A 115,343-nucleotide genomic window follows, 5' to 3' on the forward strand; every position below is an offset into this window, starting at 1 on the left:
CTGCTTCGCTTTACGTCCGCACACCCACCCCCTCCGGCCCACCACCTCCCGCCCGGGAACGCGACCCCCGCCCGGTGGGGGTGAAGGATTCAAAAGCCAGAAGCTCGGCCGCGTCGTGGCGTAGCCGATGCTTGGGTCTTTGGTTTTCTCCTGCTCTACCACCGGGGTGGGGTCCGACAAACGGCGGGAGGGGGCAGGGGCGGAGGGGTGTGTTGTCGGACGTAAAGCGCAGCAGTCCGACAACACACCCCGGAGCCCCTGCCCCCGCCACACGGCAACCGGGCTCCACCCCACAACCACCCCCGCCCCCGCCGAAGGCGGGAAACAAACCACAGAAACAGAAACGGCGGATCACCCGGCAACGTGGGCGGCGATCCCCCGGGCGCAGACGGCCGGATCCGTGTCGGTGGTGTCGACCTCGATGTCATAGCGGACGCCCCGGTGGACCAGTGCGGCCTGGGTGGTGGCCATGCCCACCACCCGGTCCCCGCGGGCGAGTTCGCGGGCGGCGGCGGTGCCGGGATCACAGTGGACGCCGACCCACAGCACCGCCAGGCCGTCCAGCGCCCGGCGCCAGCGGTCCTGGCCCGCGCCGCCGTCCAGGAAGACCTCGTCGAGGATGATGCCGGTGCCGGCCCGGGCCATCGCCGCGATGCCGTGCAGCCAGCCGGCCTGCAGCGCGCGGAACGCGGGCCCGACCGAGACCGTGCCGTCGGGCGCGAGGACCAGCCCGTCCGGGGAGGTCATCAGGGCGGGCGGCAGGGCGCCGATGAAGGTGTCGACGCCGAAGGTCAGCCAGGGGCGGGGGAGGGTCTCCTGGAGCGCCCGGGCGAGGGTGGAAGTGCCCGCGCTGGAGCCGCCGTTCAGGACGATCACATCGGTGGTCATCGCGGTACCGTACGCGTTCAGCGGGCGGATGTCCGGTGAAATACGAGCAGGTCCCCGGCGCCGCCCAGGATGACGTAGGTGGACTTGGGGTGGCGGGCGGCGGCATCCGCCAGCGCCTGCCGCGGGGTGCGGTTGTCGCCTAGCTGCACGGCGACGTAGTCCGGTGACAGACCGCCGGTGTCCCCCATCCAGAAGACCCGGGTGCGGCCGGTGAGGCGGCTCAGCGGCCGGATGTCGGACTCCACGCTCGCACCGTCGGGTATCCGCGCCAGCAGCTTCTCGGCGGCGGTGACGTCCGGCGGTGTGCGGTAGGTGGCGCCCTCGGTGAGGCGGGCCAGCGGCAGCGTGGTGGTCAGCGCGAGGGCCACGGCCACCACGGCGGCCGGCAGATGGTGGGCGTACGAGCGCAGCCAGGGCCGGGTGGAGACCCGGGCCCGGGGCAGGGCGTCGACCAGGGCGAGGAAGACGACCGGCATCAGGACGGCGTTGTAGTGCCAGTCGATGCCCCAGTAGTGGGGCTCGTGCGACAGGAAACGCCAGCCCAGCGTGGGCAGCGCGACCAGCAGCAGCGGGGAACGCAGCGCGAGCAGACCGGTGGTGGGCAGCAGGACCCACAGCGTGGTGCGCACGGCCGTGACGAGAGGGATGGTGAGGCCGCCGCTGTCGGCGCCGAACTTGCTCCAGTAGTCGTACGAGCCGGAGCCGTTGAACCCCGGTATGAGCACGCCGAGGGTCACGGCGGTGGCGCTGAGGCCGAAGGCGACCAGACCGATGGCCAGCGGACTGGCCCGCCGGGTACGGATCAGGGCGAGCGCGCCGATGACGGCCGCGGTCACCCCCAGGTCCTCCTTGACCAGCACCAGGGGCGCGGCCCAGCACACCACCGCCGTCCACCGTCCGCGCAGCACCGCTTCGAGCGCGAAGGCGATCAGCGGCAGCGCAAAGGCGATCTCGTGGAAGTCGAAGTCGACGGCCTTCTGCACGCCCCAGGACGTGCCGTAGGCGACGCCGATCGCCAGGCCCGGGACGCGGCCCAGAGCGCGGGCCGCGGCGCGGGTGACCGGTATCGCGGACAGCGCGAAGAGCGCGGCCTGCGCGATCAGCAGGGTCAGCGGGGAGGGGAACAGCCGGTAGAACGGCGCGAGCACGATCAGTACGGGACTGAAGTGGTCCCCGAGGATATTGGTGCCGGGGCCCTTGAGGTCGACGATCGGGGCCCGGAAGTGGGCGTAGCCCCGTATGGCCTGCTCGAAGATGCCCAGGTCCCAGGAGGACGTGGACAGCGTGCGGAAATGGTAGAGGGCCAGCAGCGCAAACGCGACGAAGAAGAACCCCGCCGTCCAGTACGGGTCGAAGCGAGGGGCGCGCAGGGGAGCGGTCCGGGTGCGCAGCCGGTGCGCGCTGCGCCGCAGCCGGCCGGGCCGGTCCGGTGGCGGTGCGCCGGTGGCCGTGGCCTCGTGGCCGGCCGGGGGCGCGTCGGACCGGGGCGCCGGTATGGACCCGGCCGGGGTAGCGGTCCGGGGCGGCGGCACGGCGCCGATGTCCTCCCCAAGAATCCGTCCGGGGGCGCCCCCGGCCGATACTGCGGCCGTGTCCATGCGGATCCTCACTCTCAACTGTCGAAAAGATACTCGAAGCGGAGCCCCGGTCGGCTCGGCGGCCGCTGCGACGGCGATGGCGGGGGCGGCAGTGGGCGGCAGTGGGTGGCAGTGGGTGGTAGTAGGTCAGACGCGGGCGTCGGCCGGTCCGTTCCGGGGAGGGGCTGCACGCGGGAGCCAGGACGGGTCGCGGTTCCGGAAGCGACAACGACGCCGTCGTGGAGCGCGACCCCGGTCCATTCGGGCCGAAGGAGGGGTATCAGTGCTGCCGGTGCGACGAGGATGCGGACGCAGCGGGTGCGCAGGAATTCCCTGGGCGCTCCTCAGCTTTAACCCGCCCCATATGACGCGCAGTTCACTCGGTACGACCGGCTGACGGAACCGCCCGACGCGAGCGGAACGAGGGGGCAGGCTTGAGCCGACCGGTGCACGCTTCACCGCTCTAGGTGAGACTGCAAAGAGTATGGAGCCCGGACGTGCAAGCTCCATGCCTTCTGCCGACCTCGGCGTCGGGGTCGATAGTGGGCTGCTCACGGCAACCATCGCACCGGGGTCACTCGGCGGATGTGGATGAGCACGTCGAACGCATCGGCAAGGGAAGCAACGTCGAGGTGCTCGTCGGCGTCGCGGGACGGGTCGTAGACGCCGCTGATCACGCGGACCTTCGCCGGTCCGTCCCATCGGCGACGCACCGCTTCGCGGCGCAGATCCAGCCAGTGGGCGGGCAGATCCGTCTCGCCGAGCCTCGCGTCGATCAGATCTCCGGCCGGCTCCGGGACCACGGCGACACCGAGGTCTCCGTGATGGAATCCGATCGCCACGGAGACGTACTGCGTGCCGTACCACTTGCGCAGCAGACTGCCTTCGCTGGGCTGGGGACCACGCTCGGGAGCCAGCGGGCTGGTCACCACGGTTGCCGACGTGTGACCGATCCCATCCCAGTAGACCACCCGCAGACCGGTCCGACGCTGGTACTCGCCGATGGCACCAGCCCATACGGCGACATCGTCCGTGGACAACCCCTGCCCGGCGACGCTGCGTTCGTGGAAGTCGACGATCATACGCATCCGCGCCAGGATGCCGGCGGCGTGGGCGGCGTGGGCGGCGTGGGCGGCGTGGTCGGCGTGGTCGGCGTCGAGCAACGACCGGATCAGCGCGAGCGCGTCGCGGGCATGGTCGCCGAACGGGCGCCCCGGGTGAATTCCCCGGGCGCGCTGCACATGCTCCGCGGTGTGGTGAGCTGTCCGGATCGGTGCCAGGTGAGACACCACCTCCGCCAGCCGTTCCGGGGCCGACCCGCGTACGTGATCCAGGACGGCGTCGTAGTCCTCGGGCTGCGCCTGCACGGGGCTCACGCCGAAGATCCGGACGGGGTCGTTCGGGTGCTCCCGGTTGAACGCCCGGATCCACTCCAATGCCGCGGCCATCTCGACGGTGCGCCAGGGACGCCAGGCGCTGTCGAGGGCGGATGCGGCATCACCTTCGCCTGCGTGCACGTACCTGTCGAGGTCAGCGGCGACGCTGACGCTGTCCTGTATGGCCAGCGCCCGGAACCCGTGTCGCTGGACCAGCCTGCGGAAGAGTTGGTCCCGTACCCCGAAGGTTTCCCGGGAGAATCGTGTGGACTCCCCGATGCCGACGATCGTTGTCGCGGCGGCGATCCTCTCGGCAAGCTCATCGAGCGCGGCGTCGGACAGTGGGCCGACGTCGGCTTGCTGCGGCTCGGACAACCCGGTGTGGGAAGGAAAGGAGCCACGGGGAGCGGCGGTGTCGTTGTTCATGCCTCCCAGGCTCCTACCTGAAGTTCAGTTGAGGTCAAGGAGGTTGGTGTGGCCGGGGCCTCCGGGTTGGCCCGCGGGGTGTCGGCCGTCCCGCCTGCCTGGGTTCGACCACGACGCTCAGCCGGGCCAACTCAACCGCTAAGGGGCCATCTGAAGCGCCAAGTCTCCATAGGACACCGGGCCACCCCGGGGATCCCACCCGCAGAACCCGTCTCCACCAATCGCCGTCTCGGATGATCTGGTCAGCCGGCGTCCCGTCCCGATGCAGATCTGTGAGTTTCGTGTGCGAAGTGTCGAGTCGGCCTCATCCGGCTACGGGCCCGCTCGATCGGTCACGCTTCGCATGTAAGCAGTTACTCTTCGCGTTGAAGGCTGATTCATTCGCAGGGGAACAGGCGGTGCGTGATGTCCCAGGAAAACTTGCCGGGAACGCGGTCCGGAGATGCCGACATCATCTTCTCCGGCGGTTCCATCGTGACGGTTACCGATGAGACGTCAGCGGCGCCCGAGGCGGTGGCGGTCAAGGACGGCCGAATCGTCTTCGTCGGCAACCTGTCCCAGGCGCAGGCCGAGTGGCGGGGGCCGGACACGCGGCTGCACGACCTGCTGCCGGACCAGGTCCTGCTGCCGGGTTTCATCGATGCGCACGGCCATGTGGTCGGCACCGGCCTGCAGGCCACGATCGCCAATCTCCTGGCCGCTCCCGACGGCAACGTCACCAACATCGCGTCCCTCCAGGGCAAGCTGCGCGAGTTCGCCGAAAGTGAGGTGGGGAAACGCTCGGATTGGATCGTCGGTTTCGGTTACGACGACTCCATGCTCACCGAGGGCAAGCACCCCACCCGTCACGACCTGGACGTGGTATCCACCGAGAAGCCCGTCCTGGCGATCCACCAGTCCTTCCATCTGGGAGCGGTCAACAGCCTGGGACTCGAACGGCTCAAGTACACCGCCATGACACCGGACCCGGAGGGCGGGGTGATCCGGCGGAGGCTGGAGCGCGGGACCGAATCCGGGCCCGTGTACGGAGAGCCGAACGGGGTGCTGGAAGAGACCGCGTTCAACCCCGCCGCCGATCTGGCCGTCGCCGGGATGGACCCCATCGACAGCGGGCAGTTCCTGCCCGTGGGCCTCCTGTCGGCGGCGAGCTTCGGCTTCACGACCGTGCAGGAGGGGGCAGCGAGCCTGGAGGTCCTGGGCCTCCTCCGGCAGGTCGCGGACGCCCACCCCGCCGGCCTGCCCACCGACGTGGTCGTCTACGTAAAGGCCGACCAGGCCATGAAATCCCCTGCCACGGTCCAGGCGAGCCGGGAGTACACCAAGGGCCTGCGCGCGGCCGGGGTGAAGCTGGTCCTGGACGGCTCGCCCCAGGGGCGCACCGCCTGGCTCACCGAGCCCTACCTCACCCCGCCCGACGGTCAGGACGAGGACTACCGCGGCTATGCGACCCTGCCGGACAAGGACGTCCTGGCCCAGGTCCGGGCGGGGTTCGCCAACAACTGGCACATCATCGCGCACGTGAACGGCGACGCCGCCATCGACCAACTCCTCCAGTGCGTGCGCGCGGCCACCAAGGAAGCCGGACAGGACCGGCGTACGACGGCCATCCACTGCCAGACCGTCCGCGAGGACCAGGTCGAGGCGTTTCGGGAACTCGGCATCATCCCGTCGTTCTTCTCCATGCACACCTATTACTGGGGCGACTGGTACCGCAAGACCGTGCTCGGCCCCGAACGCGCTGACAACATCTCGCCGGCCCGGTGGGCGGTGGACCGCGGCATGGCCTACACCTCACACCACGACGCCCCCGTCGCCCTGCCCAACTCGATCGCCATCCTGTCCAGCCAGGTCACCCGCGTCACCCGCAGCTCGGGAACCGTCCTGGGCCCGGACCAGTGCGTGTCGGTCCTGGACGCGGTGAAGTCCATCACCATCAACGCCGCCCGCCAGTACTTCGAAGAGGACACCAAGGGCAGCATCGAGGTGGGCAAGCTCGCCGACTTCGTGATCCTCAGCCACAACCCGCTCACGATCCCCGAGCAAAAGATCAAAGACATCACCGTCGTGGAGACCATCAAGGAGGGCAGGACCGTCTACCCGCCCTCTCCCACCGGCCCAGAGCCCGCCCCCGTCCCACAAAGGGCGATGTCCGCAGCCTTTGCCCACCACTGCTGACGCCCCGGGAAGGCGCCTTTCCCGCAAAGGGCGCCAGAGCGGGCGGCGATCCGAGCTGCCTCCCTGACGGCAACCCGTCGTTCGAGAGCTGCTCGCCGCAGCTCGCTTGCGCGCCGGATGCAGCTTGCGGGCCGACCGAGGGCTCAGATCACCTCAAGGAGCCGATCATGTCTCCTCCGCCGCTCCGGTCATGGCGCCGACCTCATGGCCGTCGGCAACCGCGAAGCACGCCGATGGTGGCGGCAAACGACCGGCACTCGGGAGCAGAACCGTCCCCGCCCCAGATCGTTGGCCGAAGCAGTGGCCTGGGCCACGCCGACTCCATAGCATCGATCCACCAAGGTCGAGACTCCGTCGCACGATCTGCCGGGAGGCCATGTGTTCCGCCGTAGGACAGCGCTCTCCGTATCCGCCACCGCAGGCCTGCTGGCCGCGGCCCCGCTGCTCGCGGCCTGTGGCAGCGATGCTCATCCCGGGGCCGCGGCCATCGTGGACGGGAAGCGGATCACCGTCGCGCAGCTGCAGGCGAAGGTGAAGGATGTCCGCGCCGCGCAGGCCAAGTCGCCGCAGGGCGACCAGCTCATCATGAACACCGGCCGGCTGAGCCTGGCCACCCTCAACGGCATGATCTTCGACGAGGTGCTGGCCCGCGGCGCGCACGATGCCGGGGTGACGGTCACCCGGCGCGACGTCCAGCGGTGGCGGGCCCAGGCGGAGAAGCAGTCCGGCGGCGGCGAGCGGCTGAAGGCGATGTGGCTCCAGCAGGGCATCGCCCCCGACGAGATCGACGCCATGGTCCGCAATCAGCTGCTGCTCGACGGCGTCGCCCAGCGGCTCGGCGCGGACCGCGGCAAGCCGCAGGGCCAGCAGAAGCTCGCGCAGGCGCTGGCCAAGACCTCCCGGTCCATGGGGATCGACGTCAATCCGCGGTTCGGCAAGTGGGACGACCACCAGGTCATCCTCGGCGAGACCAAGGACCCGTGGATCACCAGCGAGCCGGTGAAGCAGCAGGCCTGAGGCCGGCCGTATCTGCCGTGGTCGGTCCGTAGGGGCCGCTCCGCAACGGGTGGGCCCGTACGCGGTGACGGGCGGGCCCATAGGCGGTGACGGGTGGGCCCGTATGCGGTGACCTGCTGCGGAGTAGTGCGTACGAGGTGAGCGAAGGGGGCGGGGCGGTTCCGGCCGTCGCCGCCCACCGGCGCCGGGCGTTGTCGGTGCGGTGCGTTACGTTCGAGGCGTGAACGCTGACGCCTCTGCCGCCGACACCGGCGCCGAAACCCGCCCCGAGGGCACCGGCACCGGACGCCTGGTCCTGCTCACCACCAGCCACCGGGTCGCCCCGGGACTCCTGTCCTGGCCCGCCTGGCAGATCCTGCGTGGGGCGGACCGTGTGCTGTGCGCCGACCCGGACCATCCGCAGCTGCCCTATCTGCGGGAAGCCGGCATCGAGGTGGAGACGGCCGCCCCCGCCGCCCGCGAGCTCGTCGACTACTGCGTGCCGGGCGACCGTACGGCCGTCGTCCTGACCTCGGCGGACGGGGAGAGCGCGCTGACCGACGGCCTGGCCCGGCTGGCCGGTTCCGGCCGCGAGACCATGCCGGACCTGGAGCTGCTGCCCGGCTCCTACGACCTGCCCGGCGCCCGGCTGCTCGACCTCGTCCAGGTCATGGACCAGATCCGCGCCGCCTGCCCCTGGAGCAGCATCCGTACGCACCGCGACCTCGCCAAGTACGGCATCGAGGAGGCGTACGAGCTGGTCGAGGCCATTGAGGAGGGCGATCGCGAGGCGCTGCGCGAGGAGTTGGGCGATGTCCTCCTCCAGGTCGTCTTCCATGCCCGGATCGCCCAGGACGACCCCGACGAGCCGTTCTCCCTCGACGATGTCGCGGGCGGGATCGTCGAGAAGCTGATCCGCCGCCATCCCCATGTCTTCGGGGAGGCGGACGCGGCGACCCCGGAGGACGTCAGGGCGCACTGGCTGCGGACGAAGGCGGAGGAGAAGCAGCGCGATTCGGTGACCGAGGGCGTTCCGCTGGCCCAGCCCGGTCTGGCGCTGGCGGCGAAGCTCGCCTCGCGCGTCCGCACGGCAGGGCTCGATGTGACGCCCCCGGCCGGGCAGGGCGTCGGGTACGAACTGCTGGCGCTGGCGGTGCGGGCCGAGGCGGAGGGCGTGGACCCGGAGGCGGCACTGCGGGCGGCGGCGCGGGCCTACCGGGATGCGGTGGTGGCTGCCGAGGCCGAGGCCGGGGCCGTCTGAGGCCGGAGCTGTCCGAGGCCCGAGCCTGAGGCCGGAGCCGACCCGTTACGACGTGACCGAGGCCGCCGTTTCGCCGGTGGCCGCCGGTTCCCGCTCCGCGTAGCGGCTCGCCGTGCTGCGACGGCGCCGCAGCCGGTCGGCGAGCCAGAGCGCCACGACCGTCACCGCCAGCGTGGCACCCAGCGCGCACACCCCGCCCCAGCCGCCGACGCCCCACACCACCGACGTCAGCGCCGAACCGGCCGCGCCGCCCACGAAGTAGCTGGTCATATAGGCCGAGTTGAGGCGGTTGCGGGCCTCGGGGCGGACCGCGTAGACGAGGTTCTGGTTGCTGATGTGGACCGCCTGCGCGGACAGGTCCAGCACGATCACCCCGGCCAGCAGCGCCGCCGGCGACCAGGTGCCGCCTGACCCGCCGGCCGCGAGCAGGCCCCAGGACCCCAGGAGCAGGAAGGCCGCGGCGCCGGTGACATGGTGCGCCAGGCCGCGGTCCGCCAGCCGTCCGGCCACCGAGGCGGACAGCGAACCGGCCGCGCCCACCAGTCCCAGCAGACCGATGGCCGACTCCTGCCAGCCGTAGGCCGGACCGGACAGCAAGAACGCCAGCGCCGTCCACAGCACGCTGAAGCCCGCGAAGGTCAGGGCGCCCAGCGCGCCGCGCCACCGCAGCACCGGCTCCTGGGCGAACAGCGCCAGCGTGGAGCGCAGCAGCGCCGGATAGCGCAGCCCGGCGGGGGTGCGCAGTGCGGGCAGCCGGAGCCGCAGCAGGAGCGCCATCAGCAGCATCAGCGCCGCGTTGACCCAGTACACGGTGCGCCAGCCGCCCAGCTCGGCCAGGAGACCGGCGGCCGTACGGGCCAGCAGGATGCCCAGCAGCAGCCCGGTCATGACGGTGCCGACGGTCCTGCCGCGTTCGGCGGGCTTCGCGAGGGTCGCCGCGTACGGGACCACGACCTGGGCGGCGACCGAGGTCAGTCCGGTCAGTGCGGTGCCGGTCAGCAGGAGGGCGGCGTTCGGCGCGCTCGCGGTGACGGTGAGGAAGGCCGCGGTCGCCGCGGTCAGGGTGACGGCGAGCCGGCGTCGCTCCAGCAGATCGCCGAGCGGGACGAGCAGCAGCAGGCCGAGGCCGTAGCCGACCTGGGCGACGGTGACGACCAGTGCGGCGGTGGACGAGGAGAGGTGCAGATCGCGGCCGATGACGTCCAGCAGCGGCTGGGCGAAGTAGTTGCCGGCGACGGACAGTCCGGCGGCGACCGACATCAGCAGCAGCATGCCGCGCCCCGGGCCCGGCCGCGGATCCGCCGGGCCCCCGTCGGCCGCCTCCGGTATGCGCTCGGTCTCCATGACATGCCCTCCCCTGCCGCGCCCACGGCCACCGTGGCGGCGGGCGTCTCCCAGCCTGGGCCCGTCTCATCGATGAGTCCAACACATCATTGTCATCGCATCCATCGAAAATCGAGATCGCTGGTGCTTAGGATCGGTGCGTATGGAGCTCCAGCAGATGCGCTATGTGGTCGCGGTGGCCGAGACCGGTGGGTTCACCCGGGCCGCCGAGCGCTGCCATGTGGTGCAGTCCGCGCTCAGTCATCAGATCGCCCGGCTGGAGAAGGAGCTCGGGGCCCGGCTCTTCGACCGGACCAGCCGCAGCGTCCGGCTGACGGCCGCCGGTGAGGCCTTCGTTCCGGTGGCCCGGCAGGCGCTGGAGGCGGCCGAACGGGCCCGTGCCGAGGTGGCGGCGGCGACCGGGGAGGTACGCGGGCGGCTGGCGGTCGGCGCGATCTCCACCGTCGCGGCCGTGGATCTGGCCCGTGAGCTGGGCGCTTTCCGGACGCGCTGTCCCGGGGTGCGGATCAGTCTGCAGATGGAGATGAGTGACCGGCTCCTCGAACAGGTCCGGCAGGGCGTCCTGGATGTCGCCTTCGTCGGGCTGGTGCCCGGTGCCCGCACCGTCGGCGTACGGGAGAAGGAGCTGGCGCGCGGTGAACTGGTCGCCGTGGTGCCGCCGGGGCATCCGCTGGCGGAGCGGGAGTGGACCACGCTGTCGCGGATGGCGCGGGAGACCTTTGTCGACTTCACGGCGGGGTCCGCGGCCCGCCGGCAGCGCGATGCGGCGTTCCGCGCGGCGGGGCTCACGTCGGAGGTGGCGTTCGAGGTGACCACCGTCGAGTTCCTGGCGAAGCTGGTGCGGGCGGGCCTGGGGGTGGGAATGGTGCCGGAGGCCATCGCCGCCGAGCTGGCCGGGCTGCACATCGTGCGGGTGCGGCCGGCTCCCGAACGCACCGAGCGGGTGGTGTGGAGCGGCCTCGGCCCGTCGCCGGCGGCCGTGGCGTTCCTGACGGGGCTGGGGGTGGATCCGGCGTAACGAGGGGGTGCGGTTCCGGGGGAGCGCAGGGGGTGTGGTGGGGGTGTGGTGGGGGCCGGCCGGTGCGCGGGCGCACCACGGTGCGCCCACCGGTTACGGTCGGAAGGTGCACGACAAGCCCGACGCCCCCGACCCCGCGGGCCGTCCATCCCCCGCCGCCGGCGCCCCCGCGGGCCGCCCCGCCCCCGCCGCCGATGCCCCCGCGGGCTGCCCCGCCGCCGCGCCCGCCCCCGAGCTGTTCACCTGGGAGTTCGCCGCCGACCCCTACCCCGCGTACGCCTGGCTGCGGGAGCATGCGCCGGTGCACCGGACCGAGCTGCCCAGCGGCGTCGAGGCCTGGTTGGTGACCCGCTACACCGAGGCACGGCAGGCGCTCGCCGACGGCCGGCTGTCGAAGAACCCGGTGCACCACAGCGAGGCCGCGCACGGCAAGGGCAAGGTCGGCATCCCCGGTGAGCGCAGCGCCAACCTGATGACCCATCTGCTCAATATCGACCCCCCGGACCACACCCGGCTGCGCCGGCTGGTCTCGAAGGCCTTCACCCCGCGCCGGGTGGCCGCCTTCGCCCCGCGCGTCCAGGAGCTGACCGATCACCTCATCGACCGGTTCGCGGCGAAGGGCGAGGCCGACCTCATCCATGAGTTCGCCTTCCCGCTGCCCATCTACGCGATCTGCGATCTGCTGGGGGTGCCGCGCGAGGACCAGGACGACTTCCGCGACTGGGCGGGCATGATGATCCGGCACGGCGGGGGCCCGCGCGGCGGTGTCGCCCGGTCCGTGAAGAAGATGCGCGGCTATCTCGCCGAGCTGATCCACCGCAAGCGCGAGTCCCTCGGCGACACCGCGGAGGCGGACGAGGATCTGATCTCCGGTCTGATCCGGGCCTCGGACCACGGCGAGCACCTCACCGAGAACGAGGTCACCGCGATGGCCTTCATCCTGCTGTTTGCCGGTTTTGAGACGACCGTGAACTTGATCGGTAACGGCCTCTATGCGCTGCTGCGCCACCCGGCCCAGCGCGAGCTGCTGCAGAAGTCGATCACGGCGGGCGACACCGATCTGCTCACCACCGGCATCGAGGAACTGCTCCGTTACGACGGCCCCGTGGAGCTGGCGACCTGGCGGTTCGCGACGCAGGAGCTGACCTTGGGCGGACAGCGGATCGCGAAGGGCGACCCGGTCCTGGTGGTGCTGGCCGCCGCCGACCGCGATCCGGCACGCTTCGCCGAGCCGGATGTCCTGGATCTGACCCGTCGTGACAACCAGCACCTGGGGTACGGGCACGGCATCCACTACTGCCTGGGTGCGCCGCTCGCCCGGCTCGAAGGACAGACCGCTCTGGCGACGCTGCTGACCCGGCTCCCGGACCTCCGGCTCGCCGTGGAACCGGACGCCTTGCGCTGGCGCGGCGGGCTCATCATGCGCGGACTGCGGTCGCTGCCGGTGGAGTTCCCGCCCGAACGCCCTGACCAGCAACAAGGTCAGAAGTGACAGAGAGTCAGGCGCGTGACCTTCGCGTGATCTGCACTACACCGACTTGTGACTACCCGTGACCCCGGCTACCTTTCCACCGACGATCGACGGGCTTCACCCGATCGGCCGAAGCGGTGATGTGGGGGACCGGTGTAACGGTGCGCCTCGTGCGCGTCGGCCGGGCGGGTACCCGTCGAGCAGCTCGCAGAGCTCGTCGTACAACTCAACCGCCGCGCGAAAGGCATCCGCATGCGTTCCGGGAACGGCCGACATCGTCGACCCCGCCAGGCACCGGCCATCTTTGTCACGGCGGGAGTGACCGGCGCAGGTTTCGCCCTGCCGCTGCTCGCCGCGAGTGGCGCTCACGCCGCCGACACCGCGACCTGGGACAAGGTCGCCCAGTGTGAGACCGGCGGCGTCTGGAGCGCGGCTTCGGGCAACAGCTACTACGGCGGGCTGCAGCTCACCCAGGAGATGTGGGACAGCTACGGCGGCTCGGCTTATGCCTCGCGCCCCGACCTCGCCAGCCGCTCCCAGCAGATCGCGGTGGCCGAGTCGATCCTCGACCACCGCGGTCCGGACGTCTGGTCGAGCTGTGCGGTGAGCGCCGGTCTGACCAAGGGCGGCCAGGCGCCGGAGGTCGACCCGGGCAGCACCGCCACTCCCTCGCCCGACCCGTCGGACGCCGACGGCTCGTCGGACCCCTGGGACACGTCCGGCCAGTCCGGCACCCCTGGCGGTTCGGACTCCGCCGGGACGCACGACGGGACCGGCGACGAGCCGTCCGACCCGACGCCTTCGCCCGATGCCTCGGACTCCGCCGGGACGCACGAGCCCGGCGACGAGGCCTCCGACCCGGCAACGCCGGGCGACCGGGCCGACGACCCGTCGCGGTCCGCCGATCCGTCCGACGACCCGTCGCGGTCCGATGAGCCGTCCGATGACTCGTCCGCCGGTCCGTCCGACGGTGGCAGCCGTACGGACACCACCGGCACGCCGCGGGAGACGCCCGCGAAGGGCAAGCACCGCGGCGGCGCGGGCGACGGGGGTGCCGACGACGGCGGCAGGTCCTCCGGGGGCCGGCATGCCTCGCGTGGTGACGCCGAGCGCACCGGCCCGGCGGCCGATGGCGACTACACCGTGCGCCCGGGTGACACGCTGTCAGCCATCGCGGCGGCCCACCGGCTGTCCGGCGGCTGGGCCGCCCTCTATGACCGCAACGAGGACGTCATCGGCTCCGACGCGGACCTGATCAAGCCGGGCCAACTGCTCGATCTCGGGCACAACGCGGGGTAATTCGCCGCCCTTCGCCCGCTTTTGGGAAAGTGAGACAAGGGTCTCGTTGACTGTGGTGGACCCCGGTGTGTGCCGCCTCGGCAAACCGGGGTTCACCTGCGGGTATGTGACCTTCTCGTGATCAAAAACGGTCAACTTGGTTCAGATGGTGGGGTTTGAACCCCAAGGCCATTACTGCTTAACGTCAGGACCGCTCGCCAAAGCGGGCCCTTTGATCACACGCCGAATCCTGCCGGTGATCGGAGGCAGTTGACGCGCAAGCGCCGAAGGCAGGAGCGGGGGACCCAAGGTAAGTGCCGGCCCCACCCGTGAAAGCGGGTCAACCGGCTTGGGGTGAAGCCACGTGCGCCACGCGCACGCGGCCGGGCGATTCTCACAGCCCGAACCCGACAGCTCACCTCGTAGGCGTCGGTGAGGAAACGAACCAACCATGCTGATCATCAAGGGCAAGCACCGTCGTCCGTCCAAGGCCGTCCGCGTCGCCACCCTCGCCGGCATCGCCGGTGCTGCCGTGGCCGTCCCGCTGATGGGCGCCACCTCCGCCTCCGCCGCCTCCGTCTCCACCTGGGACAAGGTCGCCCAGTGCGAGTCCGGCGGCAACTGGTCGATCAACACCGGTAACGGCTACTACGGTGGCCTGCAGTTCTCCAACTCCAGCTGGGCCGCCGCCGGCGGCACCAAGTACGCCGCGCGTGCCGACCTGGCCAGCAAGTCCCAGCAGATCGCCGCCGCCGAGAAGCTCCTCGCCATCCAGGGTCCGGGCGCCTGGTCCTGTGCCGGTGCCGGCAACCTGACCTCCGGTGGCCCCGCCGCCGACGTCGACACCTCCGGCTCCGCGCAGACCAAGTCCGCGCCCCAGCAGGACCAGGGCTCCGCCAAGGCCGAGACGAAGAAGGCCCCGGCCGCCCCCGAGCAGCACGCCTCGCGCTCGACCGAGCGCAAGTCCATGGGCCACGGCAACTACACCGTCAAGGCGGGCGACACCCTCGCCAAGATCGCCAAGGCGCACGGCACCGACTGGAAGTCCGTCTACAAGGCCAACAAGTCGGTCATCGGCGGCAACCCGAACCTGATCTTCCCGGGTCAGAAGCTCAACGTCTGAGTCCCCTCTCACCGGGACCGGGCGGGTTCGAGCGGCGGGCCCCCCTCCTCGGTGAGACCACTTCCTCCGTGAGACCGCCCCGCCCGGCGCGCCCTTCCCCCCAGCGCGTCGCGGCGGGGTTTCTCCTGTCCGGTGCCGTGACCGGGCCGCCGCAGCCGAGGCGGCCGCACGCCGGTGACCGGCTACGTTCCAGGTTTTTTCCCGTTCAGTGAATAGTGCCCTCAAATGTCCCGAGAACTGGGCCTTTGGGAAGTTTTCCGGCCCGTTCCGTCCCACGGAGCGGGCCAAGGGCAGGCGGACGCACCCGGGGCCGTTAGGCTCGTGCGCAGAACGCCAGACACCCACGAAGGAGACAACGTGCCGTCGATCGACGTCGTCGTAGCCCGCGAAATTCTCGACTCGCGAGGTAATCCCACGGTCGAGGTCGAGGTCGGCCTCGACGACGGCAGCACCGGCCGTGCCGCCGTGCCGTCCGGCGCCTCCACCGGCGCCTTCGAGGCCATCGAGCTTCGTGACGGCGACCCGAACCGCTACCTGGGCAAGGGCGTGGAGAAGGCCGTCCTGGCCGTCATCGAGCAGATCGGCCCGGAGCTCGTCGGCTACGACGCCACCGAGCAGCGGCTGATCGACCAGGCCATGTTCGACCTGGACGCCACCGACAACAAGGGCTCGCTCGGCGCCAACGCCATCCTCGGCGTCTCCCTCGCCGTCGCGCACGCCGCCTCCGAGGCCAGCGACCTCCCGCTGTTCCGCTACCTCGGTGGCCCGAACGCGCACGTCCTGCCCGTCCCGATGATGAACATCCTGAACGGCGGCTCGCACGCCGACTCCAACGTGGACATCCAGGAGTTCATGATCGCCCCGATCGGCGCGGAGTCCTTCTCCGAGGCGCTGCGCTGGGGCGCCGAGGTCTACCACACCCTCAAGAAGGTCCTGAAGGAGCGCGGGCTGTCCACCGGCCTCGGTGACGAGGGCGGCTTCGCCCCGAACCTGGGCTCCAACCGCGAGGCCCTCGACCTCATCCTGGAGGCCGTCAAGCAGGCCGGTTACGCCCCCGGCCAGGACATCGCGCTGGCGCTGGACGTCGCCGCCTCCGAGTTCTACAAGGACGGCAAGTACCAGTTCGAGGGCAAGGACCGCTCGGCCGCCGAGATGACCGAGTACTACGAGGAGCTGGTGGCGGCCTACCCGCTGGTCTCCATCGAGGACCCGCTGTTCGAGGACGACTGGGCCGGCTGGAAGGTCATCACCGACAAGCTCGGCGCCAAGGTCCAGCTCGTCGGCGACGACCTGTTCGTCACCAACCCCGAGCGCCTCGCCCGCGGTATCGAGGAGGGCTCCGCCAACGCGCTGCTGGTGAAGGTCAACCAGATCGGCTCGCTGACCGAGACCCTGGACGCCGTCGAGCTGGCCCAGCGCAACGGCTTCAAGTGCATGATGTCGCACCGCTCCGGCGAGACCGAGGACGTCACCATCGCCGACCTCGCCGTCGCCACCAACTGCGGCCAGATCAAGACCGGCGCCCCGGCCCGCTCCGAGCGCGTCGCCAAGTACAACCAGCTGCTGCGCATCGAGGAGATCCTCGACGACGCCGCGGTCTACGCCGGCCGCTCCGCCTTCCCGCGGTTCCGCCACGGCAGCTGACCGCAGACGGCCCGCTGCCCGCCCGACCGGGGCAGGGGGCCGATCGGGCGAGACAACCGCCCAGCACCCCGTACGTCCCCGGCGACGGTCCCGTACCGTTGCCGGGGACGTGCCTGCTTGAAGCAGTCAGGCGTCCGTCAGTGAAGGGGAGACGACGTGCCCGCGGACCGGTTCTCGACCGCGACCCGACTCAAGGCGCTCGGCGAGCAGGCCGCCGCCCGCGTCTACCGAGCCCGCCCGCCCCGCCGCAACCGCCTCACCGGCCGCGCCGCCCTGCTGGCGCTGGTGATGTGCTCCCTGGTGGTCGCCCTCGCGTACCCGATAAGGCAGTACGTCTCCCAGCGCTCCGACATCGCCGACCAGCGCCGCAAGGCCCAGGACGCGGGCGCCGCCCTCGACCGGCTGCGCGAGCAGAGGGCCCGCTGGCAGGACCCCGACTACGTACGCCAGCAGGCCCGCCGGCATCTGCACTACGTCATGCCGGGCGAGACCGGCTATATCGTCCAGGACGGCTCCGGCACCGGCTCCGCACCGAAGGGGCCGCAAGCGGCGCAGCGCCCCTGGTACGAGAATCTGTGGGACACCGTCGACGCGGCCGACCGGCGGTAGCCCCCGGCTGCCCGTACCGCCGCCGGACGGCAGCCCGTAGTGTCGGGGCCGGACGGCCCGCCCCGCCGCCACCTCACCACTCACCTCACCGAAAGCGCACATGGACACCCCCCCGCCCCAGACCGAGCCCACCGAGCCCACCGACGCGGACATCGCCGCCTTCCGGGAACAGCTCGGCCGCCCGCCGCGCGGCCTGCGCGCCATCGCGCACCGCTGCCCCTGCGGGCAGCCGGATGTCGTCGAGACGGCGCCGCGCCTGGAGGACGGCACGCCCTTCCCCACGCTCTATTACCTCACCTGCCCGCGCGCGGCCTCCGCGATCGGCACGCTGGAGGCGAACGGCGTGATGAAGGAGATGACCGAGCGGCTGGCGGCCGACCCTGCGCTGGCCGCCGCCTACCGGGCCGCCCACGAGGACTACATCCGGCGGCGGGACGCCATCGAGGTGCTGCAGGGCTTCCCGAGCGCGGGCGGTATGCCCGACCGGGTCAAGTGCCTGCATGTCCTCGTCGGCCATTCGCTGGCCGCCGGGCCGGGCGTCAACCCGCTCGGCGACGAGGCCCTGGCGATGCTGCCGGAGTGGTGGAAGAAGGGGCCGTGCGTGACCCCCTGCCAGGACACCTGTGACGGCCCGGACGCCCCCGGAGCCCAGGACGCTGCCGAAGGAGACGCCAAGTGAAGCGGGTCGCCGCCATCGACTGCGGTACGAACTCCCTCCGGCTGCTGGTCGCGGACGTCACGGTGCCCGATGGCGCCGTCGGCCCGGGGGCGGCGGGTGAGCTGAAGGACCTCGACCGCCGGATGGAGATCGTCCGGCTGGGACAGGACGTGGACCGCACCGGGCGGCTGGCCCCCGAGGCGCTGGAGCGCACCTTCGCGGTCTGCCGCGAGTACGCCGCAGTGATCAAGGGGCTGGGCGCGGAGCAGATCCGCTTCGTGGCGACCTCCGCCTCCCGGGACGCGGAGAACCGTGAGGACTTCGTCCGCGGCGTGCGGGACATCCTGGGCGTGGAGCCCGAGGTGATCACCGGCGACCAGGAGGCGGAGTTCTCCTTCATCGGCGCCACCAAGGAGCTCACCGGCCGCGCGGATCTCAAGCGGCCCTTCCTGATGGTCGACATCGGCGGCGGCTCGACGGAGTTCGTGCTCGGCGCCGACTCCGTCCGCGCCGCGCGCTCGGTGGACGTCGGCTGTGTACGGATGACCGAACGGCACCTGGTGCACGGCGGTGAGATCAGCGACCCGCCGACCCCGGGGCAGATCAGCGCCATGAAGGCCGATATCGCCGCGGCGCTGGACCGGGCCGCGGAGACCGTCCCGCTGGACGAGGCCGCCACCCTCGTGGGCCTGGCCGGCTCCGTGACCACGGTCGCCGCGATCGCGCGGGGCCTGGAGGGGTACGACTCCGGGGCCATCCACCACTCCGTGATCTCGCTGGCCGAGGTCCGCGAGATCACCGAGCGTCTGCTGTCCTCCACCCATGCCGAGCGCGCGGCCATCCCCGTGGTGCACCCGGGCCGGGTCGACGTGATCGGCGCGGGTGCGCTGGTGCTGCTGTCGATCATGGAGCGGACGGGTGCCGGGGAGGTCATCGCCAGCGAGCACGACATCCTCGACGGCATCGCCTGGAGCCTCGCCGGCTGAGGGGCGCAAGAGAAGCGGCAGAGGCCGGCAACGGCCTCTGCCGAGGAGCCTTTTGAGCGGGTGCGATGCCCGTCCGAGCGCACTTCAGGGGCTCCGGAAGGCTCCGGGGAGGGGTCGGCGGAGGGGGCGGCGGAGAAAGTTCGTGAAATCCTTCACATGAAAAAGCCTCCCGTTGGGCGAACAATCTGATCGTCCGACCCTCATTCGAAGGCTCCAGGGCGTCTCGACCCGGAAAATGCGCGGCTGCCGGTGCGCGGGCGGTGTGCTCACGGAGATGGTGGTTCACCCGTTCGGCGGGCGACAATCCCTGATCAACAGGGGTCTCCAACGCCTTGCGTCATACGGTGGTTCCGGTTTGGACTATGGCGTCGGTCACGAAGCCGGCGGAGTGTAGCAGATGCCTCCCGGTTGCTTGTGAAGGGGCTCACGAGCGACCCCCCATGTGGGGGTGGATACTCGATTGCATGAGCACCACGGAGCGTCCCAGGATCCTCGTTGTAGGCGGTGGGTACGTAGGCCTGTACGCGGCACGTCGCATCCTCAAGAAGATGCGGTACGGCGAGGCGACCGTCACGGTCGTCGACCCGCGCTCGTACATGACGTACCAGCCCTTCCTCCCTGAAGCTGCAGCCGGCAGCATCTCCCCCCGCCATGTCGTGGTGCCGCTACGACGTGTGCTGCCCAAGGCGGAGGTTCTCACCGGCCGGGTCACCACCATCGATCAGGACCGCAAGGTCGCCACGATCGCCCCGCTGGTCGGCGAGGCGTACGAGCTGCCCTTCGACTACCTGGTCATCGCGATGGGCGCGGTCTCCCGTACCTTCCCGATCCCCGGCCTGGCCGAGAACGGCATCGGCATGAAGGGCGTGGAAGAGGCCATCGGCCTGCGCAACCACGTGCTGGAGCAGCTGGACAAGGCCGACTCCACGACCGACGAGGACGTCCGCCGCAAGGCGCTGACCTTCGTCTTCGTGGGCGGTGGCTTCGCGGGTGCGGAGACCGTCGGCGAGGTCGAGGACATGGCCCGCGACGCTGCGAAGTACTACAACAACGTGAAGCGCGAGGACATGCGCTTCCTGCTGGTCGACGTCGCCGACAAGATCCTCCCCGAGGTCGGTCCCAAGCTCGGTGCCTACGGCAAGGAGCACCTGGAGAGCCGCGGCGTCGAGGTCTACCTCAAGACCGGCATGGACTCCTGCGTCGACGGCCACGTGAAGCTCAACAACGGCCTCGAGGTCGACTCCAACACCATCGTGTGGACCGCGGGCGTCAAGCCGAACCCGGCGCTGGCCCGCTTCGGTCTGCCGCTCGGCCCGCGCGGCCATGTCGACACCGGCGCCACCCTCCAGGTGCAGGGCACCGACTACATCTGGGCGGCCGGCGACAACGCGCAGGTCCCCGACCTGGTCGGCCGCAAGGCCGGAAACCCCAACGCCTGGTGCCCGCCGAACGCGCAGCACGCGCTGCGGCAGGCCAAGATCCTCGGCGACAACGTGGTGTCCGGGATGCGCGGCTTCCCGCAGAAGGACTACAGCCACGCCAACAAGGGTGCGGTCGCCGGTCTGGGGCTGCACAAGGGCGTCGCGATGATCGTCATGGGCAAGATGAAGATCAAGCTCAAGGGCCGTCTCGCCTGGTACATGCACCGCGCGTACCACGGCATGGCGATGCCGACGTTCAACCGCAAGATCCGGGTCTTCGCCGACTGGACGCTGGCCATGTTCCTCAAGCGCGAGGTCGTCTCGCTCGGCGCCATGGAGAACCCCCGCGAGGAGTTCTACGAGGCCGCCAAGCCGGCGCCGGCCCCGCCGACCGCCGCCGAGGCCGGGGACAAGACCAAGGCCAAGGCTTCCTGAATTCCCGGTCGGGTACTCCGACCAGCCCGAAGGGCGTCCGCCATCCGTGGGGCGGGCGCCCTTTGGCGTGTCCGCTCTGGCGAAAACCGAGCGGTGTGCGGTTCTCTTGCGTGTGAACGGGACTATCCGGGCGCCCCATTGGCGTTTACGTGGTGGGTGAAACTTCTTTGCCCGACTCGTCAACACGGAGGTGTGCGACATGGCCGACGCCGCTGGACGGCTCACCAAGCTCGCCGAGGAGGTGCTGGGAGTCCCGCTCCCGGTACGTATCCGCGCCTGGGACCGCAGCGAGTCGGGTCCGCCGGGGGCGCCCACACTCGTCATCCGCCATCGCCGGGCGCTGCGCCGGATGATGTTCAGGCCGGGCGAGCTGGGCCTGGCCCGCGCCTGGGTGGCCGGCGACCTCGACATCGAAGGCGATCTCTACGAAGCGCTCGACCGGCTCGCGGGACTGATCTGGGAACGCACCGACGCCCCCACGCCGCATCGCGCCGCCGCGCTGCGTGCCCTGGCCCGCCCGGAGATCCGTTCCGCCGCCCGGGAGTTGCTGACCCTGGCCGGCGCCCCCGTCCCCCCGGCGCCGCCCGCGGAGGAGGTCAGACGCCGCCGTGGGCCGCTGCACACCCTGCGGCGCGACAAGGAAGCCATCAGCCACCACTACGACGTCGGCAACGACTTCTACGCCCTGGTGCTCGGCCCGTCCATGGTCTACTCCTGCGCATACTGGGGGACCGCCAAGGACGGCGTCGCCACCCTGGAGGACGCCCAGCGCGACAAGCTGGACCTGATCTGCCGCAAGCTCGGACTCCGGGAGGACCTGCGGCTGCTGGACGTCGGCTGCGGCTGGGGCTCGATGGTGCTGCACGCGGCCCGCGAGTACGGCGTACGGGCGGTGGGCATCACCCTCTCCGAGGAACAGGCCACCTTCGCCCGTAAGCGCATCGCCGAAGCCGGGCTGGCCGACCGGGTCGAGATCCGGGTGCAGGACTACCGCGAGATCCACGACGAGCCGTTCGACGCGATCTCCTCGATCGGCATGGCCGAGCATGTCGGCCACACCCAGTACGCGGAGTACGCCGGCGCCCTGTATGCGCTGCTCAAGCCCGGTGGGCGGCTGCTCAACCACCAGATCGCCCGGCGGCCGGTCGCGGACGAGCAGGCGTACCGGGTCGACGAGTTCATCGACCGCTATGTGTTCCCGGACGGTGAACTGGCGCCGCTCGGCCGGACCGTCGGCCAGCTGGAGGAGGCCGGATTCGAGGTGCGGGACGTGGAGGCGATCCGGGAGCACTACGCCCTGACGCTGCGGCGCTGGGTCGCCAACCTGGAGGAGCACTGGGACCAGGCGGCGCGGCTCACCTCCGTGGGCCGGGCCCGGGTGTGGCGGCTGTACATGGCCGCGTGCGCGCTGTCCTTCGAGCGCAACCGCCTGGGCGTCAACCAGGTGCTGGCCGTCCGTACACCGGAGCCCGGGACCTCGGACATGCCGTTGCGGGCGCGTGAGTGGCGCACCGGCACCCACCGCGGTTGACGCCGTCCGCCCACCCGCTGCCGTGAAGGAGCGGGTGGGCGGGCAACGGGACCGGCGCCGGGGTGTTATTCGGCCTTGATGGCGGCCAGCATGTTCAGCCTCGCCGCCCGGAGCGCCGGCCACAGGGCGGCCAGTACGCCGACGAGCGCGGCCAGGCCGAGGAAGAGGCCCATCCGGGCCCACGGCAGCACCAGTTCGTAGGTGGGCAGGTGGGCGCTGATCAGCTGACCGACCGCCCAGCCCATGAACACGCCGAGCCCGATGCCGAGCACCCCGCCGAACAGCGAGATGACCAGCGACTCCAGCCGCACCATCCGCTTGATGCCGCGCCGGTCCAGGCCGATTGCCCGCAGCATGCCGATCTCCTGCGAGCGTTCGAAGACCGACATCGCCAGGGTGTTGATGACCCCGAGCACCGCGACGATCACGGCCATGGCCAGCAGGCCGTAGAGCATGTTCAGCAGCAGGGTGAACATCGAGGCGATGGCGTTGGAGACGTCCTTCTTGTCCGCGACGGTGACCGCCGGGTTCTTGCCGAGCGCCTCGACCAGGTCGTCCTTGTGTGCGTCGGTGGCGCCGCCGGCCATCTTGACCAGCAGTTGCTTGTCGCTGATGTCCTTCTGGTGCGGAGCCAGGGTGTGATTGTCCAGGATGACGCCGTGGAGCATCTGGTTGCCCTTGTAGACGCCCGAGACGGTCAGGGTGGCCTTCTTGCCGTCCTCGAACGTCACGGGGAGCCGCGAGCCGGCCCGCCAGCCGTTGCCGGTGGCGGTGTCCTGGTCCACCAGGACCCGGTCGCCGCGCAGGCTGCCGAGCGACCCCTCGCTGATGTCGGGCCGGACGAGCGAGCCGAACTGTGCGCCGTCCACGCCGGTCAGCCCGGTCGGCTGCTGGGCGGCGCTGCCGGTGCCGATCGTCGCCATGCCCTCGCGCAGCGGGGAGACGGCGGTGACGCCGGCCATCGCGCGGACCTTCTTCTCCGCGCTGGTGGGCAGCTGCGTGTGGCCCTCCATCGAGATGGTGTAGTCGGCCTTCAGGGCATCGACGGCCAGTTTGTCGATGGCCTGCTGTGTACCGCCCGCGATCACCGTCATGCCGGTGATCAGGGTCAGCCCGATCATCAGCGCGGAGGCGGTGGTGGCGGTACGGCGCGGATTGCGCAGCGCGTTCTGCCGGGCGAGGAGGCCGGAGATGCCGAAGGCACGCAGGACGGGGGTGGCCAGCGTGATCAGCGGACGGGACAGCAGCGGCGTCAGGATGAACACCCCGATCAGCAGCAGCATCCCGCCGCCGCCCAGCATGATCTTGCTGGTGTCGTCGCCGTCGTACACGGAGGTGGCGACGAGTACCGAGGCCGTACCGCTACCCGCGACGAGCGCACCGAGGGTGTTGCGGATCAGCAGTGACTTGGTGGTGGCGGCGGCGTGCACGCTGTTCATCGCGGCGACCGGCGGGACCTTCGCGCCGCGCCGGGCGGGCAGCCAGGCGGCCAGCACCGTGATGACGGTGCCGATGCCCAGGGCGGCGACGGCCGTGGAGGGCGTGACCACCAGCGGCCCCTCGGGGAACGTCGCGGCGAAGCCGTTCAGCACCTCCCGCAGCAGTGCGGCGATGCCGATTCCGGCCACCAGGCCCGAGACACCGGCGATCGCACCGACGAAGAGCGCCTCGATCAGCACCGAGCGGGTGACCTGGCGCCGGCTCGCGCCGACCGCCCGCAGCAGCGCCAGCTCCTTGGTGCGCTGGGCGACCAGCATGGTGAAGGTGTTGGCGATGAGGAAGATGCCGACGAAGAGTGCGACGGCGGCGAAGGCCAGCAGCGCGGTCTTCATGCCCTGCATGTTCTGGTCGATCACCTTGGCTTCGGCGTCGGCGAGTTCCTTGCCGGTGGCGGTGGTGGCACTGCCCTTGGGCAGCGCCTTGCCGATCGCCTGCTGCAGTGCGGCCTGGGACGTCCCGGCCGCGGCCTTGACGTCGATCTCGCTGTATCCGCCGGACAGCCCGAACAGCTGCTGCGCGGTCTTGGTGTCGAACAGGGCCAGCGAGCCGCCGGCCGTGACCCGGCCGTCGTCGGTGGTGAAGATGCCGGTCAGCTTCTGCTGCCGGACCGGTCCGTCGGCGGATATCCGGACGGTGTCGCCGATGTGGTAGCCGCCCTTCGCCGCGGTGCCCGCGTCCAGCGCGAACTGGTCCGCGCCGGTGGGGGCCGTGCCCTGCTTCATCGGGTAGCGGGCGTCCTTGCCGTCCTTGCCGGGGAAGTAGTTGCTCCCGCGGCTGTTCTGGCCGGACGCGATCAGCTTGCCGTCCTTGTCGCCGATCCCGGTGAAGCCGTTGGCGGTGCCGGTGACGGAGGCGGCGCCGGGGAGACGGGTCAGGGCGTCGAGCGCTTTGCCGTCGACCCGGGGGCCCTTGGCCCGGGTGCCGCCGGGCCCGTCGGGCGACGCCGGTGTCACGGCGACGTCGACGTTGTCGAAGCTCTTCTGGGAGCTGGTGCGGAAGGCGTCGGAGATGGTCGAGGTGAAGACCAGGGTGCCGGAGACAAAGGCCACGCCGAGCATCACGGCGAGGACGGTCATCAGCAGCCGGGCCTTGTGCGCAAGCACATTGCGCAAGGCGGTACGGAACATGAGGGTCAGTCCTGGAGGAGAGGTCCGGAGTTCTGGCGACGGCGGCTGATCAGCTCGTACGACGATGGGCGTCGAAGCCCTTCATGCGCTCCAGCACCATGTCGGCGGTCGGGTCGGGCATGTCGTCGACGATCTGGCCGTCGGCGAGGAAGACCACGCGGTCCGCGTAGGAGGCGGCGACCGGGTCGTGGGTCACCATCACCACGGTCTGGCCCAGTTCGCGCACGGAGTTGCGCAGAAAGCCGAGGACCTCGGAGCCGGAGCGCGAGTCGAGGTTCCCGGTCGGCTCGTCGGCGAAGATGATCTCGGGCCGGGCGGCCAGCGCACGGGCGACCGCGACGCGCTGCTGCTGGCCGCCGGAGAGCTGGCTGGGGCGGTGCTTGAGACGGCCGGCCAGGCCGACGGTCTCCACGACGCGGTCCAGCCAGGCGCGATCGGGCTTACGGCCCGCTATGTCCATGGGCAGGGTGATGTTCTCCAGGGCGTTCAGGGTCGGCAGCAGGTTGAACGCCTGGAAGATGAAGCCGATCTTGTCGCGCCGGAGCTGGGTGAGCTTCTTGTCCTTCAGCCCGGTCAGTTCGGTGTCGCCGATCCTGGCGGAGCCGCCGGAGATCGCGTCCAGCCCTGCCATGCAGTGCATCAGCGTCGACTTGCCGGACCCGGAGGGGCCCATGATCGCGGTGAACTCGGCCTGCCGGAAGGCGACGGAGACCGCGTCCAGCGCGACCACCTGGGTTTCGCCCTGTCCGTAGACCTTGGTGAGGTCCGTGGCGCGGGCGGCCGCCGCGGTGGTGGTGCGGGGGGCGGTGGCGACGCCGGTGTGGGTGGTGGTCACGGGAGGGGACTCCTGTCGGGACGAAGGGCCATCGGCCGGCGGCGGCCACGAGGGCCCCTGCCGCGGACGGAAGCGGACCTTTCCATCGTGGGACAGGGCGACGGGCGGGGACGTCAACCCCTGTGCCCGTCCTGGGCCACACCTGGGAGGTAGCCGTGGAGCGCGGGTCATCCCTGGGGAGGAGCGGAACCCTGAGGGGCGCTACTGCGCCCGGAGCAGTCGGACGGTTGGCGCCGCAGCGGCGAGGGGGGCTCTGAGGGGGCGTCGAGTTTCCGTCAATTCGGACAAGAAATTGCGTTGTGGGGCTTCCAGGCGAAGGTGGGCCTCAGGCATGTGCCCAAGGCCTGTACCCGGCGCTGATGCACCCTCAGTTGCCAATAAAATAAGACAACCTCGGGAAGAGCGGCCGATCTGTGTCGTGCGCTGCGGGCTACGCTCGTGCTGCCTCTTTGAGGTGGCATGGGGGAGCCCAGGCCCGGATGGTGGAATGCAGACACGGCGAGCTTAAACCTCGCTGGCCTACGGGCCGTGCCGGTTCAAGTCCGGCTCCGGGCACTGCTCAGCCGCAGCCTTGAGACCTTGAACAAACAACCATATAGATCCGAGGTCCCTGCCGCTCACCGGAACACGCCCGGAACGCAGGGACTTTGACGATGTGGTCGGCGAGAGTCGCGCGCGGAAAACCGTGCCGGAAATATCCCTGGTTACCAAGTGAAGTGCCGCCATGGCGGTATTCGGCAAACGCCTCGGCGGCCTGCCGGGTTCGTACCGTGTTCGGACGGATGGCGCCGCCGGGACCTGCTGAGGAGTCGTCAACTGGGCGGGGCGGAGCCGGTCTTCGGGAACAGCGGCCCGCCGTGGCGGGCGGGGGTCCGGTGGCGAGGCGGCCGGCGGCCGGTATGGGTGCCCTGCCTTCGCGGCACGGTGTTCGCCTCGTACGGGCGCCGAGGGGCGCACTCCTGACGCATACCCGAGGTAACTTGAATATTGGATTTTTCTGCCTTCGGTGAGTGCGGATACCCGGCAGCACGCACTTCTTCTCCGACGCCATCCGTCCGATCCGCCCGCCCTGATCCGGAAAGCGTCGTGCCACTTCTGTTGCCCGAGCCCGCTTTTGTCTTCTTCGCGCCGGGTGGTGGACGGCGAACACGCCGGACGCCGAGGCCGGTAGCCGGGCTTTCGGAAGTTTTGCGGCGTGAAAACAAAAGTCCCCTCGCCTTCGGATGCGATGTGGCGGCGGCCGGGCGCGAGGACGGGCGGCCCGCTCCGGTACACGAGTACGGCCTGCGGATCCGAAACGGGTGTGCGGATCTGAACCGGGTGTGCGTACGCATACCGCGAGCGGGCCGCGAGCGAGCCGGAAGGGGAGCGGAATGGGCGGGCGGAGCGGACGAGCGGAGAGGACGAGCGGAGTGGATGGGTGGAGAGGATGAGCGGGCGGAGGGGCGGAGGGGCGGAGGGGCGGAGGGGCGGAGGGGCGGAGGGGCGGAGTACGGTTCCGCCCGGCGCCGAGAGCGTGCGCGTTGTTGTGGGAGAGCAACAATTTACCGGCGCCGAAATCGGCCTGCTCGCCCCCTGTTTGGCGAGCTCAGCGCTGAGATGATCTCTACGAGCCCGCCATGGGTTTTGTGTGGTTTCTATGAGATCAGAGGAGACGAAGATGGCCGAGAACGGTCAGGTTCTGGTGACGGGTATCGGAGCGATGACTCCGGTCGGCGCCGATGCGTCATCGTCCTGGTCGGGGCTGCTGGCGGGAGAGTCCGGGGTGCGCGCGCTGGCGGAGGAGTGGGCCACCGACCTGCCGGTGAGCATTGCGGCCGGCCTCACCGAGGATCCGGCCGCCGCGCTGCCGCGTACGGAGGCCCGGAAGCTGGACCGCGGTGAGCAGCTCGCGATACTCACCTCCCGCGAGGCCTGGCAGGACGCCGGCGCGCCCGAGGTCGAGCCCGAACGGCTGGCCGTGGTCATCGGTACCGGTACCGGCGGTGTGCTCACCACCCTCGGCCAGGACGACCTCTTCGAGAAGTCCGGGCCACGCCGGCTCTCGCCGTTCGCGGTCCCGATGCTCATGCCCAACGGACCGGCCGCCTGGGTGAGCATGGACCTGGGTGCCAAGGGCGGGGCCAGGACGCCCGTCAGCGCCTGTGCGTCCGGTGCCGAGGCGCTGGCGATGGGCCTCGACCTGCTCCGCGCCGGGCGGGTGGATGTGGTGGTCGCCGGTGGCGTCGAGGCCTGTCTGCACCCGTTCACCCTCGCCGCCTTCGCCCAGATGAAGGCGCTCTCCACGCAGTCCGAGAACCCGGAGTCGGTGTCCCGCCCGTTCGATGTGGCCCGCAGCGGCTTCGTGATGGGCGAGGGCGGGGGAATCATGGTCCTGGAGCGCGCCGGGTTCGCCCGCGCCCGCGGCGCGAAGACGTACGGCACGCTGGCCGGCAGCGCCGTGAGCTCCAGTGCGAACCACATCACGGCCTCCGACGCGGCGGGCCAGGTCCACGCCATCGAACTGGCCCTGCGCGATGCGGACCTGACCCCGCGGGACATCGGCCATGTGCACGCCCACGCCACCTCCACCGAGTCCGGTGACCTGGCGGAGGCCGAGGCGATCGGCCGGGCCGTGGGCACCCATGCCCCGGTCACCGCCACGAAGTCCATGACCGGCCACATGCTGGGTGCCTCCGGCGCGGTGGGCGCCATGGCGGCGCTGCTGGCGCTCAGGGACGGGGTGGCGCCCGCCGTCCGCAACCTCGACACCCTCGACCCGAGGATCGACCTGGACGTGGTGCAGGGCGAGAACCGGACCGGCCGGTGGAGCGCCTCGCTGGCCAACTCCTTCGGCTTCGGGGGCCACAACGTGAGCCTGGTGTTCACCAAGTGACCATGACCACGCGGCAGCCGGCCGTGCGGCGGTGACCGGGTCCGGCCGGTGAGCTCACTGTGCGGCCGGGCGCTACCACCGGACGGCGGGCAAGGAATCCCTCGCCGCGCGGGCACGCATCGAGCGGCTGACCCCGCGCGAGACCGACGTGTTGGTGCTGCTCGCCGACGGCGTGTCCAACGGCGTCGTCGCGGCCAGGCTCGGGATGCGGGAGAGCACGGGGAAGGCCCACGTCAGCCGCATCCTGGCCACGCTGGAAGTCGGCAACAGGGTCCAGGCGGCGCTGTGCGCCCGCGATGCCGGTCTGAAACCCCGTCCCCCCTCGCGAGCCGACGAGCCGCTGAGTCCAGCACAGGAGGAGGGGCCGCCACGGATGGCGGCCCCTCCCCGCGCGCAGTTGCCGGCTCGGCGTTCTCCGGGCGCCGGCGCCCTGCGGCGTCAGCGCCCGGGCCTCAGCGCTCCACGAGCGTGAACAGGTTTTCCCAGCGGCCGACGATCTCGTCCGTCGAGAACCGCTGGATGTTCTCCCGGCCCGCTTCGCCCATCGTGTCCCGGAGGTCCTTGTCGGACATCAGGGTGTCGAGATGCCGGGCGAATTCGGTGATGTTGCCCGGAGGGGCGAGGAGTCCGTCCACACCGTCCGCGATGATCTCGTGGACTCCCGGTGCCACATCGAACGCCACACACGGCACGGCCGTCGCCATGGCCTCCATGGGCGCCAGCGGGAATCCCTCGCCGCGCGAGCTGAGCGCGAAGACCGCGCTCTCCCGCAGCGCACCCGGCACATCGGCCGTCCGGCCCATCCAGGCGACGGTGGCGGCGATCCCCAGCTCCGCGGCCTGCTTGCGCAGCGCCTCCTCTTCCTCGCCGGCGCCGTAGATCCGCAGCGTCCAGTCGGGGTGCTGGGGCGCGACCTTGGCCCAGGCCTCCAGCAGCATGTCCACGCCCTTCTCCTCGTGGAGCCGGCCGATGCTGACCACACACTTGCGGGAGCGGTCCGAGGGGACCTCCGGGAAGAACGGCAGAGGGTTCGGCATGAAGCCGACGTTGTCCATCCGCTGCCGGATCCAGCGGTCGGCATCCTCCCGGGTGAGCGTCAGCATCCGGTCGACATTCGCGTAAAACCGCTTGACTCGGCCGAAGCGGGACGACTTACGGCAGGTTTCGAAGGATTCATGGCTCATGCCGATCACGCTCAGACCCGCGGTGTCGGCCAGCGCCACCCACTCCATCGCCCACACCTGAGTGACGATCACCACGCCGCCCGGCTTCGCCGCCCGGAACAGCGCGCTCATCCTGTCCGCCTGCTCCTGCATACCGGCCTCGCGGGCGGCGCGGCGGCGCTGCTCGACGAGGTTCAGCTTGCCCTTGAGGCCGCGCAGGGGGCGGACGGCCGGCGGGTGCTCGGAGTAGAGCGTGGTGGTCTTGAACGGCAGGTCGGCCGCCAGCTCGTGGACCCGCCCCTCGGGGGGCGGCACCACGCCGACGAGGTGCACCCGGTGGCCCCGCTCGCTGAACAGGCGCGCCAGCTGGTGCGACCAGCTGGTGACGCCACCCACCTCGTTGACGCTGTTGGAGACGAAGAAGATGTCCCGCGGCTCGGCTGCGTACGACTCGGTCATCAACGGCTCCACTGCGCGAAAAACTGATCGACGATGCTCTGGGCGGCGTTGCCCTGGTCGTATTCCCCGAACTTGGCGACGAATTCCTTGCGGCTCTTCGCGTATTCCGAAGACTGCGACTCGAAGGCCTTGATCGCCTGGTGGAAATCGTCCTCGGTGCGCACCACCGGGCCCGGTGCGTGCTCCAGCAGATCGAAGTAGGTGCCACGGCCCTCGTGCACATACTCGTCGTAGTCGTAGGTGAAGAACACCAGCGGCCGGTCGAGCAGCGCATAGTCGAACATCACCGAGGAATAGTCGGTGATCAGCCCGTCGGCCAGCTCCAGCACCGGCGTCACATCGTGGTGCGCCGATACGTCGATGACCCGGCCCTGCACGGTCGGCGGCAGCACCACATGATTGAGGTAGTGCGAACGCACCAGGAGGACATAGCGGTCGCCGAACCGATCGGCGAAACGCTCCACGTCGAAGGGCAATTCGAAGCGCCCGTGCCGGCCGCCGGCCTTACGGAACGTCGGCGCGTAAAGCAGCACGGTCTTGTCGTCGGGAATGCCCAACTCCGCTGCCAGTGGCCCGCGTTCGCGTACGCCCCGGTCCGCTTCCCGCTGCCGGGCGCGCACCAGCGCATCATTGCGCGGGTAACCCACCCGCAGCAGGGTCTTCTCCTTGAGCCGGAAGGCCCGCGCGAGGGTGTGGACATCGTGCTCGGAGCGGATCAGGAACCGGTCGAAGCGGTCCAGCGAACGCTGCTGCTCGGCCTGCTGCTGCCGGGTCTGCGCCTTCAGTGCCGGCTGGTCGAAGCCCATGTTCTTCAGCGCCGAGCCGTGCCAGGTCTGGATATAGGTGGTCTCCGGGCGCTTGGTGAGTTTGAGCGGGTAGCTCTGGTTGTCCACCCAGAACTCGGCCTGTGCCAGTGCCTTCAGATAGGGCAGCGACCAGCGCTTGACGAGCGTGGCGTCCTTGGGGAAGCCCTTGGGGGACCCCGCGTACGCCCAGATCGCCTCGAACTCCAGGCCCTGCCGGCGCATCTCCTCGTAGAGGGCGCGCGGGCTGTCGCTGTACTGCTTGCCCAGGTGGCTTTCGAAGACCACCGTGCGCTTCTTGACCGGCAGCCGGCTGAACACCTCGTGGTAGGCGCGGATCTTGTTGTCGCCCGAGAGGACCTTGCTGCGCAGCGCCTTCGCCTTGCGGTAGCCGGTCTTGGCCAGCGTCCCCGGCTTGCCGTGCACCCCGCGGGTGATCAGTTCCTGTACGCGCTCGGCCTGGTGGCCCTCGCTGACCAGGCGGAATGCCAGATGCCCCTTGGCCGAGACATGCGGTTCGAGGTGGTCGGCGACCATCCGTGTCAGCCGCGGCCGCACCGGCAGCGCCCCGGACAGCGCGGTGTCGGCGACGGTGAGCCGGCTCGTGGTGCGCACTCCGTCCACCTCCAGGCGCAGCCGTACGTCCCAGATGGTGTCGACGATGCCCAGCGGACGCAGCTTCGCGGTGAGGTCGGCGACGGCCTCCCAGCGGATGGCGTCCCCTTCGTGGCGCAGCTCCTGCACCGGGAAGTGGAAGGACTGCAGACTGCGCCGCCGGGCACTGAACTCCAGCTCGCCCTTGAGCCGCGCACCGGGCGGGATGACGCCGAGCGGATTGGTGATCCGGCCGGTCAGCGAGACGGCCCGGCCGGACTCGCGGAAACCGGTGAGCTGATTGCGCAGGAACAGCTGGTTGACCGGCTTCTCGTGGTAGCCGATGTCGGTCACGTCCAGCACGCCGCGCCCGAACGCATCGTCGAAGTGGCCGCCGCACCAGTAGATCCGGCCGTCGTGCTCGGCGAGCGGCGAGGAGACCTTGGTGCGGTTGATGAGCGTGTCGACCGCCGGGATCAGGTTTTCCCAGTCACCCTTCTGGAGCAGATACGCGCAGATGGCCTGTATCGGCTGGACGTGCTCGTACGCCTCGGGGGCCACCCCGGCGAGGTATTCCCGCGAAAGCTCGGCGAACTCCCGGCGGTAGGCATCGTCCCGGAACGGCAGATCCCGCAGATGCAGCACGAGGTCGTGCTTGAGGAATTTGACGTCCTTGGCGAGCTTCATCTCGGTCAGCCCGCGCTTCGCCAGCATGGCGTCGATCCGCCGGTGTACCTCCAGCCGGTGCACGTAATTCGTCATCTCGTGCCGGCGGTTTGTCACCGATTTTACGGCGCCCTGAGTGTAGACGTTCCAGAAATAGACCTGATTGGGGATCAGGGTGATGCGTTTCGCGGCGAGGTAGGCATCGGCGATAAACAGGAGATCCTCGTAGAACAATCCCTTGGCGAAGCGGAGATTGTGTTCCATGAGGAATTCACGCCGGTAGCACTTGTTGGTGGAGAGGGTGTCCCACACGAACAGGTCCGGAAATTCCGTTACGGAATCGACGGTGCGGGTGGTGGAGTACAGCCAGGAATACCACTCGTCCCGCTTCTGATTGCGGGTGTCCACATGCAGTCGTACACACTGACCGGAAACGATATCGGAGCCGGTTTTCTCGGCGGCCTCCAGCATATTCCGGCACGCGTTGGGTTCCAGGACGTCATCGCTGTCCAGGAACATGACGTAGCGGCCCAGGGTGTGCTGGATGCCGGCGTTGCGCGGCTCACCGCACCCGCCGCTGTTCTCCGGCAGCTGGAAGGCCCTGGCCCGCCCGGGGTGATCAGCGGCGAGCCGCTGCGCCACTTCGAAAGAACGGTCGGTGCTGCAGTCGTCGACGATCACCACCTCGACGTCCCGGAGCGTTTGATCCAGCACGGACTGAACCGCGGTCGGCAACCGGTCGGCGTCGTTGTAGACGATGACGACTACTGAGACGTCAGGCACAGGCACCTCAACCCTCTTTCGCTACTGTTTCCCGCCAGAATAGCCCTATCTGTACCGCCGGATTACAACCGATCGCGTCCATAGCGCTACGGACGGTGAGTCGAGGGAGAGCGGTAAGGGGTACTCCGGCGTTCGGATCTTGACCATGCGTCAGCCCTGCAGATCCACCCGCCGGGGCAGGATCCGGCCGCCAGGGAAGACGGATCCCCCCGGGAATCGGTTGCCTGCCGCGTCATGTGACGTCCGTTGCGATCAGACATTTATCGGATTCCGTGCGAAGTGGCCTGAGGGGGAGTCCCCGGGGAAGCAGACGGAAATGGCAGTTCGAGCACGGTGGCATCACGCGACGACAACGGACGGCAACAAGAGAACAACAAGAGGGCGGCAAGAGCGCGAGGAGGCACGGCAAGAGCACGGCAAGAGCACGGCAAGAGATCGAATATCCGGAATCCCGGGGACGGCGCGGCGCGCCGGTGCAGGGGCAGGGGCGCCGGCCGGTCGTGTGCCGCCTGTCGCGGCCCGCTCCGGGCACTTGTCCGTCCCCTCACACGTCCTCCTCGTGGCGGAGGTGTCCGGGTGAGTTCAGGGAAAGATCCTGCTCAAGAACTAGCGACGCCCCTTTGCCAAGCCATTACGCTTGCCGTCGAGGCCGCGCAGGGCGGCCATGGAGGAGTGAGATGAGGAGCAGCAACCCGGTCTTCTCGCGACGGGGGTTCAGCCGCGCCACCGGCTACGCGGGCTTCAACGCACCGCCGCAGGCCGGGGCCGCCGCGAACCCGTACGCCGGAGCCAACCCCTACGCGCAGGGCGGCAACCCCTACGCCCAGGACCAGCAGCAGGCAACCCAGGCACCGCCGCAGTACACACCGCAGACCCGCCCGATGACGATGGACGATGTCGTCATGCGCACGGGCATGACGCTCGGCACGCTCATCGCGGGCGCCACCGTCGGCTGGCTCTTCCTGACCGGGAGCCTCGGCTTCGCGTTCGGCGCCGCGCTGGTCGCGATGGTGCTGGCGGTCGTCCAGTCCTTCAAGCGCACGCCGTCGCCCGCACTGATCCTCGGGTACGCGGCGCTGGAGGGCCTCTTCCTCGGGGCGCTCAGCGGCTTCATCAACGGCCTGCCGCAGCTGCACGGCGCCCCCATGCAGGCGGTGCTGGGCACGATGGCGGTGTTCGTCGCCATGCTGGTCGCCTACAAGACGCGGATCGTCCGGGTCACCGCCCGGTTCACCCGCTTCGTGATCATCGCGGCCATCGGCTTCTTCCTGCTGTCGATGGTCAACGTCCTGTTCATGGTGTTCAGCGGGAACGACGGCCTCGGCTTCCGCAGTGGCGGCCTGGGCATCGCCTTCGGCGTCGTGGGCGTGGTCCTCGGCGCGCTCTTCCTGGCGCTGGACTTCAAGCAGGTCGAGGACGGTGTCGCCTACGGCGCGCCGCGCGAGGAGTCCTGGCTGGCGGCGTTCGGCCTGACCACGACCCTGGTGTGGATCTACGTGGAGATGCTCCGGCTGATCTCCATCCTCCGGGGCGACTGACCCCGCGCGATGCACGGCGCCGGGCGCGCGCCATGCGCCGTACACGCTGTACGAAGGGCCCGCCGGCATGGTGCCGGCGGGCCCTTCGGCGTGGTGACTGAGGAGTGTCCTGAGCCGGACCGGGGCCGCGCCCCGTCACCGCGGATCAGAACTTGCGCGCGGCGCGCCTGAGGTCGTGTTCATGGACAATTGCCTTGGCATGGCCGTAGGCGAGGTTGTGCTCGCCACGGAGCCAGCTGACCTTTTCGTCGAAGCGGAAGAGAGCGGGGCCTTCCTCAACGGTGCGGAGCCAGTCGGAGATTTCCCGGCCGGTGCAGTGCGGGATACGGGAGAGCATGTTCCGGTGGGTCTCTTCTGAGAAGAGCTGAGACATCGGCGCCTCCGGACGCGGTCGATGCTGGTTCTTCAGCCCACCGTGCCTGAGCGTTCGGGCGTTGGCAACCACCCCGGGGTGGCGCATAGGCTCACGGCGTGCTTGACGTGACCCCCTTGCAGACCGCGGTGGACGCCCTCGCCGACCGGCTCCGATCGCTGCCGCAGAGCAGGCTCCACCGCGGGGCCGCGGCCGAAGGCCTGGCGCTGGCGCGGCAGTTGGCGACCAGGGCACAGCTGATCGAGCGACCGGGGGAGCCCCCGCAGGAGCTGCCGGACGCCGGGGTGTTCGCGGCCGGCGACCAGCTGGCGGTGGCCGGACACGATCTTGTCGAGGCGCTGCGCGCCGCGGCGGGGCGGATGGCCGACGCCGCGGTGGATTCTGACGCGAAAAGGGCCCCCGCCGACGAACTGGCGGAGGCCGTGCGATGCGTCCGGGCGGCGGCGGAACGCTGTTGACGCGGACCGCCGCGGTGGAACGCTGTTGACGCGGATCGCCGCGCCGGGTCAGAGCGAGGCGATGACGCGGTCGGCGAGGAGGTAGACGCTCTCCTCGCGGGTCTCGCCCCAGGAGAAGGTCAGCGCGTAGGCACCGGAGATACCGGAGCCGCCCAGCAGCACGGGGGTGTGCCCCGCGTGCAGTGCGCCGGCCACGCGCTCCGCGGTCTCGCGCTGCCCGGGGGTCAGGCAGAGCGTGGTGCCGTCGGTGAAGACGTAGACGTCCAGGGTGCCCAGCGGGCCGGGGCGTACGTCCGCGAGCGGGGTCGCCAGCTGCGCCAGTTCCTCCAGGCGCGCGACGGTGCGCTCGTGATCACTGATCGCCGGGGACGGGGAGAAATCGGGGTGCGACGGGTGGCGCCGGCGCGCGGCGGCCAGCTCGGCGGACTCGGTCTCCTCGACGGGCTCCAACTCCGGCGCGTCCAGGGCGTCCATGGACTCCAGCGCGTCCATCGCCTCCAGGGCGTCCGGGCCCAGCAGCGGCTCCAGCCCGGCCAGGTCCGCCTGCCGGGGCAGGAACGGCTGGATGTCGTCGAAGCGGTCGGGATCCTGACGCTCGGGCAGCTCGCGCTGGTCGGTGCGACCGTCGAGGAGTTCGTCGCCGAGGCCGGCGAGACCGCCCAGCAGCGACGGGGCGTCGGCGGCGTCCCTGGCCTCCTGCGCGGCCCAGAAGGCGCGGGCCTCGGCCAGTTCGCGTTCCCGCTCCTCGGCCAGGGCATCGGCGACGGCGGCACGTATGTCGGCGAGCGGGGTCTCGGCGGCCGGGGTGGCGCGGGCGGCCGGGATGGTCGCCGCGGCCGGGTGCATCGTCCCGGTGCTCGCGACGACGTCCTGACGGGCCGCGCTGAGCTCGGCGTGCAGCTCGGCGAGCTGGCGGCGCAGGGCGCGGGCGGTGTGCAGGGCGGCGGCGCCCAGCGCCACGGCGACGGCCGCGGCCAGCAGCAGGACGAGGGTGGTGACGCTCATGCCGAAACCTCTCTTCGTTCGGTCCCGCATGTGCGAGACGCGCACCCATGGGTGATGCGCCCCCGGCCTTCGGCCGAGGAGACCCCCGGGCGACGCTCGCTCATGCGTCCTCCCCACTTCGCTCGGCGGCCCTCACCTCTTCGCACGGGCCGCGCATCGGTACCTGGACTTCCCCCGGCCTTCGGTCGGGGTGACCCCCTTGATGCGCTCGCTCACGGGATCACTCCTGGTAGCGCCTCGCTCACCGGCGTACTCCCGTTAGCAGAATGTTCTCCGACTTCCTACATCAGCCTGCCGGTGGTCGGCGACCGCTCCGGGTGCGCTATGTCCCGAAAAGGAGGGGGGCAGGGGGCCCGTTCGTCCGGGCGAACCCCTGTTGACCTGCAAGAATGCCTCTCCCCCAGGGCGTTGGTCACAATCCTGGGGGAGATTGGGTCGCGATCTCGTTAACGAGTGGTGCAGGCCACGCCGTGTCGCCGCCCGTATCCGAACGACCGCGATGGGTGTGCGCCGGGCGGTAGTTGGTCCGTTTTGTCGCGCTCCCTTGTGAGCGGCGCGGGGCCGGGCGCAGCTGCGCGCGCGGGCCCGGCCGCCACCCTCCGCTACGGGTCAGCTCGGCCGCGCGCCCTGCAGTTCAGTTCAGCTCGGCTCGGCTCAGCCGCTCGTGTTTGTGGTCGCGCTGAGCTCGTGTTTGTGGTCGCGCTGAGCTTCGCTTCCGCTGCGGGCAGGTGCCGGGCACTCGTACCTCGCACCCGACCTCCACCCTCCGCTCCAGCTCAGCTCAGCCGCTCGTGTTTTTGGTCGCGCTGAGCTTCGCTTCCGCTGCGGGCGGATGTCGGGCACTCGTACCTCGCACCCGACCTCCACCCTCCGCTACAGCTCAGCTCAGCCGCTCGATGACCATCGCCATGCCCTGGCCGCCGCCGACGCACATCGTCTCCAGGCCGAACTGCTTGTCGTGCCACTGGAGGGAGTTGATGAGGGTGGTGGTGATCCGGGCGCCGGTCATGCCGAAGGGGTGGCCGACGGCGATCGCGCCGCCGTTGACGTTCAGACGGTCCAGGTCGATGCCCAAGTCGCGGTAGGACGGGATCACCTGGGCGGCGAACGCCTCGTTGATCTCGACCAGGTCGATGTCGGAGACCGAGAGGCCGGCCCGCCGCAGCGCCTGCTTGCTGGCCTCGACCGGGCCGTAACCCATGATCTCGGGGGAGAGGCCGGAGACGCCGGTGGAGACGATCCGGGCCAGCGGGGTCAGGCCCAGCTCGCGCGCCTTGGTGTCGGACATGATGACCAGCGCCGCGGCACCGTCGTTCAGCGGGCAGCAGTTGCCGGCGGTCACCAGGCCGTCGGGTCGGAAGACCGGCTTGAGGCCGGAGACGCCCTCGACGGTGACGCCGGCGCGGGGGCCGTCGTCCTTGGCGACGACCGTGCCGTCGGGCAGCGTGACCGGGGTGATCTCCCGCTCCCAGAAACCGTCGTTGATCGCCTTCTCGGCGAGGTTCTGGGAGCGGACGCCGAACTCGTCCATGTCCTGGCGGGTGACGCCCTTGAGGCGGGCGAGGTTCTCCGCGGTCTGGCCCATGGAGATGTACGCGTCCGGGATCAGACCGTCCTCGCGCGGGTCGTGCCAGTCGGCGCCCTCCTGCTCGGCGCGCGCCGCGGTACGGGCCTCGGCGTCGGCGAAGAGCGGGTTGTGGGTGTCCGGCAGGCCGTCGGAGCTGCCCTTGATGCTGCGCGAGACGGTCTCGACACCGGCCGAGATGAAGACATCGCCCTCGCCGGCCTTGATGGCGTGCAGTGCCATGCGGGTCGTCTGGAGCGAGGAGGAACAGTAACGGGTGATGGTGCAGCCCGGGAGGTGGTCCATTCCCATCTGGACGGCCACGATGCGGCCGAGGTTGTGGCCCTGCTCGCCACCGGGGAGACCACAGCCGAGCATCAGGTCGTCGATGTCCTTGGGGTCCAGCTCGGGGACCTTGGCGAGGGCGGTCTCGATGATCTTCGCGGTCAGGTCGTCCGGACGCAGATCCTTGAGCGAGCCCTTGAAGGCGCGGCCGATCGGGGAGCGGGCGGCTGAGACGATCACGGCTTCGGGCATCACACGGCTCCAAGTGCGGGGAAAAGGGCGGACTGTGAGGGAAGTTACCTGCACGTAGTGCTGAGGTCACGGGGTCCGTGCTGTGATGCGGGCCTCTTTTCTAAGCGGGCGCTTATGGGAACGGCGAGGGGCCGCAGGGTATTCCCCGCGGCCCTCACCGACGGCCCTTGGTCGACCGCGTCTCACCGACGGCCCTTGGCCGACCGCCTCTCGCCGACGGCCCTTGGTCGACCGCCCCTCGCCGACGACAGTTCGCCGACGGCCCTTCGCCGACCGCCCCTCGCGGACCGCCGACCGCCGACCGCCTCTCGCCGACCGCCGCGCACCGCCCGGGATGTGCCGGGCGGCCGCCCCGTCACGGTGTGACCGAGGACGGGTCCGTAGGCTCCGGCGCCGGCAGTTGGCGGCGCCTGCGGTGCTTGAGCAGCGCCCAGGGCGCACGGCGGGAGGCGGTGACCTCCGTGCCGCCCTCGGAGGCCGCCTCGGCGGCCGCCTGCTCGACCGGCAGCAGACCCTCGCCGCGTGCGGGCTCCGGCTGTTCCTTCTCCGGCCACAGGCCGAGCGAGGCGCACAGCGTCGGCAGCACGGCCATCGCGGCGGTGGCATAGCCCTCGGCCGACGGGTGGTAGTTGTCCGGCCCGAACAGCTCCCGTGGACGCGCCTCGAATTCGGGGCCGAGCAGATCGCCGAGCGAGACCGTACGGCCGCCGCTCTCGACCACCCCGATGGTCTGGGCCGCGGCGAGCTGCCGGGAGAGCCGCCGGGCCACCCAGCGCAGCGGCTGGTAGACCGGCTCGATGGTGCCCAGGTCCGGGCAGGTACCGACGACCACCTCGCAGCCTGCCGCACGCAGTGCGCGCACCGCCTCGGAGAGGTGGCGGACGGACTGCGCGGGTGGCATCCGGTGGGTGACATCGTTCGCGCCGATCATGATGACGCAGACGTCCGGGGTCTCGGTGCCGTCCGCCAGCATCAGCTCCACCTGGCGTTCCAGGTCGTCCGACTGCGCCCCGGGCAGCGCCACATTGCGGAAGTCGACGGGTAGCTCCGAGAGCGCGGCCAGGCCGGAGGCGAGCAGCGCGCCGGGAGTCTGGCGGGCGCGGTGGACGCCCTGGCCCGCGGCGGTGGAGTCGCCGAGGAAGCCGAGCCGCAGCGGCGGGTGGTCGGTGCGGTGGTCGAAGGCGGCGCCGTAGCGGCCGTCGGCGCACGGCGGAATGTCGCTGGAGCCGCCGACCGTACGGCGCGCCAGCCGGACCTCGGTCAGCAGCACGCCGACGGTGGCCACCCCGAGCAGCCCGATTCCGCCGCCGCCGAAAGCAGCGGCGGTCGCGATCCGCCGGGCCACTCTGGCCCTGGACATCGTCATCGGCATGGGTCGGGCACCTCCCCGCGCAGTGCGGGCGCGCCCTGGCCCCGGGGGCCGGACGCGCTCTTGAATCGGCAAGAACTCCTACAACAGGGTGTTGCCCGTTCCTGCACGGAACGCAACTCTCTCCTCCTCTAACGGACCCGGGCAATAGGCTGGCCGCACGGGCGCAGGAGAGCGTGCCGCCCCCTACCGCGGAGACCACCGTGCAGTTTTACGATTCGATGATTGAGCTTGTCGGCAACACCCCGCTGGTGCGGCTCAACAACGTCACTCGAGGGATCCAGGCCACCGTCCTGGCGAAGATCGAGTACTTCAATCCCGGCGGCTCGGTCAAGGACCGGATCGCCGTGCGGATGATCGAGGCCGCCGAGCAGTCGGGTGAGCTGCAGCCGGGCGGCACGATCGTCGAGCCGACCTCCGGCAACACCGGTGTCGGCCTGGCGATCGTGGCCCAGAAAAAGGGTTACAAGTGCATCTTCGTCTGCCCGGACAAGGTGTCCACGGACAAGATCAATGTGCTGCGGGCCTACGGTGCCGAGGTGGTGGTCTGCCCGACCGCCGTGGATCCCGAGCACCCGGACTCGTACTACAACGTCTCGGACCGGCTGGTGCGCGAGACGCCCGGCGCCTGGAAGCCGGACCAGTACAGCAACCCGAACAACCCGCGCTCCCACTACGAGACCACCGGTCCCGAGCTGTGGGAGCAGACCGAGGGGCGGATCACCCACTTCGTGGCGGGTGTCGGCACCGGCGGCACGATCAGCGGCACCGGCCGCTATCTGAAGGACGCCAGTGACGGCAAGGTCAAGGTGATCGGCGCCGACCCGGAGGGCTCGGTCTACAGCGGCGGCTCCGGGCGCCCGTACCTGATCGAGGGCGTCGGTGAGGACTTCTGGCCGACCGCCTACGACCGCACCGTCGCGGACGAGATCGTGGCGGTCTCGGACAAGGACGCCTTTCAGATGACCCGGCGGCTGGCCAAGGAGGAGGGCCTGCTGGTCGGCGGCTCCTGCGGGATGGCCGTGGTGGGTGCGCTGGAGGTCGCCGCCAAGCTCGGCCCGGACGATGTGGTGGTCGTGCTGCTGCCGGACAGCGGCCGCGGCTACCTCTCCAAGATCTTCAACGACGAGTGGATGGCCGACTACGGCTTCCTGGAGGAGGGCGGCACCGCGGCCCGGGTCGGCGAGGTGCTCCAGCACAAGGAGGGCGCGCTGCCCTCGCTGGTGCACATGCACCCGGAGGAGACCGTCGGGGAGGCGATCGACGTGCTGCGCGAATACGGCGTCTCGCAGATGCCGATCGTCAAGCCGGGCGCCGGGCACCCGGACGTGATGGCCGCCGAGGTCGTCGGCTCGGTCGTCGAGCGCGAACTGCTCGATGCGCTGTTCACCCAGCGCGCCTCGCTGACCGACCCGCTGGAGAAGCACATGTGCCCGCCGCTGCCGCAGGTCGGCTCCGGCGAGCCGGTCGCCGATCTGATGGCGGTCCTGGAGAGCGCGGACGCGGCGATCGTCCTCGTCGAGGGCAAGCCGAAGGGCGTGGTGAGCCGGCAGGACCTGCTGGCCTATCTGGCGCGCGAGGCCGGCAAGTAGCAGCGGGACCCGGCGGCCGGGGCGCGGGGCGGCCACCGCCCGGCGCCCCGGCCGCCGTCCGGTTCCGCACCTGTCACGGCGTCAAGCAGACGTCAGGAAACGGGGCGTCGCCGCAAGGTGTACGTATGCGTCATGTGCTCGCAGCACGGGCTTAACACGCGTCGGGCACAGTGAGGTCACGGCGACAAGGACCTCCGGAGCGGCTCCCGGACCTCCACCGTCGCCACCGGATGCGACGACCGGCTTCACCCCGGAACGCGTCCCGTGCGGGGACCGCCGTCGTCCCGCCCCCGGCATTGCCGGGGTGCGGCGGTCCCCGCACCATCCGGCTCCCGCCAAAGCCTTCAGGCCCCCGCACCATCCGGCTCCCGCCAAAGCCTTCAGGCCCCCGCAGCCTTCAGCCTCCTGCAGCTTTCAGACCCTGCAGCCTTCAGCTTCCTGCGCCGTCGCGGCGGTCCGTGCGCGAGCGCACCAGCCTGTGCAGGCCTCCGCTCTGCACGGCGTTGACGCCGACGATCCCGGCCCAGCACATCAGCAGTCCCGGTTCCCCGGCCTGGCTCGCGGCGATCGCGGACAGCGGCACGGCCAGCACCAGCGAGAGCGCGGCGAGCCCGAACCGCTCCCAGGAGACCGGGCCGCCGCCCCCGGGGCGCGGCGGCCGGGCGCCGCGGGCCACCTGGACCTGCTGTTCGGCGAGTTGCCGCCGCACCCGCTGGTCGACGCTCCGCTCCAGCTTCTCCACGAAGGACTCCAGGAGTTCGGACTCGTACTCCGGTCCCAGTTCCTTGCGCGTCTGGAGGGTCGCGTCGAGTTCCTTGCGCAGCTCGGGGTCGTGGGTCGCCATGCCGCGAGAATACGGCTGCCGGGCGCGCGGCGCGGTAGGGCTAGCCCCCCGATCCGGCCGGATGCCGGTCCCCCTGGGGCACTGCCGGTCCGGCCGTGCGGGCCGTGTCGCGGCGGGCGGTCAGCCAGTACAGGACGGCCGGTACGGCGAGCCCCACGAGCCAGGAGACATCGGCGCCGCCGAGCGGTGCCACCAACGGGCCGGTGTAGAAGTGCGTGGCCAGGAACGGGAGCTGGGCGAGCACTCCGAGGACGTAGACCGTCAGCGCCCGCACGTTCCAGGCCCCGTAGCGGCCGGTGGGGTCGCTGAGCGCCGGGATGTCGTAGCGCTCCTTGGAGATCAGGTAGTAGTCGACGAGGTTGATCGCCGACCAGGGCGTGAAGAAGGTCAGCAGGAAGAGCAGGAAGTCCTTGAAGGACGTCAGGAACGAGTCCTTGCCCAGGAGGGCGACGGCGGTGCCGGCCACCATGATCCCGGCGATGTAGGCGGAGCGGCCGCGCGGGGTGAGGGTGCGCTGCCCACGGAAGCCGCTGACGCTGGTGACCAGCGACATGAACCCGCCATAGGTGTTGAGGATGTTGATGGTGAGTTTGCCGAGGGCGATGACGAAGTAGAGGACCGAGGCGATCAGGCCCGCGCCGCCCAGGCCGACGATATAGCTGACCTCGTGCCCCACGAATGCCGCCGGCGCCGCGGCGGCGGCCAGCGCGCCGAACGTCATCGACCACTGCGAGCCGAGCACCGAGCCGGACAGCGTCCACCAGAACGTGGCGCGCGCCGAGGTGTGCCGCGGCAGGTAGCGCGAGTAGTCCGCGACGTACGGGCCGAACGCCAGCTGCCAGGAGGCCGAGAGCGAGACGGCGAGCAGGAAGACCGGCAGCCCGAAGCGGTGGTCGGCGAGGAGCGTGCCGAGGTCGGTGCGCTGCAGCAGCCGGATGCCGAGATAGACGAAGGTCAGCGCGCAGACCAGACCGGCGATCTTGCCGAGGGTGTGGATCAGGCGGTAGCCGACGGCCGCGGCCACGGCGGTGACCGCGGCGAAGAGGACGATCCCGGGGGTCTCGCCGAGGTGCGTCAGCTCGCCGACGGCCTGCCCGGCCAGCACGCTGCCGCTGGCGAAGAACCCGATGTACATCACGATGACCAGCGCCAGCGGGACCACCGCGCCGCGCACCCCGAACTGGGCCCGCGAGGTGATCATCTGCGGCAGTCCGAGCCGTGGTCCCTGGGCGGAGTGCAGCGCCATCACCGCACCGCCCAGGAGGTTGCCGAGCAGCAGCCCGATCAGCGACCAGAAGGCGTTCGCCCCGAAGACGACGGCCAGCGCGCCGGTGACGACGGCGGTGATCTGGAGGTTGGCGCCCAGCCAGAGCGTGAACTGGCTGACCGCGCTGCCGTGCCGTTCGTCGTCGGGGACGACGTCGATGGAACGCCGTTCGACCACACCTGCCATGAGTCCGCCTCGCATCGCCGCCTGTATGGGTTCATGCAGGATCGATGGCGGTGAATGGAAGGTCAATAGGTGGGAGGTAATTCGTGGTGAGGGGGTGGGGTGGGCCGGGCTGTCGGCGGGCGGGCTTGCCGGCGGCCGGGCGGCCGGCGGCCACCGGCGGTCGGGTGCCGGGTTCCGGGTGCCGCACTCCGGCCGCCGGGAAGCGGGCCGCGGGCCGCGGGTCGCCGGGGCGCCCGGCCGTTCAGGCCGCGGTCGTCCCGTCCGTCGGCCGCAGCTCGTCCGCGTACGAGACCGAGACCCGGCGCATCAGCCCGTCCTCGGTGATGTCGTACTGGCCCAGCCGCCACAGCGGCGGCGAGTAGGCGTGCACCGACACCGCATCGTCGCTCGCCCCGGTGAGCCGGTGGATGTGGTCCGGGCCGAAGGAGAAGGAGGCGCCCGCGCCGACCGCGGTGGCCAGATGCTCGCCGCCGATCCGGGGGTTGGACTCGGTCAGTACGCCCTGGACGACATGGACCGCCCCGGAGGAGAGATCGTGGTCGTGCCAGCCGGTGTCGTTCTGCCGGGTCCAGCACAGCAGCCAGACATCGACGAACTCGTCGCGGTGCAGGGAGGCGTAGTGGCGCTCGGTGTCCGAGAAGGCGACCTGTTCACGCCACAGGTCCGGGCGGGTGGCGAGCTCCTCGACCAGGGCCCGCAGCTCGCGCTTGTCGAGGTTGCGTTCGGGCAGTGCGGAGAACGGCTCCTCGCCGTCGGGGACCTCGCGGGCGGTGGCGGCCAGGGAGGTGCGGTACGTCATGGGCGGGCTCCTTTCGTCGGGCCCAGCAGGCGGGCCGGGTTGGCGGTGCGCAGGGCGTGGACGGCGGCATCCGCGCCGAGGTCGGGGAGGACGGGTTCGGCATAGGGGCGGTCACTGCCGCTGACGACGACGTCGATGCCCGCGGCCCGGACGACCGCGTCGACCGCGCGGGTCCCGTACGAGGACGTCTCGTAGAACGCCTTGCAGTCCACCCGGCCGCGCTCCCGGCCGCCGCCACGGGCGACCAGTCGTTCGCCGTGCAGCGGGGCCAGGCCGGCCAGGGCCGCAAAGCACACCCGCAGATCCGGGTGGCGCGGCCGGCCGAAGGCGCGGAAGGCGAACCAGGAGGCGTGCAGCTGCTGGAGGTAGGGGACCAGGGCGGGCCACCAGGCGGGCGCGTCCTGGCCTGCGGACGGGGCCGGTCCGGGGTGGATGAACAGCGGCGCGTCCTGCTCGGCGGCGGCGTCCAGCAGCGGCGCGCAGCGGGCCCACCCGGCGGCGTCGAGCAGGGCGGTGGCGGGCAGTTGCAGCCCCACGCAGCCGCGGGCCAGCTCGCGCCGCAGCGCGTCGGCGTCCGGCTCGGGTGCGGACAGGCAGGCCGAGGCCCAGGCGCCGAAGGGGGCGGGCAGGTCCAGCGCACCGTCGTGGAAGGCGGCGAGCAGCGGTGCGGCCTCGGCGGGCGGCAGATATTCGATGCCGAGCGGGCTGGAGAGCGACACCAGGGCCAGATCGAGGCCGTCGGCGCGGGCGAGCCGGGCGCGGGCCGCGATGTCGTGGTCGGCGGGGTCGACGGTGTACGGGGGCTCGCCCGGCAGGTGCAGCGTCCAGCCGTCCAGCCGCGGTGGCGCACTGCGGGACCGCAGCAGCGCGAGGAACTCGGGCGGCCAGATGTGCTGGTGGACGTCGGTGGGCACGGGCCTCCCTCGGGGTGCGGGGCGGTGGTGCGGGCGCTGGTGCGAGCGGTGGTGCGGGGCGCTGGTGCGGGCGGTGGTGCGAGCGGTGGTGCGGGGCGGTGTGGTGCATGGGTCGTGGCCGGCGCCCTGGGTCGCTTGCTCAACCGGTTCACTTAACCGCTTAACTGATGCGTTTAAGTGAACCGCTTAACCGAGAGTGCTGTCAAGGTCGTGCCGGATCCGGCAGGCCGTTGCCGTCCCCGGGGAGCCGCCCGGCGGGCGCCGCATCGTGACCGGGTGCCGCGCCCTCCTTGGGTAGGCTTCCGGGCATGGCCAGGCCCAATAAGCGCACCACCCTCCGCGAGGTGGCCGAGGCCACCGGCCTCTCCACCGCGGCCGTCTCCTACGCGTTGCGCGGCAAGCATGTCTCCAAGGAAACCGAGGAGCGGGTGCGCAAGGCCGCCGCCGACCTCGGCTACGAGGCCGATCCGATCGCCCGCGCCCTCGCCAGCGGCCGTACGAGCACGGTCGGCGTGCTCGCCGGTGATCTGCAGGACCTCTGGCAGCAGCAGCTGATGGCGGCGATAGGGCGTGAGCTGCTGGCCGGCGACCGCTATGCGCTGATCCTGGACGCGGGCGGCGACCCCGGACGGGAGCTGACCCTCGCCAAGCAGTTGCGCGACCAGCGGGTGGACGGCCTGCTGGTCTCGCCCGTCGACCCGTCCGCCGAGGGCTGGTCGGCGATCGCCGACGCCGTGCCGGTGGTCTCCATCGGCGACGCGCTGAGCCGGGCCCGTACGGCGGGCGAGGTGCTCTTCGACAACCGGGCCGGCATCGACGCCGTCCTGGACTACCTCCGGGGCCTGGGCCACCGCAGGGTCACCGTGCTGACCCCCACCGGCCCCTCCACCCCCGACCGCCCCGCCGATGTCTATGTGCGCGAGGCCGCCGACCGCCTCGGCATCGAGGCCGAAGTGCTGCCCTGCCCGCAGGAGTTGGGCGAGGCGACCGCGATGGCCCGCCGGGTCCTGGCCAACAGCCCGGACGGCCGCCGGCCGGCCGGTCCCGTCCCGGTCACCGCCGTCTTCTGTTTCTCCGACTCCATCGCCTACGGGGTCTACGCGGCCGCCGCCGAGGCCTCCCTCACCGTCGGCCGTGACCTCTCGGTCGTCGGCTTCGACGACCATCCCGTCTCCCGGGTCCTCACCCCGCCTCTGACCACCGTCGACTGGGGTCTGAGCGAGATCGCCAAGGGAGCCGCCCGGCTCGCGGTCGCCGCCATCGAGGGCCGCCGGGTCCGCCGCAAGCGCATCCTGTGCGCCCCGCGTCTCTCGGAACGGGGGTCGGCGGTGGCGGTGGCGGTGCGGGAGTAGGCCGGATGAGCCGGATGAGCCGGACGAGCCAGCCGGCTGGGGACCGCCATCAAGCGGAAGAACGGCCAACGTACGGCAAGACGGCGCACGTCAGGTACCGCGCCGAGGGCGCCACGGTGACCGTGCGGGCGACCCGTAGCTTCCGTCGCTCGGTGTCTTCGCGCGGAGCGTGGCGGTCGAGAGCTCCTTCCGGTGCGCCAACGACAAGATCAAGGATTATGTGGTGCCCGGTGGGATAGGCGGCCGTCCAGCAGGCGCCGAGACCGGATGTGCCGCGGGCGCCCACGGCGGGGCCTTACGGAGGTCTGGTCTCCGGCGCGGTGCTTTCGCTTCCGATTGCTGATGATGGGCAAGAAATGAGAAAGGCGCTGATCGCCGGAGTTCTCGTGGTCGTGGTCGTCTTCGCGCTCACGCACACCGTGTTCTCCGGTTTGACGGAACCTGCCCGGCTTGTGCTGGGCATCGTGGCCGGAGCGGTCGTCGGAGGGGTGCTGCGCGGCGTGCAGCTGCGCAGATGACCTGAGAGGCGGGGGGCGGGGCAGGGCCGTGGTGCCCGGCCCGCCTTGCGCTGTTCTCCCGCGTCCGGTCCCCGGGTGCTCCCGCGTCCGGTCCCCGGCTGCGGAGCCCCGCGCCGGGGAGCAGACTGGTGCCGGATGCTCCGGTACGGTCGGTACGGCCGGTGCGGGTGTGCCGGTGGTCGGCCGACAGGCGGATGGGCGGGTCCTCGATGAAGCGTTCCGCGGCAAGAGACGTCACGGCAGACGTCACGGCAGACGTCACGGCAGATGCCACGGCAGATGTCACGGCGGCGAGCGGAGCCGCCCCGGTGGACGGTGCCGTACCGGGTACCACGCTGGGGGAGTCCGCGCCGGGCGAGTCCGCGCCAGGGGAGCCCGCGGACCGGCTGGAGGCCCACCGCACCGAGCTGACCGGCTACTGCTACCGGATGCTGGGCTCGGCGTTCGAGGCCGAGGACGCCGTGCAGGAGACGATGGTGCGGGCGTGGCGGAGCTACGACCGGTTCGAGGGGCGGGCGTCCCTGCGGTCCTGGCTCTACCGGATCGCCACGAATGTGTGCCTGGACCTGCTCAAGGGCGGTCAGCGCCGGGCGCGGCCGATGGATCTCGCCTCCCCGTCGAGCGTGGACACCCCGATCGGCACGGGGCTGCCCGAGGCGACCTGGATCGGGCCCGTACCGGACCAGCGGGTGCTGGCGTCCGCGGGGGACCCGGCGGAGACCGCCGTCGCCCGGGAGTCGGTCCGCCTGGCGTTCATCGCCGCGCTGCAGCGGCTGGCGCCCCGGCAGCGGGCGGTGCTGATCCTCCGGGAGGTGCTCAGCTGGTCGGCGAGTGAGGTCGCCGAGCTGCTGGGAAGCTCGGTCGCCTCGGTCAACAGCGCCCTGCAGCGGGCCCGCGCGACCCTCGCCGCGTCCGGTGACACCGCCGCCGACGTGGCGCAGCAGCCGCTGGACGACGCTCAGCAGGCGCTGCTCCGGCGCTATGTCGACGCTTTCGAACGGTTCGACATGGACGCGCTCACGGCCGTGCTGCACGAGGACTCCACGCTGTCCATGCCGCCGTTCGAGCTGTGGCTGCACGGCCGCGACGACATCGTGAAGTGGATGCTGGGGCCGGGCTGCGGCTGCGAGGGGTCGCATCTGGTGCCGGTCACGGCGAACGGCCGGCCGGCGTTCGGGCAGTACCGCGCGGACGGCGAGCCCTGGGCGATCCAGGTCATCGAGACGGCGGACGGCCGGATCACCGCACTGCAGTGCTTCCTCGACACCGAGCGGCTGTTCCCGCTGTTCGGCCTGCCGCTCCGCCATGGCGGCCCGCCGCCCGTATGAGGCGTGCGGCCGCCGCCGGGCCTCAGCTCACCTGGTGCTTCTTCAGCCAGGCGTCGGCCACCCGGTCCGGGTCCTGCTTCTCCTTGTCGACCAGGCGGTTGAGCTCGGTGAGGTGCGCGGTGGTGAGGGCATTGCCCAGACGGGCCAGCGCCTTGCGGACCTTGGAGTCGGCCTTGCGGGCGGCGATCAGCGGGACGATGTGCTGGGCGGGGATGAGGTGCTTGGGGTCTTCGAGCAGGACCCAGCCGTTCGCCGCGGTGTCGACATCGGTGGTGAAGATGTTGGCGATGTCGATGTCGCCCTTCTTCAGCGCGCCCTTGACCAGCGGCCCGGACGAGTCCAGCGCCCTGAACTCCTTGAATTCCACGCCGTACTGGTCCTTGAGGCCGACGACCCCGACGACTCGCTTCTTCATCTCGGCGGCCGCGCCGAACACCAGCTTGCCGTTGACCTTGCGCAGATCGGCGAGCGTCTTGAGGCCGTAGCGGTCGGCGGTCGCGCGGGTCACCGCGAAGCTGTCGCGGTCCTCGGCGGCCGCGTAGGGCAGGACTTCGAGGCCGTCGGGGAGCACGCCGGCCAGCGCGTTCTGCATCGCGCCCGCCTCGGTCTCGGTGGCCTTCTTGTCGAGGTAGAGCAGCAGGCTGCCCTGGTATTCGGGGAGCAGATCGATATCGCCGGAGCGCAGCGCGGGGACCACGATCTCGCGGGAGCCGAGGTTGGGCTTGACGGTGGTCTTGACCCCGGCGGCGTTCAGGACGCCCGCGTAGAGGTAGCCGAGGATCTGGTTCTCGGTGAAGTTGGCGGTGCCGATGACCAGCCCGCCGCTGCTGTTGCCGCTGTCGCCGCCGGCGCCGTCCCCCTTGAGGGAGGTGATGCCGGAGGAACAGGCGGCCAGCAGCGGGGCCGAGGCGCCGGCGAGGAGAGCGGTCAAGGCGGTACGACGGTTCATGGCGGGGCTCCTCGGTGCGTACGGAAGGGGCGGGGCGGCGCAGGCGTTCAGCGTGCGGTGGCCGGGCGGCAGGCGTTCAGCGTGCGGTGGCCGGGCGGCCGCGGAACAGCAGCCGGGTCAGCCCGCCCAGCGCCAGGTCGGCGACGACGGCGAGCACGGCGACCAGGGCCGCACCGCCGAGGACCTGCACCAGGTCGCGCTGCGCCAGCCCGTCGAAGACATAGCGGCCCAGCCCGCCGAAGCTGACATAGGCGGCGATGGTGGCGGTGGCGACGACCTGCACGGTCGCCAGCCGCACGCCGGTCATGATCAGCGGGAGCGCGAGCGGGAGTTCGACCTGCCACAGGACCTGGCGGCCGCGCAGCCCGACGCCCTTGGCGGCGTCCTTGACCTCGGGGTCGACGGCGGCCATCCCCGCATACGTATTGGTGATGATCACCGGCACGGCGAGCGCGACCAGCGACACATACACCGGCCACACGCTCAGCCCGCCCGCGAGGAAGACCAGGGTGACCAGGCCGACGGTGGGCAGCGCCCGGCCGAAGGAGGAGAGATTGACGGCGAGGAAGGCGCCACGGCCGGTGTGCCCGATGAGCAGGCCGATGGGCAGCGCGATCACGGCCGCGGCGAGGGTGGCGAGCACCGAGTACTCCAGGTGCTCCAGGATGCGGGCGGCGATGCCCTCGGGGCCCGACCACTGGGCCGGACTGGTCAGCCAGACGGCGAGGTTCTTCAGGAGTTCGAGCATCGGCGCGTCACGCTGCCTTCCGCCACAGAGAGGTGCGCTGCCGGGGGGTGCCGCGCCGCCAGGGGGTGCACAGCCACTGGATGGTCACCAGCAGCGCGTCGGCGACCAGGGCGAGCAGCAGGGTCAGGACCACACCGGCGATGACCGGGGTGGGGAAGTTGCGCTGGAAGCCGTCGGTGAAGAGCTGGCCGAGGCCGCCGTAGCCGATGTAGCTCGCCACGCTGACCAGCGAGATGGACATGACGGTGGCGACCCGTACGCCCGCCATGATCACCGGGAGGGCGAGCGGCAGCTCGACGGTGAGCAGGGTGCGCAGCGGCCCGGTCCCCATCGCCGTCGATGCCTCCCGGGCCTTGACCGGTACCGCGTCCAGACCCTCGACGGTGTTCCGTACGAGGACGACCAGGGTGTACGCGGTCAGACCGACGATCGCAGTGGTGCGGGTGAGGCCGGTGACCGGCAGGAGGAGGACGAAGAAGGCGAGGGAGGGGATGGTGTAGAGGATGTTGGACGCGCCCAGGATGAAGCCGCGCAGCGGCCGTACCCGGTGGGCGAGGACCGCCAGCGGCAGCGCGATCAGCAGGCCGAGGAGGACGGCGGGCACGGCGGTGGCGAGGTGGTCGGCGGTCAGGCGGGCCATCTCGTCGGCGTGGTCGGGGAACCAGCCCCACTCGATGGTCATGCGGGGCGCTCCGTGGCGGAGGGGGGCTTGATGGGCTCGGGGGCGGTGGGCCCGGCGGCCGCCGCCCGGCCCGCCTCCGCGTGGCTGCGGCCCGCCCGGTCGTGGATGGCGTCACGGGAGGTGAGGCCGGTGAGCACCCCGTCGTCGGAGACCCGGGCGACGGCGGCGGCGGGGGAGGAAACCGCCTCGTTGAGCGCCGAGAGGAGCGAATCGCCGTCGCGCAGCGGCCGTACGGCCTCCAGCGGGGCCTCGCCGGCCGTCCCGCCGGCGGGCAGCGCGTCGGTGTCCAGCCAGCCCAGCGGTTCCCCGCGCGGCGCGGTCACCACCCGCCAGCGGCCGCCGTCGCGGGATATCCCGCCGACCGGCTCGTCGGCGGGTATCGCCCGGCCGGGGGCGTACGGGACGTCCGCGAGGGTGGTGAGCGAGAGCAGCTTGAGCCCGCGCTCGGCGCCCAGGAAGTCGGCGACGAAGTCATCGGCGGGGCGGGCCAGCAGCTCGGCGGGCTCGGCGCACTGCACGAGCCGGCCGCCGGTGCGGAAGACCGCGATCCGGTCGCCCAGCCGGACCGCCTCGTCGATGTCGTGGGTCACGAAGACGACGGTCTTGCGCAGCTCCTCCTGGAGCCGCAGCAGCTCGTTCTGCAGCTGGGTGCGCACGACCGGGTCGACGGCGCCGAACGGCTCGTCCATCAGCAGCACGGGCGGGTCGGCGGCGAGCGCACGGGCGACGCCGACCCGCTGCTGCTGGCCGCCGGAGAGCTGGTGCGGATAGCGCTTGCCGGCGTCGGCGGGCAGGCCGACCAGCTCCAGCAGCTCGGCGGCGCGGGCGCGGGCCTTGCGCTTGCCCCAGCCCAGCAGCAGGGGGACCGTCGCGATGTTGTCCAGGATCGTACGGTGAGGGAAGAGACCGGACTGCTGGATGACATAGCCGATGCCGCGGCGCAGCTCGGCGGCGTCCGCCTCCAGGATGTCGCGGCCGCCGACGCTGATCCGGCCGGAGGTCGGCTCGACCATCCGGTTGACCATCCGCAGGGTGGTGGTCTTGCCGCAGCCCGACGAGCCGACGAGGACGGTGACCCCGCCCTCGGGGAGGTCCAGGGACAGCTCGTCCACGGCGGTGGTGCCATTCGGGTATCGCTTGCTGACTGCGTCGAACCTGATCATCCGCTGCCCCTTGCCCGGCCTGCATAGTGTCATGCAGAGTCATAGGCACGTGAATAGAAGTCAATAGGCGGGAGTGAATCGCCCGCTACCTCGCCTGTTACTTCGGCTCACCGTACGGAGAGAGGTGTCGGACTTCCGTCCACAAAGCGCGTTATAAGAGGGAGTTGAGCCCCTTGGTTTCTCACATGCTGGACAGTGGCCCCCGTCTCGGGCGGCGCATCACACTCGATGGCACCGGCCTGCACAGCGCCGATATCGCCGCCCTCGCGGAACGCACCGCGCACCCCACGGCGCCCGACCCCAAGGCCTTCGCCCGCGCCGAGGAATCCTGGGAGACCGCGCGCCGCCTCGCCGCCACCGGCCGGGTCTACGGGCGCAGCACCGGCGTCGGCGCCAACCGCACGGAGGACGTCGGGGTCGCGGATGCCGACCACGGACTGCGGCTGCTGCGCAGCCACGCCGGCGCGGTCGGCGACCCGCTGCCTGCCCGCGAGGTCCGCGCCATGCTCGCCGTACGCGCCAACCAGCTGCTGGCGGGCGGCGCGGGCCTGAACCCCGCCGTCATCACCTCGCTGCTCACCGCCCTGGACACCGGTGCGCACCCCGTCGTCAACGAACACGGCGCCGTCGGCACCGGCGACCTGGCCGCGCTCGCCCAGACGGGACTCGCGCTGGCCGGCGAACACCCCTGGCACTGCGCGTCCGGCGGCCGGGCTCCCGCCCCCATCGCCCTCGACAGCAACGATGCGCTCGCCCTGATCAGCAGCAACGCCCTCACCCTCGGCCAGTCCGCGCTCGCCCTCGACGAACTGCGCCGGCTCCTGGCCGCCTCCCTCCCCATCGCAGCGCTCTCCCTGCTCGCGGTCGGCGGCTCGTACGAGCCCTTCGCCGAACCCGTCATGCTCGCCCGCCCGCACCCCGGCTCGGCGGCCGCCGCCACCCGGTTGCGTACCCTCTCCGGCGTTCCGCCCCGCCCGGCCCCGCCCCTCGGCCGTATCCAGGACCCGTACGGCTTCCGCTGCATCCCGCAGATCCACGGCCCGGCGCTGGACGCCGCCGACACCTTGGACGAGGTACTGACGGTCGAGGTGAACGCCGCCGCCGAGAACCCCCTGATCAGCATCGAGGACCAGGCCGCCTACCACCACGGCAACTTCTACGCCGCACATGCCGCGCTCGCCCTGGACGCCCTCCGGCTGGCCGTGTTGCAGACCGCCCAGCTGTCCACCGCCCGGCTCGCCGCGCTCTCCGAGCCCGACTTCACCCGGCTGCGCCCGTTCCTGGGCGATGCGGCACCGGCCAGCTCCGGCGTGATGATCCTCGAATACGCGGCCGGCGCCGCGCTCGGCGAGATGCGCGCGGTCTCCCAACCGGCCTCGCTCGGTCATGCCGTCCTCTCCCGCGGCGTCGAGGAACAGGCCAGCTTCGCTTCCCTGGGCGCGCGCCAGAGCCTGCGCGCCGGTACGTACTACCGCCAGGTCCTCGCCTGCGAACTGGTCGCCGCCGTACGGGCCTTGCGGATGCGCTCCCTGGAACCCGACCCGGACATTCCGCTCGCCGCCGCCTATGCCTTCGCCGCCGACGCCCTGGACCCGCGGATGGAGGACCGGCCGCTGACCGATGACGTGGCGGTGGCGGCGGGGCTGCTGGACGGGCTGGCGGAGTGGTGAGGGGAGTGGTGCGGCGCGGTGCGGTGCGGGGAGTGGTGCGGCGCGGTGCGGTGAGGGGAGTGGTGCGGCGCGGGGTGCTGCCGTGCGCGACGGGCGGGAGGTGTGGGGTGTTGCCGTGCGCGACGGGCGGGAGGTGTGGTGTTCGCGGACGGCCCGGGGAGGCGTGGCGTTTCCGGGCGGCCCGGCACGGCGTGGTGGTTCCGGGCGGCCCCGGGGCGTGGAGTTCCGTGTGGCCCCGGGAGGCCGGGGACGGGTGAGGGCGGGTGAGGGCGGGTGAGGGCGGACGGCCGGATCGCGGCGCGTAGCGCGGACCGGAGCGGGCCAGGAATTCCGTACAGTCGGTCGACACAGGACAGGACAAGGCCCCCGACCGGGCCGGGAAGAAGAGGCGATGAGCGGGGACGGGGACAAGGGCGGCGGCATCGGCGGCATCGGCGGCGCGACCGGCGACGGGCCGCGGGGCAGGGCCGACCGGACGCCGGGCGCACCGGCCACCACGGACACGGACACGGACACGGGGACGGCGACGGGCGCGGGTGCGGGCGCGGGTGCGGGCACGGGTGCGAGCGCGGGTGGGAATGCCGGCACGGACACCACCGGCACGGACACCACCGGCATGGAGGCCGGCGTCTCCGCTACGGACGCCGCCGTCTCCGCTACGGACGCCGCCGTCTCCGCTACGGACACCGGCGTCTCCGTTATGGACACCGGCACCGCCGCCCGGCTGCAGAAGCTCTTCGAGGGGCACCGGCTGACCCCCACCCAGCGCCGGATCGCCCACTGCATGGTGCGCCGGGCCGCCGATGCGCCCTTCCTCTCCAGCGTCGAACTGGCCGAACTGGCCGGGGTCAGCCAGCCGTCCGTCACCCGCTTCGCCGTCGCCCTCGGCTTCGACGGCTACCCGGCGCTGCGCCGCCATCTGCGCGAGGTCGCCCCTACGGACAAGCCCGGCGACACCGGCTCCTACAACGAGTACCAGCAGGCCGTCCAGGCGGAGATCGACAACCTCCGCCGGCTCGCCGCCGCCCTCGCCGACCCGTCACCGGTGGTCGAGGCGGGCCGCCTCTTCGCCGCCTCCCGGCCGCTCCCCGTCCTCGGCCTGCGCGCCGCCACCGCCCAGGCGGCCGGTTTCAGCTACTTCGCCCGTAAGGTCCATCCCGACGTCCGGCTGCTGGACGAGGGCGGCACCATGCTCACCGACCGCATCGACGCAGCGGTACGCGCCGGCGCGAGCGCCCTCCTCTGCTTCGCCCTGCCCCGCCACCCCCGCGAGGTCGTCGACGCCTTGGAATACGCCCGCGCCGCCGGCCTGACCGTCGTCACCGTCGCCGACAGTGCCTTCGCCCCCGTCGCCCACCACACCGACCTCCTGCTCCCGGCCCCCGTCGGCACCGGCCTGGCCTTCGATACGGCCTGCGCCCCCATGCTCCTGGGCCGCGTACTGCTGGAAGCGATGTGCGACGCGCTCCCGGACGCCCAGGCCCGCCTGGAGGAATTCGACGCGGGGGCGGCGGCCCGGGGGCTGTTCGTGGAGTGAGGGGGCGGGGCTCGCCCTTACGGTCGCGGCCAACGCCAACGCCAACGCCAACGCCAACGCCTGCGCCAACGCCAACGCCTGCGCCCAGCGCCCGGGGCCGGCGGCCCGGGCTCCGGGGGTGCCCAGTAGTGCCCGGGGGCGCTTGCTTGTCACGGCTCTCGCTCTGCTCCCCGGCCGCCCCGCTCCCTGGCCTGCCCTGCCCTGCCCTGCCCGGCCCCGCGCCCTGGCCTGCCCTGTCCCGCCCCGCCCTGCCCTGCCTGGGCCGAAAATCTCTTTCCGTCTCAGGGAATCCTCATCCGGCCTGGCTACGATCCCCCGCCGTACAGCTGGGCCCGACAGGTCGGGCGTAGCGGTCTCGGGGCGAGGAGGTCTGTCGTGGGGCACGGGGCGTATGTGCTGAGGCGGGTGGCAGTGGTGGTACGGGCGCCGGCGGGCTGGCTGTGGTGGCCGGGGCTGCTGGCCGCGGGGATCGGGGTACTGGTGCCGGGGCTGACCGGGCGGACGGTCGGGCTGCCGGCAGGGGCGGCGTTCTTCGTGGGCGCGGCGCTCGTGGTGTTCGCGGTGCGACGTGGGCGGTATGCCGCGCTGGCGGCCGACGCGCCACGGGCCGGGAAGGCCGTCATCCTCCAGGACCGGTCGGTCACCCTCCGGATCTGGCGCCGCGCACATCGCTGGTGGTTGCTGCTCGCCTTTCTGGCGGCGGTCGCTTCGTCCTGCGCGCTGCCGTCGGCCGGTGGACTGCTGATGGCCGGGGCCGCGCTCGGGCTGTGGGGCAAGGCGTGGTGGCTGGGCCGCTGGGAGCGGCAGCACGAGGCGCTGTTGTGGGTACGCGCGGAGTCCGCAGGCCGGGGCGGGGCGGCGGGCAAGGAGGTCCGGGGGTATGTGCGGACGGGCACGGCTGCCGGGGACGCGCGGCCCGGTGGGGCGCGGGTCCCCGGGGTGCGGGCCGGCCGGTAGGGGGCGGCGGCCGGGGCCCGAGGGGTCCGGCTACTGCCTCCCGAGCTCGCCCAGCGACTTCGCGTGTGCACCGCCGCTTTCCGCGGTCAGCTCCTCCAGGGTCTGCGGCGTCCGGACGGTCGCGAAGCGGACCCCGCCGTCCGCGTCCGTGGCATAGCCGTAAATCCCCGGGCGGGGGAGGGAGTTGTAGGCGAAGTGGGTGGAGAAATAGTACGCGCCGGTGTCCAGGAGGGCGGCGTGGTCGCCGGCCTCCAGGCGGGGGAGCGGACGGTTCTCCGCAACCAGGTCACCCGCGAAGCAGCACGGTCCCGCGATGTCCTGGGCGACCGGAGCGCTCGTCTTGGGGCGCCCTTCGCTGTCATAGGCCGCGACCCGGATGGGCCAGGCCTCGGGGACGAAGACCGTGCGGGTGGCGACCTGGGCCCCGGCGTGGGTGACGGCGATGGGGCGGCCGCCGGCCGACTTGGCGTACTCGACACGGGCGAGGACCGTGCCGTGCTTGGCCAGCAGCGAGCGGCCGAATTCGGTGACGATCCCGTAGCGGCCGGACAACAGGCCGGGGACGGTCGCGTGCAGCAGCGCGACGTACTCGCGGTAGGTCGGGGTGGTGGCGTCCGAGGAGAAGTTGACCGGCAGGCCGCCGCCGATGTCGAGGGTGTCGATCTGACGCCGGCCGGCCTTCTCGTTGATCTCCTCGGCGAGGTGGAACAGGACCTTGACGCCCGCGGCCATCAGCTCCAGGGGCATGCCCTGGGAGCCGACGTGGGCGTGCAGCCGGGTCAGCCACGGGCGGGCGAGGAAGGCCTGCACGACCCAGTCGCGGACACCCTCGTCCCGCAGTCCGACGCCGAACTTCGAGGTGTCCGTGGCGGTGCTCATCGCCCCGATGCTGCCGCCACCGATCTGGGGGTTGACCCGCAGGCCGATGGGTGCGCTGCTCGGTGCCGAGGCCATCAGCGCGTCGATCCGAGCCAGTTCCTCGGGGTTGTCGGCGTTGACGGCGATCCCGAGAGCCAGCGCCTCCCGCAGTTCGGCGACGGTTTTGGCGGGCGAGTCCAGGACGGTCCGGGCGACCGGTACGCCGGCGGCCCGGGCCAGCGCCAGCTCGCCGGGGCTGGCCACCTCGCAGCCGAGCCCCTCCTGCGCAAGCAGCCGCAATACGGGCACCAGCGAGGCGGCCTTCACCGCGAAGGCGTGCAGCACCGGGGTGCCCGGCGCGGTGAACTCCTCGAAGGCGGCGCGGAGTTCCGCCGCCGACCGGCGGATCCCGGCGATGTCGAGCAGTCCGGCAACGGGCTCGCCGGGGCCTACCAGCCCGCGCGCGATGGCTGCCTGAATGGCACGGTCTCGCTCCGTGAAGTTCATGGGTCAACTCCATCATTGGGTGGGGGTGTGACGCCAACCGGGACCGGGGCGCCCGGGAGACTTCCGGGTCGGGGAGGCCTCGGCCTTCAGCCCGGGCCGCCGGGCCGGCTCCGGACCTGATCGGTAGGGCCGGCCCCGGGCCTGTGGGTCCCGGCCCCGGGCCTGTGGGCCTCGGATCCCGGTGTACGGCCCAGCCTCCCGGCCCTGGGCCCAGCCTCCCGGTCCTGGGCTCAGGCCGCCCGGCCGCCGCCCCACCCCGCCTTGCTGTGGCGTTCGGAGAGGCGGGAGCCGGACTCCCGGCGGGCGGCGCGGCGCAGGAGCGGGACCGCGAGCAGGAAGCCGAGGACGGCCCAGGCGGTGAGTATCAGCGCCACGGTCGGCAGCTCCCATGATCCGGCCGGTTCCGCGGCGCGCGCGGCGTCCGGCAGGAGGGCCGCGCGCAGGCCCTGGGCCATCCACTTGAGCGGGAAGACCGAGGCGATCTTCTGGACCAGCGCGGGCAGCGAGGTGAGCGGGAACATCGCTCCCGAGGTGATCAGCAGCCCCATCGCGGGCAGCATGATCAACGCAAGCGCCTCACGGGGGTTCGGCAGCACCGCGCCGATGGCCGCCCCCAGCGGGACGACGGCGAGCAGCCCGAGCGCGCTGACCCACAGCAGCGTCAGCCACCCGCCGGGCCCGTGCGGCAGCGGCCCGTCCACCAGCACTGCGGCGGCTCCCAGCAGGACGGCCAAAGTCCCGAACGCCATGGCGACCACCAGCAAGGACTTGGCGACGAGATAGGCGGGTATGCCGCCGGGGGTGGCGCGCAATCGCAGCAGAGCGCCTTCCTCGCGCTCGGTCACCAGGATCTGCGGAAGATTGACCAGCCCGATCTGGAACAGCAGATAGGCGGCGAAGCCCGCGAGCGCCAGATGGGCCATCGGCACACGGGTGCCGGGGACGTGGTCGCTGATATAGCCGGCGAGCAGCAGCGCGACGACGACGTTGACCAGATGGCCGCTCAATTCCTTGGGGTTGCGGACGAGGTGGCGGAGTTCGATGCCGCCGCGCAGCAGACCGGCACGCCAGTAGCGACGGCGGCGCGATCCGGCCCCCGCGGTGGCGCCGGCCGTGACCGTCCGCCCCGCCGTGTTCTCCCCCTGGGCCATGCCCGTCACCACGGTCGCTTCGCTCGAAGTAGTCACTTCGGTCCCCCTCATGCTTCCTTCTCCCCGTACGAGGCTTCCCCGCCCGAGGCCTCCGTGTGCGAGGCCTCCCCGCCCGGCCCGCCCGGCCCGCCCGGCGTCACGGCCCCGCCCGTGGCTCCGGCCCCGCCCGCACTTCTGGTCCCTGCTCCCGCCCCTGCGCCCGCTCCCGCCCCTGCGCCCGCTCCTGCCCCTGCTCCGGCCCCGTCCCCGGCTCCGTCGTCCTGGTGCACCATGTGCAGGTAGGTGTCCTCCAGCGTCGGGCGGCGGACCTCCAGGTCGGCCACCGGTCCCCCCGTGTCCCGGTGGAGTTCCCAGACCAGTTGGGAGGGGGCCTCGGTGCGTTCCCGGCGGGCCGTGCCGTCGGCCGTCGTCCAGCGAACCTCGGCCTGCGCGGCGGCCCGGCGAGCCAGTTCCGCCGGGGTGCCACCGGCCCTGATCCGGCCGCTGACCAGCACGGCTATCCGGTCGGCCAGCCGCTCGGCCTCCGCCAGATCGTGGGTGGTGAGCAGCACCGTGACGCCCTCGTCGCGGGCGAGCCGCTCGACCAGGTCGTGGAAGTCGCGCCGGGCCTCGGGGTCGAAGCCCGTGGTCGGCTCGTCCAGGAAGAGAAGTTCGGGGCGGCCGACAATCGCCAGTGCCACGTCGAGGCGCCGCCGCTGTCCGCCGGACAGCCGGTCGACCTGCTGCCCGGCCTGCTCGGTGAGGCCGACCAGGGCCAGCAACTCGGCGGGATCTCGGGGAGCGGCGTAGTACAGGGCGAAGTGCCTCAGCAGCTCGGCCACCTGCCAGCGGCGGTGGTCGCGCCAGGATTGCAGGACCAGACCGATCCGGGCACGCCAGGCGTCGTCGCCGCGCGCCGGGTCCGTCCCCAGGACGGCGACCTCCCCGGCGGAGCGCTGCCGGAAGCCCTCCAGGATCTCGACGGTGGTGGTCTTCCCCGCACCGTTGGGGCCGAGCAGCGCGAAGATCTCGCCGCGGTGGATGTCCAGGTCGATGCCGTGCAGGACGTGTGTGTCGCCGTACGACATCCTCATGTCGCGTGCCCGGATGACGGGCCGGCCGGCGGATCCGGCCGGGCCCGCGGCGGCCGAAGCGGTCGTGGACCGAGGGACGGTCGGCTCCGAAGCGGTCGTGGACGGGGGGACGGTCGGCTGTTCGGTTGTCGTCATCGGCCCGCCTCCGCGCGCTGTTGCTGTTGCCCTGTCCCTGTTGCCGCCGCTGTGGGCTCCGCCGGCGCCGTGGACTCCGTCGCCGGTGCGGGCGACGCCGTGGGACCCGTGCCCTCGACGATGGCCCGCAGCGCGGCCACATGACCCTCGAAGGCGGTCCGGCCGCGGTGCGTCAGCCGTACCTTGGTGCGCCGCTTGCGGCCGCCGCCTTCCTTGCGGATCTCCAGATACTCCGCCTCTTCCAGGGTGTGCAGCTGTTTGGAGAGCGCGGAGTCGCTGAGCGAGAGGCTGTCGCGGATGAAGGGGAAGTCGGCCCACTCCGTGGCGGCGAGCAGCGCCACCACGGACAGCCGGGTGGAGGGGTGGATCAGTTCGTCGAAGCCGCTCGGGGTGCTCATCGGCCTGCTCCCTTCCGGAGGGTTCTCGTGCCGCGGTCGCGCAGTGAGCTGACCGCCCAGCGGTTCGCCGGCCCGACGAAGAGGACGAAGACGCCCGCCGAGGCGGTGGCCTGGATCAGACTGCCGAAGGGCAGCGCGAGCCAGTCGACCAGCAGGCCGGAGCCCAGGATGGTCACCACGGTCACCGCCATGCCCGCGAAGAAGATGGCGAACGACCGCCAGCTGTGGCGCGAGCGGTGCAGCCGCATCCGGGTCCTGCGGTTGTAGATCACAGCCAGCGAGCCGAGCAGGGTGACGTAGGCCGTGAGTACCAGCCAGAACGCCCACCCGGGCAGATCGAGGCCCGTAACGGCGAGGAACACCCACATGACTCCGGCCGTGGTGTAGGCCGACCCCGTGTCGTCGTGGGCGGTTCGTTCGATCTCGTCGTACACCCGCTCCTGCGGTACCCGGATGCGCTGCAGATCCTTCCAGGCCTGTTCGGCATCCACTGATGTGCTCATGGCCATCGCCTCCCCAAGGCGGTCAGACGTCCCCCGTTGACTTGCCTATCAGGAAAGTTAGCGCAGACTTTCCCGATGGGCAAGTCGAAATCGACGGGCGGGTTGGCCGGTTCCTGCGGCTCGCGGCGGGCAGCCCTCCGCGCCCTGTTGACTAGCGCTATTCATCGACCTCAATATGTGAATAGCTCAATCCATTCGATGTCAGGGAGGCACGGCCCATGTCGGGACCGCGACCCGTGCGGGCGCCGCGCGGTACGGAGCTGAGTGCTCGGGGATGGCAGCAGGAAGCCGCGCTGCGCATGCTGCAGAACAACCTCGATCCGGAGGTGGCCGAACACCCGGACCAGCTCGTCGTCTACGGCGGCACGGGCAAGGCCGCACGTGACTGGCGCTCCTTCGACGCGATGGTGCGCACGCTCACCACGCTGAAGCAGGACGAGACGATGCTCGTCCAGTCCGGCAGGCCGGTCGGCGTGATGCAGACGCACGAATGGGCGCCGCGGGTGCTCATCGCCAACTCCAACCTCGTCGGCGACTGGGCCAACTGGGAGGAGTTCCGCCGCCTGGAGGCCCTCGGGCTGACCATGTACGGGCAGATGACCGCCGGTTCGTGGATCTACATCGGCACCCAGGGCATCCTCCAGGGCACCTATGAGACCTTCGCGGCCGTCGCGGCGAAGAAGTTCGGCGGCACACTGGCCGGGACGATCACGCTCACCGCCGGCCTCGGCGGTATGGGCGGCGCCCAGCCGCTCGCCGTCACCATGAACGACGGCGTCGCGATCTGCATCGACTGCGACCCTCGCGCCATCGAGCGCCGGATCGAGCACCGCTACCTGGACGTGAAGGCGGACAGCCTCCAGCACGCGCTCCAGCTCGCCGTCGAGGCCCGCGACCAGCGCAAACCGCTCTCCATCGGCCTGCTCGGCAACGCCGCGGAGCTGCTGCCGCAGCTGCTCGCCGAGGGCGCGCCGATCGACATCGTCACCGACCAGACCAGCGCCCACGACCCGCTGGCCTACCTTCCGGTCGGCATCGACTTCGACGACATGGCCGCCTACGCCGCCGAGAAGCCCGCCGACTTCACCCAGCGGGCGCGCGAGTCGATGGCCCGGCACGTCGAGGCCATGGTCGGCTTCATGGACGCCGGCGCCGAGGTCTTCGACTACGGCAACTCGATCCGCGGCGAGGCTCAGCTCGCCGGATACGAGCGGGCCTTCGCCTTCCCCGGCTTCGTCCCCGCCTATATCCGGCCACTGTTCGCCGAGGGCAAGGGGCCGTTCCGCTGGGCCGCGCTGTCCGGCGACGCCCGCGACATCGCCGCCACCGACAAGGCGATCCTGGACCTCTTCCCGGAGAACGAGTCGCTGGCCCGCTGGATCAAGCTGGCCGGCGAGCGGGTGCACTTCCAGGGCCTGCCCGCCCGGATCTGCTGGCTCGGCTACGGCGAGCGGGACAAGGCCGGCGAACGCTTCAACGAGATGGTCGCCGACGGCACCCTGCGCGCCCCGCTGGCCATCGGCCGCGACCACCTCGACTGCGGCTCCGTCGCCTCGCCCTACCGCGAGACCGAGGCCATGAAGGACGGCTCGGACGCGATCGCCGACTGGCCGCTGCTCAACGCCATGGTCAATGTCGCCTCCGGTGCCTCCTGGGTCTCGCTGCACCATGGCGGCGGCGTGGGCATGGGCCGCTCGATCCACGCCGGCCAGGTCACCGTCGCCGACGGCACCCCGCTGGCCGGCGAGAAGATCCGCCGGGTGCTCACCAACGACCCCGGCATGGGCGTCATCCGGCATGTCGACGCGGGCTACGAGCGGGCCGACGAGGTGGCCGCCGAGCGCGGCGTCCGCATCCCGATGCGCGAGGGCGAAGGCGAGGACGCGTGACCGCCTCGTTCCACGAGATGTGGGAGGAGTTGCGGCCCCTCGGCCGCAACTCCTCCTCCGGGGGCTACCGCCGCTACGCCTGGACCGGCGCCGACGCCGACTGCCGCGCATGGTTCCGGGCCCAGGCCGAGACCCGTGGACTCACCTGCGAACTGGACCGCAACGGCAACCAATGGGCCTGGCTCGGCGCCACCGGCTACCAGGACGTGGACCCGGGCGACGCCGTCGTCACCGGCTCGCACCTGGACTCCGTACCGGACGGCGGCGCCTTCGACGGCCCGCTGGGTGTCGTCTCCTCCTTCGCCGCGCTCGACGAACTCCGCCGGAGGGGGGCGGAGTTCGACAAGCCCCTGGCGATCGTCAACTTCGGCGACGAGGAAGGCGCTCGGTTCGGCCTGGCCTGCGTCGGCTCCCGGCTCGCGGCCGGGGCGCTGACCACCGAGGCCGCGCACCGGCTGTGCGACGGCGACGGCATCACCCTCCCGCAGGCCATGGAGCGCGCCGGATACGACCCGGAGGCCATCGGCCCGGACCCCGAACGGCTCGCCCGGATCGGTGCATTCGTCGAGCTCCACGTCGAACAGGGCCGTGCCCTGGACCTGTCCGGTGACCCGGTCGGCATCGCCTCCGCCATCTGGCCGCACGGCCGCTGGCGTTTCGATTTCCACGGCGAGGCCAACCACGCCGGCACCACCCGGCTCGACGACCGCCGGGACCCGATGCTCAGCTATGCCGCGACCGTGCTCGCCGCCCGTGAGCAGGCCCGGCTGACCGGTGCCCTGGCCACCTTCGGGAAGATCAGCGTGGAGCCGAACGGCGTCAACGCCATCCCCTCGCTCGTCCGCGGCTGGCTGGACTCCCGCGCCCCCGACCAGGACACCCTGGACACCGTGATCACCGGGATCGAGCAGGCCGCCGCCGAGCGCGCCGCCCGCGACGGGGTGGAGCTGGCCGTCGTCCGCGAATCCTTCACCCCCGTCGTGGAGTTCCAGCACGCCCTGCGGGACGAGCTGAGTGCGATCCTCGGCAAGTCGGGGGAGCGGACCGTACCCGTCCTGGGCACCGGCGCCGGGCACGACGCAGGTATTTTGTCCGGAACGGTGCCCACCGCGATGCTGTTCGTCCGCAACCCCACCGGGGTGTCGCACTCGCCCGCCGAGGCGGCGGACGAGGACGACTGCGCCGCCGGGGTCACCGCACTCGCCGACGTACTGGAGGGGCTGGCGTGCCGCTGACGACGCAGGCAACACCGATGACGTACTGGCTCGAACACGCCTGGCTCGGCACCCACGTCGAGCCGGGCGTGACGGTGGACACCGCGGACGGCCGGATCACCGCGGTCCGTACCGGTACGGACACCCCGCCGCCCGGCGCCACCACCCTGCGCGGCCTGACCCTCCCCGGTCTCGCCAACGCCCACTCGCACGCCTTCCACCGCGCCCTGCGCGGCACCGTCCAGGTCGGCACCGGCACCGGATCACCCCCGCAGCGGCGGGGACATGCGACGGCGGAAGGCGTGGAGCGGGCGCCGGATTCATTTTGGACCTGGCGCGAGGTGATGTACGGGGTCGCCGACAAGCTCACTCCCGACAGCTATTACTCGCTCGCGCGTGCGACGTACGCCGAGATGGCGCTGGCCGGCATCACCTGCGTCGGCGAATTCCACTACCTCCACCACGCGCCGGGCGGTACCCGCTACGACGACCCCAACGCCATGGGCGAGGCGCTGGTCTCCGCCGCCGAGGACGCCGGTATCCGGATCACCCTCCTGGACACCGCCTATCTCTCGGCCGGCTTCGGCGCCCCGCCCGACCACCACCAGCTGCGCTTCTGTGACGGCACCGCCGAGCGCTGGGCCGAGCGCGCCGACGCACTCAAGGAGCGCGCACACGCCCGCATCGGCGCCGCCATCCACTCCGTCCGCGCCGTCCCCGCCGACCAGCTCGGCACCGTCGCGGACTGGGCCCGCGAACGGCAGGCCCCGCTGCACCTCCACCTCTCGGAGCAGACCGCCGAGAACGACGCCTGCCGCGAGGCCCACGGCTGCACCCCCACACGGCTGCTGGCCGACCACGGCGCGCTGGGCAGCCGCACCACGGCCGTGCACGCCACCCACCTCACCAGCGAGGACATCGAGCTGCTCGGCGGCTCCCACACGGGCGTGTGCATGTGTCCCACCACCGAACGCGACCTCGCCGACGGCATCGGCCCGGCCGCCCGGCTCCAGGGCCGCGGCAGCCCGCTGTCCCTCGGCAGCGACAGCCACGCGGTCATCGACCTGCTCGAAGAGGCCCGCGCCATGGAGCTGGACGAACGGCTGCGCACCCGCACCCGCGGGCACTGGACGGCCGCCGCCCTGCTGCGCGCCGCGACCGCCGACGGTCATGCCGCCCTGGGCTGGGACGATGCCGGCGCCCTGGAGACCGGCGCGCTCGCCGACCTCACCACGATCGCACTGGACTCCGTACGCACCGCCGGACCACTGCCCCGGCTGGGCGCCGAAACGGCCGTATTTGCCGCCTCCGCGGCGGACGTACGGCACACCATCGTCGGCGGCCGGCAGATCGTCCGGGACGGTGTGCACACCCTTGTCCCCGACGTACCCACCGCCCTCGCAGAGTCCATCGCCGCGGTACGCGGCTGAAGGAGAACACCCCCGCGATGACGACGACCTCCACGCCGACCACCACCGCCATCACCCACATCTCCCAGCTCGTCACCAACGACCCCTCCCTCGGCGAAGGCCCCCTCGGCCTGATCCAGGACGCCGCGGTCGTCATCGACGGCGACCGCATCGCCTGGGTCGGTGCCTCCAGCAAAGCACCCGCCACCGACAACGCCGTCGACGCGGGCGGCCGGGCGGGTATCCCCGGCTTCGTCGACTCCCACTCCCACCTGGTCTTCGCCGGCGACCGCACCGCGGAGTTCAACGCCCGGATGTCCGGCCGCCCGTACTCCGCCGGCGGCATCCGCACCACGGTCGCCGCCACCCGCGCCGCCACCGACGAGGCGCTGCACGCCAACGTCGCCCGCTACCTCGCCGAGGCACTCCGCCAGGGCACCACCACCCAGGAGACCAAGTCCGGCTACGGGCTCACCGTCGAGGACGAGGCCCGCGCACTGCGCATCGCCGCCGAGCACACCGACGAGGTCACCTTCCTCGGCGCGCACATCGTCTCGCCCGACTACGCCGACGACCCGGCCGGCTATGTCGACCTGGTCACCGGCCCGATGCTGGACGCCTGCGCCCCGCACGCCCGTTGGGTCGACGTGTTCTGCGAGCAGGGGGCCTTCGACGGCGACCAGGCCCGCGCCGTCCTGGCCGCGGGCAAGGCCAGGGGCCTGGTGCCGCGGGTGCACGCCAACCAGCTCGGCCACGGCCCCGGCGTCCAGCTCGCCGTCGAACTCGACGCCGCCTCCGCCGACCACTGCACCCACCTCAGCCCCGCCGACATCGACGCCCTCGCGCAGTCCGACACCGTCGCCACCCTCCTGCCGGGCGCCGAGTTCTCCACCCGCGCCCGGTGGCCCGACGCCCGCCCGCTGCTGGACGCGGGCGCCACCGTCGCCCTGTCCACCGACTGCAACCCCGGCTCGTCCTTCACCAGTTCCATGCCGTTCTGCATCGCGCTGGCGGTCCGCGACATGGGGATGACCCCCGACGAGGCGGTGTGGTCGGCGACCGCGGGCGGCGCCCGTGCGCTGCGCCGTACGGACGTCGGACGGATCGCTCCCGGCGCCCGCGCCGACCTCGCCCTCCTGGACGCCCCCTCGCACGTCCACCTCGCCTACCGGCCGGGCGTCCCGCTCGTCTCGGCCGTGTGGCACCAGGGAGTGCGCGTCTGACCGCCGTACGGCGCCTGTGACGTCCGCCCCGGCTCCGCGGAGCCGGGGCGGACGTCATACGGGCACCAGCAAAGGAGGGCCCGTCCCGAACAACCCCGGGGCAGGCCCTCCTCTGCGCGGGCGGCTGCCGGTCGCACGGACCGGCAGGGACCGCGGTCCCTCACTCCTCGACCATCAGCCCCTTGCGGAGCCGCACGAGGGTGCGGGAGAGCAGACGGGAGACATGCATCTGGGAGATGCCCAGCTCCTCGCCGATCTCGGACTGCGTCAGATTGGCGACGAAGCGCAGCGAGAGGATCTTCCGGTCGCGCGGCGGGAGTTCGGCGATCAGCGGCTTGAGGGATTCGACGTACTCGATGCCTTCGAGCCCGTGGTCCTCGTAGCCGATGCGGTCCGCCAGCGCGCCTTCGCTGTCGTCCTCCTCGGGCTGGGCGTCCAGCGAGCTCGCGGTGTACGCGTTGCTCGCGGCCATGCCCTCGACGACCTCGTCACGGCTGATGTCGAGGCGTGCGGCGAGTTCGTGGACCGTGGGGGCGCGGTCCAGCTTCTGCGCCAGTTCGTCGCCCGCCTTGGCGAGGTCCAGCCGCAGCTCCTGCAGACGCCGCGGTACGCGCACCGACCAGCTGGTGTCACGGAAGAAGCGCTTGATCTCACCGACGATGGTCGGCATGGCGAACGTCGGGAACTCGACGCCACGGCTGATCTCGAAGCGGTCGATCGCCTTGATCAGGCCGATCGTGCCGACCTGGACGATGTCCTCCATGGGCTCGCTGCGGGAGCGGAACCGGGAGGCCGCGAACTTCACCAGCGCGAGGTTGAGCTCGACCAGAGTGTTGCGGACGTACGCGAATTCGTGGGTGCCTTCCTCGAGCGTTTCGAGACGTTCGAAGAGGGTCTTGGACAGAGCCCTCGCGTCCACCGGACCCACCTCGTCGAACGGCGGGATCTCGGGCAGCCCCTCGATCTCAGACAATCCCGCCAGATCTGATTCGGCAGGGAGCGGCTGGGAAGGGATGTGCCCGGTCGGGTCGGACGGGGGTGTCGACGATGCGGACTGCCGGGGGTCGTCGGTGCGCAGTTCGTCGAGCCGGGGTGACATGGTCTCCTCCATCGTTCTCGGCATATGGCTGCCGATGCCTCTACGTGAAGCTGCGGTGTGCGGCGCCTCCAAAGCCGGCCGTTTCGGATGTGTGCTTCTACGCCTACCTGGCTTTGCCTGAAGATGGCAAGTACGCGTTGTCCATATATTGGGCAATACGCGGATTGTTCGGCTACCGAGAGGCGTCGGGAAGGCGTAGGGTTCGCACGAGCGCAGTAGGTAAGCAAACAGTCGTCTAGACAGCAGGAGAGGTGCGCGCGCATGGACCGCGGGACGGTCGGCAGTGCAAGCCGGGGCCGGCTTCATGTCGAGATCCGCCATCACGGCGCCAGCGCGGTCGTGACGGTTTCGGGTGAGCTCGATCACCACACCGCAGATCTGTTGCGTGAGTCACTCGAAGGCTGCGTGGACGACGGATACGCACGCCTGGTGGTGGACTGCTCACCCCTTGAGTTCATGGACTCCACCGGTCTCAATGTGTTGCTCGGCGCCCGCCTGAAGGCGGAGGCCGAGGGGGGCGGAGTCCATTTGGCCGGGATGCAGCCGGTAGTCGCCCGGGTCTTCGAGATCACCGGCGCCGAGGCGGTTTTCACGGTGCACGACTCCCTCGACGCGGCCCTGGCCGACTGACTACGGCGACGGTGTCCGGAACGCTGCATTCCGGGCACGTAGTCCGTGTCACAACTTCCGTACCCAAGAAGTGGGTGTTCTCACGGTCCGGTCGGGCAGGAGACATCTGAATCCGTTGAATCAGTCAGTATCTGTTTTCCGTGAACAGGCGAATCGGTGAGGTGAAGCGCTGATGAGCACCACCCGGCCGTATCCGCCGGGCGATCTCGGCCCGGAGTCGGGCGGCGTGGGTGCTTCCGCCGCCCCGGCTGCCGTCCCGGCGGGCCAGATCCGCCGGCTGCGCCTGGCGGGCACCCGAGGGGCCGTGGCGCGCGGCCGTGACTTCGCCCGGCAGGCGCTGCACGACTGGGGCTGGCTGCCGGCCGCGAGCGCCGACCGGCGTGCCGCGGCCGAGGATGTGCTGCTCGTCGTCTCGGAACTGGTCACCAACGCCTGCCTGCACGCCGAAGGGCCCGAGGAGCTGCGGTTGCGCTGCACCGCCAAAGTGCTGCGCCTGGAGGTCAGCGACCTCGGCACGGGCTCGCCGGCGCCGCGCAGCCCGCACCGTCCGGGCCGTCCCGGCGGTCACGGCATGTTCATCGTGCAGCGCCTGTGCCTGGACTGGGGCGTGGTGCGCAACGCCGACGGCACGGGCAAGACCGTCTGGGCGGAGCTCGCCGCGCCGTCCTGAGGGACGGGCGATTCGCCGGGAAGAGCTGAGCGCGGGCCCAAGGGCCCGCGCTTCGTCGTGCGAGGGCTCCCCCGCCCACGGCATCCCGGCCCATGGCGTCCCCGGATCCCGGCGCACCCCCGGCCCCCTCCTGTCGAGGCCGGATTTCCCCGCCGTGCGGGCCCCGGGCCGATCGGGGCTGTGCATTGCCTTCCCTCGGCAAGGTCCCCGGCGTACCTTGAGCGGCCAATCTGATGTGCCGTCAGTAACGTCCGGCGGTGCGCTCACCGGGAGAAGGGGAATCCGAGGTGGCCCGCTTCTACGAACAGCACGGCAGGCGCCCGGTCCGGGCGGCCGGCCTCGCCGCGGCCGTGGCGATGGCGGCGGGGTCCGCGGTGATGCTCACCGCACCGGCTGCCCACGCCGAGGTCGTCGACGTCAACTACCAGTGCAAAACGCCGATCGGCAGCAAGGGCGCGGTCTCGCCCATCGACATCACGAGCACGCCCGGCGGTGGTGCGTACAAGCTCGTCATGTCCTTCCGGAAGGGCGTCTCCTCCAGCCCCGTCGAGCTGGGCAAGGGCGCCATGAAGCCGAGCGCGCTGATCACGCTGGGCGGTGCGGAGAGCGGTACGGTGCCGGTCGCCGGGCCGCCCAACGACCAGGCCATTCCGGCCAACACCCCCATCAAGATCAGTGACTTGAGCGGTACGTACACCCCCAAGGGCAGCGGCAAGGTGACCTTCACCGCCGCCACGCTCACCATCAAGGCGCTGGGTACCACCACCACGTGCACGCCCGCCAACCATCCCAAGCCCTCGCTGACCCTTGAGGTGAAGGGGACCGGTGGTTCGGGCGGCGCCTCGGGCAGCACCGGAGCCGCCGCAGCCGGCGGCTCCTCCGGGGGGCAGCTGCCGCAGACCGGACCCGCGGACTCCGCCCTTGCGCTGGGCACCCTCGGCGGCACCGTACTGCTGGCCGGTGCCGCCGGTGCGCTCTGGCTGACCCGCCGTCACCAGCGGGTGTGACGCACCGCGTGGGGCGCCAGGACCCGCGTGGCGCACCCCCGTTCTCCGCCCTCCCCGGGCCCGGCCGGCACGGGGAGGCCCCCGTGCACCAGGAGCCGCCGATGCCGTTCCGTCCCCGCACAGCGGTCAGCGGTGTGGTCCTCGCGACCGCCGCCGTGCTGCTGTGCTCCGCCGCGGCCGTGGCCCGGCCGGCCGCCGCCCCGGCGCCACCGGGCTGGTCCGCGGCGCCCGCGCCCGGTGACGGCGCCGCGCCGGACGCACCGGACCGCCCGTACTTCTACCTGGAGGGCGCGCCGGGCACCGTCATGAGCGACCGGCTGTCCCTGAGCAACCCCACCGGCCGCACCGTCACCGTACGGCTGCGCAGCTCCACGCCCGGCTCGTGGCTCACGCTCGCCTCGACGGAGGTGAAGGTTCCGCCGCGCACCCGGGCGAGCGTGCCGTTCACGGTGACCGTGCCGCGCGATGCCGCCCCCGGTGACCACCCCGGTGCGCTGATCGCCGCCTCCGTGGCGCCCTCGACCGGCGGCGGGAAGGGGAGCGGCACGGGTGGCGGCAAGGGGAGCGGCAAGGGGAGCGGCAAGGGCGGAGGCGACGGGAATGGCACGGGCAGCGGTGCGAAGGGTGGTGGTCTGGACGGTGGCGAGGGCGGCGGAGCGGGCGGGCGGGACGCCGTACCGGTCCATCTGCGGGTGACCGGGGCGGCGTTGTCCGCGATGGGTGTCGAGAAGGTGTCGGTGCGCGGGCGGGGCGGTGCGGCGGTCATCCGGTACACGCTGGTCAACCGCGGCAACACGGTGCTCACCCCGCGGCTCGCGGTGGACGCCGACGGGCTCTTCGGCCCCGTGCTGCGGCGCGCCACCCGCACTCTGCCGATCGCGCTGCGGCCCGGCCGGAGCATCGATCTGACGGAGAAATGGCCTGACCCGCCCGGTCTGGACGCAGTGGACGTGCGGCTCACGGCGACGGCGGGCGGCGGCGCCCACGGGTCCGCCACCGCGACGTATACCGCGGTCCCCTGGGGTGCGGTGGCCGGAGCGGTGTTCCTCCTGGCGGCGGGCGGGGGCGGCCTGGTGGTCGTCCGACGGTGGCGCCGCGGCGAGGGCGCGAGCGGGGCACGGGGCGCGGAGAGCGCGCGGAGGGCGGCCGAGGACGCGCGGCCGCCCGAGGGCGGAAGGACGGACGCGGCGGGGCAGTTGGCGGGTACCGGATCGGGAGCGCGATCGTGAACGGCGGGACGGGGACGGGGACGGGCACGGGCACGGCGCGTCCGGCTGCGGGGACGCGTACGGATACCGGTTCGGGCGCGGCCCGCACCGTACGGCGGATGCGGATGCGGCGGCGGGCGGTGGCCGGGCTCGTCCTCTGCCTGGCGCTCGGGGCGGCCCCGGTTCCGGCCGCTGCCGCGCCTGCTGCCCCGCACACCGCCGCCGCGGAGAGCCATCCCACCGTCCACCTCTCCCGGAAGGAAGCCGGCAAGGGCGGCTCGCTCACCGTGACCGGCCGCGGCTGGCGGCCCAAGGCGCTGCTCACGCTGTTGATCTGCGGGCAGAACATGATCGGCGGCACCAATTCCTGTGCCAACGGCGACGGACGGGCGGTCACCACCGACGCACAGGGCGCGTTCCGCAGGCGCCTCCCGGTCGCCGAGCCACCCAAGCCTTGCCCTTGTGTGGTGCATGTGACGACCGTGACCGGCGAGGCGGCCGATGCGGATGCCGCCCTCAAGGTGGCGGGCCACCCGGTGGCGCCGCTGCCCGCGGAGAGCACCGGCGGTCGGCTGACGGTGCTCGCCCAGCCGCGACTGGCGGGCAGCAGCGGTCTGCTGACCTGGTTCGGCGCCCCCGCACAGCGCCAGTTGACCCTCACGGTCGGCAATCTCGGCTCGGCACCGGCCAAGGACCCCGTCTTCCGGGTCGGCACCTCGCACGGGGTCTTCGCGACGGAGTGGGAGGAGCAACAGTGGCGGGGGACCGTACCCGCCGGGAAGAAGGCCGAGGTCACGCTGCCGGTCGAGCTGCCGGCCGGCGCGCACGGGGACTATCTGGTCTCGCTCGAATACGGCGGCAAGACGCTGGCCGAGCAGCCCTGGGGAGTCGGCAGGCCATGGGGCGTGACGCTCTTTTGGGTGCTGCTCTGCGTGGTGGTCCCGACGGCGGTGTTCCGCATCGGGATGGCGCTCGTGGACCGGGTACGCCCGCGCCGGACGGGCGGGCCCCGCAGACACGGCGCAGGGCGTACGCCCACGACCGGACACACGCCGACGGCGGGACACACGCCGACGGCCGGACGCCGGCGCGCGGCCGGCATCGGACCACGCATCAGGAACCGGACCGCGAGCGAGGGCGCCACGGCCGAACCCGGTACACCGGGTGGCCGTGCCGCGCTCCCGTGGTTCACCCCGGACACCGCACCGTCCACCACCACATCAACCGAACGACCGACGTCGAAAGGTTCAGCGTGATGAGGCAACGGAGGAGAGCCGCGGTGGCCTCGGTGGCCGCGTTGGTGCTCGCGGGTGCGGGCATCATGGCAGCGGCCGGGACCGCCCAGGCCGCAGAGGTGTCGTACAAGACGGAGTGTCTGCCGCCGCCGATCTCGGGGCTGCCACCGATCGAGGGCACCACGAAGGTGGCGGTCGGCGCGCCCGCGACCGCGAAGGTGGGTGACGAGATCGAGGTGGTCTGGAAGACCGTCGAGGGGGCCTCGAAGAACCCCGACATCCTCGATCTGGGGGAGAACACCGTCCAGCCGACCGGCACGATCAAGGTGGCCGGGGCGCAGACCGGCGATCTGGCCATGCAGGGACCGCGGCAGAACCCGCCGATCCCCAAGGGCGGTCCGATGAAGCTGTCCGACATGAAGGGCAAGCTGAAGCTGTCGAAGCCGGGTGAGGTCACCCTGACGCCCGGCTTCTACAACATCAACGTCAACAAGCCGATCTCGACGGACACCAAGTGCTCGCCCAAGGAGGCCGTGAAGCCCGCGGTCACCATCAAGGTGACCGACGGCGGGGGCGGTTCCGGCGGCACCACGACCGGGACGACCACCGGGACGACCACCGGCACCTCCACCGGCACGACCAGCGGGACCACGAGTGGCACCACGAGCGGGACCACCACAGGTACGACCGGCGGGACCACGAGCGGGACCACCACCGGGACGACCGGCGGGACCACCGGCGGCGGCACCGACGGCGGTGCGACCACCGGCTCGTCCGCCGGGACGACCACCGGAGGCTCGGGCGGCGACCCCGACGGCACCGCGTACAAGGGCAAGGAAGTGCTGGTCCCGTACGCCTGCAAGACGCCCATCGGGGACAAGAAGGCGACCTCGCCGGTCCAGATCAACGCCGTGAAGAAGGGCGGCGGTTACGACCTGACGGTGAAGTTCAGCAAGTCCGTCATGGACAGTCCGGCGGACATCCCCAAGGGTTCGGTCAAGCCCTCGATGGACGTCAAGGCCGGTGGCGCGGACAAGGGATCGGTGAAGGTCGAGGGGCCGGCCAACGCCGACCCGATCAAGTCGGGGCAGCCGATAGCGATCCCCGATCTGAAGGGCACCTATAAGCCGGGTGCCACCGGCAAGGCCACGCTCACCCCGGGCGTGCTCACCGTGAACGCCCTCGGGACGACCACCACCTGCACCCCGGAGAAGGACCCGGGAGTCTCACTCGCCCTGGACACCTCGGCACAGCAGGGCGGCACCTCCGGCGGTGCCACGGGCGGCGCCGCGGCCTCCGGTGGCGGCGCGGCGGGGCCGGCCAGTGTCTCGGGCGGCAGCGGCAGCGGCAGCAGTGGCGGCCTCGCCGAGACCGGCGCGAGTGACCACGGCGCGCTGACCGCGCTCGGCCTCCTCGCCGGGACGGTCATCCTGCTGGGCGGGGCGGTCTTCACCTTCCTGCCCCGGCGCCGGGCACGGGTCCGCTGAAGCGGTACGTCCTCGGGAACGCATAAGCGGTACGTCCCCGAGGACACATGACCAGCACGCCCCCAGGGATGCATGACCAGCACGCCCCGGGGACGCACAAAGGGGGCGTCGCACCGTCGGTGCGACGCCCCCTTCCGCGTTCCGGGGCCGGCAGGCGTCAGTTGACGCTGCCCATCAGCTCCTTGATCCGCTTGCGGGACGTCCAGATGCCGAGGCCGGCGATGACGGCGAACACGGCCTCCACGGCGACCGCACCGCCGGTGTTCAGATCGACGTTCAGCTGCGGCGACGTCAGCAGCCCTGACACCGAGTCACCCGCAGTGACCGCGAGGAACCAGACACCCATCATCTGGGAGCTGTACTTGGCGGGCGCCATCTTCGTGGTGACCGACAGGCCGACCGGAGACAGGCACAGCTCACTGACGGTCTGGATGAAGTAGATGGCCACCAGCCACATCGGGCTGACCCTGCCGCCGTTGGCGGCGGTGTCGATCAGCGGGATGAGGAAGACCGCGAACGAGATGCCGATCAGTGCGAGGCTGGACGCGAACTTGACGGCGGTGCTGGGCTCCTTGTCGCGCCTGTTCAGCCACAGCCACGCCGACGCCACCACCGGGGCGAGCGCCATGATGAAGAGCGGGTTCAGCGACTGGTACCAGGACGTCGGGAAGTGGAATCCCAGCAGGTCGTTCGTTGTGGAGTTCTCGCCGAAGATCGACAGGGTCGAGCCGTTCTGGTCGTAGATCATCCAGAAGACGGCGGCGACCGCGAAGAACCAGAAGTAGCCCGAGAGCTTGGACTGCTCCAGCTCCGTGAGCTCCTTGTCGCGCTTCATGCGGACCAGGACCGCGATCGGGATGACCAGGCCGGCGATGGTGATCGGCATCAGCGCCCAGTCGGCGAAGTGACCGCTCACGCCGAGCAGGGTGTAGAACACGGCCGCGGCGATCAGCCAGATCAGGCCCTTGCGCAGCACGGACGCCTTCTCCTGGGCCGTCGCGGGCTGGGCGACGACGCTGCTCTCCGCGCTCAAGTGGCGGGTGCCGAGCAGGAACTGGGCGAGGCCGAGCGCCATGCCGACGGCGGCGAGCGTGAACCCGAGGTGCCAGTTGACGCTCTCGCCAACGGTGCCGATGGACAGCGGGGCCAGCAGGGCGCCGATGTTGATGCCGATGTAGAAGAGCGTGAAGCCACCGTCACGGCGCGGGTCTTCCGGGCCGTCATAGAGGTGGCCGACCATCGTGGAGATGTTCGCCTTCAGCAGGCCGGAGCCGATCGCGACCAGCACGAGACCCGCGAAGAAGGACGCCGCGGAGGGCAGGGCGAGCGTGATGTGGCCCGCGATGACGACGAGGGCACCGATGGCGACCGTCTTGCGCGGTCCCCAGAAGCGGTCGGCCACCCAGCCGCCCGGCATGGCGAGCAGGTAGACCATCGCCATGTACACCGAGTAGATCGCCGTGGCCGTGGTGGCCTGCATGTGCATGCCGCCGGGCGCGATCAGGTACAGCGGGAGTAGAGCCTTCATGCCGTAGAAGCTGTAGCGCTCCCACATCTCGGTCATGAAGAGAGTGGCCAGTCCGCGGGGGTGGCCGAAGAAGGTCTTGCCGCCATTCACAGGGTTCCCCTGCTGGGCCGCGTCCTTCGTCAGGCTGGACGCCATGGTGCTTCCTTGCTGCTACGGGACGCGTTCGCAGGCCGATACGCGCCCGGGTGGGGGAGATGACCGGCTCCGGCGTAGCCCCGCCCGCCCCCACGTCCGGGAGGTCCGGCACCCCCGCGAGGGGCCGGAAGGGCGGTCGTACTCCGGATTCCACGCCCCCCGTCTAGCTAGCGCGGCGGACCCGGTCGACAGGTCGATCACTGTGCATCACGGCTGGTGATGCCGGCCCGGTACACAACGAGGGACCGTTGACGTCAGTGGAGTCAAAGGTCCCGGTGGTTGAGCGATGGACGTTCGGCCACCATACGTCTGGTTCCAGCACTGTTGGGCTGCGTGAGACAACGCTCACACCGGCACGGGGAACCATGAGCGCCCCCGCGGATACCGCGCGCCCTCGCGCGCGCCCGGGGCGCTCGCAGCTCACCGTGCAGGAACGGTCCGTCGTCGGCCATCCGCGCTGGTCCGCCCCTCGCCGCGGATACATCGGACTACCATCGGGCCATGACCCGTGTACTGCTCGCCGAGGATGACGCGTCCATCTCGGAGCCGCTCGCCCGCGCACTGCGCCGCGAGGGTTACGAAGTCGAGGTGCGCGAGGACGGCCCGACGGCGCTCGACGCCGGTCTCCAGGGCAATATCGACCTCGTCGTCCTGGACCTGGGGCTGCCCGGCATGGACGGCCTGGAGGTCGCCCGCCGGCTGCGCAACGAAGGCCACTCCTTCCCCATCCTGGTGCTGACCGCCCGCGCCGACGAGGTGGACACCGTCGTCGGCCTGGACGCCGGCGCCGACGACTACGTCACCAAGCCCTTCCGGCTCGCCGAACTCCTCGCCCGCGTACGGGCCCTGCTGCGCCGCGGCTCCACCGCCGAGCCCCAGCAGCCGCCCGCCACCCACGGCGTACGGATCGACGTCGAGTCGCACCGCGCGTGGATGGGCGACGAGGAACTGCAGCTCACGGCGAAGGAGTTCGACCTGCTGCGGGTCCTGGTGCGGGACGCCGGCCGGGTCGTCACCCGCGACCAGCTGATGCGCGAGGTCTGGGACACCACCTGGTGGTCCTCCACGAAGACGCTCGACATGCACATCTCCTGGCTGCGCAAGAAGCTCGGGGACGACGCCGCCAACCCCCGCTACATCGCCACCGTCCGCGGAGTCGGCTTCCGCTTCGAGAAGAGCTAGGGGCCCGTGCGCCGCCGCCTGATCAACTCCACGCTCGCCGTGGTGCTCGTCGTGATCGCCGTCTTCGGTGTCTCGCTCGTCATCGTCGAGACCCGCACCATCCAGGCCGGTGCCCAGGAGAGCGTGGAGTCCGAAGCGGTCCGGCTGGTCGGGATAGTGGAGAGCCGACTGGGCAGCGGCGAGAAGATCACCCCGGACATCCTCTCCGAGCAGATCACCGCCAAGCGGTACGCGAAGATCAAGGTGCCGGGCAAGGGACCGATCGAGATCGGGACGCGGCCCTCCGGCGATGTCATCCAGTCGCAGGTGAGCGGGGACCGCGGTGAGTCGGTCACGGTCCAGGCCTCCCGCTCCATGGTCAGTGCGGAGATCGGCCGGACGCTGCTGGTCATTCTGGCCGTGGCGCTGCTGGCGATCATCGCAGCCGTCATCCTGGCCGTCCGCCAGGGCCGCCGGCTGACCGCGCCGCTCACCGACCTCGCCGAGACCGCCGAGCGGCTCGGCTCCGGCGACCCCCGCCCGCGCCACCGCCGCTACGGCGTCCAGGAGCTGGACCGGGTCGCCGATGTGCTGGACGCCAGCGCCGAGCGGATCGCGCGGATGCTGACCGCCGAGCGGCGGCTGGCCGCGGACGCCTCGCACCAACTGCGGACACCGCTGACCGCGCTGTCCATGCGGCTGGAGGAGATCACCGTCACCGACGATCCGGACACCGTGAAGGAAGAGGCCACCATCGCGCTGGCGCAGGTGGAGCGGCTGACGGATGTCGTCCAGCGGCTGCTGACCAATTCCCGGGACCCGCGCAGCGGCTCCGCGGTCGCCTTCGACCTCGACGAGGTGGTCAAGCAGCAGATCGAGGAGTGGCGGCCGGCCTACCGCAGTGCGGGGCGGGCCATTGTGCGCTCGGGCAAGAAGGGGCTGCGGGCCGTCGGCACACCGGGCGCGGTCGCCCAGGTGCTGGCCACCCTGATCGAGAACTCGCTGATGCACGGCGACGGGACGGTCGCGCTGCGTACCCGCGTCACCGGCAACCAGGCGGTCGTCGAGGTCACCGACGCCGGGCCCGGGGTGCCGCCGGACCTCGGCTCGCGGGTCTTCGAGCGCACGGTCTCCGGCCGGAACTCCACCGGACTCGGGCTGGCCGTCGCACGGGACCTGGCGGAGGCGGACGGCGGGCGGCTGGAGCTGCTCCAGCAGCATCCGCCGGTCTTTGCGCTGTTCCTGGCACGTGAGGCGGAACCCGTCGAGGAGTGAGGCCGCGAGCGCCCTGCGGGGACGGGCGGCTCCGCGGCTACTTCCGGGAGGCGCTGCGCGGGCGCTGTGAGCCGTCGGCGAGGAAGGACTCCGCGGTCTCCACGGCCTCCCGCGCGGGCAGGGTGCGAAAGACCCAGGTGCGGTAGGACCAGAAGCGGAAGAGCGTGGCGAAGCCGATGCCGACGAACTTGAAGATGTTGCTCTGCAGCGGGCTGTCCCAGTGGAACCCGTACGTCGCGGCGTAGAGCAGACCGTTCTCGATCACCAGGCCGACCGCGCTGAACAGCAGGAAGAGCGTCAGCTCCTTCGTCCGGCCCTGTCTGTCGCGGTCACGGTAGGTGAAGTAGCGGTAGCCGAGATAGTTGGTGCCGGTCGCCACGACGGTCGCGATGATGCTGGCCCGGACGACGGGTACCTCGGTCAGATGCCGCACGAGGTTGAACACCACGAAGTTGACGACGAACCCCGCGCCGCCGACCGCACCGAACTTCGCCAGTTCCCGAACGAGCGCCTCCAGCCGCGACCGCAGTGCGCTCCGTTCACTCATGGTGATCGTTCAGCTCCTGTCGTGGGCGGTGTGCGCGTCCGTCGGCCTGTTCTCAACCGGTTCCGATTCCTCATGCTAACCAGGGGCGGAGAGCGCTGCCTGCCATCCGTCAGGTCCGTGCGCAACGCCTCGCGGTCCGAATGTGGCGACCCACGGTGACCACGGATCAGCCGACAGTGACCACGGATCAGCCAACGGTGACACGGAAGTTGAGGCTGCGGGCGCCCTTCTCGTCGGCGGCGCCGGTGCCGCAGCGCCGGCAGCGCAGCAACCGTAAGTCCGTACGGCCCGGACGGACGGCCTCGAAGGCGAGGTAGCGGGCGGTGCCGTCCGGGGGTGGGCCGCCGGTGCCCCCGTGTGTACCGGCGGCCTTCAGGACGGCCGGGTCGGGGCGGGGCTCGGCGATGATCCAGCGGTAGCCGCCCGCGGGGTCGTCGGGGACCTTCACGCTGAAGCTGTCGCCGGCGGAGACGGTGATCTCGGTGTCGTCCGCGTCATAGACCGTGGGCGCGGATAACTGGCTGAAAACGGAGTGCAGGGCGATCAGCAGTGCGGCGATCGCGACGACCGTCACCAGCTTCCTGGCGCCCCCTGGTATGCCACTGTTCTCCATCCGGCCTCCCCTTTTGCCGGGCCCGGCCGGGTGCCGGCCCCGCACCCCGGCCCGAAGGGTAACCGCCTGTGTCGATCTTCGATCGGCGATCTTCGAACGCCCGAACTCAGAGGATCATCCAAGCCCGAGTCGGGCCCGCGCCGCCGTGCGGATACCCTGGGGGCGTGACGTTCCCGGTAGTCGGCATGGTCGGCGGCGGTCAGCTCGCCCGTATGACCCACGAGGCGGGTATCCCCCTCGGCATCAAGTTCAAGCTCCTCAGTGACACTCCGCAGGATTCGGCGGCTCAGGTGGTCGGTGATGTCGTCATCGGCGACTACCGCGATCTGGACACCCTGCGGGCCTTCGCTCGTGGCTGCGATGTGATCACCTTCGATCACGAGCATGTTCCCACCGAGCATTTGCGGGCACTGGAGGCCGACGGTATCCCCGTACGGCCCGGTCCCGATGCGCTGGTGCACGCCCAGGACAAGGGGGTGATGCGGGCGAAACTGGACGCGATCGGTGTGCCCTGCCCGCGCCACCGCATCGTCTCCGACCCCGCCGATGTCGAGCGGTTCGCCGCCGAGGGCGTGGGGTTCCCGGTGATCCTCAAGACCGTCCGCGGGGGCTACGACGGCAAGGGCGTCTGGGTCGTGCGATCCTCCAAGGAGGCCGCCGAGCCGTTCCGCGCCGGAGTGCCCGTCCTCGCGGAGGAAAAGGTCGATTTCACCCGCGAACTGGCCGCCAACATCGTCCGCTCCCCGCACGGCCAGGCCGTCGCCTACCCGGTCGTGGAGTCCATCCAGGTCGACGGCGTCTGCGACACCGTGATCGCGCCGGCGCCCGGTCTCGACCCGGAACTCGCGGGCCAGGCCCAGGAACTGGCGCTGCGCATCGCCCAGGAGCTGGACGTCGTCGGCCATCTGGCAGTCGAGCTCTTCGAGGCCGCCGACGGCCGCATCCTGGTCAACGAGCTCGCCATGCGCCCGCACAACTCCGGCCACTGGACCCAGGACGGTGCGATCACCTCGCAGTTCGCCAACCACGTCCGTGCCGTGCTCGACCTCCCGCTCGGCGATCCGCGCCCGCGCGCCCCCTGGACGGTCATGGCCAATGTCCTCGGCGGCGACTACCCCGACATGTATTACGCGTACCTCCATTGCATGGCGCGGGACCCGCAGTTGAAGATCCATATGTACGGGAAGGACGTAAAGCCCGGCCGTAAGGTCGGCCACGTCAACACCTACGGCGACGATCTGGCGGAGGTGCGCGAGCGCGCCGCGCACGCCGCCGGCTATCTGCGAGGAACGATCACCGAATGACGCCCAGTACTCCCCCGGCTGCCGCTGGGGGGTCGCCCCAGCCCGACCACCGCCCCGCGACCGACGCCGACGCCCCTCCCTCCGCTCCGTCCCCCGTGGTCGGCATCGTCATGGGCTCCGACTCCGACTGGCCCGTCATGGAGGCCGCCGCGCAGGCCCTCGACGAGTTCGAGATCCCCTACGAGGTCGATGTCGTCTCGGCGCACCGCATGCCGCGCGAGATGATCGCGTACGGCGAGGAGGCGGACGGCCGCGGCCTGAAGGTGATCATCGCCGGTGCCGGGGGCGCTGCCCACCTCCCCGGGATGCTCGCCTCCGTCACCCCGCTGCCGGTCGTCGGTGTCCCGGTCCCGCTGAAGTACCTCGACGGGATGGACTCGCTGCTGTCCATCGTGCAGATGCCGGCCGGGGTGCCGGTCGCCACCGTCTCGGTCGGCGGAGCCCGTAACGCCGGGCTGCTGGCCGCCCGGATCCTCGCCACCCGGGACCCCGAACTCCTCGGCCGGATGCGGGAGTTCCAGCAGGAGCTGAACGACCAGGCCACCGAGAAGGGCAAGCGGCTGCGCAACAAGGTCGCCTCCCCGGCCGGCTTCGGCTTCGGGGGCGGTAAGTGAGCCCCTCCCTGGACGCCGCCCGGGATCTGCTCGCCCGCTGGCCCGTCGTCGACGGCCACAACGACCTGCCCTGGGCGCTGCGCGAGCAGGTCCGCTACGACCTCGACCGGCGCGATATCGCCGCCGACCAGTCCGCGCACCTCCACACCGACCTGCCGCGGCTGCGGGCCGGCGGCGTCGGCGCGCAGTTCTGGTCGGTGTACGTACGCGCCGACTACGCGGGCGACAAGGCCGTCAGCGCGACCCTCGAACAGATCGACGTGGTGCGGGAACTGGTCGCCCGCCACCCCGACGCACTGCGCCTCGCCTGCACCGCCGACGACATGGAGGCGGCCCGCGCCGAGGGCCGGATCGCGTCCCTCATGGGCGCCGAGGGCGGCCACTCCATCCACAACTCGCTGGCCACCCTGCGTGCGCTGCACCGGCTGGGCGTGCGCTATATGACGCTCACCCACAACGACACCATCGCCTGGGCGGACTCCGCGACCGACGAGCCGCGCCACAACGGGCTGTCGGCCTTCGGCGAGGAGGTCGTCCGTGAGATGAACCGCTGCGGGATGCTGGTCGACCTCTCACACGTCTCGGCCGACACCATGCGCGATGCGCTGCGCGTCAGCACCGCACCGGTGATCTTCTCGCACTCCTCCGCGCGCGCCGTCTGCGACCATCCGCGCAACATCCCCGACGACGTGCTGGCACAGCTGCCCGCCAACGGCGGCGTCGCGATGGTCACGTTCGTGCCGAAGTTCGTGCTGCCGGAAGCCGTTTCCTGGACCCGGCGCGCCGACGAGAACATGCGGGCCCACGGTCTGCACCACCTCGACACCACCGAGGCGGGCATGACGGTCCAGCGGGCCTTCGAGGCGGCCCACCCCCGCCCGATGGCCACCGCGGCCACCGTCGCCGACCACCTCGACCACATGCGCGAGGCCGCCGGCGTCGACCACATCGGGATCGGCGGCGACTTCGACGGCACGGCCTTCACCCCGGCGGATCTGGCCGATGTCGCCGGTTACCCGAATCTGATCGCCGAGCTGCTGGACCGCAAGTGGTCCGAGGCCGACCTGGCCAAGCTCACCTGGCGAAACGCCGTGCGCACGCTGCGCGCCGCCGAGGAGGTGGCGCGCAACGAGCAGCAGCGGCGCGGCCCGTCCCACGCGACGATCGAGCAACTGGACGGCTGACGCACCGGTCCGGGGCCCTCACGCACCGGGCCGGGTCCTCACGCACCCGGCCGGGCCCTCACCTCATGCAGAGGCAGAACGGGTGCCCGGCCGGGTCGAGATAGACCCGCCAGCTGTGCTTCCCGTCGTCGTGCTGGACGAGCTTGGCGCCCAGCGCGACGACCTTGCGCTCGGCCTCGTCGATCTTCGCTCGCGGGACGTCGAAGTCGAGGTGCAGCTGCTGCGGCATGTCCTGGCCGGGCCACTGCGGCGGCCGGTAGCCCTCGGCCACCCGCTGGAAGGCGAGGAGCCGGCCGTCCGGTCCGGTGATCTCGACCCAGTCGTCGTCCTCGTCGGTCACCCGCCAGCCGAGCATTTCCGCATAGAAATCCGCGAGGGCCCGGGGCTCGGGACAGTCCAGTGCGACAACGCCGAATGTGATGAGGCTCATGCCGTCACGATGCCATGCCCGGGGGCACGGCGCGGCGCGTTTGGCGCGGTGCGCCGATGCGCCTGCGCTTGGCGGGTCGCCCCATGTCGTCGGCCGTCCCGCCGTGGCGCCGATGCGCCTGCGCTTGGCCTTGCCGGCGTTGTTTGCCGTCCCGCCGTGGCGCCTGCGGCGGGCTGTTACCGCTGCGCGGGGCTGTTCGGCTGCGGGACCGCCCCTCCGGACTCCGTCCTGCGGTCCGGCCCCTCCCCGTTGGGGGTGGGAGAAGACCGGTGGGGGCGCAGGTGGATGGGCGGGTGCGCCCAGCGGACTCCCCCGGGGGCAGCGGACAGGAGACGCGCGCCCCCGCCACCTCATCACCCACTCACGGGAGGGGACGGACCGCAGGACGGAGTCCGGAGGGCCGTCGGCGCACCCGACGAACCACGCCCGCCGCAGGCACAACGGCGACAAGCCACCACGGCGGGAAAGCCGGGTACGTGGGGGGAAAGCTACGCGCGGGGGCGCCCCAGCGCCCGGTACGTCCAGCCCGCCTTGCGCCACAGCTCCGGGTCCAGGGCGTTACGGCCGTCCAGGATGCGGCGCTCGGCGACCACCTCGCCGAGGGTGGCCGGGTCCAGCTCACGGAACTCGCGCCACTCCGTCAGATGCAGCACCACATCCGCGCCGCGCACCGCCTCCAGTGCGCTGTCCGCGTACGCCAGCGTCGGAAAGAGGCGCCGGGCGTTTTCCATGCCCTTCGGGTCGTACACCGTCACCTGGCCGCCCTGAAGGTGGATCTGGCCGGCGACATTGAGCGCGGGGGAGTCACGGACATCGTCCGAGTCCGGCTTGAAGGTCGCCCCCAGGACGGCGACCCGCTTGCCGAGGAAGCCGCCGCCGACCGCGTCCCGGGTCAGCTCGACCATGTGACCGCGGCGCCGCATATTGATCGAGTCGATCTCGCGCAGGAACGTCAGCGCCTGGTCGGCGCCCAGCTCACCGGCGCGCGCCATGAAGGCCCGCAGGTCCTTGGGCAGGCAGCCGCCGCCGAAGCCGATACCGGCCCGCAGGAACTTCTTGCCGATCCGGTCGTCGTGCCCGATGGCCTCGGCGAGCTTCACCACATCGCCGTCGGCCGCCTCGCAGACCTCCGCCATGGCGTTGATGAAGGAGATCTTCGTCGCCAGGAAGGAGTTGGCCGAGGCCTTCACCAGCTCGGACGTCGGGTAGTCCATGACGATGAACGGCGAGCCCTCGGCGATCGGGGCGGCGTACACCTCGCGCAGCAGCTCCTCGGCCCGCTCACCGGCCACTCCCACGACGATCCGGTCGGGGTGCAGGGTGTCCTTGACGGCGAACCCCTCGCGCAGGAACTCCGGGTTCCAGGCCAGCTCGACGGCGGCGCCTGCCGGGGCGGCCGCGGCCAGCCGCTCGGCGAGCCGGGCCGCGCTGCCCACCGGCACCGTCGACTTGCCGACCACCAGGGCGGGCCGGGTCAGATGGGGCGCCAGCGCGTCGAAAGCGCTCTCCACGTACGACATGTCACAGGCGTACTCACCGTGCTTCTGCGGGGTGTTCACACAGACGAAGTGGACATCGCCGAAGGCCCCGGCCTCCTCGTAGGAGGTGGTGAAGCGCAGCCGGCCGGTCGATCCCTCGATCCCTTCGGCATGGCGGCGCAGCAGCTCCTCCAGGCCGGGCTCGTACATCGGGACCTCGCCCCGCTGCAGCATCTCGATCTTCTCGGGCACCACATCGAGCCCCAGCACCTCGAAGCCCAGCTCGGCCATGGCCGCGGCGTGGGTCGCGCCGAGATAGCCGGTGCCGATCACGGTGATCTTGAGGGCCATGGATGCTCCAAAAAAAGGGGGACGTGGAGGGGCGGTGGTCGGGTGACGGGTGGCGGATGCGGCGCGCAGTGCCGGGGGTGCGGGGTCGTCCGGTCACCGGACCGAGGAAAACGGCGCTGACCGAGCATAGTCGGGCTCGGAAGGGCCATCTCCAGTCGTCGCGCGAGCAGGTCTGTAACTGTCGGCAACCTCACGTATCCGCAGGCCCGGCCCGGCGCCTAGAATCCGGAGAGGTAAAGAGTTACTTAACGGTAGTTAGCACTGCCGACAGCTCACAGGGGAGTGAGAAAGCGTGGCGGGAACCGCTGATTTCGATCTGTACCGGCCGTCCGAGGAGCACGACATGCTCCGCGAGTCGGTGCGCTCGCTCGCCGAGGCGAAAATCGCGCCGTTCGCCGCCGCGGTGGACGAGGAGGCCCGCTTCCCGCAGGAGGCGCTCGACGCGCTGGTCGCCAACGACCTGCACGCCGTCCACGTACCGGAGGCCTACGGCGGTGCCGGCGCCGATGCGCTGGCGACCGTCATCGTCATCGAGGAGGTGGCCCGCGTCTGCGGTTCGTCCTCCCTCATACCGGCGGTCAACAAGCTCGGCTCGCTCCCGGTGATCCTCTCCGGCTCCGAGGAGCTGAAGGCGAAGTACCTGGGCCCGCTGGCCAAGGGCGACACGATGTTCTCGTACTGCCTGAGCGAGCCGGACGCCGGCTCCGACGCGGCCGGTATGAAGACCAAGGCCGTCCGTGACGGCGACCACTACCTCCTCAACGGCGTCAAGCGCTGGATCACCAACGCCGGCGTCAGCGACTCCTACACGGTGATGGCCGTCACCGACCCGGAGAAGCGCTCCAAGGGCATCTCGGCCTTCGTCGTCGAGAAGGGCGACGAGGGGGTCTCGTTCGGCGCTCCGGAGAAGAAGCTCGGCATCAAGGGCTCCCCGACCCGCGAGGTCTACCTCGACAACGTCCGGATCCCCGCCGACCGCATGATCGGCGCGGAGGGCACCGGCTTCGCCACCGCCATGAAGACCCTGGACCACACCCGCATCACCATCGCGGCCCAGGCCCTCGGCATCGCCCAGGGCGCCCTGGACTACGCCAAGGGCTACGTCCAGGAGCGCAAGCAGTTCGGCAAGCCGATCGGTGACTTCCAGGGCGTCCAGTTCATGCTCGCCGACATGGCCATGAAGGTGGAGGCGGCCCGCCAGCTCACCTACGCCGCGGCCGCCCGCTCCGAGCGGATCTCCGCCGGCGGCAAGGGCGAGGACCTGACGTTCTTCGGCGCCGCGGCCAAGTGCTACGCCTCGGACGCGGCCATGGAGATCACCACGGACGCCGTCCAGCTGCTCGGCGGCTACGGCTACACCCGTGACTACCCGGTCGAGCGGATGATGCGGGACGCCAAGATCACGCAGATCTACGAGGGCACCAACCAGGTCCAGCGGATCGTCATGGCGCGCAACCTGCCCCAGTAGTCAGGGCACGGGCACGGGAGAGGGGCCCCGGACCGCCGTTGCGGTTCGGGGCCCCTCTCCTTGTCTTCTCGGATCGGGCCGCCGGTCAGTTGCCGGAGACCGTGACCTTCTCGTCGTTGTTCAGTTGCTGGACCAGCTGCCGGAGCTTGGCCTTGTCCCAGACCAGGTTGCCGCCGGTGCTGCCGGAGATCGGCATGTTCATCGACTTGCCCTCGCCGCCGGTCACGCCCTTCATCGCGAAGAACATGTTGCCCAGGGACCACAGGCCCATGTCCTTGTCGACGATGAGCGTGTCCAGGCCGGCGCTCATGGTCGGGTAGAGCTTGAAGGGGTTGAGGACGGTGCCGGGGGTGGCGGTCTGGCTCGCCAGGGTCGCCAGGAACTTCTGCTGGTTCTTCGTCCGGTCCAGGTCCTGGCCGGCGAAGGCGTGCCGGGTGCGGACGAAGGCGAGCGCCTGCTGGCCGTTGAGCGTCTGCTTGCCGGCCGGGAAGTCGGCGCCGGAGCTCTTGTCCTTGAACGCCTTGGGGATGTCCATCTCGACGCCGCCGATGGCGTCCACGATGTTGGCGAAGCCGGCGAAGCCGATCTCGACGTAGTGGTCGATGTGCAGCTTGGTGTTGTACTCGACGGTGCGCGTCAGCAGCTCCGGGCCGTCCTCGGCGTAGGCCGCGTTGAGCTTGGTGTGCCGTCCGGTGCCCGGGTACTTCTTGCCGGAGTCCGAGCCGACGTAGGTGGGTATCTCCACGTCCGAGTCACGCGGCAGGGATATCAGCGTCGGACCGTTGCTGCCGTCGTGCAGGATCATCATCGAGTCGGTGCGCTTGCCCTCGGCGGAGCCGGTGTGCAGCTTCTGCTTCTCCGCCGCGGACATGCCCTCGCGGCTGTCCGAGCCGACGATCAGGTAGTTCGTGCCGTCGCCCGTCGCCGGCCGGTCGATGACCTTGCTCAGGTCCACCTTCCGGCGGAGCTTGCCGTCGGCCCAGAAGTAGGTGGACACCGAGGCGACCGCCAGCACCGCGACCAGGGCGATGACCGTCCACTTGATGCGCCGGCCCCAGCGGGGACGCGGCCGGCCGCCGCGGCCGTCGTCATGGCCGTCACCGCTGCCGCCGCCGTGGCCGCCGCCGTAGACCTGGCCGGTGTTGTATCCGTCGTATGCGTCGTCGTAGCCCTGGGACTGCTGCGGTGGCACGGCCGCGCCCCGGCGCGGGGACATCGACGGCGGCAGCGGAGGCTCCTGCCGCTGATAGCCGGGGCCCGCGTCGCGACGCACCTGTGGCATCGCGCGCGCACCCTCCGGCTCGGCGCTGCCGCTGCCGTGTCCGTACCGGTTGCCGCTCTGGTCGCCGGACCACCCATTGGGCCACTCATTCATACGGGAAGTGTGCATGCCCCACGGGGGTCCTCCATAGAGCGGGTGCCGGATCGGGCCAGGGCTGTTGCAGAGCTGATGCAAAGCGACGGCGGTCTTCCGCCGCATACCGCACGGGCCCATGACCATTCCGACCTGCACGAATGGAAGCAACCATTCCGGATGGTTTCCGGCGAGGGCGAGGAGACCTGTGTCACGGACCTGCGCAAAGGCGAGACCAGTCTCACGATCGGCGTGGGGCGGGGCCGTACGGGGCGCCACTTAGGCTGGCTGTATGACCGAACTCGTCACCGACAGCGCCGAGGGCGAGATCGTGGGCAAGCCCACGTCCGTGTCCCGCATCACACTCAGCCACATCATGACGGCCGGCGATACCAACCTCCTCGGAACGGTGCACGGCGGCGTGATCATGAAACTCGTCGACGATGCGGCGGGCGCCGTCGCCGGGCGCCACTCCAGTGGGCCCGCCGTGACCGCCTCGATGGACGAGATGGCCTTCCTCGAACCGGTCCGGATCGGTGATCTCATCCACGTCCGCGCCCAGGTCAACTGGACCGGCCGCTCCTCGATGGAGGTCGGCGTACGGGTTCTGGCCGAGCGCTGGAACGAATCCAGCCCGCCCCAGCAGGTCGGCTCCGCCTACCTGGTCTTCGCCGCCGTCGACGAGCAGGGCAAGCCGCGCCGGGTGCCGCCGGTGCTCCCCGAGACCGAGCGCGACCAACGCCGCTACCAGGAGGCGCAGATCCGCCGGACGCACCGCCTCGCCCGGCGGCGAGCGATCATGGAGCTGCGCGAACGGCGCGCCGCGGAAGGACTCGACGACGCATAGCGGCGACCGCCAGCTGCCCGAGCAGCGCCAGCCCGGCGCCGGTGACGGTGCCTGCCGCCGCACAGATCACATCGTCGATATCGGCGATCCGCCCGGCCCGCATCAGCAGCTGCGCCGTCTCGACGACCAGGCACAGCCCCACGCCCAGCAGGAACGCCGCGGCCGCCGAGGTGCGCGGCGCCGCAAATCTCAGCAGCAGCGATGCGGGCACGAACAGCGCGGCAGTGGCGATCTGCCGCCGCACCAGCATCGCCAGCTCCCCGGGCTCCAGCTGCGCCCCCAGATCGAAGAGCCCCTCACCGGGCCGCCACCACACCGTCGCGTCCCCGGAGCCGATCGGCTGGCTCGGCGCGAGGGTCGCCACCAGGAACAGCAGCAGCCAGCCGGCCAGCAGCATCCGGGCCGTGGTGCGCGGCGCGCCGCTGCCGGGGGTGAGGGCCGTCCACAGGGCGAACGCCATGGCCCCCGCCAGCGCCAGGACCAGGAAGAGCGTCACCGCGGTGGGGGTGACGTCCAGCACAACCTGCCACACGATGCGCCCCTTTCAGGCCGTCCAGGACATCAACTGCAGCTCCACTTCAGCTGCAGCTCCACTTCAGCTGCAGCTCCACTTCAGCTGCAGCTCCACTTCGTGACATAGACCGTCTCGCCACGCTCCATGACGCCCCGGATGCATTCGTCCGCGAGCATCTCCACCCGGCCGCTCAGCACGACCGCGCCGCCCTGCGTCCGCCGGGTGCCGAACCATCCGGGGAAGGCGGTGATCCGGTCGTTCTTGCGCTGATAACCGAGCCGCACGATGATCTCGTCCGTCCCGCTCGCCGCCCCGGCCCGCCGGTAGGCCGCGGTGTACGTACCGTCGGCCCCCACCGGACCGCGCAGACACAGCTGGCCGCGCACCAGATCGCCGCAGCCGGTCGGTTCCGGGGGCGCCGGCGGCGCCGCGGCGGCGGTGGCCGCGACCAGGCACATCGCCGCGACGGCCACCACGATCCGGCGTGCATCGCGGCGGGCGTCCGGACGGCGTGCGGGCGGCCGGGACGCGGTCCGGCGGGGCGCGGGGACGCTCATGCCGACGCCTCGCTTCGCCCGGCCCCGTGCGATGCCTCGCTTCGCCCGGCCCCGGCCCCGTGCGACGCCTCGCTTCGCCCGGCCCCGCCCGCGTGCGGCCCGCCCGCGCGAGGCGCGCACCCCCCGGTGCGGAGTTCCCTGCGCTCGGTCATGTGCACACTGCCTCGTCACCGGTGATCGCCGCGATCCCGCCCGGCTTCTGCGGCGGCTCCTCGGCCCGTACCCGCTGCACCGCCTGGTGGCCTTGGCCGACCGTCACCTGCATCACCGGCCCCCGCCCGGCCACCGGGCGCAGCTCGGCGCCCGGCAGCGCGGCGGCCAGCGAACGGGCCGAGCGGTCCCAGCGCGGGTCGTAGGCGATGACCGTGCGGGGCGCCTTGCCGAGGGGGGAGGTGCCGGGTACGCCGGTGGTGGCAAAGCCGGTGGCCTGCAGTTCCCTGGCCACCGTGGTGTCCGGGCCGGTCCGGCCGCCGCCGTCGCCGACCTGCACCTGGACCTGCCCCGGCGGTACGTCCACGACCCTGGCCCGCGGCTCCTTTTTTCGGTCCCGGTGCACAGCGAGCGGCTTGTCCTCGCGGATGGCCTGGAAGAGCTTCGGCGCCTGCACCGGATCCCACCGCACGGTCGAGCCGACGCCGGGCACCGGCTGGGCCACAGTGCGCAGCGGCACGGAGGTGAACTCCGAGGACGAGGGGGTGAAGCCGCGCATCGCCTGCCCGAGATCGACCAGGTCGTTGGCCTCGAAGCCGGAGTCGGCGCGTACGGATCCCAGCACCGTGTCGGCGACGTCCCGGAAACGGATCGGGTTCAACAGCACTCCGGAGGAGGTGATCTTGTGGATGAGGGCGGCCAGGAAGCGCTGCTGGCGCTGCATCCGGCCGAGGTCGGCGGAGCCGTCGACATGCCGTGAGCGCACGTACTGCAGTGCCCGGCCGCCGCCCAGCCGCGACTTGCCGACCGGCAGATCCAGGCCCGTATAGCTGTCGCGCAGCGGCCGTACGGTGCAGATCTCCACCCCGCCGACCGCGTCCACGCTGCGCATGAAGCTGGTGAAGTCGACCTCCAGATAGTGGTCGATGTGCACCCCCGTCATGTGCTCGACGGTCCGCACGGTGAGGCTGGGGCCGCCCTCGGCGTAGGCCGCGTTCAGCTTGATGGCGTGCTGGGCGCGCGGCCGGCCGGTGACCGCGTCCGTGTGCGCGGGGACCTCGGCATAGGAGTCGCGGGGGAGGCTGACCACGCTGGCGCGGTCCCGGTCGGCGGAGAGATGCACCAGCATCAGGGTGTCGGTGCAGTGGCAGGGCGCCCCGCCGAGGTGGTACTTCCGCTTCTCGCCGGGGGTGAGCTTGTCGCGCCCGTCCGTGCCGACGACCAGGAAGTTCAGCCCGTCGCCGCCGCCGGGCCGGTTGCTCATGCCCGTGAAGGCGTCCACCCGGCCGATGCCGCTCTCCACGCCGGTGACCACGGCGTGCCCGACACCGCTCGCGGCCAGCAGCAGCACGGACGTGACCGCGCCGATCCGCAGCCCCCAGCGCGGGCCCGGCGGGCGCCGGCGCGGGCTCGGCCGGGCGGCCCGGCGCCTGGCCGGACGGGGGGAGCGGAACGGCGCGGTCACGGGGGACACCTCCGCGGCTGGACGGGCGGCTGGACGGGCGTGAGCGGTGCCCGGCGGGGGGAGCGGGTCAGGACGGGGAGGGAAAGAGCGGGGGAGGAGCCGAGGGCTGAGTTGAGGGGTGAGCTGACGGACGAACAGGGGGAGGAATAGGGGTAAATCCGGCTAGAGCACCGTAGGTCCATATGATCGGATGCGGAGCGCCACACGCCGGGCATCCGGCGCCCGGCCACCCGGCTGCGTCCGACGCTGTCCCCCATTCGCGGTAACGTGAGGCGCGATACTGCAGTCTCCCGGCGGGCGCTGCCGTCGCTGGCGGCTCCGCCGCGGGCCGTACCCCTGAGGAACCATGCCGCAGCAGCAGCCCCCGGCCGTCTCCGTGATCATGCCGGTGCTCAATGAGGAACGTCACCTGCGCAATTCGGTCCGGCACATCCTGGAGCAGGAGTACGCCGGTGAGATGGAGGTGGTGATCGCCCTCGGTCCGTCCACGGACCGTACGGACGAGATCGCCGCCGAGCTCGTCACCGAAGACGCCCGGGTGCACACCGTCCCGAACCCCACCGGCCGCACCCCCGCCGCGCTGAACGCCGCGATCAAGGCGTCCCGGCACCCCGTCGTGGTCCGTGTCGACGGCCACGGCATGCTCTCCGCGAACTACATCGCCACCGCGGTGCGCCTCCTGGAGGAGACCGGCGCCGCGAACGTCGGCGGCATCATGCACGCCGAGGGGGAGAACGCCTGGGAGGACGCGGTCGCCGCCGCGATGACCTCCAAGATCGGTGTGGGCAATGCCGCCTTCCACACGGGCGGGCAGGCCGGCCCTGCCGAGACGGTCTATCTCGGGGTGTTCCGGCGCGAGGCGCTGGAGCAGCAGGGCGGCTACAACGAGGAGTTCATCCGCGCCCAGGACTGGGAGCTGAACTTCCGTATCCGCGAGGCCGGCGGGCAGATCTGGTTCTCGCCCGAGCTGCGGGTGCAGTACCGCCCGCGGCCGAGCATCAAGGCGCTGGCCAAGCAGTACAAGGACTACGGCAAGTGGCGCCATGTCGTCGCCCGCTACCACGCCGGTTCGATCAATCTGCGCTATCTCGCGCCGCCGACCGCGGTGTGCGCCATCGCGGCGGGCCTGGTGGCCGGTGCGACGGTCACGCCCTGGGCGCTGATCGTCCCGGGCGGCTATCTCGCGGCGATCGCCGCGGGGTCGGTGCCCGCCGGCAAGGGGCTGTCGCTCAAGGCACGCGCCCAGATCCCGCTCGCCCTGGCCACCATGCACATGGCCTGGGGCGTGGGCTTCCTGACCAGCCCCCGCTCCCTCGCCAAGAGGGTCATCGCCAGCCGCCGCCCGGCGGTCATGGCCCCGGCGGCCGGGGCGGAGTAGGGCGGGCCCGACGGGAAACCTCCCCTCCACACCCGCCCACCCCCCGAAGGGGGGTGGGCGGCGGGGAAAAAACCACCGGGGCCGCCGGCAGCCCCGGAAGGCCCCGGAAGGTGTCTAGAAGCTGTACTGCGGATTCACCTTCATACAGGCCTTGGAGTCCTCACCGTTGAGTGCATCGGCGCTGTCCGGCGCCTTGTCGGCGCCCTTCTCGTCGCCCGACTGCTTCGGGTACGCCGAGCCGTTGCGCCAGTCGCTGCCGACCACCAGCCGCATCCCGGTGGCCGAACTCGACTCCCGGACCGCGCCCTTGGGCAGGCCCAGCGCCTTCGCCAGCGCCAGCGCGTCGCCCCGCTGCCCCTTGTCCCGGTACGTGACGGTGGTGTCGGCCTGGGTGGTGAGCGCGGAGTCGGTGCCTGCCGCGGTGTAGCCGAGGCCGGACAGCCGCTGCTGGATGACCGCCGCGCGGCCGGAGACCGGGCCGTTCACCGTGCTGTTGGTGCCGTTCTGCACCACAACCTTCAGCTGCTCCTTGGGAGTTGACGGCTTCGGGTCCGGCGCCGCCTTCTTCTTCTTGTCCTTGCCGTCCAGCGCGGCGTCGTTGCGCAGCAGCGCGAAGGTCGCGTCCGCATCGCCGGGCTTGGGCATCACGTACGACTCGTCGGGGCTGTACTGCCAGGGCATGGTGACCATCGTGAGGCGCTTGGTCGGCACCCGGTTGAGGTCGCTGCCCAGGTCGTAGAGCTTCTTGACGGTGTCGAGGCCGTCGTCGACGGTCAGCGCCTTGGTCGCGGCCTCCGCCAGGTCACGCAGCTGCCCCGGGTCGGTGAGCTTGGTGCCCTTCTTCAGCTGCCGGACCATCGAGTTCATGTACATGTGCTGGGCCTTGGCCCGGCCGATGTCGGTGTTGTCCTCGAAGCCGTAGCGGGTGCGCAGCCACTGCAGGGCCTGGACGCCCTTGACGGAGTGGGTGCCCTTGGTGAGCTTGAGCCCGCTGCCGTGGCCCTTGCTGTCGTGCGAGTAGACGTTGTTGTCGACACAGACCGGGACGCCGCCGATGGCGTCCGCCATGTCCACCACGCCGGAGAAGTCGACCATCATGAAGTGGTCGATGTAGATACCGGTCAGCTCCTGCCAGGTGGCGAGCGTGCAGCCCGGACCGCCGTGCTGGAGCGACTGGTTGATGGCCGCGGAGGTCTGCGGATAGACCTTGTGGGTCTTCGGGTCGGTGCACTGCGGGATCGTCACCCGGGTGTCGCGCGGGATGGAGATCACCGACATATTGCTGCGGTCCGCCGAGACGTGCAGCAGCATCTGCACATCGGCGAGCGGCTTGCGGTCGGCGTCCTGCCGGGCGCCGCCGAGCTCGATGTTCTTCTTGCTGTTCCGGCCGTCCGAGCCCAGCAGCAGGATGTTCAGCGGGCTCTGCCCGAAGGCGTTGGGATCCGGCTTCTTCAGACCGTCCCCGGCCAGGGACCGCGGGGCCTTGCGGAGGTTGGCGTTGAGGTGCTCGTAGTACCAGTACCCGGCGCCCGCGCCGCCCACTATCAGGACGGCGAGGGTCAGGGCGGTCCAGCGCAGCACCTTGCGGCCCTTGCCGCGGCGCGGCCGGCCTCCTTTGCGGTGGCCGCCGCCCTCTGCGTCCCCGTCTCCGTCCCCGTCGCCGTCCCCGAAGGACGCGTCACCGCCCGCGGCGGGTGTCCAGCCGGGTGCGTCCGGCGGCAGCCCTTTGTCGTCGTAGAGACCGTCGTCCCAGCCCAGCTCCTGCGCATCCGGTGCGTCCGGCTGGCGTCGCCGGCGTGATCGGTCACCACGCACACTGCTCTGCCGCATTGGGCCCTCTCCCCGTTGTCAGTCCGATGGTGCGTTCGGCGCCTCGGTGGGGCGGCCGGAGCCCGCTCAGGTCACTTCGCGCAGACGTTCTTGTCATCTGCATTGACGTTCTGCACCCCGTCCGGGGTTTCGGTCGGCGCGTCGATCGGTGTGCCCGGTGCCTTGAAGTCCTTGCCGAGGGTGAGCTTCATCGGGACCCGGTCACCGGCGTTGTGCGACGACTTCTTCAGCGCGCTCTTGGGCAGCCCCATCCAGTCCGCCAGCGTGGCGGCCTGGTCGGCCTGGTTGGGCGCGTATTCGAGGCGGGTGGTGGCCAGTTTCGCCGGGGCGTTGCCGGCGTTGGTGGAGAGCTTGGCGGCCTTGGTGTTCTGCAGCCAGTCCACGGTCTCCTGTGCCGAACCGATCGGCCCGCCGCCATTGGTGACATCGACCCGCACCTGCTCGGGCGGGGCCTTCTTCACCGGAGCGGACTTCTTGCCCTTGCCCTTCTTGCCCTTGGCCAGGGCGTGGTCCGCTCGGACCATCGCGAACAGTGGGTCCGCAGCGGTCTTGTTGAGGATGACGGTGGCCGGGTCGTCGGGGTTGTCCAGCACCGGCACCGTGGCGAAGGTGACCTTGTCGATGTCGACCTTCTTGAGGTCGGTGCCGAAGTCCAGCAGCTTGTTCGCGGAACCGATACCGGTGTCGACGGTGAGTGCCTTGGTCGCCGCCTGGCTGACGTCGTAGAGCTTGCCGGGGCTGCTGAAGGCGCTGGACTTCAGTTTGCGGATCAGCGAGCTGAGGAACTGCTGCTGCATCTTGATCCGGTCCAGGTCGCTGCCGAATCCGATGGCGTGCCGGGTACGGACGAACGCCAGCGCCTGCTCGCCCTTGACGATGTGCCGGCCGGCCTTCAACTTCAGGTGCGACTTGGGGTCGTTGAGGTCCTTGCCCGCGCACACCTCGACGCCGTCGACCGCGGTGGACAGCGACTTGACCGCGTTGAAGTCGGCCATCATGAAGTGATTTATCTTCAGCCCGGTCAGCTTCTCGACGGTGCGCCAGGTGCAGCCCGGGTCCCGGCCCTCCTGGCCCAGGCTGGTGTTGAAGCGCACCCCGTGCTCGCCGCGGATGTTCTTCGTCGAGCCGTCCTTCTGCTTCGTCGGGCAGCTCGGGATGTCGGTGATCATGTCGCGCGGAATGCTCAGCGCGGTGGCGTTCGACCGGTCCTTGGAGATGTGCATCAGGATCGTGGTGTCCGCGTGCCCCACGCTGCCGGCGTCGCCGTAGCCGGAGTTGCCCTTCCCGGAGCGGGCGTCCGTCCCGATGATGAGGACGTTGACCGGGCCGTCGGAGACCGCGTCGTTCTCCACGCCGACGTCGACCTTGGAGATGTTGCCGTTCAGCTGCTGGTAGAGGTAGAACGCCCCACCGCAGCCGACGACGAGAACGAAGCCCACCACACCGGCCGTCCAGTACAGCGCCCTCTTCTTCCCGGACGCCTTCGGCTTGCGCTTGCGGCGGCTCGCCGGGCCCGCGGCTGCCGCGGACGCCGTGCGGCTGCCGGCCGACCGCCGGGCCGCTCGCCCGCCCTCGGCGCGCTCGTCGCCCTCGGCGTCCTCGCCCCGGCGGCCGCGCTGGGTCGGCAGCGGCCGGGTGTCGGTGTCACCGCCCGACCTGCTCGCGGCACGTCTGGAGCCGGCCGTCTTGCGGTCGGCGGGCCGAGCGTCGGCTTGACCGTCATGGTCAAGCCGCAGCTCGTAGTTGCCGGTGTTCGGGTCGAACACCCACTGATCGGCGGGATCGACGTTGTTGTCGCCCGCCCGCCCACGGCCTTGCGCGTCCACGGTGCCTTGAGTCCTCCGTCGGTGCCACGCGGCGCCATCCCCTCAAGGCGCTCGGTCGGTCGATCGATCGTGTAGTGCATGGTCATCGGTCAGCTGGTCCTGCGACCGGATCGCTCACACTATCCGCCCAGTTCAGCGCCCCGCGACGCGCGTGACAAATTCCACTTGCCTACAACTGGGCAATCCGCCCAATCCATTCGCGTCACCAGGTGTACTTTGCGGCATCTTTATTCGCAGACCCCGTGTCCCGCCGTCGTCCCGGGAAAGAACGGGCCCGGATCCGGCGGCGGCGAGGGGGTGCCGTCCGTCCGTCCGGCCGGTGCTCCGGCTCCCGTGCGGACCGGTTTCTCCCCGGTGTCGGGCGGGGGTTTCACGGTCACCGGAAGATCGCTGTGCAGCTGCCCGAAGAGCCGGCCGGCGTCCGGCTGGACCAGCTCATCGCGATTGGGATCGTAGCGGTACTCCCGGCGCGGCACGGTCATGAACTGGACCCGGCCGGTGGGAATGCTGCGGGTGCTGCGCACCAATTCGTACAGCCCCTTCAGGGAAGCCAGCGCGGCGTCCGTGGTCAGTGAACTCGTCGCGGCATCCAACACCGGATACAGCCGGGTCGGATTGAGCAGCACACCATTGCTCTGCACTTTCTTCACGAGAGCGCCAAGAAAGTCTTGTTGTCGCTGCATCCGCTGGGTGTCGCTTCCGTTCCCCAGGCTCTTGCGGGCCCGTACGAATCCGAGCGCGGCCTCACCGTGCAGGGTCTGCCGGCCCGCGGGCAGGGTGAGATGCGCTGCGGGGTCGTCGACCGGCCGGGACAGACAGATCTCGACGCCGTCCACCGCATCCACCATCTTCTTGAAGCCCACGAAGTCGATGATCAAGTAGTGGTCGATGCGGATACCGGTCAGCTTCTCGACCGTACGGATCATGCAGGCCGCGCCGCCGAGCGCGAACGCCCCGTTGAACTGGGTCGTCCGCGGTGCCGTCTCCGTGCCGTCCGGGCGCTTGCAGTGCGGCACCTCCACCATCAGATCGCGCGGGATGCTCACCGCGGTGGCGCTCTTCCGGTCCGCCGCCAGGTGCAGCAGCATCGTGGTGTCCGAGCGCTGGCCACTGTCGCGGCCGTATTGGCGGTTGTCGCCGCTACGGCTGTCGGAGCCGATCAGTAGTACGTTCGCGGCGTTCGGCGGGCCCGCGGGGGGCCGCTCGGACTCCCACTTCCGCAGCTCCTTCTCGGTGGCGCTGTCGGTGCGGATATTGCTGTTGAGCTTGGCGTACACCGCCCAGCCGCTCCCGGCCCCGGCCAGCATGACAACCGTGATCCCCAGCGCGGCCCAGCCCCGCCAGCGGTGCGGGGTGCGCGAGAGCCCCGGCCGGTGCGACCCCAGCCCCTCGGCCGGACGTTCGTCCCAGCCGGTGAACCGGGGAGGCTCGGGGGTCTCGGTCACCTGTGCGTCCATCCCTCGCGGAGTCGGCGTCGCGCCTGCACGAGGGCCCGGACGGAACAAGAGACGGACGAACCCCGCGCATGGTGGTACGTACGCAAGTGGTGGTACGTACTCAAGATCATGGACCGAAACGGGCGAACCGGCCCGCCACGGGCGCCACCGGTCCGCCGGACGGGGGAGGACCGCTCGGTACGGAGACGGCGCTTCGCGCTCGGTGCGGGACGGCGTCTTGGGCTCGGTGCGGTGACCGCGTCCTGGGCTCAGCGCAGGGACGGGGCCTTGTGATCAGTGCGGTGGCGGCGCCTTGTACGTGATCTTCTCGCTGGTCTCCCGGGTGGCCGCGGCTTCCGCGCCCGCCCGGTCCGAGTGGCGGCACAGCACCACGGAACCGCCGGTCGCCAGCGGGGCGTAGAGCCCGTACGACAGGCCCTGCCAGGTGTCGTACGGCAGTCCCGACAGCACCCGGGGCGCCTCGGGCAGCTGGGCCGTCGCCGCGTCGGCCAGGGCGCGCGCCCCGATACCGGCGCCGGTCAGCTCCTCGCCGCCCACCACCAGGGCCGCGGCCCCCGGGTCCACCGGTGCGAACGGCGCGAACCGGTCGCCCTGCCCCGGCACCTCGACGGCGTAGTCGGCGAAACCCTCCGGCGGCTGCGGGAAACGGCCGCCCAGCGGGCGCAGCGCCAGCGCCACCCGCTCCCCGGAGCAGGCGCGGGCCGCATCGAGCAGGTCGGGCCCGGTGACGACGAGATCGGCGGCGGCCGGATCGCCGTCCACCTCCGCCACCACGCCCACCGAGGAGCAGGCCAGCAGCCAGACGGCGGTCTGCCAGTGCGCGGGCAGCAGCAGTGCGAGCCGGTCGCCGGGCTCGGCGGCCAGGTCTCCCTGGAGGTAGTTGGCGGTCTTGGCCACCCAATTGGCGAAGGTCGCGACGGACAGTTCCACGCGCTCACCGGTGGCGTCGTCGTAGAAGGTCACCAGCGGGCGGGCCGGGTCCGTGGCGAGCGCGGAACTCAGCAGGTCGGCGGGGGTGCGATCGGTGGCGTTCATCGCGGCCAGGGTACGCGCGGCGGCGGCCGGCGGCGGGGCGGGCGCAGCCGTACCGGCCACCGGATCGGCCGATGCCCCGTCAGGTCACCATTGGCGCGTTCGGTCCGGACATGTCCAGGATTTTATTCATGCGCCCCTTCCTCGTGACCTGCCTCGGCGCCGTGTGCACCGCCGCCCTCGCCCTGTCCCTCGCGCCGGCGGCCGGTGCGCATGCCGTCCCCGCCCCGGCCGCAGTGCCGCGCGCCACGAGCACCCCCGAGCTGCCCGGCAGCACCCAGTCCCTGCCGGTGCCGACGCCCGGCGCAGCCGCCCCCGACGCCACCGACCGTGACTCCGCCACGGTGCCCGCGCCCAGGACGCTCGGCGTGCCGGCCCGCACCGTGCGGCCGTTCTCCCTCCTCGGGGTGGTCTGGGACGACGCCGCCGCCGAACTGCACGGCCGGGTCCAGGTCCGCACCCGCGCCACCGGCACCACCCGGTGGTCCGACTGGCAGGACGTCCAGGTCCACAACGACGACGCCCCCGACCTCGGCTCCGCCGAACGGCACGGCAGCGACGTCAGGGGCAGCACCTCTCCGCTGTGGGTCGGCGACTCCGACGCCGTCCAACTGCGGATCACCCCCGAGACCAGCAACCGCGCACCGGCCACCGTCCCGGCCGGGCTGCGGCTGGAACTCGTCGACCCCGGCAGGACCCCGCGCGGCCTCCGCGGGGCGCATGCCGACCCGCCGGCCCCGGTCGGCACCGGGGCGGCCACGGCCTCCGCCGCCAACGCCCTGCTCGCCCCGCTCGGCGCCGCCGAGATCCCGGCCCTCGACCAGGTCGCCTCCCTGGCCGATATCGCCGCGGCGGGCCTGCTGTCCCCGGTGTCCCCGGCCCGCGCCTTCGTCGGAGCGCGCCCCCGGATCGTCACCCGGGCAGGCTGGGGCGCCGACGAGGACCTGCGGGAGAAGGCCTTCACCTATACCGACACCGTCCGCGCCGCCTTCGTCCACCACAGCGGCTCCGGCAACGACTACAGCTGCGACGAGGCCCCCGCGCTGATCCGCGCCATGTACCGCTTCCACGTCATGAGCAACCACTGGCGGGACATCGGCTACAACTTCCTCATCGACAAGTGCGGCACGGTCTACGAGGGCCGGGCGGGCGGCGTCGCCAAGCCCGTCATGGGCGCCCACACCCTCGGCTTCAACGCCGACAGCACCGGCATCGCGGTCCTCGGCACCTTCACCGACACCGAGCCGCCCCGGCCCGCCGTCGATGCCATCGCCCGGCTGACGGCCTGGAAGCTCGGCCTCTACGGCGTCGATCCGCGCAAAATGACGAAGCTGCTGTCCGCCGGTGGCAACCGCTTCCCCAAGGGCTCCAAGGTCCCGCTGCACGTCATTTCCGGCCACCGCGACGGCTTCACCACCGAGTGCCCGGGCCTGCACCTCTACAGCAAGCTCGGTGCCGCCCGAGTCGCCGCGGCCGGGCTCCAGGGCCGCTGACCCGCCGCGGGGTGGTCGTGCAGGGGTTTGCGGGCGTTCGGCACGGTGCACGGTGCCGTTCGGCACGGTGCCATGGTGCATGGTGCAGGAACCACTGAACCCTTCCTGCCGTTGACGCGTCCTCACGACCACGGCGTCCGCGCCCCGGCCCCGTGCCGCCCCGTGGCCTGAACAGCACCGGGCCACCCCCCACCGCCGGGGCGCCCGGACGCCCGTCTGCCTACACTGGTCCGCCCATCGGCCGACCCCAGCAGGAAGCAGAGAAGCCACCGTGAGCGTCGCACGTGCAGCCGCCGGGCTGCGGTCGACGACGAGAGCCGCACCGCTGCGCTGCACGGGCGGAGAAGCGAACAGAGGACACCGTGAGCGTCGCACGTGCAGCCGCCGGGCTGCGGTCGACGACGAGAGCCGCACCGCTGCGCTGCACGGGCGGAGAAGCGAACAGAGGACACAGTGACTGAAGCGATCCTCCTGGTCGGCGGCAAGGGCACGCGGCTGCGGCCGCTGACGGTGCATACGCCCAAGCCCATGGTCCCGGCGGCCGGCGTGCCGTTCCTCACCCATCAGCTGGCCCGCGCCCGGGCCGCCGGCGTCGAGCACATCGTCCTCGCCACCTCCTACCTCGCCGAGGTCTTCGAGCCGTACTTCGGCGACGGGTCGGCGCTGGGCCTGCACCTGGAGTACGTCACCGAGCACGAGCCGCTGGGCACCGGCGGCGCCATCCGCAATGTCGCCGAGCGGCTGCACTCCGCCCCCGACGACCCGGTACTGATCTTCAACGGCGACATCCTCACCGGCCTGGACATCGCGGCCCTCGTCGGCACCCACCGCACCTCCGGCGCCGATGTCTCGCTGCACCTCACCCGGGTCGAGGACCCGCGCGCCTTCGGCCTGGTGCCCACCGACGACACCGGCCGGGTCACCGCCTTCCTGGAGAAGCCGCAGACCCCCGAAGAGATCGTCACCGACCAGATCAACGCCGGCGCCTATGTCTTCAACCGGTCGGTCATCGACACCATCCCGGCAGGACGCCCGGTCTCCGTCGAACGTGAGACCTTCCCCGGCCTGCTCGCCGAGGGCGCCCACCTCCAGGGCATGGTCGACTCCACATACTGGCTCGACCTCGGCACCCCGCAGGCCTTCGTCCGCGGCTCCGCCGACCTGGTCCTGGGCCGCGCCCCGTCCCCGGCGGTGCCCGGCCGCCGCGGCGACCGCCTGGTCCTGGAGACCGCCGAGGTCGCCCCGGACGCCAAACTCACCGGCGGCACCGTCGTCGGCGCCCGCACCGTCATCGGCTCGGGCGCCCGGATCGACGGCAGCGCCGTCCTCGACGGCGCGGTCATCGAGGAGGGCGCCCAGATCCGTGACTCGCTGATCGGGGCGGGCGCGCGGATCGGGGCCCGTACGGTCCTGGACGGTGCGGTCATCGGCGACGGCGCGCGGATCGGCGCCGACAACGAGCTGCGCGACGGCATCCGCATCTGGTGCGACGCCGACATCCCGGCCGCATCGGTGCGCTTCTCCTCCGACCAGTAACCGGTAACCGGTAGCCGGTGGGACGGCAGGACGGCAGGACGGCAGGGCAGCAGGACGGCAGGGCAGCAGGACGGCAGGCCGGTGGACCGCTCACCGGGGCCCGGCCCGGCGTTGTCCACAGGCCCCGGCACCGCCCCGGCCGTATCGCCTAGCCTGGCCGCATGCCCGCCCGTACCTGGCTCCCGCCCGGCCCGTTCGACCTGCACCGCACGCTGGGTGTGCTGCAGCGCGGTCCCGGCGACCCCGCGTTCGCGGTGCGCGGCGGCGAGCTGTGGCGCGCCTGCCGTACGCCACAGGGCCCCGGCACGCTGCGGCTCGCGGCCCGCCCGTCCGCCGGCGATGTCGAGGCCGAGGCATGGGGCCCGGGGGCCGACTGGCTGCTGGACCAGCTGCCCGACCTGCTGGGGGCGTCCGACGATCCGGCGGAACTCACCGCCCGGCACCGCCTCGTCCATGAGGCCCGCCGCCGCCACCCCGGCCTCCGGCTCGCGAGGACCGGGCTGGTCCTGGAGTCGCTGATCCCCTCGATCCTGGAGCAGAAGGTCACCAGCGACGAGGCCTACCGCGCCTGGCGGCTCCTGCTGCAGCGGCACGGCGAGCCCGCCCCCGGCCCCTGGGACCGGATGCGGGTGATGCCGGACCCGCGCGGCTGGGCGCTGATCCCCTCCTGGGAGTGGCACCGCGCGGGCGTCGACGCCAAGCGCTCGGCCACGATCCTGCGCGCGGTGCGGGCCGCCCGCCGGATGGAGGAGGCCGCGCGGATGGAGCTCGCGGACGCCACCCGGCGGCTGACGGCCCTGCCGGGCATCGGCCCCTGGACCGCCGCCGAGACCCTCCAGCGCACCCTCGGCGCACCGGACGCGATCACGCTCGGCGACCTGCACCTGCCGAAGATCATCGGCTATGCCCTCACCGGCCGCCGCGGCACCACCGACGAGGAGATGCTCGAACTCCTCGCCCCCTACGAGGGCCAGCGGCACCGCGCGGCCCGGCTGATCCTGCTGTCCGGCCGCGTCCCGCCGCGCCGCGCCCCACGCTTCCCCGTAGGGGACATCGCCCGGCTCTGACTCCGGGGCGAGCGCGCAGTGTCAGCGCACGATCAAGAACTCGTCGGCGGTCCGCGCCGGACGGGGCGCCGGTGCCGCCGCCGGATGTCCGATGGCCACCGCCCCCATCGGCTCCCAGTTCCCGGGGAGTCCGAGCACCTCGCGGACCACATCCCGGCAGAACATCGTCGACGAGATCCAGGCGGAGCCCAGCCGTTCGCCCGCCAGCGCGACCAGGAAGTTCTGGATGCCCGCGCCATGGGCCACGACGAACATCTCGCGCTCCGCAGCGCTCCGCCGCGCGTCGGGGTAGCTGTGCGAGCCGTCCGTCACCATGCACGGCACCGCCAGATACGGCGCGCTGCGCAGCACATCGCCCCGCCGCACCCGCCGGGCGATGGACTCCTCCGACGTGCCGTCGCCGCGCAGATCCGCGATCCAGGCGTCCCGCATCGCGTCCAGCAGCCGCACCCGCACCTGTGGCGACTCCAGGAGGACGAACCGCCACGGCGTGGTGTGATGCGGCGCCGGGGCGGTGAGCGCCGCCGCCACCGCGCGCCGGACCGCCCCCGGATCGACCGGCTCGTCGCGAAAGGCGCGGACCGTACGCCGCGCCGTCACCGCTTCGCGTACGGCCTCCGAGGTGCCCAGCCGGAACATGTCGTCCTCGGCGCCGCGCACCATGGCGCGTGCCCCGGCGCCGTCGCCCGCCTCCTCGACGACATGGGGGAGTCCGCGCACCACCGCGACCGGCAGCCCGGCGGCCTTGCCCTTCACCAGGTCGCCCGCGGCGGCCAGTTCGTCGGCGGTGGCCACCACCGTCGCGCTGAGCGGATTGCCGTACGCATCGGTGCCACCGCGCAGATCGTCCAGCACCCGCACCCCGGCGGCCCCGATGGCGACATCGGTGAGGCCGTTGCGCCACGGCCGCCCGAAGGTGTCGCTGATGACGACGCCGACATCGACGCCGAGTTCGCTGCGCAGGCCCGCCCGCAGGGCGCGTGCCGAGGCGTCCGGATCCTCCGGCAGCAACAGCACCGTTCCCGAGGGGGTGTTGGAGGCGTCCACACCGGCCGCGGCCATCACCAGGCCCTGCCGGTTCTGCACGATCCGCAGGGTGCCGCGCCGGGCCACCACCCGCACCGTCTCCCGGTCGATCGCCGCCTCGCGGTCGGTGGCCTCGACCACCCGGCCCTCGGCCTTGCTGACGATCTTCGAGGTCACCAGCAGTACGTCGCCGTCGGCGAGCTGCGGCAGGCCACCGGCGGTCGCCGCCGCGGCGATCAGCTTGACGAGGTCATCGCCGGGCCGCACCTCGGGCACCCCCGGCAGCGCCCACACCCGGTACCCGGGCACCCCGTCGGGGCCGTTCACGCCCGGACCTCCTCGGCCATGGCCAGCGCCTCGCGCACCATCGCGGCCGTGGCGTCCAGGTCGGTCATCATCAGCGGCACGGCCCGGCAGCGGATCCCGGCCGCCTCGACCTCGTCCACGGCGTCCGCGTCCACGGAGTCCACCAGCCAGCCGTCCAGCAGCCCGGAGCCGTAGTGGCGGGCGACGGCCGCGGCGGTCGACTCCACGCCCACCGCCGCCAGCACCTTGTCGGCCATCCCGCGCACGGGGGCGTCGCCCACGATCGGCGAGAGACCGATCACCGGCACCCCGGCGTCCGCGATGGCCTCCCGGATGCCCGGCACCGCCAGGATCGTCCCGATGCTGACCACCGGGTTGGACGGCGGGAACAGCACCACATCCGCCTCGGCGATGGCCTCCAGCACGCCCGGTGCGGGCTTGGCCTGGTCCGCGCCGACCGGCACCACGGCATGCGCCGGCACCGAGGCGCGCAGCCGCACCCAGTACTCTTGGAAGTGGACCGCCTTGCGCTCGCCGTCTTCGTCGATCGCGACATGGGTCTCGACCCGGTCGTCGGACATCGGCAGCAGCCGTACGCCGGGCTTCCAGCGTGCGCACAGCGCCTCGGTGACGGCGCTGAGCGGATATCCGGCGCCCAGCATCTGGGTCCGCACGATATGGGTGGCGAAGTCCCGGTCACCGAGCCCGAACCACTCGGGGCCGACGCCGTAGGCGGCCAACTCCTCCTTCACCCGGAAGGTTTCGCCGGTGCGGCCCCAGCCCTGCTCCTCGTTGATGCCGCCGCCGAGCGTGTACATCACGGTGTCGAGGTCGGGGCACACCTTGAGCCCGAACAGATGGATGTCGTCGCCGGTGTTGCCGATGACGGTGAGGTCCGCGTCCGGAGCCGCTGCCTTCAGTCCCCGCAGAAAGCGGGCGCCGCCGATACCGCCGGCCAGAACCACGATTCGCATGGCCCCAGCATGGCAGGGGCCGGCGGGTGGGTGTCAGGGGGCCAGTACCTCGGACGGGGCGGCCGCGCCTCCCGAGGCCGTGGCCTGACCGGGGTGCATCGGCATATCGGTCAGGCCCGGGAAGTAGACGTGCAGGCTGACCGCGGGGGTCAGGGCGTCATTGACGACCTCGTGGACGTAGCCCGGGGCGAACACCCGCTGGGTGCCGGCCGCGAGGGTACGGGGCCCCGCCTTGGTGTGCTCGGTCAACTCGCCTTCCAGGACGGTCAGCACCCCGGAGGACGCCCCGTGGTCGTGCCGGCCGCTGCCCTGGCCCGGCACCCAGCTCAGCAGCCACACCTCGTAGCCGATTGGGGTCTCCCCTGTTCGAGCGGAGCCGAGAGCTGGGGGAACGGTGCGCAGCCGGTGGTACCAGCGGGTGGCGGTGTCGTAGCGGACGAGCGGCGCCCAGGCGGCGCGGTCGGCGGCGATCGAGCGGGCCAGCCCCGCGAAGCCGGCGACGGTGGTCGGGTGCGAGGGAACGGGCGGCAGCAGGTGGGGGATGGCGAGCGGGTCGCCGGCGATCTGGACGTCGCTGTTCATGGGGTTTCGGGTTCCTCGGCCAAGGTGCTGGGGCCCCGGCCGTGGCCGGGGGAGGGCTGCGGCACGGCGCGGGCTCTCCCGGTGGGGGGCGCGGCGCGGTGACGCGGAGCAGGGGTGCTGCGGGGGTGGTGCGAGCGAAAAAGCTGGAGCTCAGTGGCTTCGACAGCTGGAACAGCGACAGCGAGCCTGCGCAGCGCAGAGCGACCCGTAGGCACGGGTCAGTCGGAGCGCGGGAGTCACTGGCATGCGGTCCAGGAGACCGGGTTCACTCGGCGATGTCAACTTGATGACTGGTTTGCCGTAAATCTTTCACCTCATCCGGTTACTCCGCCCGGAGAAAGGTTTGTGCAGTCGTTGGCACGGAGACATCGACCGGCAACCGCACCTTCAAACGCCGTTGCGGCCCCGTGATCCGTCTGTGATCTCCCCCGCTTCGGCGCGCGGGGTGCAACGTGAATGCCGCCTGATCGCGTCTTGGTGAGCAACTGAGGATGTGCCGGGTGGCACGCCCGGGGAAGTGTCCTGGTTTTTACTGATTTGAACACTTTCCGCATACGCTTGGTTCCGCCGAGTGAATAAGAGGCCCAATAGCAGATCTCGGCTTGACTGGCCCGGATCACCACACTTGTAATTTCACTCGTGTCGTTCAGCCGAAATCGATCACGGCTTGATCACGGGGACGTAAAGACAGACGAGGGGCGCACATGACCGAGCTGTTCCAGGAATTGCTGGTCGAGGAGGCGGATGAGGAGCTCGGCTGGCAGGAGCGCGCACTGTGCGCCCAGACCGACCCCGAGTCCTTCTTCCCGGAGAAGGGTGGCTCCACCCGCGAGGCCAAGAAGGTCTGTCTCGCCTGCGAAGTACGGTCCGAATGCCTGGAGTACGCGCTCGCCAATGACGAGCGCTTCGGCATTTGGGGCGGCCTGTCCGAGCGCGAGCGGCGCCGGCTGAAGAAGGCCGCCGTCTGACGATGACAGCGCAGCCGGCCGGACCGACCGGGCGCGGCCTCACGGGCCACGCCGCCGCACCACCTCAACTCCCCATATCCCCCTATAGCGAACACTCCGCCTCCAGCGACTCGTGCGCCGGAGGCGGACTGCTGTGTGCTGCTTCGTACGGGCCCGGTCGGGGCACCGGCGCGAACCATTAGTGTGGGGCCCCGTCCGAGATGCGCCGCCGCCCTGCCGGGCGCGCGCGTCGCCTCGTAGTCCGTCGCAGTGTCTTCCGGGGGCGGGGCCCAGCGGGACTTCGCCGCGGGCCTTCGAACTCCCGGGTCCGGAGGGCCCGTACCTCGATGTCCGTGCACAGCCAGCCGGCGGCCCAGGCCGCCTCATATGCAGCCGCCACCCCAGAGTTTCCGAGGCACGTCGTCACCGCCGTGATCGTCTCCCATGACGGTGCCCGCTGGCTGCCCGACGCGCTCACCGGCCTGCTCGGCCAGGAACGCCCGGTGCAGAACGTCATCGGCGCCGACACGGGCAGCGCGGACCACTCCGCCCAGCTGCTCGCCGAAGCCATCGGGGACCAGCGGGTGCTGCACCTCGCCCGCCGCTCCGGATTCGGCACCGCCGTCGACGAAGCCGTCCGTACGGCCCCCGAACTCACCCCCGACGACCTGCCGTATCTGCGTCGCCCCAGCGGCTGGGACCCGGTCAGCCGCACCTGGCGCGACGAGGCGTACGACATGCCGGAGCTGCCGCACGGCGAACCGGTCCAGTGGCTGTGGCTGCTGCACGACGACTGCGCGCCCGAGCCGGACGCGCTCGCCGAGCTGCTGCGGGTCGCCGACGCCAGCCCCTCCACCGTGATCGTCGGCCCCAAGCTGCGCAGCTGGTACGACCGCCGGCAGCTGCTCGAAGCGGGCGTCAGCATCGCCCGCAGCGGTCGCCGTTGGACCGGCCTGGACCGCCGCGAACAGGACCAGGGACAGCACGACCAGGTACGCCCCGTGCTGTCCGTCTCCACCGCCGGCATGCTCATCCGCCGTGACGTCTACGAGGAGTTGGGCGGCTTCGACCGCCGGCTGCCCCTGATGCGCGACGACGTCGACCTGTGCTGGCGCGCCCAGGCCGCAGGACACCAGGTCCTGGTCGCACCGGACGCGATCCTGCGGCACGCCGAGGCCGCCGCCCGCGAGCGCCGCCCCATCGACTGCGTCGGCCGGAGCGTCGCCAACCCGCACCGCGTCGACAAGGCCGGCGCCGTCTACACCCTGCTCACCAACACCCGCGGCGCGATCCTCCCGTACGTCCTGCTGCGGCTGCTGATCGGCACCTTCCTGCGGGTCATCGCCTACCTCGTCGGCAAGGTCCCGGGCCAGGCGCTCGACGAACTCGCCGGACTCTTCGGCACCCTGCTGCGGCCCGGCAAGATCCTCGCCGCACGGAAGAAGAGGGGCCGCCCCGCGGTCGACACCGGCGAACTGCGGCCGCTCTTCCCGCCACCCGGCGCGACCGTGCGGGCCACCGTCGAACAGGTCGCCGGCAACCTCGCCGGGCGGGCCGCACCGGATGTGGCCTCGGCCGGCCGGCACGGCGCGGTCGAGTCCGGGCCCGGCGGCGACGACGCCGACTTCCTGGAGGTCGAGCAGTTCGCCCGGCTCAAGCGGATCGCCCGCAAGCCCGCACCGGTGCTCTTCCTCGTCCTGCTGCTGGTCTCGCTGATCGCCTGCCGCGGCCTGCTCGGCTCCGGCGCGCTGACCGGCGGTGCGATGCTGCCCGCGCCCGGCAGCGTGTCCGATCTGTGGTCGGCGTACCTCGACAGCTGGCATGCGGTCGGGGTCGGCGGCAGCGCCTCCGCGCCGCCCTACCTTGCCGTCGTCGCCCTGGTGTCGAGCATCTTCCTCGGCAGCACCGGCTTCGCCGTCACCCTGCTGCTGGTCTGCTCCGTCCCGCTGGCCGGCCTCACCGCCTACTTCGCCTCCCGCCCGCTGGTCGCCTCCCGGCTGCTGCGGGCCTGGGCGAGCATCGCGTACGCCTTCCTGCCCGCGGCCGCCGGTGCGCTGGCCGGCGGCCGGCTGGGCACCGCGGTGCTCGCCATCCTGCTGCCGCTGATGGCGCGCGCCGCCGTCGCGGCCGGCGGGCTGCGGCTGCCCGCGGGCACCCGGCCCAGCTGGCGCGCCACCTGGGCGTATGCGCTGCTGATCACCTTCACCATGGCCTTCACCCCGGTCGTCTGGCCGATCGCGGTGCTGCTCGGCATCGGGCTGCTGGTGCTGCGCTTCCTCGGTGGCCACCGCGACCAGCTGGGCACCCACGGGCTGCGTTTCCTGGTCGTGGTCCTCGCGCCGCTCGTCGTGCTCGCCCCCTGGTCCCTGTCGCTGCTGTCCCGGCCGTCCCGCTTCTTCCAGGAGGCCGGGCTCGGCTACGGCGCAGGCTCCGCCTCCGTGCCCGACCTCATCGGGCTCAGCCCCGGCGGCCCCAAGGCCGTCGGCGGGGTGCTGCTCTTCGGCATCGTGCTGGCCGCGCTCGCCGCGACGCTGCGCGGCGACCGGCAGCGCGCGATCCGCGTCGCCTGGACGGTGGCCCTGACCGGACTGCTGTTCGCGGCGCTGGGCAACGGCTCCGGCTGGACCGGGCCCGCGATGCTCGTCTACGGCCTGGCCCTGCTGTGCGCCGCCGCGATCGGCGCCGAGGGCATCCGCACCCGGATGGCCAACCTCGGCTTCGGCTGGAAGCAGCCGGTCGCCGTGCTGATCGCGCTGGCGTCGGTGCTCGCCCCGCTCTACGCCGCGGTCAGCTGGATGATCACCGGTGCCGCCGGTCCGCTGGAGCGGCGCAACCCGGAGCAGGTCCCGGCCTTCGTCGCCGAGGAGGCCGGCACCTCCGACCGGGCCCGCACCCTGGTCCTCGACGGCACGCCGGGCCATGTCGACTACTCCCTCGTCCGCGGCTCCGGAGCCGCGCTCGGTGACGCCGATCTGGCCGCCGCAGCGGGCGAGGACAAGCGGCTCGGCGGCATCGTCGCCCACCTCGTGGCCGGTTCCGGCGCCGACCAGAGCAACCAGCTCGGCGGCTATGCGGTCCGCTACGTCCTGGTCAGGGACGGGGCGCCGCGCGAGATGGGCCGGGTGCTGGACTCCACCCCGGGGCTGACCCGGCTCAGCCAGGACGACGGCAGCGCCCTGTGGCGCGTCGACCGCCGGGTCTCGCGGCTCTCGATCGTCGCGGGCGAGGCCAAGGACGGCACCAACGCCGGTGAGGCCGCGGCGCCCCTCGCCGTACCGTCCGGTCCCGTCGAGGCGCACACCAAGGTGCCCGGCGGTGCCGACGGCCGGGTGCTGCGTCTCGCGGACGCCGCCGACGAGGGCTGGCAGGCCACGCTCAACGGCACCCCGCTCAAGCCGCAGACCGTCGACGGCTGGGCCCAGGGCTTCGCGCTCCCCGCGGGCGGCGGCACCCTCGACCTCACCCACGAGAACCCGCTCGGCCACACTCTCTGGCTGTGGGCGCAGGGCCTGCTCGCCGTCGTCCTGGTGGTCCTGGCGCTGCCGGGCCGCCGCCGGGAGATCGACGACGACCTGCCCGAGGACACGGCCGCCGACCGGGCCGCCGCGGCGACCGGTGACGGCCGCCGGGCCCGGCGCCTGCGGGCCCAGGCCGAGGCCGAGGCCGCCGCTACCCCCGAGGCGGCCGGTCCCGGCATCCCCGGGGCCCGGGCGGCAGAGCAGCCGCTCGATCCGGCCGCCGACCCGATGGCCGCGGGGGTCCCCGCCCCGGACGCGGAGGGCGTGCCCGGGGCCGCCGGGTCCATGGGAGACGCCGACCCGTACGGGGCGGTGCCGCAGCAGCAGTCGTACGACGCCTGGCAGGCCGCCCAGCAGGGCGAACCCGGTGTGCCGGGCCACCCCGGCGAGCAGCAGCCCTACGTCCCCGCCGACCCCTACCAGGCCGGGCAGTACGGTCAGCCGCCCTACCCGCCGGGCGGCCCCTACCAAGCCGCCGGCCCGTACGCCGCGGACCCCTACCAGGCGGGCGCCTACGACCCGTACGGGTACGGGCAGCAGCAGTACGGCGACGGCGGGCCGCAGCACCAGCAGCCCTACGACGACGGCACCGAGTACCCGGGGTACTCCGGCTCCTACCCCGAGCCGCGCCGTGACGGGAGCGACCAGCAGTGAAGCGCACCATGATGTCCCTGATCGGCGTGACCGTGGCGCTGGCCGCCGTCACCGGCGTCGCCGCCGTCACCGGACCGGGCGACGGCGCCGGTGACGCACCCCGCGGCGGCACCCGGCTGCCCGTCCAGCGCTCCGCGCTGCTGTGCCCGGCCCCGACCTCCTCCGAGGTCGGCGAGACCGCCTACACCGCCTTCGCGCCCAAGGGAGCCGCCCCCGGCGCGGACGGCAAGAAGGGCACCGCCCAACTGCTGCCCGCCGGGACCGTCAAGGACACCGGCGGCACGGGCGACGGCAAGGACAAGGGCAAGGGCGGGAAGAACGGCAAGGGGGGCAAGGGCGGCGCCGCGGACTCCGCCGCCGGGCAGGCCGTCCCGCCCCGCGACACCAAGCCCGTCGTGCCCCTCCAGCAGGCCGGCCGGCCGGTCACCACGACCACCGACCGCCCCGACGCCCCCGCGCTCGTGGGGACGGCGGACGGCCCCCTCGCCCCCGGCTGGACGGTCCAGCAGACCACCTCGGTCGCGGCGGGCGCCGGCCGCGGCCTCCTGGGCCTGGGCTGCACCACCCCCGACACCACGTTCTGGTTCCCCGGCGTCAGCACCGCCACCGACCGCCAGGACTACGTCCACCTCACCAACCCCGACTCGGCCCCGGCCGTCGTCGACCTCGAACTGCGCGGCAAGGACGGGGCGTTGGCGGGCTCGGCCGGCGAGGACATCTCCGTCCCGCCGCACACCACGGTCCCCGTCCTGCTCTCCACCCTGACCAACACCCCCACCACCAATGCGACCCTGCACGTCGTCGCCCGCGAGGGCCGGGTCGGCGCCGCCGTCCAGGCGAGCGACGGCAAGCTCGGCAGCGACTGGCTGCCGGCCGCCGCCGACCCGTCGCCGAGCGTGGTGCTGCCCGGGGTCCCCAAGGACGCCACCTCCGTCCGGCTGGTCGCCCTCGCCCCCGGTGAGTCCGACGCCGACCTGAAGGTGCAACTGGCCACCCCGACCGGAATGATCACCCCCGCCGGAGTGGAGACCCTGCACCTCAAGAGCGGGATGACCACGGCGGTGGACCTCAAGGACCTGACCAAGGGCGAAGCCGGCTCGCTGGTGCTCACGCCCTCCGACAGCGGTTCCAAGGTCCCGGTCGCGGCCGCGCTGCGGGTGACCCGCGGCAAGGGCGCCAAGCAGGAGATGGCATTCATCCCGGCGACCCGGCCGGTCGAGAAGCGCGCCACCGCCGTCGACAACCGCGGCAAGGACGCCACTCTCTCGCTGGTCGCGCCCGAGAAGGGCAAGGACGCCAAGGTGAAGGTCACCGCGTCGGCCGGCAGCGGCGGCGGGACCCCGGTCACCAAGACGTACACGGTCAAGGGCGGCACCAGCCTCGATGTCGCCCCGCCCCGCCCGACGGGCCTGAAGGGGAGCTACGCCCTGACGGTGGAGCCGGAGTCCGGCAGCGGCCCCGTCTACGCGTCCCGCATGCTCGCCCGGCCCCAGGGCGGGGTGCTCGCCTTCACCGTCCAGCCGATGCCCGACGACCGGGGCTCGGTCCTCGTCCCGACGGCGGGCCAGGATCTGTCGGTCCTCACCGACTGACCGCACCCGCTCCCGCGGACCCGCGCGACGGCCTCAGTCCTGGCCGTAGCGCGGGTCCACCGACTCCGGCGCCAGCCCCAGCAGTTCGGCGACCTGCTCGACCACCACCTCATGGACCAGCAGCGCCCGCTCGTCACGGCTCTTCGTCCGGATCTCCACCGGCCTGCGGTAGATCACGATCCGGTCGCGATATCCGCCCGCGGCCGGCGCCACCCGCCCCAGCGGCACGGTCTCCTCGTCGGCGGCCGCCTCCGGCCCGTCGTCGGGCCCGAAGCCGGGCACCTCCAGGACGAGGAAGTCGACCTGGGAGAGCTGCGGCCAGCGCCGCTCCAGCCGGTCCCGGGAGTCATAGACAAGATCCACGAACGCGTCGGCGCGGGTCACCGACAGCGGCACCTGGGGCGGCGCGATCGGGCCGCGCATGCCGCGGCCGTGGCGGTCGCGGCGGCGGAGCCGCGGCTGTGCCGGTCGGGGAGGTACAGGACTGTCCATCAGCATCGAGCGTAGCCGTCTGGCACCGCCTCACACCGGGGAGCGCGGCAAGACGTGGCATGTCGTCGGCTGACCGGAGCTGTTCGCCTCACGTTCGTTTGCCTCCCCGCATGAGAGCGCAGACCGACCCCGGAATGGCAGGAAATGTATCGAGTCGTGACGGGATTCCTTGCCGCGCGGCGTCCGCCCCGGCGTGCCCGGCCCAGGTCAGGTCGAGCGGGTGCAGGTCAGACGCATCGGACGAAGCGGGACGACACGGTTGGGTGAGCCGGGGGAGAGTCGTCGCGGCCCGCTCAAGAGTGCGGTACCGTCCAACGTCGTGAGCCCTGTACGTCGCTGTTCGCGCACTGCGTGCGGCCGCCCCGCCGTCGCAACGCTGACGTACGTCTATGCGGATTCGACCGCCGTGCTCGGACCGCTCGCCACCTACGCCGAACCGCACTGCTACGACCTGTGCGCCGAGCACTCCGAGCGGCTGACCGCGCCCCGCGGCTGGGAAGTTGTCCGCCTCGCCCTCGACTCGGGCCCGCCCCGCCCCAGCGGCGACGACCTCGAAGCCCTCGCGAACGCCGTACGCGAGGCGGCCCGCCCCCAGGAGCGCGCGGCCGGCGCCGGCGGCGCCCCCGCCCCGGGCGCCCGCGACACCCACCCCATGGAAGTCGCCCGCCGCGGCCATCTCCGGGTGCTGCGCTCGCCGGATTCCTGAGCGGGGCCGCCCTTTTCGGCCCGCTCGCGGCCACGTCGGGACGGCCCGCCGCCCGTCCCGTGCGGCGGAGACGACCGGCAGCGGCGCCGCACCCGGCAATGGCGGGGATGCACGGCCCACATGCCGGTCTGCCCGGGTAGGTTGGAAGTCCGTAGAGACTCTCCAGGAGGGCTGGCTGTGACTGATCTGTCGCAGATCGTGAAGGCGTATGACGTACGCGGCGTCGTCCCCACCCAGTGGGACGAGACGCTGGCCGAGCTGTTCGGAGCGGCCTTCGCAGAGATCACCGGCGCGGACGCGATCGTGACCGGACACGACATGCGGCCCTCCTCGCCCGGCCTGTCCGGCGCCTTCGCCCGCGGTGCGGCGGCCCGCGGCGCGGACGTCACGGAGATCGGTCTGTGCTCGACCGACGAGCTGTACTTCGCCAGCGGCGCACTGGGCCTGCCCGGCGCCATGTTCACCGCCTCGCACAACCCCGCCCGCTACAACGGCATCAAGATGTGCCGGGCGGGCGCGGCACCGGTCGGCCAGGACACCGGTCTCGCCGAGATCCGCGCACTGGTCGAGCGGTGGTCGGACGAGGGCGCCCCGGAGCCGGCCGCCGAACCGGGCACCGTCACACAGCGAGACGTCCTGGGCGACTACGCCGCCCACCTGCGCGGCCTGGTGGACCTGAGCGGCATCCGCCCGCTGAAGGTCGTGGTGGACGCGGGCAACGGCATGGGCGGGCACACCGTCCCGACCGTCTTCGAGGGCCTGCCGCTCGAACTGGACGCGATGTACTTCGAGTTGGACGGCTCGTTCCCGAACCACGAGGCCAACCCGCTGGATCCCAAGAACATCGTCGACCTCCAGGCACGGGTGCGCGAGACCGGCGCCAACCTCGGCCTCGCCTTCGACGGCGACGCCGACCGCTGCTTCGTCGTCGACGAGAACGGCGACCCGATCTCGCCGTCCGCGATCACCGCCCTGGTCGCCGCCCGCGAGCTGGCCAAGCACCCCGGCGGCACGGTCATCCACAACCTGATCACCTCCTGGTCGGTGCCGGAGGTCGTCAAGGAGAACGGCGGCGAGCCGGTCCGCACCCGCGTCGGGCACTCCTTCATCAAGGAGGAAATGGCCAAGACCGGCGCGATCTTCGGCGGTGAGCACTCCGCGCACTACTACTTCCGCGACTTCTGGAACGCCGACACCGGCATGCTCGCCGCGATGCACGTCCTGGCGGCCCTCGGCGGCCAGCAGGGCCCGCTGTCGCAGCTGGTCGCGCAGTACGACCGGTACGCGGCCTCCGGCGAGATCAACAGCACCGTCGACGACCAGGCCGGCCGGCTCGCCGCGATCAAGGCGGCCTACGAGGGGCGCCCGGACGCCACCCTCGACGAGCTGGACGGACTGACCGTCACCGCCGACGACTGGTGGTTCAACGTGCGCGCCTCCAACACCGAGCCGCTGCTCCGGCTGAACGTCGAGGCCCGCGACACCGCGACCGCCGACCGGGTCCGCGACGAGGCCCTGGCGATCATCCGCGCCTGAGCCCCCGCACCCCGCGCCGCCCGGGGCCGCCCGGGCAACCGGTGCCGGCCCCGGGTGGTGGCGGGGGAGCGCGGCATCCTCGCCGCCCGCCACCCCAAAACCCCTCCGAGCACGCCCCCGCCCCCCGCCCGGCGGTACGCTGGCCACGCCGCAACCGCCCCGAAGGAGCACCCTCCATGCCGGTCGACGCCAGCTTGATCCAGATCCTCGCCTGCCCGGCGTGCCACGCCCCGCTCGACGACCGGACGGCCGACGACCCCGCCGAGCTGCTGTGCACCTCCGGCGACTGCGGCCTCGCCTACCCCGTCCGGGACGGCATCCCCGTACTCCTCGTCGACGAGGCCCGCC

General features: G+C 71.7%; 93 protein-coding genes, 1 tRNA gene, 1 pseudogene and 1 riboswitch (1 of these 96 running past the window's edge). Of the genes and pseudogenes, 52 read left to right on the forward strand and 43 right to left on the reverse strand.

The genetic code is table 11. From position 1 onward, the window contains the following. Positions 1-351: 351 nt before the first annotated feature. The 3 genes from cpt to ACF088_RS37245 all read right to left on the reverse strand — a co-directional run bounded on the left by cpt (position 352) and on the right by ACF088_RS37245 (position 4,267). A complete protein-coding gene (gene cpt / locus ACF088_RS37235; protein ID WP_392380389.1) occupies positions 352-888 on the reverse strand; it encodes a chloramphenicol phosphotransferase CPT in 537 nt (178 codons plus the stop codon). Between the two features lie 17 nt (positions 889-905). Beyond that, positions 906-2,486 carry a DUF2079 domain-containing protein gene (locus ACF088_RS37240; RefSeq protein ID WP_392380390.1) on the reverse strand — a complete coding sequence of 527 codons (1,581 nt, stop codon included), beginning with the start codon at positions 2,484-2,486 and terminating at the stop codon, positions 906-908. Positions 2,487-3,016: 530 nt separating this feature from the next. Next, the gene (locus ACF088_RS37245; RefSeq protein WP_392380391.1) at positions 3,017-4,267 is read right to left on the reverse strand and encodes an erythromycin esterase family protein; all 1,251 of its coding nucleotides are present in this window, start codon (positions 4,265-4,267) and stop codon (positions 3,017-3,019) included. A gap of 405 nt (positions 4,268-4,672) precedes the next feature. Here ACF088_RS37245 and ACF088_RS37250 point away from each other — a divergent pair, with 405 nt between their 5' ends. From ACF088_RS37250 to ACF088_RS37260, 3 genes are all read left to right on the forward strand, one after another. Further along, complete coding sequence (locus ACF088_RS37250) at positions 4,673-6,442, forward strand: amidohydrolase (RefSeq protein ID WP_392380392.1); 1,770 nt, start codon at positions 4,673-4,675, stop codon at positions 6,440-6,442. Between the two features lie 378 nt (positions 6,443-6,820). Continuing rightward, positions 6,821-7,459 carry a SurA N-terminal domain-containing protein gene (locus ACF088_RS37255; protein WP_392380393.1) on the forward strand — a complete coding sequence of 213 codons (639 nt, stop codon included), beginning with the start codon at positions 6,821-6,823 and terminating at the stop codon, positions 7,457-7,459. A 220-nt stretch (positions 7,460-7,679) separates the two neighbouring features. Beyond that, on the forward strand, positions 7,680-8,699 hold the full coding sequence (locus ACF088_RS37260; protein WP_392380394.1) for a nucleoside triphosphate pyrophosphohydrolase: 1,020 nt from the start codon (positions 7,680-7,682) through the stop codon (positions 8,697-8,699). A 45-nt stretch (positions 8,700-8,744) separates the two neighbouring features. Here ACF088_RS37260 and ACF088_RS37265 read toward each other — a convergent pair whose 3' ends face one another. Further along, on the reverse strand, positions 8,745-10,043 hold the full coding sequence (locus ACF088_RS37265; RefSeq protein WP_392380395.1) for an MFS transporter: 1,299 nt from the start codon (positions 10,041-10,043) through the stop codon (positions 8,745-8,747). A gap of 142 nt (positions 10,044-10,185) precedes the next feature. Here ACF088_RS37265 and ACF088_RS37270 point away from each other — a divergent pair, with 142 nt between their 5' ends. The 10 genes from ACF088_RS37270 to ACF088_RS37315 all read left to right on the forward strand — a co-directional run bounded on the left by ACF088_RS37270 (position 10,186) and on the right by ACF088_RS37315 (position 22,217). Beyond that, positions 10,186-11,061: a LysR family transcriptional regulator gene (locus ACF088_RS37270; protein ID WP_392380396.1), complete on the forward strand. Its 876-nt coding sequence runs from the start codon at positions 10,186-10,188 to the stop codon at positions 11,059-11,061. A 106-nt stretch (positions 11,062-11,167) separates the two neighbouring features. After that, the gene (locus tag ACF088_RS37275) at positions 11,168-12,553 is read left to right on the forward strand and encodes a cytochrome P450 (RefSeq protein ID WP_392380397.1); all 1,386 of its coding nucleotides are present in this window, start codon (positions 11,168-11,170) and stop codon (positions 12,551-12,553) included. A gap of 297 nt (positions 12,554-12,850) precedes the next feature. Next, positions 12,851-13,831, forward strand: a complete 981-nt coding sequence (locus ACF088_RS37280; RefSeq protein ID WP_392380398.1) for a transglycosylase family protein — start codon at positions 12,851-12,853, stop codon at positions 13,829-13,831. Between the two features lie 210 nt (positions 13,832-14,041). Next, a riboswitch (cyclic di-AMP (ydaO/yuaA leader) is annotated at positions 14,042-14,254 on the forward strand. Positions 14,255-14,261: 7 nt separating this feature from the next. Beyond that, on the forward strand, positions 14,262-14,933 hold the full coding sequence (locus ACF088_RS37285; protein ID WP_088798020.1) for a transglycosylase family protein: 672 nt from the start codon (positions 14,262-14,264) through the stop codon (positions 14,931-14,933). A 357-nt stretch (positions 14,934-15,290) separates the two neighbouring features. Next, entirely contained in the window at positions 15,291-16,577 is a 1,287-nt protein-coding gene (gene eno / locus ACF088_RS37290; RefSeq protein WP_235449704.1) for a phosphopyruvate hydratase, read from the forward strand. Between the two features lie 156 nt (positions 16,578-16,733). Beyond that, complete coding sequence (locus ACF088_RS37295) at positions 16,734-17,186, forward strand: septum formation initiator family protein (RefSeq protein ID WP_392380399.1); 453 nt, start codon at positions 16,734-16,736, stop codon at positions 17,184-17,186. 100 nt (positions 17,187-17,286) lie between these two features. Next, entirely contained in the window at positions 17,287-17,865 is a 579-nt protein-coding gene (locus tag ACF088_RS37300) for a DUF501 domain-containing protein (protein ID WP_392380400.1), read from the forward strand. Next, entirely contained in the window at positions 17,862-18,830 is a 969-nt protein-coding gene (locus ACF088_RS37305) for an exopolyphosphatase (protein WP_392380402.1), read from the forward strand. The genes ACF088_RS37300 and ACF088_RS37305 overlap by 4 nt, the downstream gene beginning before the upstream one ends. Positions 18,831-19,294: 464 nt before the next feature. Continuing rightward, positions 19,295-20,686 carry an NAD(P)/FAD-dependent oxidoreductase gene (locus ACF088_RS37310; protein ID WP_392380403.1) on the forward strand — a complete coding sequence of 464 codons (1,392 nt, stop codon included), beginning with the start codon at positions 19,295-19,297 and terminating at the stop codon, positions 20,684-20,686. 199 nt (positions 20,687-20,885) lie between these two features. Next, positions 20,886-22,217, forward strand: a complete 1,332-nt coding sequence (locus ACF088_RS37315; RefSeq protein WP_392380405.1) for a class I SAM-dependent methyltransferase — start codon at positions 20,886-20,888, stop codon at positions 22,215-22,217. Positions 22,218-22,282: 65 nt separating this feature from the next. On the opposite strand, the gene ACF088_RS37320 is transcribed toward ACF088_RS37315, so the two are convergent. Both ACF088_RS37320 and ACF088_RS37325 read right to left on the reverse strand, forming a co-directional pair. Further along, a complete protein-coding gene (locus ACF088_RS37320; protein WP_392380406.1) occupies positions 22,283-24,844 on the reverse strand; it encodes an ABC transporter permease in 2,562 nt (853 codons plus the stop codon). 49 nt (positions 24,845-24,893) lie between these two features. Further along, complete coding sequence (locus ACF088_RS37325) at positions 24,894-25,679, reverse strand: ABC transporter ATP-binding protein (RefSeq protein ID WP_392380408.1); 786 nt, start codon at positions 25,677-25,679, stop codon at positions 24,894-24,896. Between the two features lie 473 nt (positions 25,680-26,152). On the opposite strand from ACF088_RS37325, the gene ACF088_RS37330 reads away from it, so the two are divergent. The 3 genes and pseudogenes from ACF088_RS37330 to ACF088_RS37340 form a co-directional block, all read left to right on the forward strand. Further along, a tRNA-Leu gene (locus ACF088_RS37330) sits at positions 26,153-26,234 on the forward strand. Positions 26,235-27,339: 1,105 nt separating this feature from the next. After that, positions 27,340-28,554 carry a beta-ketoacyl-[acyl-carrier-protein] synthase family protein gene (locus ACF088_RS37335; RefSeq protein WP_392380410.1) on the forward strand — a complete coding sequence of 405 codons (1,215 nt, stop codon included), beginning with the start codon at positions 27,340-27,342 and terminating at the stop codon, positions 28,552-28,554. 70 nt (positions 28,555-28,624) lie between these two features. Beyond that, a pseudogene (locus ACF088_RS37340) lies at positions 28,625-28,861 on the forward strand (LuxR C-terminal-related transcriptional regulator); the annotation flags it as partial. A 145-nt stretch (positions 28,862-29,006) separates the two neighbouring features. Here the strand turns inward: ACF088_RS37340 and ACF088_RS37345 are convergent. Together ACF088_RS37345 and ACF088_RS37350 are read right to left on the reverse strand one after the other, a co-directional pair. Further along, the gene (locus tag ACF088_RS37345; protein WP_392380411.1) at positions 29,007-30,176 is read right to left on the reverse strand and encodes a glycosyltransferase; all 1,170 of its coding nucleotides are present in this window, start codon (positions 30,174-30,176) and stop codon (positions 29,007-29,009) included. Continuing rightward, a complete protein-coding gene (locus tag ACF088_RS37350) occupies positions 30,176-33,022 on the reverse strand; it encodes a CDP-glycerol glycerophosphotransferase family protein (RefSeq protein WP_392380482.1) in 2,847 nt (948 codons plus the stop codon). The genes ACF088_RS37345 and ACF088_RS37350 overlap by 1 nt, the downstream gene beginning before the upstream one ends. Positions 33,023-33,699: 677 nt before the next feature. On the opposite strand from ACF088_RS37350, the gene ACF088_RS37355 reads away from it, so the two are divergent. Then, a complete protein-coding gene (locus ACF088_RS37355; RefSeq protein ID WP_392380412.1) occupies positions 33,700-34,560 on the forward strand; it encodes a Bax inhibitor-1/YccA family protein in 861 nt (286 codons plus the stop codon). Between the two features lie 145 nt (positions 34,561-34,705). Here ACF088_RS37355 and ACF088_RS37360 read toward each other — a convergent pair whose 3' ends face one another. Then, positions 34,706-34,933: a DUF4287 domain-containing protein gene (locus ACF088_RS37360; RefSeq protein ID WP_030088455.1), complete on the reverse strand. Its 228-nt coding sequence runs from the start codon at positions 34,931-34,933 to the stop codon at positions 34,706-34,708. A gap of 98 nt (positions 34,934-35,031) precedes the next feature. On the opposite strand from ACF088_RS37360, the gene ACF088_RS37365 reads away from it, so the two are divergent. Next, entirely contained in the window at positions 35,032-35,391 is a 360-nt protein-coding gene (locus ACF088_RS37365) for a hypothetical protein (protein WP_392380413.1), read from the forward strand. Between the two features lie 48 nt (positions 35,392-35,439). Here the strand turns inward: ACF088_RS37365 and ACF088_RS37370 are convergent, their stop codons facing one another. The 3 genes from ACF088_RS37370 to ACF088_RS37380 all read right to left on the reverse strand — a co-directional run bounded on the left by ACF088_RS37370 (position 35,440) and on the right by ACF088_RS37380 (position 39,869). Further along, positions 35,440-36,396: a hypothetical protein gene (locus tag ACF088_RS37370; protein WP_392380414.1), complete on the reverse strand. Its 957-nt coding sequence runs from the start codon at positions 36,394-36,396 to the stop codon at positions 35,440-35,442. Positions 36,397-37,276: 880 nt separating this feature from the next. Continuing rightward, entirely contained in the window at positions 37,277-38,497 is a 1,221-nt protein-coding gene (locus ACF088_RS37375; RefSeq protein WP_392380415.1) for an acetyl-CoA C-acetyltransferase, read from the reverse strand. A gap of 355 nt (positions 38,498-38,852) precedes the next feature. Next, positions 38,853-39,869 carry an SGNH/GDSL hydrolase family protein gene (locus ACF088_RS37380; RefSeq protein ID WP_392380416.1) on the reverse strand — a complete coding sequence of 339 codons (1,017 nt, stop codon included), beginning with the start codon at positions 39,867-39,869 and terminating at the stop codon, positions 38,853-38,855. 200 nt (positions 39,870-40,069) lie between these two features. Between ACF088_RS37380 and ACF088_RS37385 the strand changes: the two genes are divergently transcribed. Then, the gene (locus ACF088_RS37385; RefSeq protein ID WP_392380417.1) at positions 40,070-41,458 is read left to right on the forward strand and encodes a cystathionine beta-synthase; all 1,389 of its coding nucleotides are present in this window, start codon (positions 40,070-40,072) and stop codon (positions 41,456-41,458) included. Between the two features lie 430 nt (positions 41,459-41,888). On the opposite strand, the gene ACF088_RS37390 is transcribed toward ACF088_RS37385, so the two are convergent. The 4 genes from ACF088_RS37390 to ACF088_RS37405 all read right to left on the reverse strand — a co-directional run bounded on the left by ACF088_RS37390 (position 41,889) and on the right by ACF088_RS37405 (position 45,468). Further along, the gene (locus ACF088_RS37390) at positions 41,889-42,302 is read right to left on the reverse strand and encodes a hypothetical protein (RefSeq protein WP_392380418.1); all 414 of its coding nucleotides are present in this window, start codon (positions 42,300-42,302) and stop codon (positions 41,889-41,891) included. Positions 42,303-42,342: 40 nt separating this feature from the next. Further along, positions 42,343-43,755, reverse strand: a complete 1,413-nt coding sequence (locus ACF088_RS37395) for a purine-cytosine permease family protein (RefSeq protein WP_392380419.1) — start codon at positions 43,753-43,755, stop codon at positions 42,343-42,345. Between the two features lie 241 nt (positions 43,756-43,996). Next, entirely contained in the window at positions 43,997-44,554 is a 558-nt protein-coding gene (locus ACF088_RS37400) for a cysteine dioxygenase (protein ID WP_392380420.1), read from the reverse strand. Then, positions 44,551-45,468 carry an amidohydrolase gene (locus ACF088_RS37405; RefSeq protein WP_392380421.1) on the reverse strand — a complete coding sequence of 306 codons (918 nt, stop codon included), beginning with the start codon at positions 45,466-45,468 and terminating at the stop codon, positions 44,551-44,553. Before ACF088_RS37405 ends, ACF088_RS37400 begins: the two co-directional genes overlap by 4 nt. A gap of 308 nt (positions 45,469-45,776) precedes the next feature. Here ACF088_RS37405 and ACF088_RS37410 point away from each other — a divergent pair, with 308 nt between their 5' ends. The 3 genes from ACF088_RS37410 (at position 45,777) to ACF088_RS37420 (ending at position 48,666) form a co-directional block, all read left to right on the forward strand. Then, on the forward strand, positions 45,777-46,820 hold the full coding sequence (locus ACF088_RS37410; RefSeq protein WP_392380423.1) for a LacI family DNA-binding transcriptional regulator: 1,044 nt from the start codon (positions 45,777-45,779) through the stop codon (positions 46,818-46,820). A 356-nt stretch (positions 46,821-47,176) separates the two neighbouring features. Further along, a complete protein-coding gene (locus tag ACF088_RS37415) occupies positions 47,177-47,338 on the forward strand; it encodes a hypothetical protein (protein ID WP_392380425.1) in 162 nt (53 codons plus the stop codon). 308 nt (positions 47,339-47,646) lie between these two features. Continuing rightward, complete coding sequence (locus ACF088_RS37420) at positions 47,647-48,666, forward strand: sigma-70 family RNA polymerase sigma factor (protein ID WP_392380426.1); 1,020 nt, start codon at positions 47,647-47,649, stop codon at positions 48,664-48,666. Positions 48,667-48,688: 22 nt separating this feature from the next. Here the strand turns inward: ACF088_RS37420 and ACF088_RS37425 are convergent, their stop codons facing one another. The 4 genes from ACF088_RS37425 to ACF088_RS37440 form a co-directional block, all read right to left on the reverse strand. Further along, a complete protein-coding gene (locus ACF088_RS37425) occupies positions 48,689-49,615 on the reverse strand; it encodes an ABC transporter substrate-binding protein (protein ID WP_392380427.1) in 927 nt (308 codons plus the stop codon). A gap of 76 nt (positions 49,616-49,691) precedes the next feature. Continuing rightward, entirely contained in the window at positions 49,692-50,363 is a 672-nt protein-coding gene (locus ACF088_RS37430) for an ABC transporter permease (protein WP_392380428.1), read from the reverse strand. A gap of 7 nt (positions 50,364-50,370) precedes the next feature. Next, positions 50,371-51,045 (reverse strand): ABC transporter permease, encoded by a 675-nt coding sequence (locus ACF088_RS37435; RefSeq protein WP_392380429.1) that lies wholly within the window; start codon positions 51,043-51,045, stop codon positions 50,371-50,373. Further along, positions 51,042-52,208: an ABC transporter ATP-binding protein gene (locus ACF088_RS37440; protein WP_392380430.1), complete on the reverse strand. Its 1,167-nt coding sequence runs from the start codon at positions 52,206-52,208 to the stop codon at positions 51,042-51,044. Before ACF088_RS37440 ends, ACF088_RS37435 begins: the two co-directional genes overlap by 4 nt. Positions 52,209-52,393: 185 nt before the next feature. Between ACF088_RS37440 and ACF088_RS37445 the strand changes: the two genes are divergently transcribed. From ACF088_RS37445 to ACF088_RS37455, 3 genes are all read left to right on the forward strand, one after another. Beyond that, positions 52,394-53,878 carry an aromatic amino acid ammonia-lyase gene (locus ACF088_RS37445; protein WP_392380483.1) on the forward strand — a complete coding sequence of 495 codons (1,485 nt, stop codon included), beginning with the start codon at positions 52,394-52,396 and terminating at the stop codon, positions 53,876-53,878. 700 nt (positions 53,879-54,578) lie between these two features. Next, positions 54,579-55,415 (forward strand): MurR/RpiR family transcriptional regulator, encoded by an 837-nt coding sequence (locus ACF088_RS37450; protein ID WP_392380484.1) that lies wholly within the window; start codon positions 54,579-54,581, stop codon positions 55,413-55,415. A gap of 375 nt (positions 55,416-55,790) precedes the next feature. Further along, a complete protein-coding gene (locus ACF088_RS37455; RefSeq protein ID WP_392380432.1) occupies positions 55,791-56,372 on the forward strand; it encodes a hypothetical protein in 582 nt (193 codons plus the stop codon). A 30-nt stretch (positions 56,373-56,402) separates the two neighbouring features. On the opposite strand, the gene ACF088_RS37460 is transcribed toward ACF088_RS37455, so the two are convergent. From ACF088_RS37460 to ACF088_RS37480, 5 genes are all read right to left on the reverse strand, one after another. After that, on the reverse strand, positions 56,403-57,737 hold the full coding sequence (locus tag ACF088_RS37460; protein ID WP_392380433.1) for a diaminopimelate decarboxylase: 1,335 nt from the start codon (positions 57,735-57,737) through the stop codon (positions 56,403-56,405). A 230-nt stretch (positions 57,738-57,967) separates the two neighbouring features. Further along, positions 57,968-58,888 (reverse strand): ABC transporter permease, encoded by a 921-nt coding sequence (locus ACF088_RS37465; RefSeq protein WP_392380485.1) that lies wholly within the window; start codon positions 58,886-58,888, stop codon positions 57,968-57,970. 47 nt (positions 58,889-58,935) lie between these two features. Beyond that, entirely contained in the window at positions 58,936-60,096 is a 1,161-nt protein-coding gene (locus tag ACF088_RS37470) for an ABC transporter ATP-binding protein (RefSeq protein ID WP_392380435.1), read from the reverse strand. Then, complete coding sequence (locus ACF088_RS37475; protein ID WP_392380437.1) at positions 60,093-60,494, reverse strand: transcriptional regulator; 402 nt, start codon at positions 60,492-60,494, stop codon at positions 60,093-60,095. Before ACF088_RS37475 ends, ACF088_RS37470 begins: the two co-directional genes overlap by 4 nt. Then, positions 60,491-60,997: a hypothetical protein gene (locus tag ACF088_RS37480; RefSeq protein ID WP_392380438.1), complete on the reverse strand. Its 507-nt coding sequence runs from the start codon at positions 60,995-60,997 to the stop codon at positions 60,491-60,493. Before ACF088_RS37480 ends, ACF088_RS37475 begins: the two co-directional genes overlap by 4 nt. Positions 60,998-61,215: 218 nt before the next feature. On the opposite strand from ACF088_RS37480, the gene hutU reads away from it, so the two are divergent. From hutU to hutI, 4 genes are read left to right on the forward strand one after another with little or no spacing between them, the layout of a single operon-like run. After that, positions 61,216-62,886 (forward strand): urocanate hydratase, encoded by a 1,671-nt coding sequence (gene hutU / locus ACF088_RS37485; protein ID WP_392380439.1) that lies wholly within the window; start codon positions 61,216-61,218, stop codon positions 62,884-62,886. A 17-nt stretch (positions 62,887-62,903) separates the two neighbouring features. Next, positions 62,904-64,121, forward strand: a complete 1,218-nt coding sequence (locus tag ACF088_RS37490) for an allantoate amidohydrolase (protein WP_392380486.1) — start codon at positions 62,904-62,906, stop codon at positions 64,119-64,121. 17 nt (positions 64,122-64,138) lie between these two features. Beyond that, positions 64,139-65,530, forward strand: coding sequence for a formimidoylglutamate deiminase (locus tag ACF088_RS37495; RefSeq protein WP_392380487.1), 1,392 nt, complete (start codon positions 64,139-64,141; stop codon positions 65,528-65,530). A gap of 17 nt (positions 65,531-65,547) precedes the next feature. Further along, entirely contained in the window at positions 65,548-66,732 is a 1,185-nt protein-coding gene (gene hutI, locus ACF088_RS37500) for an imidazolonepropionase (protein WP_392380440.1), read from the forward strand. Positions 66,733-66,892: 160 nt separating this feature from the next. Here hutI and ACF088_RS37505 read toward each other — a convergent pair whose 3' ends face one another. After that, complete coding sequence (locus ACF088_RS37505) at positions 66,893-67,831, reverse strand: RNA polymerase sigma factor SigF (protein WP_392380488.1); 939 nt, start codon at positions 67,829-67,831, stop codon at positions 66,893-66,895. A gap of 261 nt (positions 67,832-68,092) precedes the next feature. On the opposite strand from ACF088_RS37505, the gene ACF088_RS37510 reads away from it, so the two are divergent. The 6 genes from ACF088_RS37510 to ACF088_RS37535 all read left to right on the forward strand — a co-directional run bounded on the left by ACF088_RS37510 (position 68,093) and on the right by ACF088_RS37535 (position 74,068). Continuing rightward, positions 68,093-68,461, forward strand: a complete 369-nt coding sequence (locus tag ACF088_RS37510; RefSeq protein WP_018093152.1) for an STAS domain-containing protein — start codon at positions 68,093-68,095, stop codon at positions 68,459-68,461. A gap of 172 nt (positions 68,462-68,633) precedes the next feature. Then, on the forward strand, positions 68,634-69,131 hold the full coding sequence (locus tag ACF088_RS37515) for an ATP-binding protein (protein ID WP_392380441.1): 498 nt from the start codon (positions 68,634-68,636) through the stop codon (positions 69,129-69,131). Between the two features lie 287 nt (positions 69,132-69,418). Continuing rightward, positions 69,419-70,138, forward strand: a complete 720-nt coding sequence (locus ACF088_RS37520; RefSeq protein ID WP_392380489.1) for an LPXTG cell wall anchor domain-containing protein — start codon at positions 69,419-69,421, stop codon at positions 70,136-70,138. A 101-nt stretch (positions 70,139-70,239) separates the two neighbouring features. Next, on the forward strand, positions 70,240-71,367 hold the full coding sequence (locus ACF088_RS37525) for a hypothetical protein (RefSeq protein ID WP_392380442.1): 1,128 nt from the start codon (positions 70,240-70,242) through the stop codon (positions 71,365-71,367). Between the two features lie 98 nt (positions 71,368-71,465). Continuing rightward, positions 71,466-72,602, forward strand: coding sequence for a hypothetical protein (locus tag ACF088_RS37530; protein WP_392380490.1), 1,137 nt, complete (start codon positions 71,466-71,468; stop codon positions 72,600-72,602). After that, positions 72,602-74,068 carry a hypothetical protein gene (locus ACF088_RS37535; RefSeq protein ID WP_392380443.1) on the forward strand — a complete coding sequence of 489 codons (1,467 nt, stop codon included), beginning with the start codon at positions 72,602-72,604 and terminating at the stop codon, positions 74,066-74,068. The genes ACF088_RS37530 and ACF088_RS37535 overlap by 1 nt, the downstream gene beginning before the upstream one ends. 157 nt (positions 74,069-74,225) lie before the next feature. On the opposite strand, the gene ACF088_RS37540 is transcribed toward ACF088_RS37535, so the two are convergent. Then, complete coding sequence (locus ACF088_RS37540) at positions 74,226-75,731, reverse strand: peptide MFS transporter (RefSeq protein ID WP_392380444.1); 1,506 nt, start codon at positions 75,729-75,731, stop codon at positions 74,226-74,228. Between the two features lie 501 nt (positions 75,732-76,232). On the opposite strand from ACF088_RS37540, the gene ACF088_RS37545 reads away from it, so the two are divergent. Together ACF088_RS37545 and ACF088_RS37550 are read left to right on the forward strand one after the other, a co-directional pair. Beyond that, on the forward strand, positions 76,233-76,913 hold the full coding sequence (locus tag ACF088_RS37545) for a response regulator transcription factor (protein WP_030086430.1): 681 nt from the start codon (positions 76,233-76,235) through the stop codon (positions 76,911-76,913). Between the two features lie 6 nt (positions 76,914-76,919). After that, the gene (locus ACF088_RS37550) at positions 76,920-78,167 is read left to right on the forward strand and encodes an ATP-binding protein (RefSeq protein WP_392380445.1); all 1,248 of its coding nucleotides are present in this window, start codon (positions 76,920-76,922) and stop codon (positions 78,165-78,167) included. A 37-nt stretch (positions 78,168-78,204) separates the two neighbouring features. Here ACF088_RS37550 and ACF088_RS37555 read toward each other — a convergent pair whose 3' ends face one another. Together ACF088_RS37555 and ACF088_RS37560 are read right to left on the reverse strand one after the other, a co-directional pair. Then, positions 78,205-78,714: a GtrA family protein gene (locus tag ACF088_RS37555; RefSeq protein WP_392380446.1), complete on the reverse strand. Its 510-nt coding sequence runs from the start codon at positions 78,712-78,714 to the stop codon at positions 78,205-78,207. Between the two features lie 187 nt (positions 78,715-78,901). After that, the gene (locus ACF088_RS37560; RefSeq protein ID WP_392380447.1) at positions 78,902-79,327 is read right to left on the reverse strand and encodes a protease inhibitor I42 family protein; all 426 of its coding nucleotides are present in this window, start codon (positions 79,325-79,327) and stop codon (positions 78,902-78,904) included. 185 nt (positions 79,328-79,512) lie between these two features. Between ACF088_RS37560 and ACF088_RS37565 the strand changes: the two genes are divergently transcribed. The 3 genes from ACF088_RS37565 to ACF088_RS37575 all read left to right on the forward strand — a co-directional run bounded on the left by ACF088_RS37565 (position 79,513) and on the right by ACF088_RS37575 (position 82,429). Continuing rightward, complete coding sequence (locus ACF088_RS37565) at positions 79,513-80,631, forward strand: 5-(carboxyamino)imidazole ribonucleotide synthase (protein ID WP_392380491.1); 1,119 nt, start codon at positions 79,513-79,515, stop codon at positions 80,629-80,631. A 110-nt stretch (positions 80,632-80,741) separates the two neighbouring features. Further along, positions 80,742-81,245, forward strand: a complete 504-nt coding sequence (gene purE, locus ACF088_RS37570; RefSeq protein WP_392380492.1) for a 5-(carboxyamino)imidazole ribonucleotide mutase — start codon at positions 80,742-80,744, stop codon at positions 81,243-81,245. Continuing rightward, a complete protein-coding gene (locus tag ACF088_RS37575; protein WP_392380448.1) occupies positions 81,242-82,429 on the forward strand; it encodes a dipeptidase in 1,188 nt (395 codons plus the stop codon). Before purE ends, ACF088_RS37575 begins: the two co-directional genes overlap by 4 nt. A gap of 58 nt (positions 82,430-82,487) precedes the next feature. Here ACF088_RS37575 and ACF088_RS37580 read toward each other — a convergent pair whose 3' ends face one another. Both ACF088_RS37580 and ACF088_RS37585 read right to left on the reverse strand, forming a co-directional pair. Next, a complete protein-coding gene (locus ACF088_RS37580) occupies positions 82,488-82,859 on the reverse strand; it encodes a VOC family protein (protein ID WP_392380449.1) in 372 nt (123 codons plus the stop codon). 488 nt (positions 82,860-83,347) lie between these two features. Then, entirely contained in the window at positions 83,348-84,688 is a 1,341-nt protein-coding gene (locus ACF088_RS37585) for a UDP-glucose dehydrogenase family protein (protein ID WP_392380450.1), read from the reverse strand. Between the two features lie 292 nt (positions 84,689-84,980). Between ACF088_RS37585 and ACF088_RS37590 the strand changes: the two genes are divergently transcribed. Further along, a complete protein-coding gene (locus ACF088_RS37590) occupies positions 84,981-86,156 on the forward strand; it encodes an acyl-CoA dehydrogenase family protein (protein ID WP_392380451.1) in 1,176 nt (391 codons plus the stop codon). A gap of 85 nt (positions 86,157-86,241) precedes the next feature. Here ACF088_RS37590 and ACF088_RS37595 read toward each other — a convergent pair whose 3' ends face one another. Next, complete coding sequence (locus ACF088_RS37595) at positions 86,242-87,531, reverse strand: LCP family protein (RefSeq protein WP_392380452.1); 1,290 nt, start codon at positions 87,529-87,531, stop codon at positions 86,242-86,244. 271 nt (positions 87,532-87,802) lie between these two features. Between ACF088_RS37595 and ACF088_RS37600 the strand changes: the two genes are divergently transcribed. Then, the gene (locus ACF088_RS37600; protein ID WP_392380453.1) at positions 87,803-88,357 is read left to right on the forward strand and encodes an acyl-CoA thioesterase; all 555 of its coding nucleotides are present in this window, start codon (positions 87,803-87,805) and stop codon (positions 88,355-88,357) included. Here the strand turns inward: ACF088_RS37600 and ACF088_RS37605 are convergent. The 3 genes from ACF088_RS37605 to ACF088_RS37615 form a co-directional block, all read right to left on the reverse strand. Beyond that, on the reverse strand, positions 88,308-88,889 hold the full coding sequence (locus tag ACF088_RS37605; protein WP_392380454.1) for a VanZ family protein: 582 nt from the start codon (positions 88,887-88,889) through the stop codon (positions 88,308-88,310). The genes ACF088_RS37600 and ACF088_RS37605 overlap by 50 nt on opposite strands. Before the next feature lie 80 nt (positions 88,890-88,969). Continuing rightward, positions 88,970-89,428, reverse strand: coding sequence for a hypothetical protein (locus tag ACF088_RS37610; protein WP_392380455.1), 459 nt, complete (start codon positions 89,426-89,428; stop codon positions 88,970-88,972). A gap of 148 nt (positions 89,429-89,576) precedes the next feature. Further along, complete coding sequence (locus tag ACF088_RS37615) at positions 89,577-91,043, reverse strand: LCP family protein (RefSeq protein ID WP_392380456.1); 1,467 nt, start codon at positions 91,041-91,043, stop codon at positions 89,577-89,579. Between the two features lie 346 nt (positions 91,044-91,389). Here ACF088_RS37615 and ACF088_RS37620 point away from each other — a divergent pair, with 346 nt between their 5' ends. Beyond that, complete coding sequence (locus tag ACF088_RS37620; RefSeq protein WP_392380457.1) at positions 91,390-92,421, forward strand: glycosyltransferase family 2 protein; 1,032 nt, start codon at positions 91,390-91,392, stop codon at positions 92,419-92,421. Positions 92,422-92,535: 114 nt separating this feature from the next. Here ACF088_RS37620 and ACF088_RS37625 read toward each other — a convergent pair whose 3' ends face one another. The 4 genes from ACF088_RS37625 to ACF088_RS37640 form a co-directional block, all read right to left on the reverse strand. Then, on the reverse strand, positions 92,536-94,251 hold the full coding sequence (locus ACF088_RS37625; protein WP_392380458.1) for an LCP family protein: 1,716 nt from the start codon (positions 94,249-94,251) through the stop codon (positions 92,536-92,538). A 71-nt stretch (positions 94,252-94,322) separates the two neighbouring features. Next, positions 94,323-96,077 carry an LCP family protein gene (locus tag ACF088_RS37630; protein ID WP_392380459.1) on the reverse strand — a complete coding sequence of 585 codons (1,755 nt, stop codon included), beginning with the start codon at positions 96,075-96,077 and terminating at the stop codon, positions 94,323-94,325. A gap of 227 nt (positions 96,078-96,304) precedes the next feature. Then, the gene (locus tag ACF088_RS37635; protein WP_392380460.1) at positions 96,305-97,534 is read right to left on the reverse strand and encodes an LCP family protein; all 1,230 of its coding nucleotides are present in this window, start codon (positions 97,532-97,534) and stop codon (positions 96,305-96,307) included. 273 nt (positions 97,535-97,807) lie between these two features. After that, positions 97,808-98,569: a TIGR03089 family protein gene (locus ACF088_RS37640; RefSeq protein ID WP_392380461.1), complete on the reverse strand. Its 762-nt coding sequence runs from the start codon at positions 98,567-98,569 to the stop codon at positions 97,808-97,810. Positions 98,570-98,679: 110 nt separating this feature from the next. Here ACF088_RS37640 and ACF088_RS37645 point away from each other — a divergent pair, with 110 nt between their 5' ends. The 3 genes from ACF088_RS37645 (at position 98,680) to ACF088_RS37655 (ending at position 102,662) form a co-directional block, all read left to right on the forward strand. Then, on the forward strand, positions 98,680-100,059 hold the full coding sequence (locus ACF088_RS37645) for a peptidoglycan recognition protein (RefSeq protein ID WP_392380462.1): 1,380 nt from the start codon (positions 98,680-98,682) through the stop codon (positions 100,057-100,059). A 453-nt stretch (positions 100,060-100,512) separates the two neighbouring features. Continuing rightward, positions 100,513-101,595 (forward strand): sugar phosphate nucleotidyltransferase, encoded by a 1,083-nt coding sequence (locus tag ACF088_RS37650; protein WP_392380463.1) that lies wholly within the window; start codon positions 100,513-100,515, stop codon positions 101,593-101,595. Positions 101,596-101,756: 161 nt separating this feature from the next. After that, on the forward strand, positions 101,757-102,662 hold the full coding sequence (locus tag ACF088_RS37655) for a DNA-3-methyladenine glycosylase family protein (RefSeq protein WP_392380464.1): 906 nt from the start codon (positions 101,757-101,759) through the stop codon (positions 102,660-102,662). Positions 102,663-102,683: 21 nt separating this feature from the next. Here the strand turns inward: ACF088_RS37655 and ACF088_RS37660 are convergent, their stop codons facing one another. From ACF088_RS37660 to ACF088_RS37670, 3 genes are read right to left on the reverse strand one after another with little or no spacing between them, the layout of a single operon-like run. Beyond that, on the reverse strand, positions 102,684-104,015 hold the full coding sequence (locus ACF088_RS37660) for a coenzyme F420-0:L-glutamate ligase (RefSeq protein ID WP_392380465.1): 1,332 nt from the start codon (positions 104,013-104,015) through the stop codon (positions 102,684-102,686). After that, the gene (cofD, locus tag ACF088_RS37665) at positions 104,012-104,968 is read right to left on the reverse strand and encodes a 2-phospho-L-lactate transferase (protein WP_392380466.1); all 957 of its coding nucleotides are present in this window, start codon (positions 104,966-104,968) and stop codon (positions 104,012-104,014) included. The genes ACF088_RS37660 and cofD overlap by 4 nt, the downstream gene beginning before the upstream one ends. Before the next feature lie 33 nt (positions 104,969-105,001). Continuing rightward, on the reverse strand, positions 105,002-105,550 hold the full coding sequence (locus tag ACF088_RS37670; protein ID WP_392380467.1) for a cysteine dioxygenase: 549 nt from the start codon (positions 105,548-105,550) through the stop codon (positions 105,002-105,004). A 704-nt stretch (positions 105,551-106,254) separates the two neighbouring features. On the opposite strand from ACF088_RS37670, the gene ACF088_RS37675 reads away from it, so the two are divergent. From ACF088_RS37675 to ACF088_RS37685, 3 genes are all read left to right on the forward strand, one after another. Then, complete coding sequence (locus ACF088_RS37675) at positions 106,255-106,518, forward strand: WhiB family transcriptional regulator (protein ID WP_003983763.1); 264 nt, start codon at positions 106,255-106,257, stop codon at positions 106,516-106,518. A gap of 326 nt (positions 106,519-106,844) precedes the next feature. Continuing rightward, on the forward strand, positions 106,845-110,669 hold the full coding sequence (locus ACF088_RS37680; protein ID WP_392380468.1) for a glycosyltransferase: 3,825 nt from the start codon (positions 106,845-106,847) through the stop codon (positions 110,667-110,669). Continuing rightward, complete coding sequence (locus tag ACF088_RS37685; protein ID WP_392380469.1) at positions 110,666-112,261, forward strand: DUF5719 family protein; 1,596 nt, start codon at positions 110,666-110,668, stop codon at positions 112,259-112,261. Before ACF088_RS37680 ends, ACF088_RS37685 begins: the two co-directional genes overlap by 4 nt. Positions 112,262-112,294: 33 nt before the next feature. On the opposite strand, the gene ACF088_RS37690 is transcribed toward ACF088_RS37685, so the two are convergent. After that, positions 112,295-112,753: a metallopeptidase family protein gene (locus ACF088_RS37690; protein ID WP_392380470.1), complete on the reverse strand. Its 459-nt coding sequence runs from the start codon at positions 112,751-112,753 to the stop codon at positions 112,295-112,297. A 259-nt stretch (positions 112,754-113,012) separates the two neighbouring features. Between ACF088_RS37690 and ACF088_RS37695 the strand changes: the two genes are divergently transcribed. From ACF088_RS37695 to ACF088_RS37705, 3 genes are all read left to right on the forward strand, one after another. Continuing rightward, positions 113,013-113,459 (forward strand): DUF3499 domain-containing protein, encoded by a 447-nt coding sequence (locus ACF088_RS37695; protein WP_392380471.1) that lies wholly within the window; start codon positions 113,013-113,015, stop codon positions 113,457-113,459. Between the two features lie 177 nt (positions 113,460-113,636). Beyond that, positions 113,637-114,995: a phosphomannomutase/phosphoglucomutase gene (locus ACF088_RS37700; protein WP_392380472.1), complete on the forward strand. Its 1,359-nt coding sequence runs from the start codon at positions 113,637-113,639 to the stop codon at positions 114,993-114,995. Positions 114,996-115,171: 176 nt separating this feature from the next. Continuing rightward, positions 115,172-115,343, forward strand: the 5' portion of a protein-coding gene (locus ACF088_RS37705) for a Trm112 family protein (protein ID WP_392380473.1). It continues 44 nt past the right edge of the window; the window shows 172 of its 216 coding nt (coding positions 1-172); the start codon lies at positions 115,172-115,174; its stop codon lies off the right edge, out of view.

Origin of the sequence: Streptomyces sp. NPDC015125, from assembly GCF_043080045.1 — a bacterium.
Lineage (GTDB): Bacteria > Actinomycetota > Actinomycetes > Streptomycetales > Streptomycetaceae > Streptomyces.

Bases quoted from the DNA above. Each gene is read 5' to 3' on its own strand.
- ACF088_RS37285 (WP_088798020.1), top strand. From the start codon at position 14,262: ATGCTGATCATCAAGGGCAAGCACCGTCGTCCGTCCAAGGCCGTCCGC.
- ACF088_RS37310 (WP_392380403.1), top strand. From the start codon at position 19,295: ATGAGCACCACGGAGCGTCCCAGGATCCTCGTTGTAGGCGGTGGGTAC.
- ACF088_RS37490 (WP_392380486.1), top strand. From the start codon at position 62,904: ATGTGGGAGGAGTTGCGGCCCCTCGGCCGCAACTCCTCCTCCGGGGGC.
- ACF088_RS37555 (WP_392380446.1), bottom strand. From the start codon at position 78,714: ATGAGTGAACGGAGCGCACTGCGGTCGCGGCTGGAGGCGCTCGTTCGG.
- ACF088_RS37440 (WP_392380430.1), bottom strand. From the start codon at position 52,208: ATGATCAGGTTCGACGCAGTCAGCAAGCGATACCCGAATGGCACCACC.
- cofD (WP_392380466.1), bottom strand. From the start codon at position 104,968: ATGCGAATCGTGGTTCTGGCCGGCGGTATCGGCGGCGCCCGCTTTCTG.
- ACF088_RS37355 (WP_392380412.1), top strand. From the start codon at position 33,700: ATGAGGAGCAGCAACCCGGTCTTCTCGCGACGGGGGTTCAGCCGCGCC.
- ACF088_RS37300 (WP_392380400.1), top strand. From the start codon at position 17,287: ATGGACACCCCCCCGCCCCAGACCGAGCCCACCGAGCCCACCGACGCG.
- ACF088_RS37265 (WP_392380395.1), bottom strand. From the start codon at position 10,043: ATGGAGACCGAGCGCATACCGGAGGCGGCCGACGGGGGCCCGGCGGAT.
- ACF088_RS37640 (WP_392380461.1), bottom strand. From the start codon at position 98,569: ATGAACGCCACCGATCGCACCCCCGCCGACCTGCTGAGTTCCGCGCTC.
- ACF088_RS37620 (WP_392380457.1), top strand. From the start codon at position 91,390: ATGCCGCAGCAGCAGCCCCCGGCCGTCTCCGTGATCATGCCGGTGCTC.
- ACF088_RS37540 (WP_392380444.1), bottom strand. From the start codon at position 75,731: ATGGCGTCCAGCCTGACGAAGGACGCGGCCCAGCAGGGGAACCCTGTG.
- ACF088_RS37635 (WP_392380460.1), bottom strand. From the start codon at position 97,534: ATGGACGCACAGGTGACCGAGACCCCCGAGCCTCCCCGGTTCACCGGC.
- ACF088_RS37450 (WP_392380484.1), top strand. From the start codon at position 54,579: ATGGACACCGGCACCGCCGCCCGGCTGCAGAAGCTCTTCGAGGGGCAC.
- ACF088_RS37545 (WP_030086430.1), top strand. From the start codon at position 76,233: ATGACCCGTGTACTGCTCGCCGAGGATGACGCGTCCATCTCGGAGCCG.
- ACF088_RS37675 (WP_003983763.1), top strand. From the start codon at position 106,255: ATGACCGAGCTGTTCCAGGAATTGCTGGTCGAGGAGGCGGATGAGGAG.
- ACF088_RS37645 (WP_392380462.1), top strand. From the start codon at position 98,680: ATGTCCAGGATTTTATTCATGCGCCCCTTCCTCGTGACCTGCCTCGGC.
- ACF088_RS37535 (WP_392380443.1), top strand. From the start codon at position 72,602: ATGAGGCAACGGAGGAGAGCCGCGGTGGCCTCGGTGGCCGCGTTGGTG.
- ACF088_RS37320 (WP_392380406.1), bottom strand. From the start codon at position 24,844: ATGTTCCGTACCGCCTTGCGCAATGTGCTTGCGCACAAGGCCCGGCTG.
- ACF088_RS37415 (WP_392380425.1), top strand. From the start codon at position 47,177: ATGAGAAAGGCGCTGATCGCCGGAGTTCTCGTGGTCGTGGTCGTCTTC.
- ACF088_RS37480 (WP_392380438.1), bottom strand. From the start codon at position 60,997: ATGAGCACATCAGTGGATGCCGAACAGGCCTGGAAGGATCTGCAGCGC.
- ACF088_RS37425 (WP_392380427.1), bottom strand. From the start codon at position 49,615: ATGAACCGTCGTACCGCCTTGACCGCTCTCCTCGCCGGCGCCTCGGCC.
- hutI (WP_392380440.1), top strand. From the start codon at position 65,548: ATGACGACGACCTCCACGCCGACCACCACCGCCATCACCCACATCTCC.
- ACF088_RS37600 (WP_392380453.1), top strand. From the start codon at position 87,803: ATGACCGAACTCGTCACCGACAGCGCCGAGGGCGAGATCGTGGGCAAG.
- ACF088_RS37585 (WP_392380450.1), bottom strand. From the start codon at position 84,688: ATGGCCCTCAAGATCACCGTGATCGGCACCGGCTATCTCGGCGCGACC.
- ACF088_RS37560 (WP_392380447.1), bottom strand. From the start codon at position 79,327: ATGGAGAACAGTGGCATACCAGGGGGCGCCAGGAAGCTGGTGACGGTC.
- ACF088_RS37465 (WP_392380485.1), bottom strand. From the start codon at position 58,888: ATGGCCCAGGGGGAGAACACGGCGGGGCGGACGGTCACGGCCGGCGCC.
- ACF088_RS37610 (WP_392380455.1), bottom strand. From the start codon at position 89,428: ATGAGCGTCCCCGCGCCCCGCCGGACCGCGTCCCGGCCGCCCGCACGC.
- ACF088_RS37270 (WP_392380396.1), top strand. From the start codon at position 10,186: ATGGAGCTCCAGCAGATGCGCTATGTGGTCGCGGTGGCCGAGACCGGT.
- ACF088_RS37370 (WP_392380414.1), bottom strand. From the start codon at position 36,396: ATGAGCGTCACCACCCTCGTCCTGCTGCTGGCCGCGGCCGTCGCCGTG.
- ACF088_RS37250 (WP_392380392.1), top strand. From the start codon at position 4,673: ATGTCCCAGGAAAACTTGCCGGGAACGCGGTCCGGAGATGCCGACATC.
- ACF088_RS37505 (WP_392380488.1), bottom strand. From the start codon at position 67,831: ATGTCACCCCGGCTCGACGAACTGCGCACCGACGACCCCCGGCAGTCC.
- cpt (WP_392380389.1), bottom strand. From the start codon at position 888: ATGACCACCGATGTGATCGTCCTGAACGGCGGCTCCAGCGCGGGCACT.
- hutU (WP_392380439.1), top strand. From the start codon at position 61,216: ATGTCGGGACCGCGACCCGTGCGGGCGCCGCGCGGTACGGAGCTGAGT.
- ACF088_RS37595 (WP_392380452.1), bottom strand. From the start codon at position 87,531: ATGAATGAGTGGCCCAATGGGTGGTCCGGCGACCAGAGCGGCAACCGG.
- ACF088_RS37565 (WP_392380491.1), top strand. From the start codon at position 79,513: ATGGTCGGCGGCGGTCAGCTCGCCCGTATGACCCACGAGGCGGGTATC.
- ACF088_RS37345 (WP_392380411.1), bottom strand. From the start codon at position 30,176: ATGACCGAGTCGTACGCAGCCGAGCCGCGGGACATCTTCTTCGTCTCC.
- ACF088_RS37445 (WP_392380483.1), top strand. From the start codon at position 52,394: ATGCTGGACAGTGGCCCCCGTCTCGGGCGGCGCATCACACTCGATGGC.
- ACF088_RS37530 (WP_392380490.1), top strand. From the start codon at position 71,466: ATGCGGATGCGGCGGCGGGCGGTGGCCGGGCTCGTCCTCTGCCTGGCG.
- ACF088_RS37580 (WP_392380449.1), bottom strand. From the start codon at position 82,859: ATGAGCCTCATCACATTCGGCGTTGTCGCACTGGACTGTCCCGAGCCC.
- ACF088_RS37470 (WP_392380435.1), bottom strand. From the start codon at position 60,096: ATGACGACAACCGAACAGCCGACCGTCCCCCCGTCCACGACCGCTTCG.
- ACF088_RS37380 (WP_392380416.1), bottom strand. From the start codon at position 39,869: ATGCCGATGACGATGTCCAGGGCCAGAGTGGCCCGGCGGATCGCGACC.
- ACF088_RS37625 (WP_392380458.1), bottom strand. From the start codon at position 94,251: ATGCGGCAGAGCAGTGTGCGTGGTGACCGATCACGCCGGCGACGCCAG.
- ACF088_RS37525 (WP_392380442.1), top strand. From the start codon at position 70,240: ATGCCGTTCCGTCCCCGCACAGCGGTCAGCGGTGTGGTCCTCGCGACC.
- ACF088_RS37515 (WP_392380441.1), top strand. From the start codon at position 68,634: ATGAGCACCACCCGGCCGTATCCGCCGGGCGATCTCGGCCCGGAGTCG.
- ACF088_RS37395 (WP_392380419.1), bottom strand. From the start codon at position 43,755: ATGGCAGGTGTGGTCGAACGGCGTTCCATCGACGTCGTCCCCGACGAC.
- ACF088_RS37680 (WP_392380468.1), top strand. From the start codon at position 106,845: ATGTCCGTGCACAGCCAGCCGGCGGCCCAGGCCGCCTCATATGCAGCC.
- ACF088_RS37335 (WP_392380410.1), top strand. From the start codon at position 27,340: ATGGCCGAGAACGGTCAGGTTCTGGTGACGGGTATCGGAGCGATGACT.
- ACF088_RS37315 (WP_392380405.1), top strand. From the start codon at position 20,886: ATGGCCGACGCCGCTGGACGGCTCACCAAGCTCGCCGAGGAGGTGCTG.
- ACF088_RS37240 (WP_392380390.1), bottom strand. From the start codon at position 2,486: ATGGACACGGCCGCAGTATCGGCCGGGGGCGCCCCCGGACGGATTCTT.
- ACF088_RS37510 (WP_018093152.1), top strand. From the start codon at position 68,093: ATGGACCGCGGGACGGTCGGCAGTGCAAGCCGGGGCCGGCTTCATGTC.
- purE (WP_392380492.1), top strand. From the start codon at position 80,742: ATGGGCTCCGACTCCGACTGGCCCGTCATGGAGGCCGCCGCGCAGGCC.
- ACF088_RS37400 (WP_392380420.1), bottom strand. From the start codon at position 44,554: ATGACGTACCGCACCTCCCTGGCCGCCACCGCCCGCGAGGTCCCCGAC.
- ACF088_RS37690 (WP_392380470.1), bottom strand. From the start codon at position 112,753: ATGGACAGTCCTGTACCTCCCCGACCGGCACAGCCGCGGCTCCGCCGC.
- ACF088_RS37245 (WP_392380391.1), bottom strand. From the start codon at position 4,267: ATGAACAACGACACCGCCGCTCCCCGTGGCTCCTTTCCTTCCCACACC.
- ACF088_RS37435 (WP_392380429.1), bottom strand. From the start codon at position 51,045: ATGACCATCGAGTGGGGCTGGTTCCCCGACCACGCCGACGAGATGGCC.
- ACF088_RS37460 (WP_392380433.1), bottom strand. From the start codon at position 57,737: ATGAACTTCACGGAGCGAGACCGTGCCATTCAGGCAGCCATCGCGCGC.
- ACF088_RS37495 (WP_392380487.1), top strand. From the start codon at position 64,139: ATGACGTACTGGCTCGAACACGCCTGGCTCGGCACCCACGTCGAGCCG.
- ACF088_RS37390 (WP_392380418.1), bottom strand. From the start codon at position 42,302: ATGGCGACCCACGACCCCGAGCTGCGCAAGGAACTCGACGCGACCCTC.
- ACF088_RS37670 (WP_392380467.1), bottom strand. From the start codon at position 105,550: ATGAACAGCGACGTCCAGATCGCCGGCGACCCGCTCGCCATCCCCCAC.
- ACF088_RS37360 (WP_030088455.1), bottom strand. From the start codon at position 34,933: ATGTCTCAGCTCTTCTCAGAAGAGACCCACCGGAACATGCTCTCCCGT.
- ACF088_RS37655 (WP_392380464.1), top strand. From the start codon at position 101,757: ATGCCCGCCCGTACCTGGCTCCCGCCCGGCCCGTTCGACCTGCACCGC.
- ACF088_RS37410 (WP_392380423.1), top strand. From the start codon at position 45,777: ATGGCCAGGCCCAATAAGCGCACCACCCTCCGCGAGGTGGCCGAGGCC.
- ACF088_RS37375 (WP_392380415.1), bottom strand. From the start codon at position 38,497: ATGCCCGAAGCCGTGATCGTCTCAGCCGCCCGCTCCCCGATCGGCCGC.
- ACF088_RS37430 (WP_392380428.1), bottom strand. From the start codon at position 50,363: ATGCTCGAACTCCTGAAGAACCTCGCCGTCTGGCTGACCAGTCCGGCC.
- ACF088_RS37475 (WP_392380437.1), bottom strand. From the start codon at position 60,494: ATGAGCACCCCGAGCGGCTTCGACGAACTGATCCACCCCTCCACCCGG.